Below are 115343 nucleotides of genomic sequence, written 5' to 3'. Positions count from 1 at the left end.
GGGCTATCAAAGAACTTTTTTTATTTAAAGGCATGGTTGGTAACAGGCCCACTTTAGCTCTGAGCTGGCCCGCATATTCAGTGGCTTTGATTAAATTATGATAGTTGGCTTGATCTGGGTAATTTGACATATCTAAAGCGAAGCTGTGTTTTGCTTGGTTTTGAATCTTTAACAACGCTTCTAACTGGGAGTCGATTAGAATGCTATAACGTTCGAACGCTTCTTCGCTCGTTATTTGTTTAATTTCTACGAGGTGCCTCAATGTTTTAACTTGAGTGCTAAGTGGATTCGAATCGGTAGTACGACTACTTTGATTTTCTGACAATGTTAAAATGGCTTCAAGTGCAGCCAACTTTGTATCAGTCTCTTTTGTGTATAGTAATACCTTGCCAAAGGTATTAAGTGAGTCTTGTGTGTAACTAATAACGCTACTACCTCTTTCCCTTTGAAGGGCAAATATAAACTCACTTATTAGTGCAAACTGGCGATTGCTTTGATTTATTTGCTCAAAAACTTGTTGCAAATTTGTGGCTTTGCGATAACGCTCAATCTGCTGATGTAACATGAACAAGCAGAAGAATAGTAGTGCAACGCACAGCGATTTTTTGAGGTTTTTTTGCATCTTAGTATTACGCGTGAGCTTTAATAAACTAATATAGAACAAGGTTTGCAAATTGCTATGTTATGACACTATGAAAAAACCAGGTTTACCTGAGAATGAGCCCTTTCGTATACAAACACTGAATCAGTTAGGAATACTGGATAGTGATCCCGATCCTCAGTTGGATAGCTTGACCGAATTTGTAGCCCATGTTTTTTGCGTGCCAGTTGCATTGATTAGTTTGGTTGATAGTGATCGCCAATGGTTTAAATCAAAGGTTGGTCTTGATGCATGTGAAACGTCCAGAGATATTTCGTTTTGTGGGCATGCAATATTGGGAGACGGCGTCTTTGTTGTACCAGACGCATCGGCTGATCCAAGATTTAAAGATAACCCGCTGGTCGTTGGACCGCCTTATATCCGTTTTTATGCTGGCGCACCGCTTGCACATCCCAATGGTGCAGTACTAGGTACCTTGTGCTTAATTGATATTGAGCCTCGGGAATTTAGTCATGATGACGAAAAAATGCTTAAAGATGTGGCAAATAAAGTGATGAGAGAGTTTTGTCATTGAGTGCAGACCAGGAGACACCGTACTTTAAAAGAACAAATAGGAATTTAAAAACGAATTTTTGATGCGCTCAATCTCAAAAATCGCTACAATTGTGACTTTATATCATTACCATTTATGGTTTCTCCTCCGATATTAAGGTTTTCCATCATTAGATGACTGACATTACAACGCATCGCGCTTCTCGACGCAGGCTATTAATCGCCTTAGCAATTACATGTTCTTTTATGGTCATTCAGTTAGTAGGGGCATATTATGCCAACTCTCTGGCGGTTTTGGCTGACGCAGGGCATTTATTTGTTCATAACAGCTCTTTGTTTATCGCAGTGATCGCCTCCAGTGTTGCTGTCCATTTAGCTAAGTCTTTTAGTGATGGCTACAAGAAAGCAGAATACATGGGGGGGTTGATCAATGGCGTCCTATACCTAGCAATTTCAGTGCTCATCATCGTTGAAGGAACAGAACGAATGCTTGAGCATCATGAGGGCCATCACTTAGCCGTCAATTCATACCTAATGTCTGTTATAGCAGCAATAGGATTTTTGTTTCATGGTTTATCAACGTGGGTTTTATACAAGGGACGCAAAGACAGTATCAATGTTTACGCGGTTTTTTTACATTCATTCTTTGATTTACTGTCCACAGTCTCGACTTTTATTGCCGGAGTATTGATCTATGCGACTGGCTGGGAAGTGATTGATATCATCTCAAGCCTTCTTATATCTGCATTTGTATTATTTACCGGTATAAAAGTGGTAAAAAGTTGCATTACAGGGTTGTTTTTCACAAATAACAAACTGCCAAAAGTGAACGATATTGAAACAGCGATACTTGCAACTGAACATGTTGAAAGTGTTCATAATGTCACAGCGAGCCAAGTGGATGGCGAGCTTGCAATTGGGGCTCATATCGTACTCAAACATCATTGCACGAAAGAGTTACATGACGCTTCATGTCGTGCCCAAGTAGAAAACGTATTGAGTCAAAGGTTTAACGCGAAGCAGAGTGTTCTGCAAATTGAAAGTCACCAATGTCCAGAACACCATGAGCACGCATAAATAACTGTTTCCAATATCGGTTCGACAATATTTACTTAATAGTTGGCAAATGATAATTATTCTTTTACCTTTAATAGGGTGAAAACGTAGGAATTCCTAGTGCCAAATTATCAATCCAAACTTATACCTTTTGTCGTAACACTCGTTTTGGGGGGATTGGGTGGAGCTTCGAATTTATTACCACTGTTTTTTTTAGATTCCTCTGAATTTTTATTCGGTCAGCTTTTTGTTTTGTTATGTCTGGTGCTATTTGGTTGGCAGTATGCATTTTTGGCCGTTGGCATCGGTGCGTGTTTCATATTTTACCGTTGGGGACACTGCTGGCCATCCGTTGTCTACGGGTTAGAGATAGTTTGGCTGCAACTGCTTTGTGTACAAAAAGGACGTCCATTTTTTATTCGAGGCCTCGGTTTCTGGTTCGCTGTTGGCATCCCAATTTTATTTATCTTTGGTCATTATCTACTTAACTTACCTAACTTAGTGATCGCAACGGCACTTGCGAAATATTTTATCAATGCAGCACTCTATTTAGCCGTGGTTGATTTACTGAGCTTTTTTTTGGTTCGCCACCTTTGGCGAGCGCGTCCTCTTAACGCCATTTTGAATTATACAGTCAGTTTGCTTGTGGTTTTAGTGGTTTTGGTAACGTCGATCGTACTAACTAATAATAGCTTTAGACGCATTGAAGCTGAAGTTGTAGAGCACCTTGAAGGTGCGACAGACTCGATTGGGACGCGAATAAACGATACCTTAAAGGGATATCAGAGAGCCGTTGTGGGGGCTGCAAAAAGTATTGAATTTGGTGTTGATAAGTCGTTCACGCTTAAGTCGATGGTGGAGTTGCAGCCTGATTTAAAAACCGCTATTTTCGCGAATGAGCAGGGGCTCGCCAAAGTTTTTTATCCGAAGGTGTTTAATAATACGCAAATGGATGAAACAGTGTCGGTGCTCGACAGAGAATATTTCATCCAAGCGCCTTTTTATCCCGATGGGTATATTTCGCCCATTTTTCAAGGACGTGGGTTTGGTAAGGATTTAATTGTCGCGCTGTCTGCACCTGTTTTTGTCAACCAACAGTTTAAGGGCGTAGTGGAAGCATCCGTGTTTATGGACTCTTTTGCGCAATACAAACCAAAAATCATCTCAAATCAAGGTGACCTTATTGTTTTAGATGCCACAAACCAAGTTGTATTTAGCTCTTTAACGTCGGGCTTTTCATCGCTTGATAAAGTGCCTCAGAATGTACTAGATGGTTGGCTTGACATGAGTTTGAATACTTATACAACCGAGCAAGGCCGAGTTTACTATCGCTTTGGGCTCAAAGTTGAGGGGTTAAACTGGACTGTTGTCACTTTGCTGGAAGCGCATCATGTACGGCTAGCGGCAGCCTCGGCTTGGTTTAAGTCGCTAATCTTAGCGATAGTCATCATTATTCTCAGCAGTGTGTTTGTAGGACAGCTATCACGTTTTCTTGTCAAACCTATATCGGCTTTGAGTGAAGATATTAGCCGATTTGAACCAAGTGAAGGATTAAATAATTCAGTGAGTGATCAGGCAAGTTACCTAGAGGTGATCACATTACAACAACACTTCAATCAATTAGCATTTAAATTGACCATGAATTTCTCGAAGTTGAAGATGGCTAATAGTGAAAATGAGGAGTTGAATAAAAAGCTCACAAACTTTAATAAAGAATTAGAACAACAAGTTAATGAGAAAACAGAAGAGTTACTCGATGCGGTAGTAGCTGCAAATAATGCGAGCAAGGCTAAGAGCCGATTTTTAGCAAATATGAGCCATGAGATCCGCACGCCCATGAATGGCATTATCGGTTTAACGGGCATGCTGATTGAGCGATGTGAGCAGCAAGATGAAACTTTTAAACATTTGGAGATAGTGCATTCCTCTGCGCAAAATTTGTTAACGATCCTCAACGATATTCTGGACTATTCAAAAATAGAAGCCGGCGCACTCAAGTTAGACTTGCATGCGACAGATGCTTATAAAATGTTTGACGGTATTGCTGCGTTATTTCAGCAAGCTGGTCTAAAAGAGCAGGTTAAATTTGATTACGCCTTATCGCCTAGTCTACCTACATGTCTTTACATAGATTCACTACGGCTGACCCAAGTAGTTAATAACTTATTGAATAACGCAGGGAAATTTACTGATAAAGGTCATATCAGTTTGACCGTGAATTATGAAAATGAATTTTTAATTATAGAGGTTTTAGATACTGGGATCGGTATATCAGCGAAGCAGTTAAAAGTATTGTTTAATGAGTTTACACAAGTTGATGTTTCGACGACTAGACGATATGGAGGCACTGGGCTTGGATTGACCATTTCCAAACGGCTCGTGGAATTAATGGATGGGCAGCTGAGTGTCGAAAGTTTTGAAGGTAAAGGAAGTACTTTTACTGTTAGAGTACCTGCGCAAAAAGCCAAAATGTCGGAAAAAGAAGAGAGTGAAGTCATCACGCCTGATCTACACAATCTTGAAGTACTGCTTGTTGAAGACAATATGGTTAACCAAATTGTCGCAGCCAAATTGCTGCAAGATACTCAGTGTAAGTTGCATAAAGTATTTGATGGTGTCGAGGCGTTGGCGCTGTTAGATTCACAAAAAGTTGATCTCATTTTGATGGATTGCCAAATGCCAAATATGGACGGCTATGAGTGTACTGAACATATTCGCCATGATCCAAATAAATACGGCAGCCCCTACATTATCGCAATTACAGCCAACGCTTACAGTGAAGACAGGCTCAAATGTATTCAAGTCGGCATGGATGATTTTGTCGCTAAACCAATCGATAAGGTGTTGTTATTTAAAGCACTAAACAGCTTTTTAGAAGAACGCAACGGCTAGAGCTTTTTCTTTACTACGTCCATTAGTGCCTGTGCTGAAACTGGCTTTGAGAAAAAGTAACCTTGCATGTAATGACAGCCTAACTCTCGTAGGAATGTGAGCTGCCTTTTGTTTTCGACACCTTCAGCGATACAAGACATGTGCAAACTTTCTGCGAGTAAATAAATGGTTTTTATGATCGATTTGTTGCTCGTGAGTGTGTCCATTTTTCTTACAAACCCTTGATCTATTTTGATAATATCAATTGGAAATTGGCTTAGATAAGTTAGCGAAGAATACCCTGTGCCAAAATCGTCAAGCAGTAGCACGAAGCCCGATTGCTTTAACGCCACTAAGGTTTGTTTAGCTTTTTCAGTATCCTCGATTAATGAACTTTCCGTGATTTCTAGTCTAAGGGTACTTGCATCGAGACCAAAAGAATCGAGTATATCGACCAAGTTCCCTGCGATGTCAGACCGTAATATGTGAACAGGTGACAGGTTGAGTGATAGATAAAAATCACCATTTTTTTTAAGTAGCGGAGCCAGTTCTTCGAGCGCTGTGCGCAAGGCCTGTTCAGTCATGGTTTCAATAAGGCCCACTTCCTCACAAATTGGAATAAATTCATACGGAGGTATCAACTCGCCATTATGTTGCCAGCGCATAAGCAGCTCTACACCGACGACTCGTCCAGTAATGATGTTCACAATAGGTTGGTAGTGATTATAAATACTACCGTCTCTATGCTCTGTTTTTAAGGCGTTTTCTAACGCTAACTTGCGAGAAAACTGAGTATTCATGTTAGATGTAAAAAACTTAAAGCCATTTCTTCCTGCTTGCTTTGCATGGATCATGGCAATATCTGCGTTCCTAATCAGCAATTCAGGAGTAGGTGCGTCAAAAGGAAACATTGCAACGCCGATACTAGCCGAAATACTCATTGAAATGCCGTCAATTTCTATCTTATTTGGTAACTGTTCAAGGAGTAACGTGGCTAGTTTACTCAGGTTCTGGGGAGATTCTACTTCATTCACTAAAACCAAAAACTCATCGCCACTCTGCCTGCCGAGTAAAGAATTAGAAGGGAGTAGCTGGCTTATTCTCTGTGTAATTTTAACAAGTAATTGGTCACCGGTGTGGTGGCCATAAGCATCATTTATCGGTTTGAATTTGTCCAAATCAATAAACAGAACAGCGCAGGTTCCGTCTTTATTTTGTGCATTGTGCAAGGCAAACTCAATGTGTTGCAGCATGAGGTTACGGTTTGGCAGTTTTGTAAGCGCATCAAAATTTGCTAAATACCTGAGTTCACTTTCGGCTTGTTTTTGCTCTGTTAGATCCGAAATAACAATGACATAGTGATCAACGTTTATATTGTCTTTTGAGATTGCATTGATACTTAAATGTATCGGATGTGCATTTTGTAGCGAGGTCTTTACGGTCAGTTCCTGACGAATATGTTTGTTCGCTTTTAGTCTACGTATTTTCTCAAGTAACAGGGTTAGCTGTTTTTTACCTACCACGTCTAAGAACTTTCGGTATGATAATTGTGAAACGGCAGTTTCTTCCTGAAGCTCAAAAGCGCGACAGAAGCTTGCATTGACTGCAAGAAGCTGAAAATCTGAACTCAAAATTAATAACCAATCGTTGACTTGGCTGAAAGCTTCGCCAAGTATTGCAGCGCGAAGATCGGTCGCTTTTTGCTCTGTCACGTTGGTGTAAATCCCAATAACAGTTTGTGCTTTACCTTGCTCGTCGGTGCTCAGTACTTGTCCGATATCGTGGTACCACAGCCAAAGCGCACAGTCACTTTTGACTCGATACGTTAAAGAGAGTTGATTACTGCTTGGCTTTTCTATGAATCTTTGCCAAGCCTTTTGTACTCGAATTTGGTCTTCAGGGTGTATCACATCAAAATAGTCTTTTAAACTCACCTCATCTGAATTGTATTTACTGCAGGCCAAATACTGATTTCGATTTTGTTGTATGGTGTTTGTCGCTACGTTGATCTGCCAAGTACCACTAAGCGTGGTTTTCAACGCCATGTCTGTTTGCTGCTTACTAATAATGGCGTCGTCTAACGCCGTTTTTAGTGTTCTTTGTCTATTTTTGTTTGTTCTAAACCAAAAAATGAGCATGCTTGCGCCGATAACGAGATAGAAAGCCCAAGCAATCGGCGAGTTTAAAGGAGCATGAATAACTGAAAATTTAAGAGACACGGAGTCATGAACGCTGTTATTACCCAACAGTACTTGCTCTATTCGCAGTGTATACTCTCCGGGCAAAAGTTGATTGAAAAATAGATAGTTAGAATGAACATCGTCGAATGTGATACTTGTCGGACCATCAAGGTACGCGTGATACTGATAGCTTAACTGATTGGCGAAGTCGAAGTTATTGAACTTTATTTTAAGGCCAAGATCGTCATGATTTAATATAAGTTTATCTGTGTGTACAAAGCTGGGATAAAACGCGAGCGTGCGTGACATGAGGCTAATGTCAGTAATCGCGAGTTTGCTGTCTGAATGGTTTCGCTCAATAAAATCTGCTGGTGAAAACCAGACAGCACCGTTTACCGTGCCAAAGATCATTTGCCCTGACTCCAACACGGTACTTGCACCAGCATTAAATTCGTTACTCGGCAGGCCATGCTTACTATCAAATTTATCTATCTGATTTGTTTGGATGTTTACTTTAAAGAGTCCCGACTGCGTACTAATCCACAAGTAACCAAAATGATCGGCTTGAAGTTGGTATACTGAGAGTGTTTCGTCTTTGCTACTCAGTTGCAAGGTTCGTTTAACTTCAAGGCTTTGCATGTCAATGGCGCTAATATCAAGGCTTGAACCTGCTACCCAAATAGCACCATCTTGTGTTTTTGCCCAACTATCAATAGCAGGAAAATTACGCCCAAGTGACTTATGTGTTTGAAAAAGGGTTGAAATTGAGTTGCTATGCTCATTAAAGCTCAATAGTTCAGAATCTGTACTGAGTAAGTAGTCATCACCATATAAAGGAGGCATAAACTTATAGGCCATATCAACCTTTACTTGTTGGTTTAAGAAGTGGAGTGGTCGTGATGTTTTACTTTTTGCATTGTATGAGTAAAAACCTTCTTGGCTGATGAAGGCGATTTCCTCGCTGTTTATCGCAGTTCCTCCCCAAGTTAAAGTTTTAAAAGGGTTCATTGCGTTGTCATTTTCAACTTCGGGTAAGCTTACAGCGCCTGTTTCTGTGTTCAGGACTCTTATGCCAGAGGTTGTTTCAATATAGAGCTGAGTTTTCGACACTTCGGGTAATGCAAATATGTTATATACGGCATGGCTCGCATACGCCGCTTTTCTGTCTGTATTTTGGTAATACAGTTGAGGTTGAGTGTCTTGAAGGCTTTCAAAGCGCATAAGCCCATTGTCAGTTCCTAGCCATATATGATTATCTGCGGTTTCTAATATTGACCATACGGTGTAGTTGTTGAATGCATTGTTTGTGTCAGATCGAAGCGTACTAAAACGTTGCGATAATATTGGCCAATAGTAAGCACCTTGGTTAAGCGTTGCCATCCAAACATTTCCACTAGAGTCAAACATTAAATCTGTCACACTCGCTTGGTCGGTCGCATAGAGGGTGTTTTTAAGAGAGAGAATTTTTGTGGCGCTTTTCTTCTTTCTATCTAGTGAAAATAACCCGAGTTCGGTGGCGATAAGTTCCCCAAAAGGGGTGATCACATGATCCCAAATGTTTAGATCAGACACTAAAGTATAGGCATTCTTTAGCAACAAATTGTCATTGTGGATAGGAACCACATATAAACCTTGTACTGTACCAACAAGCAACCCGATTGATGGGTCTACTTTTAATAGTTTAATGTTCTTGTTTAACGAATTAACGTCTTCTTCAGGCAAAAATGGATATGAAACCAGCTTTTTCGATTCTAAATTATAGGCAAACAGCCCTTGATCAGTACCGATAAGTAATTGTTTATTCACCTTCAGCAAAGCTCGCAAGTAACTATGTTTGGTGAAGCTTACAACGAGTTCTGAACGGTTGCTCTCAAGCTCTATTCGATATAGGAAATTATCAATACCCACATAAATTGTATTGCCAAGTTTAATTGCTGCGCTTATTTCTGAGGTAGCTTGAGCACTTTGCAGGAGCTTTCCAGTGAATATCTGCTTTGCATTGAGTGTGTTGACATCTATTAAATAGGCACCGTTGAATGCGGTAGAGACAAATAATGTATTCGAGTCTAACAGTGTGATGTATGAAATGTGCATTGTCGCAAAATCAACCGGGTGTTGGACTTGCGCAATGGTATCCCCATCGTATCGATTGAGGCCCATATGAGTTGCAATCCATACATAGCCATATTTATCTTGAATAATGCCGCTGACACCCGCTTGAGATAAACCTTCTTCGGTCGACAAGCGATGCACCGTGCGAGTTGAGGCTAATTCACTAGCATGACTTTGCGTTGTTAACCAAAAAAATGCAATGAGCGCAAAGCGAACTAACATCAAATGTGCCTTAAGTTTGTTGTGTTTTTAGTTACAAGGTAGCAAGAATTATTTTGCGCAATCTGAGATGCACGAATGTTGTAATTTAACATATTTTTTATCTTCAATTCCATGTGATTCAATGTTGCATTAACATGGATCGTGGTAACTCACACAGAGCATGTATTATATTTCTTTATTTTATTGTAGCTTAGCTTTTGACTCGCAACTTATTTGGAGCATGAAATTGATCGCTGGCGAAGGCAAATCATGCAATCATAGGCAAATAGAAATTATTATCATTTTTATGCTTTTGTAGTTGATAACTATTTTTGTTTAGATTAAACTTCGTTCCAGTTAATGTTATTGAGATTGGTTTTCATTCATGTATATCTGTATTTGTCACGGCGTGACTGATAAAAAGATAGCTCAGGCAATTGATGATGGCGCAACAAGTATGCGTGAGTTAAGCAAAGAGCTTGGGGTAGGTACGCAGTGTGGAAAATGTACAAACTGTACAAAAAAAATCTTAAATGAAAAGCTGATTGAGATTGTTGATATTACCGATCAAGTCGCTTAATTAACACCAATTCATTAAAAAGGGCCTTATGGCCCTTTTTTAGTATCTAGGTTTTTATAACTATCTTATTACATTTGTGATTGTAGATAGTTCTCAATACCCATTGTTTTGATAAGACTTTGTTGAGTCTCTAGCCAATCAATTTGTTCTTCTTGTTCATTCAGAATATTATCAAGCGCTTCGCGTGAAATATAATCGCGCTTTTCTTCTGCCAACTTGATTGCTGCTTTGAGCTCATCAAGCGCCAGTTGCTCAAATTGCATATTCGCGGCTATCATCTCTTCGCTATTTTCTCCAATACGCAGTCGACCTAAGCTCTGTAAGTTAGGCAGGCCTTCTAGGAAAAGAATGCGTTCAATCAAGCGGTCCGCATTTTTCATTTTTTGAATAGACGTTTTATAGTCTGCTTTATCAAGCTTGGTAAAACCAAAATCTTTAAACATACGTGCGTGTAAAAAGTACTGGTTGATGCCTACAAGCTCGTTTGCCAATACCGCATTCAATGCGACAATTACGTCCTTATCACCTTTCATATCAACTCCTAACCAAGCTGTGATTGAATGTAGTTTTGTGTGCCAATCTTGTCCATAAGGCCAAGCTGTTGTTCCAACCAATAAACATGGTCTTCTTCTGTATCAAAAAGCAGTTTTTCTAATGTTTCGCGTGATTGGTAATCTTGTTCTTGCTCACAAATAGCGATAGCTTCTTTAACACTTTCAACTACTTCTAGCTCTAGTGTTAAGTCGTTTTGCATCATCGAACGAACATCATGACCAATCAGTAAGTCTCTGCGTTTTGTCATATTTGGCACGCCTTCAAGGAATAGAATGCGCTTAATCAACCAGTCAGCATGAGTTGTTTCTTCTTCCATTTCATGATTTAAGCGTTCATATAGCTTATTTAGGCCCCAATCATCATACATACGTGAATGAATGAAATACTGATCGATAGCTGCCAGTTCGTTTGCTAAAAGTGCGTTAAACGCATCAATGACTCTCTGTTTGCCTTTCATTTTGACTGCCTAATATAAATATTTGCCGCCAGTTTATATTATCGCTCTGGGGTGTCAATGAAAAATCTATAAAAATCATGCGGTTAAATATTGATTATAATTCGCATTACAGTTCATTTTTCTATCAATATGTGTGTTTACTAAAAAGCCCAGTGATTAAAATCCGCACTGGGCTTTTATCAGGAACGTACTATCAGAAACGTATTACGAGGCCATTTTGTTCTTTGAGAAAAATGGATACAGAGTAGGCAGTACGAACAGTGTGAGTATTGTCGATGTGAATAGTCCTCCAACAATGACGGTAGCCAGTGGTCTTTGTATTTCCGCACCAACTCCACTTGATAACAACATAGGCACTAGTCCTAGCGCAGATGTTAACGCAGTCATTAATACCGGCCTTAAACGTGATGTTGCGCCTTCAATGGTTGCATTGTATAAACTCTGTCCGCGCTTAATTCGCTGATTAATACTTTCAACCATCACCACGCCATTCAACACCGCCACGCCAAATAGTGTGATAAACCCTACCGAGCTTGGCACCGATAAGTATTGGCCAAAAAAGTACAAAGAAAACACGCCACCAATGATAGCTAGCGGTACGTTAATGAGTATGAGCAAAGCTTGACCAATTGAGGAAAAAGCAAAGTAAAGTAGCAGCGCAATTAGTAACAAAGATAAGGGCACAACAATACTTAGGCGCTTTTGTGCTCTTTGCTGGCTCTCAAATTGCCCGCCAATTTGCACTGAGTAACCAGTTGGCATCGAGACGTTATTGGCTATCTCAGTCTGGATTTGTTCGACGACACTGCCCATATCTCGCCCTTGCACATTGGCTTGGACAATGACGGTACGTTGCACGTCATCACGGCGAACTTGTGGCGGGCCAGCTTGCAACGATATGTTAGCAACATCACTGAGCCTTACCCAAGCACCGCTTGGTGCGAGTATTCTCAGGTCTCGCACTGCTTGGGGGGGGCGGCGGAACTGCTGCTGCAAACGCACATAAATATCGTATCTTTCATTGCCATTGATAATTTGCCCGGCCGTTTGACCACCTATGTTGTTTTTTACAACATCCATTACATCACCCACTGAGAGTCCATAGCGAGATAGTTGGCGACGGTTAGGGGTGATCACCAATTGTGCTTCCCCTGATATTTGCTCTAGTGCTACATCACGGGCTCCGGGAATTGTTTTAACCAAAGACTCAATTTGTTGGCCTGTTTTTGACAGCTGCTCAAGATCGGGACCTTGCAGTTTAATGGCTAGTTGCGCTTTTACGCCAGACAGCAATTCATCAACGCGGGTGGCGATTGGTTGCGAAAAATTAAGTAAAAGACCAGGGAAATCCTCGAGTTTTTCCGCCATAACATCTTGCAATTCATAACGGTTAGTTGCACTTGTCCACTGACTGACAGGTTTGAGTCCAATATAAATTTCAATGTTATTGACGGGTTCAGGGTCGCCGCCAATTTCAGCGCGACCTATACGACTCAATGCATAAGTGACTTCTGAAATGGTTAATAATTTCTGCTCGAGTATCGGTGCTACCTCCAAAGCCGTTTCTAAACTTGACGAGGGGGCCAAGGTTACTCGTAAATTTATTGTGCCTTCTTCCAGCTCAGGTACGAACTCAGTACCAATATGGGGCAAGGTAAACAGGGCCGCGATAAACAACGTAAGAGACGAAGCAACAACGAGTAAAACATTCGACATCGCCTTGCGTACTAGTTGTTGATAAAGCCGCTCAAGTGCGTTTAATACGTGGTTTTGTCGAACATTTACCTTAAATTGGAATGCATAACATGCCAATGCGGGCACGACAATCATGGCAACGGTAATGGCACTGAGCACGGCCAAAATGATACTGATAGCCATAGGCTGAAACAGTTTTGCTTCAACACCTTCAAAGCTAAATAAAGGTGTAAAAACAATGAGAATGATTAATGTGGCAAAAAACACAGGTCGTGCAACTTCCTTTGCAGCTTCTTTGATTGCTGAGCGTTTACTGATCCGTTCGTGGTTTTTAAGGTGATTAAACATATTCTCAACCATTACCACAGAACCGTCCACGAGCATGCCTATGGCGACGGCAATACCGCCCAACGACATTAAATTTGCTGAGATCCCAAGCCAAGCCATTGCCATGAGAGCGAGGGTAATAGAAATGGGTATCGAGATGAGTACCAAGAGGGTGGCGCGTAAATTAAGTAAAAATAGTGCGAGGATCACGATAATCAACACGAATGCAATGAATAGCGCATTGATAACGGTTGAGATTGCTTGTTCGACTAAATCAGATTGGTCATAAAACGGCACAAAACGAACGTCTTTAGGCAGGGCTGAATTGATAAGTTTGGCTCGTTGAGTAATGCTATCGATGGTTGATTTTGTATTGGCACCCATGCGTTTAAGCACGATGCCAGAGACGACTTCCCCGAGGTATTCAGGTTCGCCTTTATCATTACGACGTGTCATCGTGACCGCGCCTTGACGTATTTCACTGCCTAATTCAATGTTTGCTACGTCAGATACTTTTATCACAGTACCATTGATAGTTTTAACTGGCACTTGTGCAAGTTCTTCAAGCCCTTTTTGAGCATGGCTATACCAGCCGACACCTCGGACGACCATTTGTTCTTTACCACGGTTCATATACCAACCGCCCACGTTCTCATTATTACGTTCAAGCGCGTCAACCACGTCTTGCTGAGTAAGTTCATAAGCGAGTAATTGGGTCGGGTCGATATTAACTTGGTATTGCTTAACGTCACCACCAAACGAAAGTACATCGGTCACGCCATCTACCGGCATCAAAAGTAGCTTTACAACCCAATCGTTTAAGCTTCTCAGGGTCATTGCATCAAATTGTGTCTTATCATCGGCAACTAGCAAATATTGGTATATTTGTCCTAAACCAGACGTATTTGGCCCCATCTGCGGGGTCCCAAGTCCTTCGGGGATCAGCTCTTTGGCACTTTGTAAACGCTCAAAAACCAATTGTCTGGCAAAATAAATGTCCACCCCTTCTTTAAACACGATGGTAATGCCTGATAATCCGGTTTTTGAAATAGACCGAACTTGTGCCACATCGGGCAGAGCATACATCACAGCTTCAATTGGATAAGTAATGAGCTTTTCGACCTCTTCAGCGGCAAGTCCAGGGGCTTGCGTATTGATACTTACTTGCACATTGGTCACATCGGGAAATGCATCTAAGTTCAGCTTGGGTAACACAAACACACTGCTAGACATGGCCAATAAAAGTAACAGTAAAACGATTAAGCGATTATCGACTGACCAGTCTATTAAGCGATTAAACATAATGACATCCCCGCTTAATGGTTATGTGGATCAAAGCTGCCTTTGGCAAGCTGCGATGAAACGAAAAAAGCGCCTTGAGTAACTATTTCAGCGCCTTCTTTAAGGCCAGATACTTCAATATAATCGCCAAACTCTCGCCCTCTTGATACCTCAACAGGCCTAAAGCGGCTTTGCTCTTTGATAAAGACCTGCCAATCACCATCTTGACTGCGAGTCAACGCCGTCTCTGGAACCGCTAAAATAGCGTCTGTTGTTGGTTGATTGAAGTACACGCTGACAAACATCCCCGCGTGCAGTTTGTCGGTTGGGTTATCTACTTGTAAGCGAATAATGCGCGTGCGAGTTATCGGGTCAATAGTATGAGAGGCTTGGATCACTTTTGCACGATATTGACTGCCAGAAAACTGCAAATATGCAGAAGTGTGTTCGGTAATTGGTCGGCTATCCTCAGCGGGAAGGCGAGCTTCAACCCATAAGTTTTCTTCATTAGCCAATTGCAATAGCGTTTGGCTCACGGCTACTTGCTGTCCTTGTGCAAAATCGTCTTTGAGCACAATGCCATCAATTTTTGCAAATAACGTGTATTGCCCGAGTTTGGCATTTTGCGGGTTGTTTAATTGCAAAATTGCCGCTTGCTCGAGCCCCAAGGCTTTGAGTTTACCAAGGCTAGCGAGATATTGAGCATGTGCAAGCACTTGTTCGCTTTCGCTCACCGTTCGGTTATCCATATCCTTAACACGCAACCAATTACTGTGGGCAACAATATAATCGGCTTGTGCTTGCGCAATGGATTCACTGAAAAGTGAAACGAGCTTATCCCCTTTTTTTACATGCTGGCCCAACGCCACATAGCGTTTATTGACCACTGATTCGGTTCGTGGCGCAACGAGGTAGCTGGTATAACCGTTTTCTTTTAGCTCTGCTGGTGCATAGTATGTTGTTACACGTTTTTGTTTTTGGATCCGCATAGTTTCAATTTTGGCGAGCGCTTGCTGTATGGAAGATAGCTCAACCGCTTGATTATGTTCAGATTCAGACGCGTTTGTGGTGTGTGTGTTTTGTTCGTGTTCATGGCTGTGTTCTGCTCCTGCAAATACAGGTGCAGATGAGAAAAGTAACGCGAATACCAGCATACTCACGCTGTACATTTTAGCTTTTTGCATAATGATCTCTTATCCAATGCATCTAGGCATGGCTTTAATTTTTTGACTAAAAGCACAGAGTAACGACGTGCGAAGCTAGCACGCCAAATTTTGCATTACGCTGTGCATCAGGTTTTGGGGGCGATTCGCCAAGAAGAGATCAAACTTTTGGAGGTTTGTATTGCGTTTCTTTATGCATTTTCTCTAGTCCAAGAGAGGCGGCAAAACGCTCAGTGGTGATTGTTGTTGGTAAATATGGGAGATTCTTTGCGATAAACCAGTGCAGATGCGAGCCACTGCAGTGACCGCAATGATGGCAATCTTTGATGTTATGGCCATCTTCGTCATAAACAACAGAACTTGTTTTGTATTCTTTGCTATGTGTATGTTCGGTTTGCAAGTGCTCGACATCAAGTTGGTGCGTTTGTGATTCAGCAGCAAACGAGCCGACCGATTGCAGAGCAATAGTCAAAGCAATGATGATGCTGATGAAAATTCGTAAGTTCACTCACTCAACCAAAACAATAAAAAATACCAGCGCAAAGCTAACAAACATCTGAGTAATGGTCAATACAGATGGTTGGCAAACATAGGAACAAGGTTAAGTTCCATTTCTGGCTAGGATAAAAAGTGAATTACGGTAAACTGAGTTGGTAATTTGCTACGAGTTAAGAGAATGTACTCACCAGAAATATGCCAAAAAGCCCGAAAAAGCCGAGACCATCGTTTTGATGGCTTGTTTTATGTCGCAGTGAAATCAACAGGCATTTACTGTAGGCCAATTTGTCCTGCACCGGCTGCAAATGAAGAAAATGTTGAGTATTTTGAACACGCGCACAATGCTGCTGAAGCAGGATTCAGACCTTGTATTCGTTGTCGACCAGATGCTGCGCCGGGCAGCTATGCATGGTTGGGAGCGAAAACCACGGCTGTGAGAGCTAAAAAGCTGATTGATGAAGGTGCGTTAAGCACAGGCACATCGCATACATTGGCACAGCGCTTAGGGATCACACAGCGATATCTTAATAAGTTGTTTAAGCAATATTATGGTACTTCACCCAAGCAGTACGCACTTTATAAACAGTGTGAGTTTGCAAAGCAGTTATTACAACAAACACACTTGTCGGTATCGCATATTGCTTTTGCAAGTGGCTTTAACTCTCTTCGCCGTTTCAATGATGCGTTTGTGCGATTGTTCCAACTATCTCCGAGTAGGTTACGTCAATCAAAGCAGAACATTCATTCACATATCACATTATTTTTGCCATTTCGCCCACCTTATAATTGGCAGGTACTACGTCATTTTTTAGCAATGCGAATTATTGAGCCAATTGAGTGGTTAAATACCAACAGTTATGGACGAACTTATCAATTGGAGCAATATAATGGGAGTTTTGAAGCGCATTTCGATGGTGCTAATTGCAGATTTAAGGTCGATATTTCAATTAACGATGTTGCCGGATTACATCTCGTAGTGAGTAACATTAAGCGAGTGCTTGACTTAGATGCCGACCCCAATTTTATAGAACAACATTTGAAACAAGGGTTACCGAGGGGTTTTGAGCTAGTAGAAGGGCTTAGATTACCCGGTATTTGGAGTGAGTTTGAAGCCGGAGTGCGCGCTATTTTGGGCCAGCAAGTGAGTGTTCAAGCGGCAAGGAACTTATTAACGACGTTGGTAGCAGAGCTAGGGCACGTTAATCACGAAGGAAAAATCCTGTTCCCAACACCCAGCTCAATGGCGACTTGTGACTTTGAGTTCTTCAAAATGCCACAACGACGTAAAGAAGCTTTAGCCTTATTCGCACAGTACTTTGAACAACATGATCACCCATCACAGAACTTAGAGGAATGGCAAAGCATCAAGGGGGTTGGCCCGTGGACCGTCGACTATGCCAAGATGCGAGGGCAGAGTCATCCCGATATTTATCTCGGTACTGACCTAGGTGTTAAAAAAGCATTGGCAGACTATGAAGACATGAATATAAGCGCATGTGCGCCATTTCGTAGTTATTTAACTTTTCAATTATGGCAAAAATTATGATGTACCAGCATATTATGAAAACCCCTGTGGGAAATCTCACAATTCAAGCATCACAAAGCGGCCTGACGTATGTCGGTTTTTATCCCAAGGAGCAGTTTGGCAACACCCATAATTTACATACAGCCGCTGCCCAAAAACAGCTGGAAGAGTACTTTTCAGGGACTAGGCGCGACTTTAATTTACAGTTAGATGTTGCAGGCACGCATTTTCAAAAGGCGGTTTGGCAAGTGCTTATGTTAGTTGAATACGGTAAAACAAGTACTTATGGGTGGATGGCACAACAGCTTAATAACCCCAACGCGGTTCGAGCCGTGGGTGGCGCAAATGGTAAAAACCCGATTAGTATCATAGTTCCTTGTCACCGCATTATTGGCGCAAATGGCATGCTGACTGGCTATGCCGGCGGTGTAGAAAAAAAAGCATGGTTATTGCAGCATGAACAGCAAAATAAATTAATTTAGATATACTTAGTACAGCGTTATGCTCATTTGGAGATTGCTGCTTTGCTGCTCAGAGTTATTATTTGCATTTGCTTATTTGTGCTCAGTGTTGGATCACATGCTCAAACATTAAAGTTTTGCTATGAAGATAAGGAGTTGGCACCTTCGTACATGGGACGTGGGTTGATAGTCCCAACGGAAAGCCCTGGTGTTGTCATTGAAATTTTACGTATGGCAGAGCAAAAATTCGAAGGTTTAACGATTGAATATATTCGACAACCTTGGCAGCGCTGCTTACATGACATGAAACGTAACAAAGTTGACGCGGTGGTTGCGAGCTTTAGGGAATACCGAACAGAGTTTTTAACTTTCCCTATGGGAACCGAAGGCGAGGTGGACAAAACGCTTGCAATGAATGAGTTTGGTCGATGTTATGTGGGGGACAAAAACTTTATTCGTGATTTAGAGGATCCCAGTAAGGTATTGAACTTGGCAGTGCCTAATGGTTACTCGTCAGCAAAAAGCGTAGATGAAAGCAAATTTGCTAAAGTGGCGACACCTTCCCAACTTGATGCGTTCGAACTTGTGAATAAGCGAGTGGTTGATGGTGCAATTGGTTTGTGCATGATCAATGGCTTTCCAATTAAAGCGTTCCCTTATTCCACTAAGTTACATGCAAAGTATCCGCCGTTTGACAAAAGTTATGGTTACCTCGCGTTTTCAAAATTGTTTTACGCCAATAATCCACAGCTTGCAAAACAGCTTTGGCAAGAAATGATAAAGTTCCCCTATACCGAAGTTTATATGCTCTACTTAGAAGCTGATAATAAAGATATTAACAGTGATGACGGGAAACGTCCCGAAGCAAAACAGTAAACATGTTGCCAGTTTTTAGTTAAACTAGCGTCAGATAGCATAATTAGAAAGAACTATGGCACAACTTTACTTTTACTATTCAGCGATGAACGCTGGAAAATCTACCACTTTGCTTCAATCTGCCTTTAATTACCGTGAACGAGGAATGACACCGTTTATATTGACCGCGGCTATAGACAATCGCGCAGGCGTTGGCAAAGTTGCATCTAGAATTGGTTTGGAAGCGGATGCGCACATTTATGATGCGCATAGTAACTTAATGGATTTAATCGCAACTCAAAATAGTGTGCAAAAGATAGATTGTATTCTCGTCGATGAGTGTCAATTTTTAAGTAAGACACAAGTAAACTCACTGACAGACGTGGTGGATGATCTGGGTATTCCGGTTTTATGTTATGGCTTAAGAACCGATTTTAGAGGGGAGCTGTTTGAAGGTTCGCAATATTTGCTTGCGTGGGCTGACAAGCTTATTGAGCTCAAAACGGTGTGTCACTGTGGCCGCAAAGCAAATCGTGTTCTAAGAACGGATGAAAATGGCGTGGCAATAGCGGATGGTGCTCAAGTCGAAATAGGCGGCAATGATAGATACATTTCAATGTGTCGTGAGCATTATAAAGAAGAACTTAATAAGGTTTTAAATAAAAGTTAGTCTGTTTGGACATACTCGGTTGCATGGGCAATCTAGCAAATTAAGGAAGCAAAATGGCAGGTGCAAGCTTACTGACGTTATTAGATGATATTGCTACATTGTTGGACGATATTGCGCTAATGAGTAAAACCGCGGCTAAGAAAACAGCCGGCGTGTTGGGAGATGATCTAGCGCTTAACGCTCAACAAGTATCGGGCGTCAAAGCGGAAAGAGAATTGCCTGTGGTTTGGGCTGTGGCGAAGGGATCGCTGTTTAACAAATTGATATTGGTCCCGAGTGCTTTGTTGATCAGCGCTTTTTTGCCATTTTTGATCACACCACTGCTGATGTTAGGCGGACTTTTTTTGTGCTTTGAGGGCGCCGAGAAGATAATTGAGAAGTTGTTTCACTCAGCACCTGAACATGACAGTAGCGCAAATCTGCAAATTGAAGACCGAGTTGAATACGAACAAGATAAAATTAAAGGAGCAATTCGAACTGACTTTATTTTGTCTGCTGAGATCATTGTGATCGCGCTGGGTACAGTCGCCCAAGAAACATTCACTAATCAACTGGCAGTACTCAGTGTGATCGCTGTGGTCATGACACTGGGTGTATACGGACTGGTTGCGTTAATTGTGAAGCTTGATGATATGGGATTGTATCTGCTTGCTAAGCCCGGTGCGGGGAGTGTTACAAAAGCCGTTGGTAGAGGACTGTTAGCATTTGCTCCCAAGCTAATGAAACTATTAGCAATAGCAGGAACCTTGGCGATGTTTATGGTTGGCGGAGGCATTCTAACCCATGGCTGGCATTTTGTATCTGAATACATTGATGCAATGAGTGTCGAGATTGCATCTCAAAGTCTAACTGTATTAACTCATGTATTACCAAGTTTATTTAGTGCGTTGTTTGGTTTACTCGCGGGGATAATTGTTGTGATGGTCATATCGACACTCAGTTGGTGTAAATCTAGAATAAGCTCTTAATTTTAGCATTGCTTGTGTATCACAACACAAGCAATGCTTGGTTTGTTAGTTAAATCGCCAAGCCAAAAATCGGCTTTGTTTTTGCCCTTGAGCCATTTTTACCACTTTGATCTCTTCTGGTTCTAGTTTTTTTAGTGCTTTTTTGAGCGGGAAAAGATTGTCTTTGTTTGATACCAAGCAAGTGAACCAGCCAACTTGATCAGCAAAGTCTTTACTCTCGTTAATCATTGTTTTAATGAATCGCTTTTCTCCCCCTTCACACCATAGCTCGTTATTGTTTCCGCCAAAGTTGAGTGCATTGGTTGGGCGTTGATTTAGATTGCGCCATTTCCGTTCTGTACCTTGTGTTGCGGCTTGTTCGTCTGCGTGAAAAGGTGGGTTGCACATGGTGATATCAAAGTACTGATTTGGTTTGATGACTCCATGAAATATGTTTTGCGGATTTCGTTGTTGATGTAATTTAATTTTAAGCTTGTTTACGTCAATAATCGCTTGTGCGCACTTTAAGGCCGCAAGGTTGATATCCGTGCCTTCAAACTGCCAGTTATACTCAGCAAAGCCAATTAAAGGGTAAATGACATTTGCGCCAGTACCTATATCAAGTACTCTCACGTTTGAAAGCAATGAATCTTGACGTGTATTTTTGAGCAGATCGGCAAGCGCGTGAATGTAATCTGCGCGGCCGGGGACTGGCGGACATAGGAAATCACCACCCAACTCCCAAAATTGCACACCATAGTGGCGCTTCAGGAGTGCCTTATTTAAACATATTACGGCATCTCGGTTACTGAAATCGATGCTAGTTGTGTTTCTTGGTGTGACTATTAGAAACTTGGCCAGTTCCGGCAATGTATTAACCAGCGCATCAAAGTCATAGCCGTTTTTATGTTTATTTCTACTGTGCATGTAAATCCACTTAATTTCTTGCTGATTTATCATTATACCGAATAGTGACAAACACATGCCACTGGCAATTATTGAGTAATTGCAGGACCAGTAATCTACTGGTAGGATGAGTTGAATATAATAATAAACTTGTCAACACGATGATCGAACAAACATCTTTATCTATCAATTTTAGCCCTGAACAATCCTTGCATTTAAGATATATTGCTGCGCCAGATAGCAATGGACCAGCCGTTTTCTTTATGCACGGAGCGGTAGAGAATGGCAAAATCTTTTACACCGAAAGTAATAAAGGGTTAGCACCATTCTTAGCGTCTAAGGGTTATCGGTGTTATGTTGCTGATTTGCGGGGGAGGGGGAAAAGTTTACCTGTGATCTCGGCCAATTCTCAATACGGACAAACTGAAGCCATACTGGAAGATATTCCCGCAATGGTTGAATTCATTAAGCAACATAGTGGTGAGTTTCCAAGGTTTTGGGTTGCTCACTCTTGGGGAGGCGTATTGATGAATAGTTATTTTGCTCGCTTTGTAGGGTCGATCAAACAAGTAGATGCATGCGTTTATTTTGGAACCAAACGTAGTTTACATAACCATCATGTAAGTAAATACTTGCAAGCGAATTTAATGTGGTATGGATTGGCCCCTCTATATGCGAAAAAGCATGGATATTTACCCGCCAAAGCTTTGCGTTGGGGAAGTGACAATGAAACTCGCAAATCACATCAACAAGGAGCGCAGTGGGCCAAAAGAAGACCTTGGGTAGATAGTGATGATGGGTTTGATTATGCAAAACAGCTACGTACTTTGGTATTACCGCCAACATTACATATTGCAGGTGTTAACGATAAAGCATTGGCACAGCCAATTGATATAAAGAAGTTTATGGAAGAATCGGGGTTAGGTGTGCAAGAAATGAAAATTTACGGAAAGAAGCATGGCCATAGTCACAACTATGGCCATATAGACATGCTTACACATCGGCATGCACACAAAGATCAATTTAGGGACTTACTTGGTTGGTTTGAGCGTCATTCCCGTTGTTAAGAGCGTCGTTGATTTGTGCTTCATAATGGCGCCAGCTCGATAGGGGCGCTTTGCTGATTGGCTTACGCACCTGGGCTTTACTCAACGTTGTGACAGGTCGGTGATCGTTATAGAACTCTAAACATTCGGGTTCAAACCGTTGGCCAATGAAGTTGAGTACACGGGTGATTGTTTTTTTCGGCTGGACTAATAAGTCTTCGTATTTAATCGTTAGAATTGTTTTTGGCACGTATTGTTTAAAGTGCGCCATAACATCTTTTTCGGCGCGCGCATAGGTCATAAATTCAGATAACGAGCAGAAATAAGGTTCGTCAGCAGCAAAATGATTGCTAAAAACTGACCAAGCCGTCGCATTAATGTCTCTTGTTAAGTGAATGAAGCGGGCGTCGGGAAACAGCCTGTATATCAAGCCTATATTTTGAAAGTTTGCTGGCAGTTTGTTGATAACAACTTCATCACCGACACGATGCTTTTTAATTTCTTCTACATATAAACCTCGGCAATAGTCTAATGCCGAGTTACTTAAATTGACCATGCAATAAGGAAAATGTGTTTCTGAGCGTTTTTCAAGGAAAGGCACAATTGTATCGCTAATAACTGTACTCTCGCCCAAACTCCCAATTTCGCTGTGTTGAACTAACATTTGTTCTAATAAAGTTGAGCCGGTTCTAGGAAGTCCTAAAATGAAGGTTGGCGTAAATGTCGTTGCCACTCGATCTGTCGGTTTATTGAAATAGGCGTCACCAAACTGTGCTTTTAACTCATCAAAAAAGGGCAACATATTTTCTGTTCGAAAATCACAGAATGAAAATTGCATGTCATTCGCTAATTTAAATGACTCAAAAGCCTCTTTGTAGTTTTCAAGTCGGTGATGGCACTTACCCAATGCATACAGAGTCACGATTTTTAGACGTTCATCATCATATTCATTCAGCAGGCGTTCTAAAGGAACAAGGAACCTAGACAGTGATGATGGAGGGGTAATTTGAACCAACTCATAGAGCATATAGGTTGAAACAGGATGAACTGGACATGTTAGCCCTTGCTCAAAAGTTTTCTTGGCTTTATCTATGAAGCCATAGTTTAGATAAAATTGGCCCAATTCGTAGTGGGCTAGTGCACTGTCTCGGGCAGTACTTAGGGTATATTCAAGTACTGTTTTGGCATCTATTGGTGAACCAACTTTTATAAAACAATTAGCCAAGGCGAACAGCGGTTCAAGGTCTTTTGGTAAATGTTCGCAGGCTCTGCGCAAATAATAAATAGCACTATCATACTCTTCTAACTGGATGCATATACGACCTAAGCCGAACAATGCAGGGCCGTTTTTGTTATTTTCTTTCAGTACTGCTTTGAACATAAACTCAGCTTCCCTGAGCCTATTTTCCGCCATCAACTCGTTGGCTCTTTGGATTAATAACATGGTTGGATAGTAGATAACTTCAGATAACTAGATAATAAAAACAAAAAGGCGAAATAGCCAATGCCATTTCGCCTTTACTGCTGGGTTACAGTAAAAATTAGAATGTATAGGTTGCTTTCACGTAGTAGAAGCCGCCGTTAATACCATAAGGCGAGGTCTCGTAGTACTTACCACCCCAATTGTTGTTTGGAATGCCCGTAGCACGTTGGAAATCAAGCTTTTCTGGTTCTTGATCGAAGATGTTGTTAGCACCTAATGTAAGACTGATATTTTCAGTTGCGAAGTAGGTTACTTCCGCATCAAACGTTACAGACGGGTCAGCCATGATAGCGGTAGCATCATAGTCTACGTGTACACCTTGATACTCACCAAAGTAGTTGTAACGAACAAAGCCTGTGAAGTCTTCCCACTGCTGAGTCCAAGTAAGAGTTGCGCGGTGGTTAGGTAAGTCTTTTTCCAAGCGCTGAACTTTGAAATCACCCGTAATAGCCGAGAATTTATCAACTTCGGTGTCATTCCAGTTATAAGCAAATGCAAAGGTTGAATAACCACCGAACAAGTCCATTGAATAGTTTGCTACTACGTCAACACCTTGTGTGGTTGTATCAAAGTCATTAGTAAAGAAACTTACCTGAGCTATGCTATCAACATTAGGTACGCCATCCGCCTTCAATGCGGCTTTTTGAGCTGGTGTTAAGTCGATTTTATCCGACTGGCTGATACGATCTGAAACTTGAATGTTGTAGTAATCAATCGTCATGAATAAATCACCAGATTGATAAACAGCACCCAATGTATAGCTATCTGATTCTTCTGGTTGAAGTTCTGTACCACCTAAAATTTGTGATACAGGGTTAGTTGGTGGTAGCAATGCTGAGTCAACTAACACACCGCTGCTCAAGTTCGTTTGTACGTTACTCACGTTTGCCTGACCAACCGTTGGTGCACGGAAGCCAGTGCTTACAGAACCACGGAACGATAAGTCATCCGTTGCTTGGAACTGTGCTGTGACTTTATAGTTAGTCGTTGAACCAAACGAATCATAGTCTTCGAAGCGAAGCGCCCAACCCATTAAGAACTCTTCTGTAAATGGCGTTTCAATGTCGATATACGCTGCATAGTTACGGCGGCTATATTCGCCTGCCGCTGAAGGTTTAAAACCAGGGAAACCGTTCGAACCGATACCGAAACCTTGTTCCGTTAGAGGGCCTGCGATAAAGGATGCCTCATCACCTGCAATCACTTCGAACGTTTCTTCATGCCACTCTAAACCGCCCGCAACGTTTACGTCATAAGCAAGGCCAAAATCATAACCTTTTGATATATCAGCGTTAAAGTTTTTCTCAAGCTGAATGTATTTACCTGGGCTAAATTCCATTGGCGTTTCTGCACCAAGTGACGCATTTACCGTGTTGGTAATAAAGTAACGAGATTCGTTACGGCCAACCGAGCCACTTAAGTCGTAGTATGCACCTTTCATGAATCCATCAGAAATTTCACCTTTGGTACCAATAGTCAAAGACGTATCTGTGATATTACCGCCAAAGAACGGTGTAAAGCCGGCTGGCAAAATTTCGTTAAACGCAAAGCAATTTGAAGCTGCAAGAGAGTTGAGCGCATCTTGATCTGGTAGGCCATTTGCCTGTATTTCAACAACAGGACAGTTGAGTTGTGCATCATAACCGTCATTTGAGCCAACAAGTACAGTTGGTGTTGCTGCATCCCACGCTGCTTGCTGTGTTTCATCGGTAGGGTGTCGTCTAGTAGGTACGCCATCAACTAAACGGACAACACCGCCGTAAACGCCTGGACGAGTTGTTGGGTTACGATAGTAGAAGCCACCTTTTACGTCACGCTCTGAGTAGTTACCAAACATGTAAAATTGCGAGTCATTCGAGAGGTCTAGGCCGACGTTACCGAATAATGAAATATCATCTTTAATTTCAGGTGCACCCCAAACTTGAGCTGGGTTACGTACACCGGCCAAACCAGCATCTGTGAACGCTTGTGCATCTGGTCGTTGAACGCTGCGGCTTGTAGGATCGGCATTTTTGTATTGGAAGCTTAAGTTTGCAAAACCATCGTCAGAGAATGGTAAGCCGACGTTACCTTCAAAGGTTGTAGTATCGCCATCACCTTCAAAATATTGGCCGTGCTTAACAGAGAAGCTACCGCCCTCTGACGCATCTTTTAGTACAAAGTTGATAACGCCCGCGATCGCGTCTGAACCGTATTGAGCCGCGGCACCATCACGTAGAACTTCTACTTGCTTGAGCGCGATACTAGGAATAACAGAAATATCAGGCCCTTGTGCACCGTCGTTAATACCGCCGCCTAAGAATGCAATCACCGAAGAACGGTGACGACGTTTACCGTTAAGTAGTATTAATGTGCTGTCCGCAGGAAGACCACGCAAGTTAGCTGGACGAACCAAAGAAGCTGCGTCACTGATTGGGTTTTGATGTACGTTAAGTGATGGCACTGAACCTTTCAAAAGCTCTAGCATGTCGTCGCCACCAGCTTTACTTAATTCTTCACCACCGATGATATCGACTGGTACTGGTGAGTCACCGACCGAGCGTGGTGCAGCACGTGAACCAACGACGGCAATTTTTTCAATTTTTTCTTTCTTTGCACCATCTTCTTCCGCCATCGCGGTAGTAGAAAATATACCGACCGTGGCAGTTGAGGCGATTGCATAGGTAATTGCACGACTAATCGCGTTTAGTTGTAGTTTCATCCTGTTTCCCCAGTTTGATTATTGTTGTCATAAGCTTTACATAAAACTCATGCTTGCTTTTATTTTCAACTTATATATACATATCATTAACTTGGGATGCAAACTTTCTTTGCACCCGTTTTAACCGTAGCAGTGATTTTGGTAAAGGCAAATTTTTAAATAATCTTGTTGTATTACGGAGGGTTAGATAAATAAAAACTTCAAAAAATGGCAAAAATATAGGGTGAAATGAAATTTTTAATGCAATATGAGAGGCGGTTAATTGTTCACAATTTGTTTTGTTTGTATGTAATTTGACCACTCTCTGCGTTTTTGTCGATAGACATCCCATACACAAGGACAGCAGCTGCCTCCACCGCAACATTCATCAGATTTTGGTTTTTGTGGCTCTTCGAGTTGTTTTGTTTTTTGGCTATTCATCGTTTTGTGACACGCTAAGACTAAAATCACATAGTATCATCAAATGAAAATTTGCTAAACTTGGTACAAATAGTTTGAAAACGGCACTTTATGAAGCTGATCAGAGTTATACACAAAGCGCCTATACGTGTTGTTCGTATAGGAAAACGCAGACAGCAAGTAAGGTTGCGACGGGTAATGCTAGAGCTTAAAGCCGCGTTGTCACAAGAAAAACAAGAAACAAAAGAAATGCTCGAGATTTATAAACGCTATACCTTGGGCAATGCGGATAAAGAAGAACTCAAGATAGCCAATGACCAGTTTCTTGATTTACTGAAAGGGCTTGGGCTAGGTGTATTTGCTGTTTTACCATTTGCGCCTATCACTATTCCGCTTATCGTCAAATTGGGGCAATGGGTCGGCGTCGATGTATTGCCAAGCTCATTTTCTTCTGGGAATAAATCATCGCGTAAATAAGTGATTTAAGGCATATAACTTGTTATTCTTGGAGCAAACTTGCTACGAGTATGAGACAAATTATGATGCGCGGATTACTTTTTCATGCCAAGACAGGCATTCCTATTCATTTTATCGTTAGATCACAATTGGAAGAGTGGTTAACCACTCAAGACAAATTGCTTAAAACTATCGTTGTTTCAGGTAAATCTGATAGTTCAAAGCCATTTTTGATCCCAAATCTTGAAACATCAGAACTTTCTTCTGTTGTTTGTGTTGTGGATTCTCTGGATTCAATGTGGCTTGGGGGTGACTTGGCAAAGCAGTTACCTCAAGGTGTATACCAAATTCAAGGAAACAGTCAGTTTGTAGAGCAACAAGCGCTCGCTTTTGTTCTAGGCGCATATCAATTCTCCGCCTATAAAGCAGTATCGAAAGTAGAGGCACAGCTTGCCATTTCAGATAAGCAAATCTTTGATGAAGTGATGCAGTGTGCTCAAGCTATTTATTTGGTGAGAGATCTTATTAACACACCTGCTGCGGATATGATGCCACAGCATTTAGCTGAAGTAATGACAGAACTGGCAGAGCAGTTTGGCGGTGAGTTTAGCCAGATCATTGGTGATGAATTACTTGAACAGAATTATCCAACGATCCACATGGTTGGTCGAGCGAGTGACAACAAGCCGAGATTATTAGATTTAAATTGGGGTAATGAAAAGCACCCCAAGTTGACTCTAGTTGGTAAAGGTGTGTGCTTTGACTCTGGCGGTTTAGATCTAAAGCCTGCCTCAGGTATGCGCAACATGAAAAAAGATATGGGCGGAGCCGCACATGTGCTGGGCCTTGCTCACATGATCATGGCCGCGAATTTGCCTGTTCGTTTGCGCGTGTTGGTGCCAGCGGTAGAAAATGCCGTGTCTAAAAATGCATTTCGACCAGGGGATGTGATCAAAACGCGCAAAGGTATTACGGTTGAGATAGACAATACGGATGCCGAAGGCCGATTGGTACTTTGCGACGCGTTAGCAGAAGCGCAAAATGAATCACCAGATCTGCTTATTGATTTTGCTACTTTAACAGGGGCGTGTCGTGTGGCGTTGGGCACTGAATTACCCGGTTTTTTCAGCACAGACACGCAACTAGCGCAGGATTTGATGCAACAAGGATTAGCGCATCAAGATCCTGTTTGGCAATTGCCATTGTTTGGTCAATACAAAGATCTCTTTAAAAGCGACATAGCTGATATTGCAAACTGTGGTGCCACGCCGTTTGGTGGAGCTATCACCGCAGCTTTATATCTTAAAGAATTTGTGGAACCAGCAAAAACACCTTGGGTGCATTTTGATGTGATGGCATGGAACTTACGTCCATTACCGGGCCGTCCAGTCGGTGGTGAAGGGCTAGGGTTGAGAGCAACATTTAATTATTTACAAACTCGTTATAACGGAGCGTAAATAGTGAGTTGAAAGCAGGCATTCATTTATGCCTGCTTTTTGCGCGGTTAGTTTTCAGGGATATTCGCTAAAATTGCTTTCATCTGCTCCCAGTACAATCCGACCGTGTCAATTTTTACTTTTTCGTCGGGTGAATGCGGGAACTTAATCGTAGGACCAAATGAGATCATGTCCATATTCGGGTAAGGTTCTTTGAATAAGCCACATTCAAGACCCGCATGGATCACCATGATGTCAGGCTTTTTACCATAAATACCTTCGTAAACATCGCGGAAGATCGCGGTTACTTGTGAATCTGGATCAGGTTTCCAGCCAGGATATGCACCTGAGAATTCCACTTCGGCACCTGCTAATGAAGCGAGTGAGCGTAATGTACCTGCCACATCTTCTCTACCTGAATCAATCAGAGATCGTATTAAACATAGTACTTCCACCTGCTCATCATGCGTCGAAATAACGCCCATATTCAGAGATGTTTCAACGACGCCAGCAATATCATCACTCATGCGCACGACGCCATTTGGGCAAACGTTCAACAAGGCCAGTAATTGGTTTTGACTTTGGCTAGTCAACGGCGATTGTGACGGTTCAATGCTCTGTGCGGATAAACAAATATTTGTTTCAATGCTCGCAAGCTCTTCCTTTATAAGCTGTTCAAATTGCATGAGTGAATGCTTGAATTGTTCAACTTGAGATTGTGGTAGGGCGACACGAGCGTACGCTTCACGCGGAATGGCGTTACGCAGAGAGCCGCCTTTGATAGACACGAGTCGTAAATCAAAGCCGTTGATATGATTTTTCAAAAAGCGGGCGAGCAGTTTGTTCGCGTTAGCTCGACCAGTATGAATATCTACGCCGGAGTGACCGCCTTTGAGGCCTTTCAGTACGATTTCAAAATGGCTTAAATCCGAAGCGTCTTCGCGTTCAATCGTTAATTTGAGGCTCGCGTCTACGCCACCAGCACAGCCCATGTATATTTCGCCTTCTTGCTCAGAATCCGTGTTAAGCAAAATGTCGCCTTCTAGCCAGCCTGCTTCCAAGCCAAATGCGCCGGTCATGCCTGCTTCTTCGTCAATCGTGAGTAATACTTCTAAAGGACCATGCGCGATGTCGTCAGCGGCCAAAACAGCTAGGCAGGATGCCATGCCAATGCCATTGTCTGCACCCAAGGTCGTGCCTGTCGCCGTTACCCATTCACCGTCAATATAGGGTTTGATGGGATCTTTGGTAAAATCATGTTCCGTATCGTCATTTTTTTGTGGCACCATATCGATGTGGGCTTGTAAAACAACAGGCTTTCTATTTTCCATACCCGCAGTGGCCGGTTTTTTAATAAAAACATTGCCGACTTTGTCACGGCGAACGTCAAGGCTTTGCGAGTTTGCCCAGTCAACAATATACTGTGCGAGCGCTTCTTCGTGTTTTGATGGATGAGGTATTGCGCAGATCTGGTCGAAAAACTGCCAAATTGCTTGTGGTTCTAATTGGCTAATTTCAGTATGTGGTTTAAACAAAATGCTTCCCCTACTTAAATGAATCCGCGGATTTTATCATTCAAGTAGGGGACAAAGCGATAGCTTTATTTACAGGCGTGTACCGCCGGCGCTATCAATTCGAGACCGGTTTTATCACATGGTGCTAAAGCAGCGTTACTTTGCGCGATAGGTGTGATTCTGTCACCCCACTTAATGTAGCTTGCCGCCCAAGTTAAACCGGCACCGAATGCTGCAGACATGATGTTGCTATGTGGTTTTATTAAGCCATTTTCTACTGCTTCACACAGTGCGATGGCGATGGTCGCCGCTGATGTGTTACCGTATTTATCGATATTGACCATCACTTTATCATCAGCAATATCAAGACGTTGTTGAATCGCTTGAATGATACGTAAGTTTGCTTGGTGTGGAACTAATACATCAATATCGTCTAGTTGCAGCTTGGCTTGAGTTAGTACGTCATCACATGCCTCGCTCATGCCTTTAACCGCGCGCTTAAATATTTCGCGGCCTTCAAATAGCAGATCAGACGGGCCCGCTGGCTGATACTTATCCATATCAGTGCCGTAATTTGCAATGTGCAAGATGTCTCGGTCCTGGCTATCACAGCCAGTTTTTGTGCCTAGCAATCCACAAGGCTCTTCACTTGCTTCTAACACGACGGCACCAGCACCATCGCCAAATAATACGGCGCTGTCTCGTTTTGCCCAGTTTACATACCAGGTCATGCGCTCGGCGGCGACAACAACGGCACGCTTAATCATTCCAGCTTGAATTTGTGCTGTCGCGTTTTGTAGCGCGTATAAAAATCCAGAACAAGCCGCATTGGTATCACAGGCCGCGGCGCCAGTTGCACCGATATTTTTTTGTACCAATGATGCTGAATTTGCAACAACTGTTGAAGGTGTACAGGTGGCTAGCAGAACAAGATCAATATCTTCGCCACAAAGCCCTGCGCACGCTAATGCATGTTGACTTGCAACTGTGGCAAGTTCAACCGTACTTACGTGACTGATTCTGCGCTCTTTGATACCTGTGCGGGTACTTATCCACTCGTCATTGGTATCAACGATTTCGCTTAATTCGTCATTCGTTATTTTGGCTGGCGGAACGCATTTCCCCCAACCTGTAATTTTTGCATAAATCATAGTGTTCTCATTCTTGTCTGACCAGCGGTCATTTGTCAGCGTTTATATCAAAAATCACAACTGATCACCAGTTGATATTGCTTTTAAGCCGTTGCGTGAACTAGACTGAGCGTATGGTATGCCTTGATCTATAAGGTATTATGAATAAAAAAATTAAATCTGAGTTGCTAGAACACTTAATCGCATTAGAACGGCAATTATTAGAGCCAAGTGTGCGGCGTTCCGGTGATATGCTGGACCAGTTACTGAGCGATGACTTTTATGAGATATCCGCCAATGGGTTAATGTTCAATAAAACGCATGTACTTTCAAGATTGCCAGACGAGAAGGTACCGCAGTTTTATAATCAGGCATTTACTGGACGTATGCTGGCTGAAAACCTTGTGCAGCTCAGTTATCAAGCAGCTTATCGGCGTAGCGTAAAATATCCACTCAGTTACTCTGTTCGAATGTCTTTATGGCGTTGTGAGCAACAAAATTGGCGACTCGTTTTTCATCAAGGCACGCCTTGTCCTGAGTTTTCACTGCATATGGAAGACTGATCTAAATCAGTCTGAGCCTAATTATTTCTTGTTATTTAATTTGAGTTCGATAGATTATCGCCAGTTTTATAACACTGACTAAATCTATGATTGCATTTTCTCCGAATTCAGCGATTGGAAGGCTGTTACTACTAAGAACAATCGCGATAGTTGTTCAATTAGCTATGGTATTGGCCAGTACCTACTTGTTCTCTAAAGACATTGACTTGTTTCCCGCGCTTATCGTGATAGCGTTGGAGTCGATATTTCAACTTGTCAGTCTATATGCATATCGAAACACCCATGAAGCGGCATTCTCGGGGATGTTGTTTCAGTTACTTGCCGATATTGTGTTTTTAACAATTTTGCTGTCATTGTCGGGGGGAGCAAGTAATGCATTTGTTTCTTTGCTACTTCTACCTATCGTTATTGCGGCTGTTACCTTGCCTAAAAAGTATGTGCTGTTGACCTCAAGTTTGGCGGTGGCGAGCTATTTGTATCTATTTTTGAGTATGCCGACGGCGCACGTGCACCACATGGACATGACAGGACATCTGCAAGGGATGCTTGTTAATTTTGTATTTAGTGTCCTTGTTATTGTGTTCGTGGTGATGGCGTTGGCACATAAGTTACAACAAAGAGAAAAGAGTCTAGCAAGAGTAAGAGAAAAGCAACTTAAGAACGAACAAATGATGGCATTAGGTGCCGCTGGAGCGCAAGTGACCCATCAGCTAGCTACTCCAATTGGTACGCTCAATATGCTGTTTGAGGAGTTAAAGGAAGAAACCCCACAGCATGAGTTATGGCAAGATTTTGAACAAGCGCTTGGACAATGTAAAACTCATTTGGATGGTTTTCGTGCGCAAGCTGAGTATTTAAAAAGTACCACATCTGAACGTTCTCAAAGTATTGAACATGTTTTAAAAACACTTAAAGAGTTAGTGGCGATGCAATACCCAGAGCAACGCTTTGTAGTGGCAGAGCAACATGTGAGTGGGCATGTGAGTGCCGACCCGATGCTTGTGCCTGCGCTGCTCAACATTGTGTCAAACTCCGCGCGGGCTAATGAGCAGTCTAACCAGAGGGACTTATTGATCACCAGTAAGATTAGTAATAAAGCATGGCAATTCTCCATTACAGACCACGGCGCAGGTATTGAGCCAGACAAGCTCGTCATGCTAGGGCATGAACTTATTCCAAGTGAACATGGCTTTGGTATGGCATTGTTGCTGTCGCACGCTACATTAGAGCGATTGAATGGGGTAATGACAATTGAAAATCATCCAAACCTAGGAGCCACAACCGTCGTTAGGTTACCACTTATTATGAGTGAGAGAAGCGAATGAAAATGCTAATAATTGAGGACGATGTTGCATTTTCTAATGCGTTAGCTCGACGTTTGAGTAAGTTTGGCTTTGAACCGAAAGTCACAAATGAGGCTGCAAACATCTTAAATGATTGCCAATCTTGGCAACCGAGTTATGTGCTACTTGATATGAATTTAGCGGGAGAATCCGGACTCAATTATATCGAGCAAATCAGGGCTCAATTACCTCTAAGCAAAATCGTGTTACTCACTGGATTTGCGAGTATTGCTACAGCGGTTGATGCGGTAAAAAAAGGCGCTGATGACTATTTAACCAAACCGGCAGATACGAGTCTAATAGTAAAGACTTTGCTTGGACAGAACGCGGAGCCTTTATCTTGTTCACAAACGATGTCGGCAGAGCGGGTTGAATGGGAACATATTCAACAAGTACTCAAGCTTAACAATGGCAATGTGTCAGAAACCGCTCGGCAACTCAACATGCACCGGCGCACACTGCAAAGGAAGTTACAAAAACGCCCAGCCCAAAAGTAATTATTCACCTCAGTTTGCTAGCATAAGGGTTATTTACTAAATTGAAATGATGAGTAGATATCAGCTAATTTTATGCAAATCTTCGATTTAAACTTTGGTGCCATACTTTTGGCCGCGTTATCGTCATTCATGTTGGGAGGGCTTTGGTACTCTCCGTGGCTATTCGGCAATGCGTGGCTGGAAGGGTGCGGACTCACTGAGCTAGACCTCAAACAAAGCGATCCCAAACTTATTTATGGCGGGGCATTGGTGCTAGCCTTATGTGCCTCTATGAGCATGGCGTTGCTGTTAGGTCGCGACCCTCCGTTATTCGAATCTTTGTTATTGGGTTGTATGGTTGGCGCTGGACTCGTTTCAACCGCATTAGGCATTAGTTACATTTTTGAGCAGCGGCCTTTTAAATTATTTTTAATTAATGGTGGTTATCATACCTGTCAGTTTGTTTTAATGGGGGTCATTTTAAGCATCACAGGGTAAGTTTTGGCAAAGCCTAATAAAAAAGGTCCAACGAAGACCATCGACATCTATTGTGCCAACTGTTTGGCTGTTCTTTTCAAATACCGCAAAGGTGGTAAAGGTGCGTTAGTAAAATGCTTCATTGAACGCATCGTCAAAAATCATACGCTTGATAACCTTCATTGTCCTGATTGCGAACAAGTTTTTGCTCGTGAGACGTTGATCAGAGGCACACCCGCAGTAAAATTTATTGGTGGCAAAGTGCGAGCCAAGTAAATGGCGGACATATATCCTTTTTAAAAACAGGCCTGCTGATAATATTAGCCAGTTTGTGCTGTTTCAACGATTGAAAATCACCCTTCCCATGGAATTGGGCCAGTGTGTTTGGGTGAACATTAAATTGCCTATTTGTGGGCGTTTATGGACAAAAACATGATTGATTTATTATTTGATGTGATTGGTATGAGTGGTACTGGCTTGGTGGTTGGTGCATTCTTTATGTTGCAATTGGGCAAGGCATCTCCTGACGGCTTAACCTATAACGTGATGAATCTGACAGGCGCAATTTTGTTGCTGATCAGCTTGTGTTACAACTTTAACTTGGCTAGTTTTGTTATTGAATTATTTTGGATTGCAGCTTCAATCATTGGACTAGTGAAATACTTCAAAGCTAAACAAGCGATTGCTACATAAATTTCAATAAATTACACGTAAAAGCTTGCACGGCAGCCTATCATTTGTATTATAAGTAAGAAGTGAAAGGTCGCTGTGCTGTTATCATTTTTTTTACATGGTGTCAGTAAGCAGTGCATGTTGTTAGGCTGAGCTATGGTAAAACCTTTAAAGATCTCTTTAGCGCTCTTGTTTGCAATGCAGGCAAGTTCAGCGGCATTTGCGAATAATGACCCTGACCTTTTTGATCTTTCCTTTGAAGAACTCCTTGATGTCAATATCAGTTTAGCGACTAAAACAGATGAAACTCGTGCATCTGTTCCTTCAAGTATTACCGTTTTCACACAACAACACATTGCACTGCTTGGTATTAGCAATGCCTATGACTTAATGAATTATGTACCTGGATTCCAATCAACTCGAGGAGATTGGGTTGGTGCTGTGCCTAAAGAGCACACTCGGGGTGTGTATTTGGACAGCGGTAACGTACTGGTAATGATTAATGGCCAGAGACTCAATGAGGCGTCTTTTGGTAAGGCCTCTGTTTACATGCCTCATATCGCTGTTGATATGATCGACAAAGTTGAGTTTATTCGCGGCCCAGGTTCTGCATTATATGGGAGTAATGCATTTTTGGGCGTCATGAATATTGTGACACTCAAGGCGCGTAATCAGATCAGTCTTGGTGTGGGGGAAAATGGCTATAGCCAGTTGGCCGCTAGTTTTAATCATGCGTTTTCCGACACTCTATCAATCTTTAGTAACGTTTCTTGGCAAGGGCAGGACGGCGAGCAATACCAACAGAGGATCAAAGATCCATATGAGAGCTATTTTGTTGAATTTGGTACGAATTGGCAAAAGTTGAAACTGTCGGCATGGCACAACCAAACCAAACTAGATGGCTTTGTTAATTTAGCTGGGTGGTCAAACAACAATTTCCATAAAAGTACCAATACTGCGTTTTCACTGGAATATAAGTTACTGAATAATGAGCAATTTGATGTCGATACATCGCTACGTTACATCAAACATGATATTGACTCTGCGGGACTTATCGCCACTGGTGAAGAGCTAGGATTAGAACACGACTTTTTTGTTGGGCCATCTTGGCAGTCAAAAGACCTCACTTTTAATTTTGACCTTGCCTATCGCGTCGATCCGGTCTTTTCATTTAATTTTGGCGCAGAGTATTCAGAAGAAAAGCAATCTGAAGCAGGTATCAACTCAAGCTATTACGACTTTGAACTGGGTGATGTGTACATTGATGAAGCATATTATCAAGGCAGGATCCGCAACGTTAAACCTCACGTTCCTTTTAACAGCTTATTGCAATCTTTTGACTCAACAGCGGTTTATGGACAGCTAAAATATAATTATGGAGAAAATTTAACGCTATTTGTTGGCGCCAGATATGATGATGTAAAACATATTGATAGCAAGTTTTCTCCTCGTATCGCCACCATATATTCTCTTTCTGAACATGACACGATTAAACTTCAGTACGGTGAGTCATTCAGAACCCCTGTCAGTAATGAACTGAATTCGAACGATGACGTAACAGTGGGGAACCCAAACCTGACGTCGGAGTATGTAAAGACAACAGAGTTGGTCTGGCATACGCAACGAGAACAGTGGGAATTAGACCTAGTATTGTTTGAAAATCAGCTAAAAGATTTCATTAACCTTGTTCCAATTCGCGCACAGTTGGGGCGTTTCACATTTGAAAATACCTTTAACACCAATATGAAAGGCTATGAGTTAAACGGCAAATTTAACTTATCCAGCGTCACTTGGTTTGAGTTGAGTTACACCCATTTATTTGACGAACCATTTAATCCAAGCTTTAAACGTTTTGCAGCGGCCGCTATCACCCATAAAGCGGGGGCTTTTCAAATGAGCCTGAATACAATCTGGCGTGACGCAGTTTTTGTTCAAAGCCCAGAGCCCGAAGCAATAGACAGTGTTGACCAAAAAGCTTATTTCTTATTTGGTGGTTCTTTTTCATGGAAACTTTCGAATAGTCAATCAATTATCCTCAAAGCGGCAAATTTGTTTGATAAACATTACGATGTTTTTGAACCGCGCATGCTGGATGGAAAGATGCCGGGAACAGGTCGAAGCTTAAAGCTGCAGTACGTCCAAAAATTTTAATTTCTCGTATAATCAAATCTCTAACATTATCACTTTTTCTCTCATAATCTTTGATTTACTTAGGATTTGTCAAATTCCTTAAATGGGTATGCAAAGCTAAATGAAAATAGTTATTGAATGCATATCGGTTATTCGTTAACATTCTCCACGCTAATAATAACCATACAAAATCTGGGTATAATTGTGAAAAATATTAAAAATCTTGCGCTCTCTTTAGTTTGCGTTGGCGTTTTGGCTGCGTGTGGTGGCGATGATAATAAAGTGACACCTCCGGTTGATACGGGTACAGGTCAGACAGAACAAACCGACGGAAAAGACAGTGAAGTGGTTAAAGCTGTCGCTACGTTTGAAAACGTTGTAGCGACTAACGCTGAACATGCTTACGCCGTTTATTCAGACTCTTTGGTGGGCGCGAAAGCACTACAGACTGCGATTGATAACTTTGTTGCTGATCCAACAGAAGCACATTTTGTGGCTGCTAAACAAGCGTGGCTTAGTGCACGTGAGTCATACGGACAATCTGAAGTATTTAGATTCCGTGAAGGTCCGATTGACGCGTTAACTAAAAACGAAAATGGCGAATCGGTACTTGAAGATGGCCAAGGCCCTGAAGGTGCAATTAATGCTTGGCCATTGGCTGAGGCATTAATAGATTACACTATCGATATGGATGGTAACGAAGCGCGTGGCAATGCGGCTGTGTATCAAGCTGGTGGCAACATCATTCAAGATACATTCGAATTCCCACAAATCACAGCTGATCTTATTAGAGAAAAGTTTGAGTTAGCTGGCGAAGAGGCAAACGTGACTTCTGGCTATCATGCAATTGAATTTTTGTTGTGGGGTCAGGATTTAAACGCGGATTTAACTTACACAGCGCAGCGTGATTACACCGCAGGACACCGTCCTGTTACCGATTACTATACAACGGCTACAATCCCGGCAGAAGAAACCAATGGCAGAACTTGTACGTCTGGAGATCAAGGCGCTGATGACGAGATCTGTAGTCGCCGTGGCGCATATCTTAAAGCAGCGGCACAACTTTTAGTTGATGATTTACAAAGTGTTGTTGATGCTTGGAACCCTGAAACAGGTTTCCACTATCAAGATAGTGTAAAAGCTGAAAATGCAGCTAAAAACTTAGGTGCCATGTTAGAAAGTATGGGCCGTTTAAGCTTTGGTGAATTAGCGGGTGAGCGTATGAGTATCGCCGTTCGTACTGATTCACAAGAAGATGAGCACTCATGTTTTTCTGATAACACGCACCGTGACATCTGGTTAAATGCCAAAGGTATCCGTAATACCTATCTGGGTCTTTACACACGCACGAATGGTTTAGAGTTATCAGGACCAAGTATCCATAACTTACTAATAACAAAAGGCCATGAAGATTTAGCGAACCAGTTAAAAGCAGCGTTTGATAAAACAATGGCAGCAATTTTAGTTATTGATACTAAAGCGAAAGCAGGTAAGCCTTTTGACACGCAAATTCAAAACGCAGCGGATCAAGAAGCAATCTATGCGGCCATTACTGCACTTGCCGCACAAACTGATCTTATCCAAAAAGCAATCGATGCGTTAGGTGTTTCTGCAGAAGACTTAAAACAAGACACTGAAGAAAACATTTAATAACTAGTCTATAGATGGCTGGCGCAATGCCAGCCTTTTTCAGTTTCTGATCCAGTATATCTGATCAGTAGTAGGGGCACTGAAAATGAAAAACACATTTAATACACTTTTAATCGTTTCAACGCTGGCTGCGCTCAGCGCATGTGGCGGTGGGTCTGGAAGTTCTTCAGCCGAAAGCACAAAGAACACTGACAATAATAATAACGGAACTGATACGTCAGTTTCTGATGAAAATCACGCATTTAAAATCAAAGTAAACGATGGATTATCGCCATTGCTTATCAATAAAGCGGATGATGCTGAATATTTGTCTGCAGGCCAAGCTACGACGAATATTATCGATCATAATGCCTACAGCCAAGCTTTGCCAGCGGTGGTAGATACGCCTGAATTAGACGCGGTGTTTAAAGCTGGAGACCATACTTTTAGAAGTAACCACGATGGTCAGGGTCCATTGTTCAACAATACAAGTTGTCAGGGCTGCCATATTAAAGATGGCCGTGGGCAGGTACCAGCCAATATCAATGAAGCAATGTCGAGCATGTTCTTACGTGTAGGTGACAGCCAAGGTAACATCGATCCTATCTACGGAGATCAACTCCAAGTGTTTGGCACGATCACCGGACAAGGTGGCGGTGTACTTGCAAAATATCGAGGTGCTGTGGATGAAGGTTTAGCCTATGGAGAAGCCTATACATGGGTTGAATACGAAACAATTACTGGCCAATTTGCAGATGGGCAAACGTACACATTACGTAAACCGATATATAAAGTAAAAGACCTTGCTTATGGCGATTTTATGGATGACGTGCAATTTTCAGCGCGCGTTACACCACACGTCTATGGCTCCGGTTTACTAGAAAGTATTCCAGAATCGTGCCTGCTCGCTTACGCCGACCCTGAAGACGCCGACGGCGATGGTATATCAGGTCGAGCGGCGTACACAACTAATCCAGTAACTGGACAAAAACAACTCGCACGCTTTGGCCAAAAAGCTGTGACGGGTTCTGTGCTGCAGCAGATCTCAGGTGCTTATCGCGGTGATATGGGGGTGACCAACTCAATTAACCCAGCAGAGCCGTGTACAGATCGTCAGCAAGCGTGTATCGCTCAAGCGCAGACTGAAAATGATAAACATCATGATGGTGTTGATCTTAACGACGTGGATTTAGCTCAAGTTGAGTTTTATAACCGTACTTTGGCAGTACCAAAGCGCAGAGGATATAGCAAAAGTACAAGTCTATGGAGCGAGGATGTCGCTTCTGGAAGAGTTCAGTTCTACGCGGCTAATTGTCATAGCTGTCATGTGCCACGACATAAAACGGGAGCAGCTCAAGGCAGTGTTTTAGGCGATGTAGATCTGATCACTTTGAAAACCACTCGTACCAATATTACCGCATTGGAGCAGCAAGTTATTTATCCATATACGGACCTGTTATTGCACGATATGGGTGGCTCATGCGAGGTGAGCAAAGAACTTCCTACTGGAGAAGCCTGTGAAGGCGGTGCAATGTGTACGTACACACAGCGCTGTGAAGGGCTTGCAGATGGCAGACCTGAAGGTGAGGCATCGGGCAGAGAATGGAAAACGCCGGCTTTGTGGGGCTTAGGCTTAGTGCAAACGGTGAACCCAAAAGCAACTTTTTTACATGATGGCCGCGCACGCACGATAGAAGAAGCAATTCTTTGGCACGCAGGGGAAGCTACTCAATCACAGCAGGCGTATATCAATATGAACAAGGAGCAACGTTCAGCATTACTGGCTTTTCTTGGTAGTTTGTAATGTTGATAATAAATGTTGCAACGGTTGCGTTACTGAGTAATGCAACCACAGCATTGAATACTGCGCTCCCACATAGCGAAGTGCAAAAGGTGCCAAAATTTTCTGTGCAAGAAATGTATCCTGGTGGTGAGGTAACTGCCAGGAAGCCTGCGCATAGAACTTTTATTCACCCTGCGAGCAACGTGCCGACGATGGAGCAATTGGATTTTTGGGATGGCTTTTCATTCTTTCGCGATCCTTGGGTAGCATCACCAGCAATCACGAAAGACAGAGATGGCCTAGGTCCGCTGTTTAACGCTCGTTCATGCAAGGCCTGTCATAACGATGGTGGGCGAGGAAGGTTAGCAAGCTCTGGAAGTCGAGCAACGCCAGCTTTGCTATTTCGCTTATTAAAAACCAACCGCTATGGCCATGATCTCAACTATGGTGGCCAGTTACAGCCTATCGCCATTAGATTGTCACATCATAAGTTACCAAAGCCAGTACAGCCAGAAGGCCAAGTTACTGTTACTTATAGTGAAGTTACAGGTAAATATGCCGATGGCAGTACTTATCGCTTAAGGCGGCCAACATATCAGCTTTCAGATCTGAACTACGGAAAGCTCGAGCCAGATACCACTTTGTCCGCTCGTTATGCACCGGCAATTTATGGCATGGGATTACTCGATGCAATCAGTGAGCGCGATCTGTTAGCTCAGCAGGATGTTGAAGATAAAGATCAAGATGGGATCAGTGCCAAATACAATATGGTGATTGATGCTGTAACTCAGCAAACCAAGATAGGTCGATTTGGCTTTAAGGGGTTACATAGCACGCTGGAACAGCAAGTTGCTGGTGCATTTGTTAATGATATCGGTATTACTAACCCTATCTTTGCAAAAGAGAGCTGCACCGATGTTCAAAAAGCGTGTTTAATCGCCGCGAGTATTGACCCACCTGGCACCTTGGATATTCCAAAAAAGCTTCATGATCTAACGGTGTATATGAATCAATTGCTCGCAGTACCGAAGGCAAGGGATCTGAAAAGTGAACGGGCTCAAAAAGGTCGTGCGCTTTTCTATCAAATAGGGTGTAACAACTGTCACATGCCTAAGTACGTGACTGGCGATGAATATCCAGTTAACGCGCTGAGAAATCAAGTTATTTATCCATATACGGATCTGGCGCTGCACGATATGGGTGAGGGACTTGCCGATGGTGGTGTAGAAAACTTAGCAAGCGGTTCCGAGTGGCGAACGCCACCGCTTTGGGGGATTGGCTTGCAAAAACGTGTGCAGGGATATGCGGCCTATCTACACGATGGTAGAGCAAGAACTTTAGAGGAAGCGATCTTGTGGCATGGCGGTGAAGCGAACGAACAACAAACGATTTTTCGTCATTTGACTGCAGATGAGCGAGCGTCGCTTATCTATTTTTTAGAACAAATTTAATATTAGAGATAGCATCATGGGAACAACTACAAATCAACGTGCGATGTTGGCGCTAATGGGCGTGCTTTTAGCAGGACAACTAACTGGTTGTGGCGGTGGCGGCTCGAGCGAGCAGCCAAAAGTAGATAATGGTGGCCAAACAGGTAATAGCGGCGACAGTAATAACGGTGGACAAGTTGACACGGGAGACAACAGCACAACCACACCAACTAATCCTGACGATGAAAATAAAGAACAACTTACGGCTGAACAAGGTTATGAGAAGCTGACTGCCAATTTAGTGGACGGCGTTGTCATTCCTTTATATGAAAATGTTGAGAAGACGAACTTGGAACTGAAAACGCAAGTGACAGCATTCTGTTCAAAGTCAGAGCCTTCATTACAAGATCTGGCTGACTTACAGGAAAAATGGCGTGCAACAAGCGCATCATGGCAACAAGCGCGCAGTGTTAAAATGGGCCCGATCGCAGACACCTTCCATTACTCACGAATTCAGTATTGGCCGTATTCAGCAGAAAAATTAATCGGCGACGTTGAAGTGTTGTTTGAACAAAATACGGATATGAGTCAAGGCGTTGCGTCATTTAAGCACCAGCTACAAGGACTACCGGCATTTGAATACGTTATTTTTAACAAAGATAAACCACTACTAACTAGTGCAGACCGCGCACAACGTTGCCAATTCATCAGTGCGATCACTGACAATATTGATACGCTCGTGACAAACAGCGTTACTCAATGGCAAACAAGTTACGGTGAACAATTCCGCGCTGGGAATGGTATTTTTACAGATAAAAAACAGGCGCTTGAGAAATTTTTAACGGTTTGGTTTGAGTATCTAGAGATCATTAGAGATGACAAAATCAATAAACCGCTTGGCCTTGAGGTCCCCGGTAAAATTGAACTTGCTGAAAGTATTTTTAGCGAATCGTCTGTCGCCAATATCAAAGCCAATATTATCGCACTTGAGAAACTATATGAAGGCTCTGATGGATTCGGATTTGATGATTATCTAATCCTCGTAAATCAACGAGAGGATGTGACAAAAGAAATCAAGTTACACTTCCAAGCGGTTTATCAAGCCATTGAAGCAACGGGTTATTTGCCTATGGGTGAGCTAGTTTCAAGTAACGAAGGTCGAGTGAAGCTTGCCAACCTTGCCACGGCAATTTCAAACTTACGCAGCCTAATGAGCAGTGACTTTGTTCAGGTGACTGAACTGAGCCCTGGCTTTAATACCAATGATGGAGATTAAGCGTGTCTTTGCATAAACGCATGGATATTCATGGTCGTAGGCAGTTTTGTAAAAAACTGCTGGCCATGGGGGCATGTATTAGCGTCATGCCGGTGTTAAGTGGCTGTGAATTGGTTGCTAAGCAACAACGTTTTGCGAGTGCTTATACTGCTAATGACGGGCAAAACTTTGTTGCGTGGTTTAACAGTGATGGTGAGATCCTTGGCCAAGTTGCGATAGCCGAGCGCGCGCATGATCTATGTTATGTGCCTAATCGCGAGCTTATATTGGCATTTTCTCGTCGTCCAGGTCGTGCTTTAAATATTGTTGATATGAAAGAACAGAAGTTGCTCAAGCGTATTGAGAGTAGCGCCGATCAGCACTTTTTTGGCCATGGTGTATTGAGCCATGATGGCAAGTGGTTATATACCACGGAAAACCATTTTGATGACTCATATGCTGAACATGATGGTTTGATTGTGGTACGCAATACCGATAATTTTGCTATTGAAGCTCAGTTTTCAAGCTTTGGGGTAGGTCCTCATCAACTGGCAATGTTGCAAAACAGCAATACGCTGGTTGTGGCAAATGGCGGGATCCATACGCATCCCGCGAGCCCGAGGACTAAGCTTAACTTGGATAGTATGAAGCCTAACTTGAGCTACATCGACACCAGCACAGGGCAATTGCTAGAGCAAGTTACGCCGCCCGATCATCAATTAAGTATGCGTCACTTGTGTGTTGCAAACGATAATACCGTTTATGTCGGTTGTCAGTATCAGGGCCCGAAGCATCAGATTCAGCCTTTGATTTTTGTTCATACCAAAGGGGGCAAGTTGCAGGCGCTCAAAGCTGACCAAGAACAATGGCTCAGTTTTAAACAATATACGGCGAGTCTCGCTGTCGATAGCAGTGATCATACTCTAGCCGTTACTTCTCCTAGGGGAGGGATTGTGAGCTATTGGCATAGACGAAGCCTGGAGCTCGCACATATTGAACGCAAAGATGATTGTGCAGGCATAGCAGCCGATGACGCGCATTCATTTGTTACTAGTACGGGTAAAGGTTATTTAAATCATAAAGGCAAAGCTGCAAAGCACGACCTTCACTGGGATAACCATATGATTAATTGTAATATTTAACGCCCTCATCGCGCAGTAATAATGGTTTTTTCCCTTTACTGCGCTTATTCGCCATAAAAGTGTCATTTATGAATACTTAATAAGTTACAGCCTTACATGGCGTATATGCTCTAATCGCAGATAACAGGAACTGGTATGTTTGGCTTAACCAGTTACGGCTCAAATGCTAAATAATCCTACCCAAAATAAGATCTAGATTGATTTAAAATATCTATATTTTCAAACTTACCTAAAAAAAGAAGCATCTCTGTATGTAAATTGTTAAGTAATGTAACCTTTAGTTTACATATATGAGGGGGCTTTTAATAAATTATTCTTGAAAATTTTTAAGTATATGTAAAATAAACTTATTAAATTGAAATTCGTTTTGTTTGTTTTTTGTTAAATTTAGGTGTTTTTTTTGTTCTGTCGGCCTACGCTGGTAATGCGACAGATTTATGTCGTGACACTTAAATTATTAAAAGTCAGTAACACTGACGTGGACAAATAAACAACAAATTGGAGCGTAAACGTGAAATTATCACATATCACTTTAGCCACGGTTTCAGCACTTGCTTTTGCTCACATGAGCCCTGCATTAGCTGCAAATAAGCAATATTTAAATCAAAATAATGCCCTTAACAGTGTCGTTAAATCGAATGCTGTGTCATTGCTTTCAAGCGATGCAAAAGAAATTGTTGGTTTAAGTACCGAGAATGACTTGGTGCTAGTTAAGGAGTTTAAAAAAAGCAATGGCGGCGTAACACGCCGCTACCAGCAAATGTACAAAGGTATACCTGTTGTTGGCGATCAGGTGATTTTATCTTTTGATAAAAACAACCAGCTAGAGTTTGCGCATGGTGCTGCGGTATATGATATTGCGTTAGATTTGCAATCAGTGAAGCCTACACTGACTAAAGATGCGGCTGTAGCACTTGCAGAGCAAGCGCATGGCGTAGTTGCACTTGACGCTAAAGGTGACAAGCTAGAGAAACACAATGAAACATCAAAACTTGTTGTTTGGGTAAACAAAAAGAATAAAAAAGCCTATTTAGCTTATGAAGTATCGTATGTTGTGTATGGTGATAATCCATCTCGTCCTTATCAAATTATAGACGCGCATACAGGAGAAATGCTGTTTAGCTATGAAAACTTACAGCACGCACAAGCGACAGGACCTGGTGGTAACCAAAAAACAGGTCGCTACGTATACGGCACTGATTATAGCCATCTTGATGTAGAGCAATCGGGCAGTACATGTACGATGAACTCTGCGAACGTTAAGACAATTAACTTAAACCATGGGTCGACAAACTCATCTGCGCACAGTTTTACCTGTCCTGAAAATACGATTAAAGAGATCAATGGCGCGTTTTCACCACTGAATGATGCACATTATTTCGGCAACGTTGTTTTCAATATGTACAGTGATTGGTTAGGTACAGCGCCTTTAACATTCCAGTTAAAAATGCGTGTTCACTATAACACGAGTTATGAGAATGCATTCTGGGATGGCTCAGCGATGACTTTCGGTGACGGTAAAGATCGTTTCTACCCGTTAGTGAGCCTTGATGTGTCGGCGCACGAGGTTAGCCATGGCTTCACAGAACAAAACTCGGGTTTAGTTTATAGCGGTAAATCTGGTGGTTTGAACGAAGCGTTCTCTGATATGGCGGGTGAAGCTGCTGAGTTCTTTATGAAAGGTTCGAATGACTGGTTAGTTGGTCAGGACATTTTCAAAGCGGAAGGCGCGCTTCGTTACATGAACGATCCAACGCGTGATGGTCGTTCAATTGATCATCAGTCTGACTATAGCTCGGGTATGGACGTGCATCACAGCTCTGGTGTGTTCAATAAAGCATTCTACAACCTTGCAACAACAGCTGGCTGGGATACTAAAAAAGCGTTCTTAGTCATGGCTAAAGCGAACCAGCAATACTGGACTGCAAATACCAACTGGGATCTAGCGGGTAACGGCGCAATTGACGCAGCGTGTGATCTTGGCTTTGAAATAGCAGACGTTAAAGCCGCTTTAGCAGCCGTGGGTGTAAACTCTGATGCAAGTCCTGGTAGTTCATGTGCAGGCCCAATTAATGATGAAGAAATCTTCAACGGTCAACCTCGTACAGGCATTTCTGGTGCTTCTAAAGAACAAAAATTCTTTGTGATGAATGTACCAGCGGGCGCGACAAACCTTAAGTTTGATACCACTGGCGGCACAGGTGATGCGGATTTATATGTGAAGTTTGGTAACCGTCCATCGCTTGATACATTTGATTGTAAGAGCACAACTTCTACGTCCACTGAGACTTGTTCAATCAGCAATGTTCAAGCGGGTGCCTATTTTGTGATGGTTGAAGCTTGGAATCAAATCTCAGGTGTTACTTTAACAGGTAGCTACTCAACAGATACAGGTGGTCCAACTCCGATTAACCGTACTGAATCAAATGTATCAGTTGCGCGTAGTGACTGGACTCGTTTCACTCAAGACTTAGCTGCTGGCTACTCTTCTTTAGAAGTGACTATCTCTGGTGGAACAGGGGATTCAGACCTATATGTCAACTTTGGTTCTGAGTCTTCAACAACTCAATACCAATGTCGTCCATACAAAAATGGTAACAGTGAGACTTGTTCATTCACCAATCCTCAAGCAGGTACTTGGCACATTGATTTGCGTGGTTACAGCGCTGCGAGCGGTGTAACACTGAACATCAAAGCAAACTAATTTGCCGATGTAAAAAGGGAGCTTAGGCTCCCTTTATTGATACAATACTAAGGGATACAACATGAAAACAACATTGAACATCGCCTTGCTAAGTGCCAGTATTTTGGCTTCATTCGCAAGCAGTGCAGCACAACCATTAGATGAAAAAATCTGGGTCACTATTGACCCTCAAGCCGCACAGCATTACCAGTTTAAAAATATGCTTAGCGGTAGCAATTTAACAACGCATAGTAGCGCTTTAAATAGCGTCAACTTGATGCTGATTGATTCTTCACAGGTGAATGCATTAAGTACGTTTATGCACGACAACTATCATCGCTGCGGTGGCTTTGTCGCGCATGAATCTTATGATGATGCGCAACAGTACTTGCATCAATTAGCACAAGTAAAAGACGGCGATGTGTCGCCATTTTTGGTTAACTATACGATTGACAATCCAGCTCGAGTGAGCAGCCTGTTAAGTCAGCTTTCTGCCAATAACCTTGATAATACAGTCAACACCATGAGTGCATTTCACAATCGTTACTACACACAACAAACGGGTGTCGATGCGGCAGAGTGGCTAAAAGGCCATTGGCAGCAGCTAGCGGCGTCTCGAAGCGACATCAGTGTTGAATATTTTAATCATAGTTGGTCTCAGTCATCGGTTGTGGTGACTATTCCAGGTAGCGAAAAAGCGGATGAAATTGTCGTGATTGGCGGTCATTTGGATTCAATTAACTCCTCTAGCCCAAGCTCTGGTAGAGCACCTGGTGCAGATGACAATGCATCGGGCATTTCGGTGTTAACGGAAGCATTGCGTGCCGTGGTTGCTTCTGATTTCAAACCCCAGCGTACCATACAGATTATGGGCTTTGCGGCTGAAGAAGTTGGCCTTCGAGGCTCAAAAGATATTGCGCAGGCGTATAAATCACAGGGTAAAAACGTGGTGGGTATGGTGCAATTTGACATGACCGGTAGTAATGGCAGTGTGCAAGACATTGTAATGATGACCGATTATACCAATAGCGCACAAAATCAGTTTTTAGGGCAATTGATTGATACCTATCTACCCTCTATCACATTTGCTTATGATCAATGTGGCTATGGTTGTTCAGATCATGCTTCATGGTACCAGCAAGGCTATGCGGCCTCTATGCCTTTTGAATCAAAAATGTCTGATATAAATAGAAAAATCCATACAACCAGCGATACAGAGTTTGATTCGACTCATGCCGTCAAGTTTGCAAAATTGGCTGTGACTTATCTTGCAGAGTTGGCTAAAGATGCGGGGGCAGTTGACCCAGATCCTGATCCTACCAATGAGCTAGAAAATGGCGTGCCTAAAACTGGCATCTCTGGCGCATCGAAAGAGCAACTTTTCTATACACTTGAAGTGCCAGCAAATAGTACAAATCTCAAATTTGTGACCACAGGTGGAACTGGTGATGCGGATCTATACGTCAAATTTGGATCTAAACCAACGCTGCAAAGCTACGACTGTAAGAGTACTAATTCAAATAGTGAAGAAAGTTGTAATATTGACAGTGCACAGGCTGGTACTTACTACGTGATGGTGGAAGCTTGGAATGCAATTAGCAACGTTAGCCTGACTGGTAGTTTTAACTCTGCTGGTGAAGGGCCTACACCTATTAATCGTCAAGAAACCAATATCAGTGTTAATCGTGGTAGTTGGGTATACTTTGAACAAGCATTAGAAGCAGGCTATTCAAACCTAACGGTGAGTATCTCTGGCGGTACAGGTGATGCCGATTTGTATGTTAAACATGGCACACAAGTATCTGATAATGTTCACGATTGCCGCCCATATAAAAACGGCAATACAGAGTCGTGTTCGTTTGATGCGCCAGCCTCAGGAACCTGGTTTATTGGCCTAAAAGGCTATAGCAACAGCAACGGTGTAACGCTCACGATTAGCGGACAATAATTCCTTTCTCAACCTAGTTAAATGTGAGTCATCATGATGGCTCATATTTAACTAATTGTTTACTTTTAACTTGTTGTCAGTGCTTTATCCCTTCATACTTCCTCCTCAATATTTCATTACACTCACGTTTATAACGTTTCAGTTTTACGATTGATATGACACAAATTAATAAAAATTCTAATTTAACTGGGCACTTATTATGGTTTGCCCCCGCTTTATTTCTCGTAACCTGTATCACGGACGCGCCGACTGGCATGAGCGTTGAGGCGTGGCGAACTGCGGGTTTAGCGATTTGGTTGGCGATATGGTGGGTCAGTGAAGTTGTCCCAATTCCTGCGACCTCTTTGGTTCCTTTGTTAGCAGTCCCTTTGGCAGGCATAAATAATATTAAAGCGGCTTCGAGCTTATACGCGCATCCTCTCATCTTTTTATTTTTAGGTGGGTTTTTGATTTCCATTGCAATGGAAAAGTGGCAATTGCATAAACGTATCGCGCTTTTTACCATGCTCAAGTGCGGGAATAATGCGCGTGTCCAAATTTTAGCAATGATGATGGTTAGTGGCTTTCTTTCTATGTGGATCAATAATACCGCTACCACTTTGATGATGTTGCCTATCGCGCTTTCAGTGATCCATGTCCTGCAAGAGAACAAGAGCAATTGTGATAATTATGGTAAAGCTTTGCTACTGGCGATTGCGTACAGTGCCAGTATTGGCGGAGTTGGGACCATTATTGGCACCGCGCCGAATGCTTTGATGGCGGCTTATTTGTGGGAAAGCTACCAGATTAAAATTGGTTTTGCGCAGTGGATGGCATTAGCGGTACCTTTCAGTGCGTTGATGATTTTTCTAGCATGGATTTGGCTCACGCGTTTTGCGTTTAAAGTTAAGCCAACTTCATCAGAGGTTAATTTAACAGCCTTATTTGAAAAGCAGCTAAACGCTTTGGGCGCGATGTCAGTCGCTGAAAAAAATGTCTTCGCCGTATTTGTGTTTGCAGCGACCAGTTGGGTATTGAGGCCCTATTTGGCTATTTGGACAGGATTAGATATTACAGACACAGGCATAGCGATTGCGGCATCTTTACTGTTGTTCGTGCTGCCATCCGGTGAAAAAGATCAAAAACTCATGGATTGGCAATCTGCAAACCAACTACCATGGGGCATTTTGCTGTTGTTTGGTGGAGGCTTAACATTAGCGGCTCAAATCAAAAGTTCGGGGTTAGCAGAATATGTTGCTAACTCGCTTTCAGGGGCTTCTGCTGTGCCAATCGTGTTGGGTATTTTACTGGTTGCAGCACTGATCTGCTTTTTAACTGAGCTAACGAGTAATACTGCTACAGCAGCAGGGTTCTTGCCGCTACTCGGGCCCATTGCAGAGCAAATTTCTGGCACACCGTTAATTTGGGTGATCCCCGCAGCAATTGCAGCAAGTTGTGCCTTTATGATGCCAGTGGCAACGCCGCCAAACGCCATTGTATTTGGTTCCGGTGAAATAAAAATAAAAGACATGATACGGGCTGGGTTTGCGATGAACATCATCGCAATCATATTGATCACGGTACTCACTATCAGTGTTGGTAGCTGGGTATTTGATTACGCTAGATTTTTGTATTGAAACAATTTAAGTACGGCACTATGCGTAGTGCCGAGCGCTTGATATAGTGGTTGTAATTTAGACAGAAGCTTAATTTATCATGCAAGTAGAAACGATTTGTGAGTTAAATAAACAACTGATGATGCTACAGTCTGCGTTCTCGCAGGCACCTTTTCCTAGTTTGGAAGAGCGTGTGCAGCATTTAACGTTGATCAAGGAGCGGTTAGTAGCAACACAGGCACAATTTGTTACTGCAGCCAGCTCTGACTTTGGGTCGAGAACAGAGTTTGATTCGGTCGTTGGTGATATTGTCCCTACGGTTAATGCTTTGGGCTATATGATCAAACATCTCAAACAATGGATAAAGCCACAAAAGCGCAGTGCGGGATTAATGATGTGGCCATCGAGTGTTAAGGTGCAATATTCGCCAAAAGGTGTGGTTGGCGTTATTTCCCCATGGAATTTTCCAATTCAGTTGGCTATTTTACCCGTTGCTACATCCTTGGCTGCAGGCAATAGGGTGATGCTTAAATTGAGTGAATTTACCCCGCATGTAAACGCTATAATGAAAGAGTTGTTTGCAGGTTTGGAGTCTCATTGTGTGATTGTAGAAGGGGATCATCATGTTGCGTCTGCGTTTTCCAGCTTGAAGTTTGATCACTTGTTTTTTACCGGCGCAACAGAAGTCGGTAAGAAAGTGATGGCTTCGGCCGCGCAAAACTTAGTGCCAGTAACTTTGGAGTTAGGTGGAAAGTCGCCAGTTATCGTGGCCAATGATGCTGATATAGAGCATGCGGCAAGAACAATTATGTTCGGTAAGCTTTTAAATGCAGGACAAATTTGTGTTGCACCTGACTATGTTTTGGTTACCAAAAAAAATGCGCAAAAACTTGTCACAGAGATACAAAAACATTACGACGCACAATATCCAAACCGTGAGCAGAATCACAAACTATCCAGCATTATAAATGAGCGACAAAGCAAGCGACTTTGGGGTTTGCTTGATGACGCTCAGAAAAAGGGCGCGACTGTCTGGCCCGACAAGGTGCAAGCAGATGTAAACACGCGTATGGGGCTACATATTGTCACTGATGTGAATTCTGACATGGCAATTTTGCAGGATGAGATATTTGGACCCATTCTCCCAATCGTGGTGGTTGAGGACTTAAAATCTGCAATGAGTTATGTGGAGTTGCGTGAAAGGCCATTAGCAACTTACTTGTTTACGCAAAGTAAAGCTGTAGCTGATAGTGTTGCACGCGGTGTTCGCACAGGCTCATTGTCAATTAATGAAGTGGTATTGCAAGTGGCGGTTGAAGATTTACCTTTTGGTGGGGTCGGTTATTCTGGGATTGGAGAATATCACGGCAAAGAAGGATTTATAACCATGAGTCATGCGAAGAGTATTGTATATAGCGGGAAATTTGCCCTGTTACGCTCAAGGTTGCTGATAAAACAGCCGAAATGGCTGCTGGCTTTAGTAAAAAAATTAAGTATGAGATAACTAGGTAAGATAGGCGTCAAATACATTTTGCTTAGTATATTTGGTCTAGATAAAAATAAAAACACAAGCTAAATAAACGCCTAACAGACTCTTATTTAGCTTGTGATTAACAACTTAATTTATTAGTAACAATAGAAAGTGCATCGGTACGCATCAGTATTACAATAGAAGCTTGGTGGTGGCGCAGCACCACCAATTTGAGGTGTTACTTTTTCAGCTAAGGTTTTTCCTTTAGATAGACTTTTTATACTTTTTTTGTTCAATAGTATCTTCATATTATTTTCCTTGTTTATTTTATGTAACTAAATTAATACGGCAATAACAAGTTAGCACAAAAATAAGGTAGTAGCTACCGAACCAAAAAAATACCTAACAATAATTTCTTAATTGATTTACATTTTAGTAAATATTTTTACGGGGTCTTACCTCAGGAATATACTTACGCTCTTGAATCTTATAGTAGATTTCATTCGCTTTTTCTGTTGCTTGTTCAATTTGTGAAGGCGAAAGTTGTTTCTCATCTAGTTGGCGGCTTTTTGCTGCATCTTGGTTGCCGTTATATTCGGCAATTAAGTTCCAAATGAATGACTTCACTATATTTTTACTGACACCTAGCCCCTGGAAATACATAAGGGCTAAGTTGAATTGCGCGAGTGTGTAGTTACTGGCAGCGGCTTTCTCGTACCAGTCCATTGCGGTATGGTAATCTTTGACTACCCCATCACCATTGGTGTACATCACACCTAAGTTAAATTGTGCGGCGGCCAAGTTCTTTTTTGCAGCTCGAGTAAATAATTCAACGGCACGCTGTTTATCTTGCTTTACTCCTTCGCCATGCTCATACATCACGGCAAGTGAAAACATCGCATCTGCCACGCCAGTATTGACGGCGTCTTGAAATAGTTGCGCTGCTTTTCTAAGATCTTTGGGTACGCCATAACCGCCTTGGTACATTTTTGCTAGTTCATATATACCGGGTCCATACCCCATGTCTGTCAAGTATCTAAATTCTTTGAGTGCCTCTTCAAATTGCCCTCTATTTGCCGCCTCAATCCCTTCTTCAAGACTTGCGTTGCTAGGCGTTGCCCATGCCAACATGCTAATTAAAACGGCGAGTTTAAATTTTCGATGCCACATATTAAATCTCCTACTTATTTAAACAATGCCTCAATGGTAATAAGACCATTGCCATGGTCTTATATTGGACCACTAATAGTGAACTAAGTGCAAGGAAAATTGATGTTTTGAGTAGGTCTGTGGGCCAAAAATTATGTATATGTGCCAATCCTTTGGCTCTTCACTATTTATTTAGGGTTATTGGGGTGGGTTGAATATTTGGCTTTGCATAGCTCAAGCGCGTGATATTTTCCGTTTTGTGATAGCTGTCTAACCCACTAATTGCAACGGTTTCGAGGATTTCATGATCAACGAAACCATCAGGATGAAGCGCCTGTTCATCATCTAAATAAATGTCTGTAATTTGGCCAATCACAAGCTCGGTCTGATTCAGCTCGATGGTTTGCGTTGATTTGAGTTCCAGGGCTACTTTCAATCTGCTTTGAGCCACAAATGGTGCTGAAAAGCTGCCTTTGTATTCACTCGTTAAGCCAACTGCTGCAAATTCAGACACATCTTTTGGATAGCGGGCCGATGTTTGATGCGCTTGAGTAATCATATTTTGATGAACTTGATTGAGTGTGTAACAGCCAGTTTCAATCATGTTTTCAAGCGTGTGTCTAGGTACCGAGTGTGGTCGTATAATCATCCCTATTAACGGGGGATTTGCGCCGACATGGAATACCGAACTAACGATCGCTAAATTTTCTTGGCCTTGTTTATCTTTGGTGCCGACGAGATTGGCACTTTTAAAGCCCGAGAGGGAATTAATAAGATGAACACGCTTTTGTTGATCAAGGCTATCAATATCTTTAGATGAAAAATGCATAGTCTTTACGCCTTAAAATTTTTGCTTTGAAACTTGTTTACCATTCGATGGGTTCACCTTGCCAGTCGATATAGTCGACCTCACCATTGTGGTCGCGGTTAGCTATCAACTCGCTGAGTTGAGTCGCGACAAAGCCAGGAGTGAACAATTTATCGGTTGCTACATTCTTGTGGAAGGGCTTTGACAGCGGGGTATCGGTCGTTCCTGGGTGGAATAGCACACATTTGCAGTGTTTTGCGCGTCGCGCCAGTTCAATGGCAAGTGTTTTTACCGCCATATTGAGCGCCGCTTTTGAAGCCCTGTAGCTGTACCAGCCGCCGAGTCGGTTGTCATTGATACTCCCGACACGTGCACTCAAGCAAGTAAGCACGCAGTGGCTGTTTGTATCAAGATGCGTAGCAATCGCTTTGAGCCACAGTAGCGGAGTCATAAAGTTCGACTCCATTTGCCAAACCAAGTAGCTAGCAGTAATATCTTCAAAACGTTTTTCTGGTGAAAATCGCTCATTATGAAGTTGGCCATTAAAGATTGTGATGCTCGATGCATTTGCGATTACGAATCGTAATTCGTGTACAGTTTGCAGTATACTTTTCTCGTCATAATCTGTAGCAAAGTGGTTATGATATTCGTCAAATTCCGCAAACTTGCTTTGACTGATTGTTATGATGCGCCTAGATGGAAAGCGCAGACGTTGTTCCTTTAAAAATGCCTGGGCAATTTCACTACTTGCACCGATAATAATGATGGCATCTTGATGTGCATTCATAGTTTGCATCCGTTTTTACTACAGCGATTAGGCATTAGCAGTCGCGATATTCCCATACGATGTTTGGCGAAGAACATATAAGCCAAATCAGCGAACCAGCGTATTGGCACAATGCGTATAAGCTTGAGCCAAGGGTATTTGTCAACACTGCGCCATGCTTTGTAAGTGGCATCTAATCCTAGCCAAATATTTCCCTGTTCATCTTGCGCGTGAAGCACCGTGAGCGCTGACGATTTGTCAATGTGAGGAAAGCGCATTGAAAAATCTTCATTGTGAAGATTGATCGTTGTGATTTTCTCTTGTGCATCATATTTTTTCAGCTTTTTCATTTCTGCTACACATAACGGGCAGCTGCCATCATAAAATATTTTCATGCTGCTTTGAGTCCTTACTTTGGTACAGTAGTTTACGTTCAACAGGTAAAAATAGATCGCTCGTAAATCGAATTAATCTCGGTATAGTGAGTAGTATAAAATATCGACAAAGGATGCATTATGACTGAGCAATATCAAACATTGAGAACCAATGTCAGTATGTTGGGTGAATTGTTGGGACAAACAATAAAACAAGCCCAAGGCCAGCAAGTTCTTGATAAAGTAGAACAAATAAGAAAGCTATCGAAATCTTCACGAAATGGTAGTGAGCAAGATAGAGCACGACTCATTGAAACGTTACACGCGCTCACAGACGAAGAATTATTACCAGTGGCTCGTGCATTTAATCATTTTTTAAATCTTGCGAACGTAGCAGAACAGTTTCACACCATTTCAAAACAAGGTGCGCCAGAAGGGACTATGGGGGCGCTAAAAAATACCTTGTTAGAGCTGAAAAAGCAGGTAGAGTCAGGGTCATTAAACCTCAATCAAGTGGCCAATACCGTGGCCAACTTGAAGATGGATCTGGTATTAACCGCCCACCCAACTGAAGTAACGCGTCGCACTATTATCAGCAAACACGTTGAATTAAGCGAATGTTTAGAAGCGCTTGAGTTACATACTTTAGATGATCATCATAAAGACTATTTGTTAGATAGAATTGAGCAACTTATTAGCCAAGCGTGGCACACCAATGATATTCGTGATAAACGACCAACCCCTCTGGACGAAGCAAAATGGGGTTTTGCAGTAATAGAAAACAGCCTATGGGAAGCTGTACCAAAGTTTATTAGACAATTTCACAGCTATTCAAAAGAGTTACTTGATTTGTCGTTGCCAGAAGACTTTTCGCCAGTACAGTTTACATCGTGGATGGGGGGAGATAGAGATGGCAACCCGTTTGTAACGGCGCAAATTACGCAAACGGTGCTCGATCATGGGCGTTGGATGGCGTTGGACTTGTATTATCGTGACCTTGATAAACTAAGTGCAGAGCTGTCGATGCACCGAGCCAGTCAAGAATTAAAAGATCAGATTGGCGAACATAGTGAACCATACCGTTTCTTACTAAAGATGCTTAAAGCACAAGTTAGCGAAACAATCGCTGCACTTGAACATAAAATCAAGAATGAACCAAGCAAAAAGCAAGACAAAATAAAGCATGTTGGACAGTTAAAGGCGCCGCTAGAGCTGATATATCGGTCTTTGACGCAAGAAAACATGAGTGTTATTGCAAACGGTTTGTTGCTTGATGTGATCCGTCGCTTAAATTGTTTTGGTGTCAATTTGTGTAAGCTGGATATTCGACAAGACTCCGCGCGCCATACAGAAGTATTTAGTGAGCTGACAGGATACTTGGGTTTGGGTAAATACGCTGATTGGTCAGAAAGTGATAAGCAGGCATTTTTGCTCGCAGAGCTAAATTCTAGAAGGCCGTTAATACCTAAGCATTGGCAACCAAGTAGCAATGTGCGAGAGGTATTAGATACCTTTGAGGTGATTGCGCAACAAGATGAACACGCGTTAGGCATTTACATTATTTCGATGGCACAGAACGCGTCTGACGTTTTAGCGGTCGAACTATTGCTGCAAGAAAGCGGTTGTAAATTCAAACTCCCAGTAGCCCCTTTATTTGAAACTTTAGATGACTTGAATCGCAGCGCGCATGTCATGACAGAGTTGTTTGCTCAATCTTGGTATCGACAACATATCAACCGCAAGCAATATGTCATGATTGGTTATTCAGACTCAGCGAAAGATGCCGGCATGATGGCGGCTGGCTGGGCGCAATATAGCGCAATGGAACAATTGGTTAATATTTGTGAGCAGCAAGAAGTCGAGCTTATCTTATTCCACGGCCGAGGCGGTACGATTGGTCGTGGTGGTGCGCCAGCGGCACAAGCTTTACGCTCTCAACCACCAGGTTCTCTAAAAAGTGGATTAAGAGTGACTGAGCAAGGGGAAATGATCCGCTTTAAGTTCGGTTTGCCTAAGGTGGCCACGCAAAGTTTAGCAATTTATAGCAGTGCGATTATTGAAAGTAATTTGCTACCGCCGCCACAGCCAGAGTCTAGTTGGCGAGAGGTAATGGCACTTATCTCTGATGTGTCGTGCGAGCACTATCGCAGTATCGTGCGAGAAGATCCTAACTTTGTACCTTACTTTAGAATGGCGACACCTGAAGTTGAGTTAGCTAAATTACCACTGGGATCGCGACCTGCAAAACGTAATCCAAAAGGCGGTGTTGAGAGCTTGAGGGCAATTCCTTGGATCTTTGCTTGGAGTCAAAATCGACTCATGCTACCGGCTTGGTTGGGCGCAGTACAGGGGTTACAAAAGGCCTTAGATACCTATGGAGAGCAAACACTTAACTTAATGAGTGAGCAATGGCCTTTCTTCAGAACGCGTTTGGAAATGTTAGAAATGGTGTTTTGTAAAGCGGACAGCTGGTTAAGCGAGCACTACGAACAAGGATTGGTTGAAGAAACCTACAAACCGCTAGGCCGAAGCTTAAGAGCTGAGCTTGCGCAAGCGCAAGAGTTAGTGCAACGATTAGCACCTGATTCAACTTTATTGTCAGCACAGCCCTGGATAAAAGAGTCGATAGCACTTAGAAATCCGTATACGGACCCTCTAAACGTATTACAAGTCGAGTTATTAAATCGCGCCAGAATGAGTCAAAGTCATGACGTTGACAATGCCTTGATGATCACAATGACGGGCATTGCGGCTGGTATGCGCAACACAGGCTAACACGCGTGTCACTAAAGGGTGAAACTCTCATCCTTTAGTGCTGTTTTTAGAGTTTATGTTCACTTATTAGTTCTATATTTATTGACTTTGTCCCCAACGTTAATAAAATTGCAACTGGTTAAACCAGAATGTAATACTTAAAGTCGCCTATCTGAGAATAATAACTGGGCGTGTTGTCTTTATCCTGAGGTCCAATGTCTACACTATCAACCAGTATCACGTACGATGATACGACTTCACTCATCCTGATGACGTTACGAGGCGCAGTAAGTGCCGAGGATGTTGTGAATGTATATCAAATTGCGAATGATTACGCTAAGTCGCACAATAGTAAGAAAATTCTCATAGATCTTAGTGAAGTTGAGCACCGTTTTGCGGCTATCGATATTGTAGAGTTTATGCCTAAGGTCGCCCATTACCTTCGTGATTTTGCGGTAGCGAGAGTTGTTGGTTTTGAGGGGTACATGCATGACTTGTTCTTACAAAAAGCAAAGCGCTATGATTTAAATGCAGAAAATTTCGAATGTTTTAAATCTGCAAAGCAATGGTTGTGTAATTTATAGAATCTGCTTAAACTGTGCTGCCATTAATCAATTATGTTTCAATAATGGCAGTATTTAATCCGCAACAATTACAACAACTACAAGAGCAAGCCAAAAGTGCTCGCGGTAAGTTTTCTCAATCTCAACTAAATCAGCTTCAGCAGCAACTTAACTGTGATTTAAGCACTTTATTACAAGCCCTCGTGCCAGTCGCAGCGTGCTTCTCACAAGCTCCTGTATCAAATTTTAATGTTGGAGCGGTTGCATACGATGGTGCGACAGGCTGTGCGTATCTTGGCGCAAATTTAGAATTTTCTCATCAAGCATTAAGCCTAGTCGTTCATGCTGAACAGTCAGCTATCAATAATGCGTGGCTTAACGGAGCCAAGCAAATCTCGATGATTGCGATTAGTGACGCGCCTTGCGGTTATTGTCGTCAGTTTATGTATGAGCTTGATAGAGCGGGTGAACTGAATATACTCCTGCCTGATCTAGACACTAATTTAAGTACATTATTACCCAGTGCATTTGGACCACAAGACTTAGACAATTCAGATAGGCTGCTAGCAAGCGAATGTGCACATGTGTTAAATACCTCTAAACCTATCAGTGATGTACTTAAATCGCATGTTCAAAGCGCGTACGCTCCTTATTCTGACAACTTGTCTGCGGTAGAATTAGTGACGCTTGAACACGGTACATTCTATGGTCGTTATGCAGAAAATGCCGCCTATAGTCCTAGCCTATCGCCAATGCAAAGTGCGTTGAGTCAGTTGGCGTTAGCGGGAGTGACTATCCCAGATGTAAAAATTGAGGCGCTGACTTTGGTTGAAACTCAAGACAAAGAGAACCAAAAGCAAGTGGCGGAAGCTGTTTTAGCTAGTTATGACGAAATCGCTTCGTTAAATTATGTGACGGCAACGATAGAGAAAGTTTGATATTAAGGTGTGTTAGGTCGCCATCAGTTTTATGGCGACCTATATTGATTAGAGCAGTAATTCAGCAGCTTTAATTACTACGGCAACCGAGTCATGCTCAACTTTAGCATGGTCCACGGTTGGGATCTCTTGGCGCGTTCTGTTCACTAATACACCTGCGACACATGCGGCTTTAAGTCCTAGCGCTGCACACATGGTAAATAATGTGGCAGATTCCATTTCATAATTCATGACGTTAAGCTTTTGCCATTCTTCACAGCTACCCTGAAATGCTTTGTTTACATAGCCTGAGTATGTATCGTAACGCTCTTGTCCAGGGTAAAATGTATCACTTGATGCGGTAATACCAACATGATGTGTAATGCCCAGTTCAACGCACGCATTGACCATAGCTTGCGTACAATGGAAGTCTGAAACCGCAGGATAACTCAGCGGTGCAAAATGCTGACTTGCTCCATCTAAACGAACAGAAGCCGTGCTTACTAACACATCGCCTTCGTTAATATGAGGTTGGATCGCGCCCGTTGTGCCAACGCGTAAGAAGGTTTTAACACCCAATTGCGCTAATTCCTCTACGGCAATTGAGGTTGATGGTCCGCCAATACCCGTAGAACAGATCACAACAGATTGGTTCTGAATCGTTGCTAGGTATACGTGAAACTCGCGTGTTTGTGCTAGGCAGATTGGATCGTTAAGTCTATGAGCGATACGTTTAGCGCGTTCAGGATCGCCGGGTACAATAGCCAGAGTTGCACCGTTAAGTGCTTGTTTATCTAGCCCTAAATGAAATACCTTCTCCATAGTAAACCTTATTTTATTCTAAAGCGTAATTTTGGTATAAGTGACTTTAAAGTACAGGACAGATGTCCGGCAAAGCGCTCACAATTGTTCACATACTTGCATCTTTATACTTGTTCTTCTAAACCTTAAGTGTAGCAACATTTAGAGGACACATTATGCCAGCATCACCACCTATTGATAAACACACTGAGTTTGCACGCTGCTTTGAAAGTAATAAAATTGGTACCTTTGCAGCTTTTCACTGGTTAGCACTTGCTATTAAAGATATGACAAGAGCGCCAATTCTGAGCCTGATTTACGGCGTTATTTTTACCATTATCCCAGCATCTATAATGTGGCTCGTGTATCAATCAGGAACGCACCTTGTGATTTTACCAGCGGTGGTTGCTTTTGCACTTATAGGGCCAGCATTTGCCGCCGGCTTGTATGATGTTGCGTGGGAGCTTGAGAAAGGGCATACACCGACATTGTCACATAGCTTGAAATCTATGTTTAGAAACCCCGCAGGTGAATGGGGTTTTGCTATTTTACTGATGGTGATAATGATAGTGTGGATGCGCTTAGCTGCGCTCATCCATGCGCTTTATCCCAATGTACCAAACCCAACTTTTGAGCAACTGTCTGCATTTTTAACGCTCGGTTCGATTGTTGGTGGGATTTTGATGGTATCGGTGTTTGCTATCTCGGCGTTCACGCCACAAATCATGATGGAACGTCGTGTCGATATCATGACTGCGGTTGTGAGTTCTATGCATGCGGTTAAAACTAACGCCAGTGCCATGATTGTATGGTGTGCATTAATAGTCGTGCTTGTTTTGCTCGGTTTTTTAACCGGCACTGCGGGCTTTATCATCATTATGCCACTATTAAGTTACGCGAGTTGGCATGGCTATATTGCAATTATTAAAACCAAGAAACCTCGAGGCTATGAATAGCTCTAACTATTCATAACTATTGAATATTAAACCACGGTAGTCATTTTGACTTGTACTGCCGTGGTTGACTTTGTTTGTCACAGTGTTATACCTCCTGCATAAATCACTTATTCATTGTGTAGCTCACATATAGGTTTAAACTTTTTAATCTCAACAATATGAATTTAAAGGGAATTTATTTTTATGTTGTGAGAGGTTTTCACTCGTTTACATCGTGACTGAAATACAGCTTGCATGCGTTGACTAAATATATGCTTTGAGCAGTGTGCGAATGAATATGCATGAATTACTTTCTTTGGAGGTTTACTATGACGATCACAAAACAACAATTTCAAGATAAGCTGGCGCAGTGTTTGTGCCCTCCCGGAGATGGAGTTTTCACAGTTAATACCGCAAAAGAAAGAAAAGACGCGCTTAGAACTAAATTGTACGGACAGACTGAAGGTGTTGACGAACTATGGAAAGCATCACTGTCGCAGATTGATGCGTCTGAACACAAAGCTGCAATTTTGGGCATTAGTTCAGATTGTGGTGGTGGTATTTTGCGCGGTGCTAACTGGGGCCCATTGTTTTTGCGCTCGACGCTAATTGAGCAACAGCCTCAAACCAGCGCGTTTGATTTGGGAGATGTTCGAGTTATACCGCATTTATTGCATGACAAGTATTTAAATGATGCAACCATCAGCAATTGTCAAAAGGCGCTGTATCAAGACGAGAACTCTCAATATCACGTGTCACCGCTATCTATCACAGAAGATGTGTGTGACGGCTTCTACCAACATTATCCTAACAAGGGGATATTTGGCATCGGTGGTGATCACTCAATTAGCTACCCACTGACCAAATCTTACCTTAAAGCAAAACGTGCTGAAGGCAAACGCACAGCGATTATTCACTTTGATGCACACACAGACTTATTGGTAGAACGTTTGGGTATTGATCTGTGCTTTGGCTCATGGTGTACACACATTTTAGAGTTTTTACCGGCACCGCATCACCTGATCCAGTTTGGTATCCGTTCAAGCGGAAAAGACAAATCACATTGGGAATCGACCTTTGGTGTGAAACAGCATTGGGCTCACGAAATTAGAGAAAAAGGCGCCGATGCGATTGTTAAACAGGTTATTGATCAGTTAAAAGCCGATAACGTCGATGAGCTGTACGTCAGTTTCGATATCGATGCGCTAGATGAAGAGTTTGCATCAGCGACTGGTACGCCAGAAGGTAATGGTATGACGCCAGAAGAAGCGTTGACTATCTTGCGAGCATTGCGAGATGAATTTCCAATCACAGGCGCAGATATGATGGAAATAGCGCCATTTACCGACAGCTCCTTGGCAGGACAAAGCAGCTCGGAAACAACATTAAGAGAAGGTGCTAAAATCTCTGCGTTCTTAATCGATGCAATAAACAACGCATAATAATTGTTGTTGGGGTAAGCAAGCCAACTTGGTTTGCTTGCTCTTGTGATATTGTGCTGCTTTTCTGTTCTATTACCCATGATTGAGCTATATTTTTGTTGTTCACAAGGATACAGGCAGTTTTTGAATGCGCATATGGTTAATGATATTTGGGTTGTTTGCTTGCACTTTGCAGGGTGCAGAACTCAATGTCTTAACTGAAGAGTTTCCAGACTTTCAGTATACAGACTCTCAAGGTAATCTTGTTGGCTCCGCAGCAGACACAGTTCGCGCAGTTTTACAGATGACTGATATTGATTATTCAATTAGCGTAGAGCGCTGGGCCGTCGCGTATAACGCCGCGCAACGTAATCCAAATAGTTGTATTTTTTCCATCGCTCACTCAGAATCGCGAGAACCTTTATTCGACTGGCTGTTTCCCATAGGTGGGTTTAGTGTGTCATTTTATGGGCTCGATTCACGAGACTATGACATTAAGACTTTGGAAGACATCAAGCGCTATAAAACGGCGGTTATTAGGCAAAACTTTAGTCATTTATACTTAAAAGAAAGGGGCTTTGTTGAAGGGCAACACCTACTTATAATTTCTACTTTTGACAATGTGTTTGAAGTGTTGGCAACGAGAAGAGGCTCACTTGATTTAGTGATTTTAAGTGACGTGCAATTTGAGTTTAAAAGTAAGAAAGAGCCGTTAGCTAAACAGCTTAAACGTATTTATAAGCTACCCGATTTTGGTTCAAAACTTTATTTTGCTTGTAATAAAGCACTGCCGAAACCAATTAAAAATAAGATAATTGACGCGTACAATGCATATCAGGCATCGAAAAAATAGGCCTCTAATAATCTATTTTTTAATTGTAGGCCATGCAAAGCCATGAAAGGTATCGAGATAAAGCTGCTCTACTTTTTCTCTTGCCCAAGGTGTACGGCGCAGGAATTTCAAACTTGATTTAACACTTGGATCATGAGTAAAACAACGAATGTTGACTACCTCGCCCATTGCTGCCCAACCCATTTCTTGTTCAAGCTTAATGAGCATTTCTTCTAGTTTTACCCCATGCAAAGGGTTGTTGGGTTGTTGTGTCATTTTAAACTACCAAAATCAAAACGCCTATTTTACCCTGATTGTATTTACTCGGTCCAGCCTTACAGGGTCACCTTGTTCATTGGCTTTAAGCCAAACTAGGCGACTATTTTCTTGATTGGCAAACTTATGGCTACAAACAAAATAAATATCGAACTGTTTGATCATTGCGCCTTCACTATATTGTTGCCCTTGATACCAGCAAACTCTTTCTGGATTTTCAAGTAATGCGATATTTCTATGATTAGAATCAACGGCAAATACGTTGTTTGCTGATACAAATAATACGCTAAGCGTAATAAATATAAGTGATTTCATGGCATAACTTCCATAGTTGGCTAATCTTTAAAGCGGAACACTTAAGTGCACGCTATGCATGACACTATATAGTTAACTATAACAAAATTAAAAAACAAGAAGGGGATAGCCATGGCGTTTGACCAAGATATGATGGCAGAGCTTACGTTACTTGCTAAATTTCCAAGAACGAGCATGCATCAAGGAATTAAAATTCATAGCAGCGCGGAGCAAAGTTTACGGGATGCTGCACAAAGGCTATATGACAAGGGGATAATAGATAGCCCAGATGGCGGGTACCTCACCGATCTAGGCTTAGACTTGATAACGCACTTAGACCAAGTCCATTGTGCGTTACAGTAGATGATTATTGCGCGTCAGGTTGATTTTCTGGCGCTGCATCGATAAATGCTTTTAGTTGATTGCAGCGCTCGTAAATAGCGGCAATTTTCGGATATGGCGTCATATCAACTTTAAAACGCAAAGCGTTAAATACTTGGGGGACCAAGCAAATATCAGCAAGCGTTGGTTTGTCGCCAAAACAAAACTCACTTTCACCTAACATCGCTTCGAGTTTTTTGAATCCTTCAATCACCCAGTGGCGGTACCAAGTGTTCTTTTGCTCGTCGTCAACGTTAAGTTCTTGGCTTAGATATTTAAGAACACGTAGGTTATCAATAGGGTGTATATCACACGCGATTGCATAACAGAAGTTGCGTACTTGTGCCTTTTGCCAAGGGTCGTTTGGTAAAAGCGGCGTGTCCGTGTGGGTTTCTTCCAACCACTCTAGAATAGCAAGAGATTGAGCCAATACGCCTTGTTCAGTTTCAAGGGCTGGTAGTAAACCTTGTGAGTTCTTATTGGTGTATTGCTCACCCTGTTGTTCAGATTTTAAAAGATTAACTGCAACTAAATCATGTTCAATGTTTTTCAAATTCAGCGCGATACGAACACGGTAGGCTGCTGATGAGCGAAAGTATGTATATAGCTTCATGGCTTATTCCTTAATCACGACAAAAGGCACTCAAATGAGTGCCTTATCAGTTTGGCTTACGTTATGTTACGCGCCTTTGTAATATTTTTTAATGCCTTTCCAGCAATCTAAGTAATTTTGTTGACGCTCTTTACCTTCAAGCGCGTACTTAGTTGGTGAAATGACATAGCGAGATTCGAACATAAACGCGAGTGTGTTTTCATAGCGTTGTGGCTCTAGTTCAGCATTGGATGCTTTCTCAAACACATCCGCTTCTGGCCCATGCGGAGACATGCAGTTATGTAAGCTCATGCCACCCGGTACAAAGCCATGCTCTTTCGCATCATACACACCTTCAATTAGGCCCATGAATTCACTCATGATGTTACGGTGGTAATACGGTGGGCGGAATGTGTTTTCTGCCACCATCCAACGTGGAGGGAAGATCACAAAGTCAACGTTTGCCACACCCTCTGTGCCTGAAGGCGATGTTAAAACAGTAAAGATTGACGGATCTGGGTGGTCAAAGCTTACTGTGTTCATCACGTTAAAGCGTGCTAGGTCGTATTTATACGGTGCGCTGTTGCCAGTCCATGCAACCACGTCTAGTGGTGAATGGCCAATGTCGCAACGGAAAAGATTACCATTAAACTTAGCAACTAATTCAAAGTCACCTTCTTTGTCTTCGAACGCGGCAACTGGGTATTGGAAATCACGCTCGTTGGTGTAACCATTTGCGCCTACCGGACCACGCTCTGGTAAAATCAGTGGATGGCCGTAGTTTTCGCAAATATAGCCACGAACTTGTTCGCTGATGAGTTCAACTGAGAACTTGATACCGCGTGGAATAACCGCAATTTCACCTGGACGAAGCGCTAATTTACCACACTCAGTATGCAGTACTAATTCACCTTGTTGTGGTACAAATAACAATTCACCATCAGCATTATAGAAGTAGCGGCCGTCCATTGAAGTGTTAGCAACATATACGTGAATACCAATACCGGCTTGACCGTTAGCGCTACCGTTTGCGGCCATGGTCACTAAGCCATCGATGAAATCGGTTTTCTCTGCTGGGATTTCAATCGGGTTCCAACGCAGCATCGTTGGTGGTGTTGGTACTTCAGTGATGGGCGCTGTGCGCAATAAACCGTTGTCCATTGCTTGGTAATCACCTTGTACTACTGATGGGCGAATGCGGTAGAACCAGTTTCTGCGATTGTCTGCACGCGGTGCTGTAAACGCCGTGGTGTTATATTGCTCTGCGTACAAATCATATTTTACTTTTTGTGGAGAAAACTGGCCAATTGGTAATGCGCCAGGTAATGCTTCGGTTTCAAACTCATTACCAAAGCCTGTTAGGTATTGAAATTCGTTGCTCATAATCTGTGACTCCTTAGTAGATGGGGTTAAGATACTCTCATGTGAGAGCATTATCAAGTGTCTTTCACAAATGAGTTTGTATATAATTTTTTACGGATGTATTTGAGGAGCAAAAGGCGTTGAGCAAGGTGTCACTAAAAATAGACGAATTCCTACCTTATAGATTAGTAAAATTAGCGAATAAAGTGAGTAGCGCCTTTTCTCAGGTGTACTTTGAACAAGCGGGTCTAACTGTGCCACAGTGGCGTGCTATCGCTCATTTGGCGCAGCAGGAAAAATGCTCCGCAAAGCACTTGTGTGATTTGGCTGAAATCGACAAATCAACCATGTCGCGTGCTGTCAAACAGCTAACAGATAAGCAACTCATCGAATTGTGTACAGATCCGAACGATAAGCGAGCTAAATTGCTTAGCTTAACTAAAGCGGGAGAGGGGCTTTATGCACAATTGTCGCCAAAAGCGCTTGAATGGGAAGCGGCGCTGCTCGCAGAATTATCTGAAAGTGAAAAGCAAATGCTGAGCAATGTGATGAACAAAATAGAGTCACAGGTTGATAAGTTATAAAAAGCCAATTTACCAGTTCGTGCAGATCATTTAGGAGATCCTGACCTTCGTCAGGATGACAAGAGGCATATGTTAGGATATCGCCACCTTCCCGAATAGTCTCGTAGCTTATCCATTTTGTCATTCTGAACTTATTTCAGAATCTCATCACTTTAAACGCTTGTTACTTCAAGAATCTTGCGTAGATGTATGCTGTAGCGGAAATAATAAGCCCCGGAATAGGGATCAGCAGTACATAGGGCGTAAATAGAATCACCCCTGAAAGGGCTGACGGCCTCCCACCAAACGGGTCAAAAAACATGATACTGAAGTAGACAAAAAAGATGATTAAATTGGTCGTTAAAAAATACAGATAAAAGTACAACTTTGATGATTCAAAATCTGAGTAACGGATATATAAGAAAGCAATCAGGTAAGGCGCAAACTTGGTATTGCAATCCATCAATATGGTAAAAATAAAGACAAAAGTGTGATTGGCTCCGCAAAGTCACCGCGTAGCAAACTGAAAACTGGCATACTGATCAACACAAACATGCCGACCACAATATGTTTTACATTGAATAACGATGAGACGTGTCTATTTGAAAGATTGAACAAAAACTATTCGCTTATTTTGTTTCTTAAAAGGGAATTTTACTGCGCTGAAACTTCAGAGTCTATAGCAGAAAGTGGTTTGTGCTGGAAGAATAAAGAACGTTTTTATTAAAAGAAAAGGCCAACAAGTGTTGGCCTTTTGAATTTATGCGCTAATCATTAAGTGATTAGAAAGTGTAACGAACACCAATCTTCGCTTGCCATGTAGACGCGCTCTTAACGATTTGTGAGTAGTTACGCACGTCAGAACCTTTGTAGCGTTGGTCGATGATAAGCTTGCCTTCATCGTCAAGGCCACCAAAGTCATATAGCTTTTGGTCAGCATAAGCTATCTTCTTCTCGATACCCCAATCACTATTCAGTAGGTTAGCGAAGTTGTCGATCATGAAGTAGATCTCGCCTTTATGGCCTTCGTAGAAACCAGGGATCTCTTGCTTAAAGCTAACATCCATGCTTGTTACCCAAGGTTGAGTACCTGTGTTACGGCCTAAGATTTGACCTCTTTCTGAGATACCAGCACGGTTAAGCAGTGTTTCCAGCTGTTCCCAAGATAGTTGTGACTCATCCCAGTTCACTTTTGCATCATCAGCACCAGTTGGGATATATGCTAGGTAAGCTGATGTACCATCTAAGTTTCGAGTATCACCGAAGTCACGGTCTCCGTATGAGCCCATAGTGTAGCTAAATGGACGACCAGAGCGGCGTTCGAAGAATACGTTAAACTTAGACGCATAGCCATCGAAGAACTCGGTTTGATAACGGAAGTTCACTTTGAAGCTGTGCTCAACTTCGTAGTGACCACGACCAACTAGGTCAACATTACGGCTTTGTGTAGTCGCGTGCTTGTAGTTGCCATCGGCACCTGATGCAGTACCAGGAGCAATATCTTCAACATCTTGGTGTGTATAACTTGCTGAAACATAAATGCCATTATCCCACTCTTTTGCAAGTGCTGTTGAGAGGATAATAGAACGTGGGTTTACATCAGCGTTGGTCATCATGATGTCGTAGTTATCTTTTAAGTCACCTTCATAAATGCTCTCATAAATAACTCGACCTGTTGCTGATGTGCCAACTGGTTTGATAGCGGTGTTGTGCCATACTGCTTCATTTTCTTTTTTGTGGTAAGCAAGTTCTGCAGTCCACTTAAAGCCGTCGCCAAGAAGCTCTGAGTCAAAATCATATTCAAAACCTAGCTGTGCACGAATGCTTGAAGGCAGTTCAAAATTAGGATCTGTGTAGTTAGTGCTACCAGCGCCTTGCGCTAGTGAATTTTGAATATCTTCAGGTACGCGGGTGAAATCTACTTGCTCAACACCTGAGAAATAGTCATTAATCGCATTCTGTGACGCTTCCACATTAGTGATACCGTCATACTGGAACGGGTTATTATACCAAACATTAGGTACACCGCCTTGGAAACGACCAATACCACCATTGATAGTTAACGCTTCAGTTGCATAGTATTTAAAGCCAACACGCGGAAGAATAATGTCTACACCATCCAAGTTTTCTTGGTTTGTATAGCCGTATGTCTTTTGGAAAGCGGTATTTAGCGCAGGTTTGTCGCTTGATGATAAACGCTCATAGCGAACACCGGCAGTTAACTCAAGATCGTCAGTAGGGTAAAACTTATCTTCAACATAGAGTGCTAATTGTGTACGAGTAGCATCATAGGCAAGATCTTTGGCGTTGTTAGTATAAGCGTTCATGTAAGAAAACTCATAATCGCCACGTCTGCTTTGTTGAAGTTTTTTAGCTGCAAAGTCTTCAATACTTGCAAATTCCCAAGAACCTCTAGAGTTTCTCGCATATAAGTTGTAAAGGCGCATGCTATCTAGCTGAGCACCAAAGTTAATTTCATGCTCACCTAGTAGGTAAGTTGCATCAAACGTAAAGGCAACAGTTTCCGTCTCTGCTTCGTTTTCATGGCGGTTAATATCACGGCCAAATTCGAATGCGTCACCACGACCACCATTTACATAAACTTTGATTGCGCCTAATGGAGAGTTTGAGACACTATCAGTAGTTACATTTTTGTATGATAGACCAACCTCAGTTGTGAAGTCATCGCTCCAATCAGAGTAAAGCTTAGTCGCAAAGTTGTTAAACTTGGTAATGTGTTGGAAACGCTGAGATGCCATTGAAACTGTTGAACCACCAGTTGCAAAGCCTCTTGTCTCTTCTTCATCTTGCCATTGGTAAGTGAAGTCCGCGCGGTGTGCTTCACTAATGTTCCAGCTTAGTTTGACAAGTAAGCTATCACTACTTTGTTCAGGATTACCACCAAACTCGTCTTGGATACCATAAACGCTGTTTAATGTGTTAATAAAATTGTCGTAGTCTGCTTTGTTTACATCAAACTCATGTGCTGTGCCTGAGCCATCGAAACCGTAATCCATATCTTTCTCTTCTTTCCAAGAGTTATAGTTTACGAAATAGAAAAGCTCGTCTTCTAAAATGGCACCGCCAGTACTAAAACCAAAGCGTTTTTCTGTAACAATTGGGTCTGTGCTAGCTGTTTCAAATGTTTTGTGACCATCAGCGTCTAATACGTTGTCACCGGCGCGGTGAATACGTTCGCCAGCATCATTGTATACATCTTCTTTGTATGTAACGTCAGAGATGTTCTCTAGTTTACCAGCTAGGCTAGGCGTACTTGTTTCATAGAAACCTGTAAATGTGTACTCGTTAGAGCCAGATTTAGTAACAGCATTGATTGTACCACCGCCAAAATTACCTTTCTTGGCTGAGAAAGGTGACGCGTCAACTGAAATTTGCTCAATGGCATCTAACGCTACAGGTGGTTGGTTGGTTGGGTAACCGCCAAAGTTCAAACCGAAGTCATCGTTTTGACCGATGCCGTCAACGGTTAAACCGTTTGTTCTTGGATTGTTACCTGCGATCGTTAGTTCGCCATTACCGCTGATGCTAGCTAATGGGTTTAAACGTGCAACGTCTTTAATGTCGTTGTTAAAGCTTGGCACGTTAGCGATGGTGTCAGCACCAAATACGCTGTTTGAACCGCCAGCTTGTTGTACGATTTTATAACCCGTTACTTCAATCTTTTCTACTTTTTGTAGCGGTTCAAGTTGGTTAACGATACGGTGTGTGTCACCCAGCTCTAAGAAAATGTTATCAAGCTGAGCGTCTGAATACTTGTCTGAATCAAGCACTACGCGGTATGGACCGCCAACACGAAGACCTTTTGCGATGAATGCACCTGACTCGTTAGTAGTAAAAGTGCTAATTGTGCCTGTTGGCTCGTGAATAACAGTAACTTTAACGTTTGCAGCAGCATCTCCAGTTGGAGTGGTGATTTTACCACGCATAGCAGATGATGTATCAGCAGCAAATGCACTTACAGATACGCCAAGAGCTAATGCTAAAGCGCCGGCCACTTTAGTTAAGCGAACGTTTTTCATTGTGTTGTTTCCCGTGTGTTTAGGTTGTTTAAAGTTAAAAATTACAAGCTCAGTCTCCATGTACTAAGCCCGTTGAATAAGCTTTATCGTGTTTCTTCAAGTTAAAACACGGCTAACTCCTAATGGGGTTAGCCGTGCTTGAATGTATTTTTATGAAGTTACATCGATAAAGAAAATATCTTAGAAGTTATACTTCACACCAAGGCGGATTTCATACAGCGATGGTTTGATTTCAAAGTCAGTACCTGATGGGTTATTAAACTTCTCAAATACATATTTTCCGTCTTCAATTGAAGCAGTAACCGCGTTTTGCATCTTGTTGCCTTTGTTCAACGTACCCCAGTCATCATTCAGTAGGTTACCTACGTTTTTGATAACGAAGAATGCAGAACCTTTATGGCCTTCAGCAAAACCAGCGAACTCTTGCTCTACCTTCAGGTCGAACGTAACCCACCATTCACCTTCTTGAGAGTTACGGTCTTGGATACGACCGCGAGATAGACCTTCTTGCTCTACCCACTTGTCAAAAGCCGCTTTATCAAAGTCTGCGCCATAAACTACGTTGGCGTCATCAGCTGTTGGTACATAAAGTAAGTCACGGTTTTCGTCAGCAAAACCGAACATACCTGTTTTCGCAAATGTATATGAATACGGGTTTGTTACACTCGCTTGGCCGAATAGGCTGAACTTAGTATCTAAGCCGTCGAACAATTGCGTTTTGTAAGAAAGTGACATTGTTGCACGGTGCGGTACTTCGTAATCAGACGTTGCTACACCCGGGTCTTGTGGATCAGCCGTTGCAATTCTGTGGAAGTTAGAGAAAGCCACCGAGCTGTCCATTGGGTGCACATCTTTAGATACTGAGTACGCGTAAGAAAGCGCTAAGTCGATACCATTTTCAAAAGACTTATTCATACCAAATGACAATACATGGCTATAACCGTCTTTGCCTTTAACGTTTGTCAGCATTAAGTCTGAATTGAACTTATGAAGGTCATCATTGTAGATAGGGCGACCGTCTGGTGCAGTTTCAGTCACGATAGTGCCGTCTTCAAGCTGCTTCATATTCGACAGTGTTAAGTTTTTAACAAGCGCAGAATCTTGCTTATCTGTGTATAAGTAATCAACTGTGAATACGTAATCAGATTCTGTTACGTAAGTGGCACCTAATGAGAACTTCCATTCTGATGGAATTTCAAAATCAGGGTCGGTTACGTTCGTGCTGTTATCCGCGCCACCCGCTGCAACTTTGTCGAACAATTCTTGTGGGATTGCATAACCTGGCTTGCCACCATCAACAAACGCAACCGCATCATCACCTAGCAACTGCATGTTTTTTTGGTTCTTCTGAACGTTACGAATACCGTCGTTTGAATAGCTGTTAGAGATCCAAACGTTCGGGTTACCACCAGAGTACAGACCAATACCACCGCGGAACTCTAACTGGTCGTTATATACCCAGTTGATGCCTAAACGTGGTTGTAGTAAGTCAACACCATCAAGGTTTTGTTGGTTTGAGAAACCAAAGCGTTCTTTAAATTTTGCGTTGTCGGTCGGTACGTCATCACTTGTGTACCAATCGTAGCGAAGACCCGCTGTGATTGAAATATCGTAGTCAATCAGGTCAAACTTATCTTGGAAGTACAGTGTGTTTAATGCGTATTTAAACTCACCGGCTGCGTCTGCAGGGTTGTGAGAAGCTGCATTACCGTAGTAAACACGAGCAATACCGTTCTTTAAGTCTTCGATGCTCTTAAAGCGATGTTCGCCTTCGTTGTGCTGAACGAACATGTTAAATACGTCTAGCTCTTCACGCTCATAGCCAAAATAAAGCTCGTGGTCATCTAGATAGTAAGTACCCGCAAGTTTTAATGATAAGTTGTCATATTTAAGCTTATTTGCTTGACGAGAGTCATCTGGACCTAGGTACACAGTTACATCATTAACATCTACTTGGAACTCACCAAAACCAGATGCTCTATCTAAAGAGATTTGACGGTTATCAAGCTCTGAATAGCCAATACGTACTTCAGTTGAGAATACATCGCTCCAGTCTGAATAAAGAGATGTCACGAAAGATTGTAACTCTGCGCCACGCTCATAAAAGTGATTCGACAAAGATAAACGATCTGAACTTGAATCCGACTGAGAAAGTGAGAAGCCATCGTTATAGTTATATACAAAGCTTGCACGGTGGTCGTCGTTGATGTTCCAGTCTAATTTAACAAGAATTTTCTCGTCTTCAACTGGCATGCTTGGCACCATAGAACCTGCATCATAGTCATACTGTTCTTTAGTGATAGCGATAATTTGGTCGATGTCAGCTTTGCTGATCTTACCATTAGCATACGGCGTATATTCGAAGATTTGCGAACCTTCTAACTTTTCGTAGCTAGTGAAAAGGAAAAGGGTATCTTCAATGAGTGGTAAGCCGAAGTTGTAACCGTAACGCTTTTCATTGTAGTCACCCGTTGCCTGAGTTTTACCATCAATTTTATCGCCAGCCAGAGAATCATTGGTGTAATCGAAGAACAAGCCACCAGTTAATTCGTTAGTACCAGACTTTGTAACTGCGTTAATGTTACAAGAAGTGAAACCACCGTATTGAACGTCAAATGGAGCAAGTTCTACAGCAACTTGGTCAATAGAGTCAAAAGAAAATGGAATGCGCTCAGTTGGGTAACCGTTACTGTTAAGACCGAAGTTATCATTCATACGCATGCCGTCAACAGTTAAGCTGTTGAAGCGAGGGTTACCACCGGCACACTGAATAGCGCCAGAGTTACTTTCGTCGACGTAAATACGTGGATCAGTGCGTACGATGTCTTTAATGTCACGGTTAATGGCAGGTTTGTCTTGAAGATCTGCTAGAGAAAAATGCGTTGCAGGACCTGTACCACCAGATTGCATAGTCATAGGACGACCAGTAACGACGATCTGTTCTATGTTTTGTTGTGACTTTAGTTGAACTGATAATGGATAAGTTTTACCTAATGAAAGGTAAACATCTTCTACCATGGTGTCTTCAAATTTATCTGAATCAACGATAATTTGATAAGGACCACCAACGCGAAGGCCTTTTGCTGAGAAAGTACCGCTCTCATTCACTACTGCTGTTTTTACAGAACCTGAAGGCGTATGGATGATAGTAATTTTTGTACCAGCCGCTGGGTTACCCAGCGGACCTACTACCTCACCTTTCATACTAGATGCTGTGTCATTAGCAAATGCAGCGCTGCTTGCACCAATGCTTGCTGCGATAGCAAGCGACAGTGTGGTTTTGCGCAAAAGAGTTTTCATTATGTTGTTTCCCGTATATTTAGTCTTACTAGGTTTTATTTTGAAGTTGCAGCTTTTGAAGTCTTAAGTGCCTCTTTTAGGGGCTGCGCGTTCTTATCAAAAATTTGGTTCAGTAGGCCTGCTAAGCGGATCCCACCTTGCTGCAAACGGGTTCTAACCGTTGGCATGTAGGTGTAAATGTACCCATAACTTATGTCAGTTTCATTTAAGTCATAGACTTTTTTAGAAATATAATGAGATTCAAGCAACCAATCAGAAGGTTCACTGTCTAAATATTCCTCAATGATACCTTTATTTGACGTTTTTATGAAATTTGTAAATTCGGTATATGAAAGCTTTTCGTTTTCTATCAGCAAAGAATCCCATGTACTGTGTAGATTTGATTTGTCACCAAAGAACGATACTTCAATAAGGTTGCCACCTCTATCTGCCGCTCTGCCGACATGGAATGGTTGATGTCCGTCGCCAACAAGGTGAACTAGAAAGCGTAATGCAAAACGCTTTTCTTCAAGGGAAGTTTTGTCTGATTTAAGCGTGTTGATACCGTAATAGATACCATCGAGGATATTTTTAACTTGTTCTTTAGAAGAAAGGTCGTGGTGCACGTGATTGTGCATATTTTCAGGATCGGTCACATTAATGTAGTGCCATTTCGAAGACTTTTTACGCCAAAACGTACTGCTGTCTGAGCGCATCTCATCAGCCCATGTAGAAATTTGAGCGAGAGACTGGCCGTCGAGTAAAGGCTTAATCGCTTCTACTGTGGTAGGCGTGAGGTTTTGCTCTGCAAGCTCCCCAACTATTCTATGGCCATTTGGACCCCATGCAAAAGCTTGGGCTGAAGTCACTGCTGCTACAGCAATCACGAAACTAGACAGTTTTTTCATTAACATGATTTTATTTACTCTGAGTATCAAACACGGTTGCGAGCCGCTATTTCAATAAGGTCAATTGTCCTTGTTTTTCAAGAAAACAAAAGGAGTCAATGGTATTCATAATTTCTTGTTAATAAAGTCTATATATCAATTGGTTATAACCTTTAGGTAATATTACTTATTGCAATAAGTAAAGAAAGTTGCTGTAATGTCGGTGAATGATACTTTGGTAGAGTTTGGTTTTGTCTGACTATTACATTTTGAACAAAAAATGCACGTTTCTTGTGGTGCTTTTACTCAGCGTACTTGTTATTTGGTTTGTTCCCCAGTATTTGGTTAACAGTAAGTTAAGTAAACTTCAACCAGTCAATACGTATTCTTACAGCTGTGATATTGCGTCAAGCTCTAATTTATCCGTGTTTAGAGCGCATGTGCCTATCAAAAGCTTGGCTCAGAGGTTACAAAAGTCACTCTGTGAAGATGATGTGGTTGGCAAGCAATTTGGCAGAGTCGAGGTGTATTGGGGGGGCAGTTTGGCTGAGCAAATTGAGTTCTTGGCGAAAGGGATAGCTGACCTTATTCTAAGTAAAGATAATGTTATGGCCGCCATGATGGCCGAATCAACGCAAAATTATATGCCTCTTATTGCTTATCCTAGCTATACCGCATTTTTTATTTCCAGCAGAGAAAAACCCCAAATAAACAAGGCCTATTTTCTAGATAAAAGAATTGGATTAATAGATTACCCTACTAGTCGGTCGGGCCATATTTTACCTAAACAAGTTTTTAAACAGTTGGATTTAGATTTATCCGCACTGAACATAGTGTACGCAAGCTCTCATAGTGCATTGCGCGATATGCTGGCGCAGGGGAGCGTTGACTTGATAGCGTCTTATTGGCAAGAAGATGATGAGCAACGTTTTTCAAAAAATTATATTACTTCCATCGCTTCGGATGTTAAAGGTAGCCAATGGTATATAAAAATGGATGACAACAACACAGATCTCGCATGCGCATTGCAAAATCGCGTTAGCGAGGTTGTAAATGCTGTTCAGTCCAATTATTTTAATGAGCTACGGCTTTTTTGGCAGTGTGGAGTTCAGCCTTTTGGTTTGGTTAAAGGGGATGAACATGAAGGTTAAGGGTAACAATGCCATCGTATTTATCTGTTTCTCGCTCGTTTTTATGTGCCTATGCGCTTTATCACAAACATTAAAAATCCAAAGGGATAGTGTACTTGATATAAGCCGAGTTGCGACTCGCGTTGCTTTAGATTTGGAAATGTTACCCATTGCTGATCCGCTGTTTAATTATGGCGGAGACAAGCAGCGAACAGAAGGGTATGTACAAAAGTTGAATGAGCAGCTTAGAGCCGCCCAATCCCGTGTTATTCTTCAAGATATTCAGAGTATGTCTCAAGGAACGGGCGAAGAAAATAGCTACTTTTATCTAAAATCAGCACATCGGAATGTGGCGCTTAAGTATACGGTCAATTCCACCCATTCATGGGTGGCTTATGCTTTGTCCTTGTTGTTGGGCATGCTTACCGGCTATGGCTTTTTAGGGTTGTCTCGTGACAAGAAGGCACGTGAACAACATGTACTAACTACTCCAGTGAACGAAAGTACGCCAAATTTAGTTATTGATCTGCATGATAAATGCTTAAGCTTAAGTATAAATCAGGACGAAAAAGTACAACTTGCGAACAAGCCACTTTGTTTTTATTTAGCGCTTGCGGAGTTTTGCCATTCGAACCCTGACGTGATACTTAATCCAAATAAAGATGTGCCAGACGAGCTGATTGATATTGCTGACAGGTATTTTGAAAGGCTAATCGCACTCGGTCATACTATTCGCAAAAAACCTAACTTTTCAAATAGCCTCGAGAAAACGTTGAGCGAGGTACGAGCTGCACTGGATGAAGTGTTTGTTAAATATCCTGATTCGAAAACCAAATACTATCCACCTAAAGCCTACGGAGAGGGTTCTCGCTCGAAGTTACACAGTTATGGTTTAGTTGATATATCAGCAACGGATATTACCGTTATAGGAAAATAAGGAAGCCCAGCGGCTTCCTTATTGATGTTATAGTAAGCCAACCTTAATTGGCGAATGCGTTTGCAAATAGTCTTTTAAAACTTGAGCGTCTGTTTTACTGGTTGATTCAAAACCACTGAGACCTGAAATGTTGGGGTAGCCGTCACCACCAGCAGCGTTATAGCTATTAATACTCATACGATATGACGCATTCATATCCAAAGCTTGGCCATTGATTTTTACGTTAGTGAGTTTACCGCTCACTGTCTCAAATGACAGACCATAGTACTGTAGGTAAGCGCCAGAATCGGGAGGGTAGCTCGTAACAGTTTGCAGGTACTCATATAAATCAGCGCCTTTCCACTGCATATACGTAATACGGTTTTTGAATGGATGAACCTTCAAAATGTCCTTATAACTGACCTCACCTTCGTTTATGCTGTGGCGGATACCACCCCCACTGATCACACCAAAGTTAGCATCGACGGCGGCCATTTGTGCTTTGATGATTAGCTTTGCAAGGTTGCTTTGCTTGAATCTGACAGTATTGCGGTTGCCATCTAAAAAACCGTCTACAAAGCCAACACTATGCATCAATTGTTTCTCCCCAATAGCTTGATATGGCTTTAAGAATGCTTTCATTTCAGGGTCGGGCTGAATATATTCGGCCACAAATTCACCCGACTGATCCTTCAAATTGACTGGCAATAATTCATAACTCAGCAGTGTTTTTTCACCATTTTCAATTTTAAACTCGGCCTTACCAACATATTTTCCCCATTCATGGGCTTGCACTATCCAAACCCCGTTTTGTCTATCCGGGATACATGCCTTACCTGGTGCGAAATTGAGGTCTTCATTACCGTTTGGCTCAACGCACACTGGCTCTTGTGAATGACCGCCGACAATCAGGTCGAGTGTATTTGGTGCGATGGTACGTGCCAACGTTACGTCGCCAGGCGCGTTAATGCCAAATTTGGCATCATGGTAGTGGCCCATGTGTGTCACTGCAATGACCACGTCTACCTTGTGTTGTGCGCGAATAGACTTAACCAAAGGTTCGACTACATCAGTCGGTTCTTCAAAAACAAGGTCGCCAATGTATTCAGGATTTGCGATTTTTGCTGTATCGGTTGTAGTTAAACCAATCACTGCGATTGATAAACCATCACGTTTTATAATGGTGTAAGGTTGGTACGCATAAGCATTCGTGGTTGAGTGCTTGATATTGGCCGAAAGCAACGGGAAGTTAGCCCATTGCTGTTGTTTTTCTAACACATCAAGTGGATTGTCAAACTCATGATTACCAATGGCCATTGCATCATAGCCGAGCAAACTCATGCCTTTAAAATCCGGTTCTGCAAATTGCAGATCAGACTCAGGAATGCCCGTGTTGATGTCTCCACCAGATAATAACAAAACAGAGTGACCTTTTTGCGCAGCTTCTGTACGCAACTTATCAATCAGTGTTTTACGAGCGGCCATACCATATTCACCGCGCTCGTTGTGCCAAAAACGGCCATGGTTATCATTGGTGTGTAATACGGTTAAATAATGTGTGGTTTTGTTTGGTACTAGCTGACAAGATGCCAAAAAGGCACAAAACAGTACCGATAAAATAATGCGCATATAGACCCTGATAAAGGTAATTCTAACGAGGGGCCTATTTTAAACTAATTAGTCTAAATTTAAATGACTAGAAAGCGGTATTTTTATTATTTTCGCAAGAGGAAAATACGGCATCTTCTCTACGAGACAGTTCTTGGCGGGCAAAAGACGACTTCGCGTGATCAACCTCTATCATCCAATTTAAAAAACTAACAGGCAAACTCGTATAGGGTTCACCTGCATGAAGACCAAAATCACAAACTGGCTTTTCGTTATTCATTGTTGCCGCCTCTAATTTTCAATGTGCCTCATGCTACCAAAACACACGATAATTTAAAGAACGATGTGTTACTAAGTTTGTTTTTTTAATTCTTTAAAGTTATATAAATGTTGCAAAAAGAACACCCCATAAAGCGAGTAAAATTGCGCAGCTGAAGGTGAACACTCTAAACCGAGTGCGTACATGGTTTGAAGTAATATGCACGTAACTGTGAACTATTCTGCATAAAACATAACTAATTGATAGCGCTGCAAACAGCCACCCAATTGCATTAAGTTGTAAAGCTAATAAGCTTACTACAAAAAACAAGACGGGCATTTCGAATTGGTTTTCAAAGTTGCGACTGGCAACCTGCACTGGTTCGGGTGCTGAGTCTAACTGCATCGTTTTAAAGTGGTGAAGTGCTATTTCACCACTACGTGCAGCACCAAATCGTCTTTTTGCCATAATGTACATTACGGTGAAGGTTAAAAATGTTTGTAAAAACATAGAGATGATGACAATGCCATTAGGGGAGCTAAACATGGTTTGTAGTCCTTGATTTACAGACTGTTACAATGATGTCTGCATATTAGTTGCAAATCACTAACTTACTAAAGATGATTGCTATCAGTAAAGCAAAATAAAAAATGGATATAGTCATGAAAAAGCTTTTTGCACTGAGTATTTTAAGCCTTTCGGTGATCACAGGTTGTAGTACAACTTCTAATACAACTGCACAGAATGCCCCCTCCGCGTTGTTGAGCGATAAATTAGTTATCAGTCCAAATGATAATCGCCAATACCAAACACTTACTTTGGACAATGGCATCGATGTTATTTTGGTGTCTGACCCCAGTGTTGAAAAGTCGGCGGCGGCTTTAAGTGTGGGCGTTGGCTTGCTACATGATCCGATGACGCAGCAAGGTATGGCACATTATCTCGAACACATGCTGTTTTTGGGTACCGAGCGTTTTCCTGATACCAAGGGTTATTCAGACTTTATGACGCAAAATGGTGGCTCACATAATGCGTATACTTGGCTAGATATAACCAATTACATGTTCAAGGTAAACAACAATGCTTTTGACGAAGCGTTAGATCGTTTTTCAGACTTTTTTAAAGCACCAAAGCTTTATCCTGAATATACCGAAAAAGAAAAGAACGCAGTAAATGCAGAATGGTCGATGCGCCGCGAGTTAGATGTATATGGTCAATTTAAACTTGCTCGAAATATGATGGGAGCGCACCCGGCAAATCGTTTCCTACCTGGAAACTTAGAGACGTTGGGAGATAAAGAAGGCAGCAAACTACATCAGGAAACTGTCGACTTTTACAATCGCTATTATTCAGCGAACATTATGAAAGTTGTGATGCTGTCAAATGAGCCGCTTGTTGAGATGGCTAAAAAAGCCAACAAACACTTCTCAAGCATTGAAAACAAACATATCGAACAGCCTAAGGTGACTAAACAGTTAGACTTTAGCAAGATAGGCAAAAAACGTATTCACTACGTACCAAATGAAGATGTTAAGCAATTAAAACTCGACTTTACGATTGATAATAATCGTGACCAATTTGCCGTTAAACCGAACTATTTTGTCACTTACTTACTGAGTAACGAAATGGCTGGAAGCCCTGCACAGGTGTTGAAACAAGCAGGTTTAATTTCACAATTAACTGCGTCAGCAAGCCCTGATATATACGGAAACTACGGTGCACTGAGTGTTGATATCGATTTGACTGATAAGGGTATGCAAAGCCGAGAATTGGTTGTTGCGACAGTGATGCAATATATTGACCTTATCAAACGAGAAGGCGTGGATAGCAAATATTTCGATGAGATCCGTACGTCACTGAATAATCAATTTCAATTCTTAGAAAAAGGCGATGAATTTGGTTATGTCAGTAATCTTGCAGATAGCATGCAAAAATTCCCAGTAAATCATGCGATTAATGCGGGTTTTCACTATGCGAAGTTTGATCCTGCTCAGGTAAGTTCTGTATTACAGCAATTAAATGCTGAACGATTAAGAGTTTGGTACATCAGCAAAGAGGAACCGACAGAAGCACAGCTTCACTTTTACGATGGAAAATACAAGGTCGTTGATATTTCTAAAAGCGAAATTGACAGTTGGAAAACGCCGAGTCAGTTAGCATTGCAGCTACCGAGCGTAAACCGATTGCTTCCTGAACACTTTGCGCTAAAAGCGACCTCTGAGCAAAGTAAAATGGGTGTACAGAAGGTACTTGAGGAAGAGGGAGTAACTGTTTGGCATAAGCCCAGTGAGTTATTTGTGCATCAACCTAAAGGTAGCTTGAATATTTATATCAATTCCCCTGAGCCTCTAAGCAACATCCATACCGATGTGGCTTTGGCTGTGTGGACAGATTTATTTGCGATTAAACAAAGCAAATTGCTGACTGAGGCTTCGATAGCAGGTATGTCGCTTTCACTTTCGCCAAGCAATGGTTTGAGCCTAACTATCTCAGGTTTTACTGACAAACAAGCAAAGCTATTGTCACAAGCAATGTCAGAGTTAAGAGTCAAGGTTACACAAGAAGAGTTTGCACAGGCCATTGATAGATATCGCCGTCAGCTGCAAAATGAAGCGAAGCAATTTCCAATAAACCAGGTATTTGGCCAATATCAGCGATTAATTAGAGCTGGTAGCTTTGATACGTCCGCGTTGCTGGATGCAGCAGAGCAATTGACGCTCGAGCGGTTTAATAACATTCAAACTCAATTATTGGCAAATAATCAAGTACGTATATTTGGTTATGGTAACTACGACAAAGCCGATTTGAGTAACGTCGCTAAGGTAGTTAAGGAATCATTACCCGCAAAGCAATCGGTGACTGAGTATGTTAAAACGCCGTATTGGCAGCCAAAACTGAGAGAAACGTTTGTTTGGCAGCAAGATAGCGATGTTGCCGATGTCGGTTTAATCGATATGGTTGTTCATCCAAAAGCTGGCTATAAACAAAAGGCTGCTGCCAAAGTGCTTGTTAGTCATTTGAGCACGCATATTTATGATACGCTGCGTACTGAAGAACAGTTAGGATATGCCGTTGGCGCTACAGCACAAAATATTGATAACTATTCTGCTATTGGATTCTATATTCAAACACCTGTGAAAGACGTCGCGTCAATGCAAATGCGCTTCGATCAATACAAATCAGAATACGCTAAAGTGCTCGGCCAGTTAGATAACGAAACGTTTGAGCAACTCAAAAATGCCTTACTTATCTCTTTAAATGAAGTACCCAAGAATTTGGCTGATGAAGTCTATCCACTGCTTTCTGACTGGTATAGAGAAAACTACCAATATGATTCAAAGGAAAAACTAATCAAAGCGGTAGAGCAGATAACGCTGGCTGATGTACAAGACTACTACCAGCAAACCATGATGAATGGGGACGCGCCTCGTCTCAATATTCAATTACGAGGTAAAAAATTCCAAGACAAGCCGTTTGCTCAGCTACCAAAGCAAACAAAGCTCGCGTCAATTGAGGAGCTATATAAGCATATCTCGTTGCAATAAGTAAAAATAGGCCAGTATACTCAATCAGTTACTGGCCTTTTTATGTGGAATTACAATGATAATAATAAATACCGAACGCCTATCAATTCGTAAAGCGACGCTGTCGGATGATGCGTTTATTGTGAAATTACTGAATCAAGCTAGTTTTATTGACAATATTGCCGATAAACACGTTTACACGCTAGAAGATGCACGTAAGTATATTCAAGGGGCATTTTTTGATCCTTATGAAAATGGCTTAAAAGCCCCCTTTATCGTTACTCTAAGAGATGGTACCGCAGTTGGCATCGCTGGGTTTTATCAACGACCTATCTTTGAAGAGCCAGATCTTGGTTATGCGTTTTTGGATGAATATACGGGTAAAGGATATGCATTGGAAGCCGCGACTGCATTGCTTAATTTTGCGAAGCATGAGCTTTCTCTCACGCGTGTTTTAGCTATTACATCACCGCACAATGAATCCAGCATTAAGTTGTTAATAAAATCTGGATTTAAATTTGAAAAAGCGATTGCGCTTGAGCAAACAGACTCAATATCAAATCTCTATGCCATCAGCTTGCAATAACACGTCATCGTTTTGAGGGATTAAACCTGACGCTAGCTGTATTAAAAGTTTCTCATTTAGAACAACTAAATCACGAAATTGTTGCCTTGTCTAAATGGATGCAGGTATTTTGGCTAAAAATAGACTGCTTAGTTAAGAGAATTAGTATTATTCGAAATAATTTCGAGTTGTTCAATGATCTGACTGGCAACTCCGTGCCAAGAACGTTCAAGCGCCTGCACTAAGCTGGCAAAACCATCTTGGCTTAACTCTTCGCTCAAGCTAAACGCTCGATGGGCGAGCAACTGATTGGTTGTTTCGCCTTTTTTGTACAAATACCAATTACCATTAAGTAAAGAGCCCGCCTCATAATGGCCAGCAAATTCGTTGACTTCAATCATGAGGTAAATGGTATTGACATCGTCAGTGGGTACGCTACTGTTCACGACTTGCCAGTGTGTCAATTGCTTGCTTAATGTGTTTTGCAAAGTTTTGCTCAGCATATTGCTTGGGTGCTCAGCCCAAAAGTGATGCTGAGCAACAGAGACTTCATGATCAGGCAATATCTGGACTATCGCCTGCTGATCTGCAATACCAGAGAGCTTTACTGCGTGTACTTTTAAAACAGAGGTTTGTGCATTCTCACTTAAGTTAGTATTAAGGCCTTTTACGGCACTAAAACTAAAGTAAGTATTTGGGTTACTGACGCTGTGACTGCAACCACACAGAAAGCTAAGCAATAAACTGGCAAAAATAGCACGCATTTATTTTTTCCTAGGTTCCGGATCATTAACCGTTTGCTTGTTGAATATCAGCATATTAGGCTGTTCATTCAAACCTTTCGCAAATGGCTTTAAGGTATTAGATAAGCTTTCTAACTCTTCCAAAGTGTCCGTCAGTTGCTCAACCATGGTTGAGTCTTGTTGGTAATGCGTCAGCGTTTTTTCAAACTGTTTTAAGCTGGTTGTCAGTTGAGTTAGCGTACTACTTATATTGTCTAAATTTTCATTCACTTTTGCGGCCGTGCCTTGTTGATTAAATGTGCTGATTAATTGCTTCATTTCCATCGCAAGTTGCCTATATTCGTTTAAGGTTCCGTCTAGTTGTATTAACGTTCGGTCTATGGGCAGGTCATTCAAAGTATTTAACAATCTTGTTACTTGTTCTGAAATCGCCGTAAACCCGCTGGATACACTTGGTAGCACTGGGTAAACCGAAGATGTTACTACACTTGCTGTCGGTGCATCTGGATAGAAGTTTAGCTCTATATACACCGCACCGGTTAACATGTTGCCACTTTTTAACGATGCTCTCAATCCATTTCTAATCCATTGTTCTATATTTTCTTGCCAGTAGCGTTTTGCTACATCTTTTTGTTCAAATAATCGTCCATATTCAATGCGTATCAAAACTGGTACAGAGGTGTTACCTTGCTGAAAGTAGAGGGGTTGGCCGTCTCGTTCCAATTGCGCAGGTGCTTGTTCAACCGTACCTATGCGCATACCACGATATTCAACGGGGGCTCCGGGGCGCAAGCCTCGGATCGATTGTTCAAAATCAACAAGGTAGAAATCAAAATTATCGAAGCGCTGTTCCAAAGCAATAGAAAAGTTTTCGTGCAGTGCAAAAATATTATTTTCGGGAGCCATAGCACTTGCTTGTTGATTGGGTGGGTAGTCTGCAGAAATACCCCCTTTAATAAGCTTAGATAAACTACCCGTTGATACTTGGATACCTTCTGTTGACATGTTAATTGAAACACCTGACGATACCCAAAATATCATGTTGTCGGAAACGAGTTTATCGTAGGGAGAGAAGATAAAAATCCCGTACTCCATTGCCAAACTTTCAGTATTAAAACTAGATGCCTCAATTTGCCCTATTTTGAAATTTCTGAAGTAGATGCTTGTGCCCACTTCAAGTACTTCCGCATGGCGAGATTTAAGCTTGTATCTAGTTCCTTGAATATCTGAGCCGATGAGGGCGGGTTCATCTTGCAAGGTGAAAAGGGTTGATTTCACTTTGCTACTTCCGGGCTCAAATTCGAGATATACGCCGGAAAGTAGTGTATTCATGCCCGATATACCAGATTCATCAATGCGCGGTTTTACAACCCAAATTTTGGCATCTTCGGTCAATAAAGAAGCGTATATACTGTCTACTTGAACTTTCGCGATAACGGCGTTTTGGTCCATCTGCAGCCGTAGCGACTGGATTGTGCCTATTTTTACACTGCGAACACGTACTTCGGTTTTACCTGCAACAATACCATCGGCATTAGTCATCTTGATAAAGATGGTTTGCCCTTGATTTAATTGATGTTGGTATAGCATCCAAGCCGTCACAAATAAGGCTATGATAGGGATAAACCAAATCACAGAAAACTTCGGCTTTGATTCTATGTAAGCATGTTCATTCATTGGTTTTTAATTTATCCCATAAAATACGAGGGTCAAAACTATGCACAGCCATCATTTGGCACAATACCATGACCGCAAAAAATACGATGCCAATCTGTGGTTCCACTGTCAGCACTGAGCCAAGCTGAACTAATGAAACCAATATAATAACCACAAATACATCTATCATCGACCATTTTCCCATCCATTCAAGCCAACGATATAACTGACTCGCTCGTTTTGGGTTATTACACATTTTTGCTTCAAAAAGCAGATAAAACAATGCGACCGCTTTGAATAGTGGAATACAAATACTGGCAACAAAAATGATGATAGCGATAGGGTAGGAACCATCTCGCCACATTATGACGATGCCTGAGAATATCGTTGCTAAAGTACTTTGGCCTAAGTTAATGGTGTTCATAATCGGAAGCAGATTGGCCGGTAGCATTAGAACAAGGGAAGTTAACATCCAAGCAAACGCGCGTGAGTTTGCCTGTGGTTTTCGAAAATACGTTTTAGCGTAACAACGAGGGCAATGACTACGAGCTGTTAACTGACCACACACGTTACATTGCTTTAATGATTGGGATAAGGCACTTTGACCACTTTGTAATGGCTTAGGCTCAAACTGTTTTTGTTGGCGCTGCCAAAGCGCGTTAGCGTCTATTAAAGTGAGTAATTCAACAAAACAGAAGACGAACAATACATAGGCCCAAAAACCATACCCTAATGTAAGTTCGGCATACGACATGAGTTTAAAAGTACTGACTAACACCGCAACTAAGAAAATATCGGCTAAGTTTAAGGGAGTAATATAACTCAGTGTCTTTGCTATTCGACGGGCATTGTGCGGATTGAGTTGCGTCCATAAAGTGCTACTAGTTAACAACACTAAACAACATACCAATAATGGCATGACCAAAATAGTGAATATGAACATCAAAGCAAGCGCGGTACTGTATTTATCGCCCAGCAATATTGCTGCGTCCCACAAGCTAATTTGTTGATTGAGTCCGTGCTGAGCGAATGAAATGAAGGTCGGATACAGACTTGAAAACAAAAACAGCAGTGAAGCGATGCTGAAGGCATTCAACCACTGCTGTTGTTGGTTTTTACAACTCAATAAATGTGCGTGACAAACTGGGCATACAGCCCTTTGCTGTTGCCCGATATGTCCGACATTAATCAGTCTGTCACAATGTTTGCACGCGAGGATCACATTAACTACTTACCATTGTTAAATTCAATTTAGTGTGCGGTAATAATACCTTGAGTGCAAATTTTTGCGAAAGTAGGTAGGGCATTCGTTAGTTGTTTTTAAATCTCTTCTCGAGTAAATATAGTGGCGTACATAAATCAAATCATAAAAATGATTCTTAATTTCAGTGATGGTTCATTCAGGATCAACTAGCATTAGTGGAGCATTAGCAGTATTCGTAAATGCAACGAATAAGGAGATGTTTTGAGGTATTTTTTAGGCCTGATTTTCATATTACTAACTTCTTACGCTCAAGTTTTCGCGAATGAAAGAAAAGTGGTTGTAGCGGCCAATGCTTCTTTACCACCTTACGTTATCCCAAGTGGGGATAGTGGAATTCAATTGGAGATCTTAAAAGCTGCATTTAATCAGCAAGGGTTTAGCAATATCGAAGTACGATATATGTCTAATTTGCGGGCGGAGCAAGAGTTGTTATCGGGTAAAGTAGATGTCGCTTTAAATTTTCCGCATCGAACGCATCCAAAAGTTTATAAAAGCGATAGCTTATTAAGCTATCAAAATGTGGCTGTGTCTCTTGCTTCTAAAAACTTTGATATCAACTCTATTTACGATTTGCAGGGTAAAAGCCTAGTCGCTTTTCAACACGCAACTGCCTATTTAGAAAACCCCTATAAGGCAATTGTTGACAATTTAACTGCTTACGAAGAAGTCGTTAACCAAGAAGCGCAAATCATCAACTTGATGAAGGGCTGGGTTGATGTGATCGTTTTAGAGCGACGCATATTTATCTACTACCTGAACCAATACGCACAGAGCAACGTCATACAGCCGTTTCGAGTTCATGCTATTTTTGCGCATGCGCCGAGACCGGGCTTTTTTAAAAGTGAGCGTTTGCGTGATTCATTTAATATCGGTTTACAGCAAATTGTTGATAACGGGCAATATCATGCCATCATGAAATTTGACGGCATGGAGTACGCTACCGTTGTAAATGATAGTTTAGTCAAATAGAGCGACGGTTTGTCGAGTCAGCGCTAGAAGTTTGCCATCACCGCTCCAGATTGTCCCATCTTCTAAGCCATACCCATCTTTACAGTGGTGTGTCACAGCTTCAAAACCAAGCCAATCATGAGCAGTTAGGTTAGGCTCTTGTACAAATTCTAAATACCAAGACATGCTACTTGCAGGCGCTGGTTGCTTATACATTTGTAGCAATGTCGGGGGCCAAGCATCGGTCAGCGCAATGATATGAGCCTCGTTCATTTGCTGTTGTTCGTCTTTGAAACGCATCCAACCGCCAAGATGTGATGTCTCAGCACCTGAAAACGGCAGCGCCCCTTGCTGTGGACATAAAGCAACGTGTTGAAAAAATTCTGGCATAACGCCTTTTTGATATGGCAATTGATACTGCTCATTAACAGGGGCTAGTGTCATTTCTTTTGTGACTTCTACATTTACGTTAGAAGCGCGTTTCGCTCCAAAGCAAGCTTGCGTTATTACGCACACCTGCTGGTTTTGCACAATGCGCGCCATAACTTGGCTACTATTTTTACCTTCTCGTAGTATTTCAATTTTTATTTGAAAGTTTTGTTCGGCAAGGAGCGGGGCGACGAAATTTGTGCTCAAAGATAAAATACGTCGTTCATTTGAAACGTGTTGCCTGATTGCTTGATACATTAATGCTGTAGAGAGTCCACCAAATGCGGTTCTGCCTTGGCACCAGTTAGCAGGAAATTGCATTGTGCCGTCACCAAGTTCAGCAGCTTGGGCCAATAATTGTTCAAAATGCATAATCGTTCTTACTTTATTTCGTTATTATTGTTGAAAGTTATAACATAAGCTTTGAGGTCAGACCAGTTTGGTGTGTGTGCATTTTGTGTAATCAACGTCCATGTTTTGGAGGAAAACAGCGCATTTCGAAATAAAAATAAAAAAAATGAAATTTTTTTTATAAATACGCTTGAATTCGATTTTCTTGCCCCTATTTACAAAGCATCTAACAGAACAACGAATTTTGAAGTCGGAGAAGATTCATGGGTAAAATTATTGGAATCGATTTAGGTACTACTAACTCTTGTGTAGCAGTACTAGATGGTGATAAAGCACGCGTTATCGAAAACGCTGAGGGTGATCGTACAACCCCTTCAATTATTGCATACACTGCAGAAGGTGAAACGCTTGTAGGTCAACCAGCTAAGCGCCAAGCGGTAACCAACCCACAAAATACATTATACGCGATTAAACGTTTGATCGGTCGTCGTTTTGAAGACGAAGAAGTACAACGCGATATCGGCATCATGCCATTCCAAATTGTTAAAGCAGACAATGGTGATGCATGGGTAGAAGTGCGTGGAGAAAAGCGTGCTGCACCACAAATTTCAGCAGAAGTACTGAAAAAAATGAAGAAAACGGCTGAAGACTTCTTAGGTGAAGAAGTTACTGAAGCAGTTATCACAGTACCTGCATACTTCAACGATTCACAACGTCAAGCAACTAAAGATGCGGGTCGTATTGCGGGTCTTGAAGTTAAGCGTATCATCAACGAGCCTACAGCTGCTGCACTTGCATACGGCATGGACAAGAAGCAAGGTGACAACGTTGTTGCGGTATACGACTTAGGTGGTGGTACATTCGATATCTCTATCATCGAAATCGATGAAGTTGATGGCGAGCACACGTTTGAAGTACTTGCTACTAACGGTGACACGCACCTAGGTGGTGAAGACTTTGACAACCGCGTTATCAACTATTTGGTTGCAGAGTTCAAGAAAGACCAAGGTATCGACCTTAAAAATGACCCGCTAGCAATGCAGCGTGTTAAGGAAGCTGCTGAGAAAGCAAAAATCGAGCTTTCTTCTGCACAGCAAACTGAGGTGAACCTACCTTATGTAACGGCTGATGCGACTGGTCCTAAGCACATGAACGTTAAACTAACTCGTGCGAAGCTTGAGTCATTAGTAGAAGATCTAGTAACTAAGTCAATCGAGCCACTTAAGCGTGCACTAGCAGATGCTGATTTGTCAGTAGGTGATGTAAACGACATCATCCTAGTTGGTGGTCAAACACGTATGCCTCTAGTACAGAAGACTGTTGCTGACTTCTTCGGTAAAGAGCCGCGTAAAGACGTTAACCCTGATGAAGCGGTAGCAGTAGGTGCTGCGGTTCAAGGTGGTGTACTCGCTGGTGACGTGAAAGACGTTCTATTACTTGACGTATGTCCTCTGTCTTTAGGTATTGAGACTATGGGCCAAGTGATGACTGCACTGATTGAGAAGAATACGACTATCCCTACTAAGAAGTCGCAAACATTCTCAACGGCTGAAGATAACCAGTCAGCGGTAACAATCCATGTACTACAAGGTGAGCGTAAGCGTTCAAGCGACAACAAATCTCTAGGTCAATTCAACCTAGAAGGTATTCGTCCAGCGCAACGTGGTGTACCGCAAATCGAAGTAACATTTGATGTTGACGCGGATGGTATCTTACACGTATCTGCAAAAGACAAAGACACAGGTAAAGAGCAGAAGATCACAATCCAAGCTTCTTCAGGTCTAAGCGACGACGAAGTAGAAAAAATGGTACGTGATGCAGAAGCAAACGCAGAAGAAGATAAAAAGTTCGAAGAGCTAGTATCGTCTCGTAACCAAGCTGATGCAATGGTTCACGGCACGCGTAAGCAAGTTGAAGAAGCCGGCGATGCACTTCCAGCTGAAGACAAAGAAGCAATTGAAGCAGCACTAAGCGAGCTTGAAACGGCTATCAAAGGCGACAGCAAAGAAGATATCGATGCAAAAGTACAAGCATTAGCTGAGAAGTCTCAAAAGCTAATGGAAATTGCACAAGCTAAAGCACAGGCTGGCCAAGCTGGTCCTGATGCTGGCGCTCAGCAAGGCTCTGCTAAGCAAGACGACGATGTTGTTGACGCTGAGTTTGAAGAAGTTAAAGACGACAATAAGTAATTGTTGACTTGCAAGGGCGCGCTGGCGAATTCGCTTGACGCGCCCTTAGTGTATGTAAATTTTGGCTAATGTTTGTTTAGCCTTTTGATGAGTTTGCTCATCATTTAACTAGAGTAATGTGATAACTATGTCAAAACGTGATTATTACGAAGTACTTGGCGTTAGCAAAGATGCCAGCGAACGTGACATAAAAAAAGCGTATAAGCGCTTGGCGATGAAGTATCATCCAGACCGTACGGCGGGCGATGCGGATTTAGAAGCTAAGTTTAAAGAAGTAAAAGAAGCTTACGAAGTACTAACTGATAGCCAAAAGCGTCAGATGTATGACCAATACGGCCATGCAGCCTTTGATCAAAATGGTGGTGGCCACGGTGGTTTCGGCGGCGGTCAAGGTGACTTTGGCGACATTTTTGGTGACGTATTCGGTGATATTTTTGGTGGCGGTGGCCGTCGTCAATCTCGCCAACAGCGTGGTGCCGATCTTCGTTACAATATGGACTTAACGCTAGAAGAAGCGGTCCGTGGTAAAGACGTTGAGATCAAAGTACCAACTTGGGTGAGTTGTAGCCCTTGTGACGGCAGTGGTGCAAAAGCAGGCTCTAAGCCAAAAACCTGTACAACCTGTCATGGTGCGGGCCAAGTTCAAATGCGTCAGGGTTTCTTTGCCGTGCAGCAAACTTGTCCAACGTGTCAGGGGACTGGTTCAATTATTTCAGACCCTTGTAACAAGTGTCATGGTCAAGGCCGTGTAGAGAAGACGAAGACATTATCTGTGAAGATCCCTGCAGGAGTTGATACAGGTGACCGCATTCGCTTAACTGGCGAAGGGGAAGCAGGCGCACATGGTGCACCAGCAGGTGATTTATATGTTCAAGTCTCTGTACGTGAGCATCCAATCTTCACGCGCGACGGCAATAACCTGTATTGTGAGGTGCCAATCAGCTTTAGCACAGCGGCCCTTGGCGGTGAGATTGAAGTGCCTACCTTAGATGGCCGTGCGAATTTGAAGATCCCAGCAGAGAGCCAAACGGGTAAGATGTTCCGTATGCGTGGAAAAGGTGTTAAATCTGTGCGTAGTGGTGCCGTTGGCGACTTGATCTGTAAAGTGGTACTAGAAACTCCGGTGAACTTGAATGAACGTCAAAAAGAACTCCTAAAAGAGTTTGAAGAGAGCATGGGCGGTGACAACAGTAAAAATCGCCCTAAAGCACAAGGCTTCTTTGATGGTGTGAAAAAGTTCTTTGATGATTTGACCAAATAAGGTTAATTTATTGAACGTAAAAACGGCGCATTTTATGCGCCGTTTTGGTTTTTACCACTTAGTTAAGCGGCATTAAATAATCATGTTTGCTCTCACACAGACAGGCAATTGTTTGGTTATTTTGGCCCAATAATAACTGCCCTGTTTTACAGCCGAACTGCTCACATTTAGCATCGCACACGCGTGCATCACGCCATGTTTCGTATTCATTTCGCATAAAGTTAAGCAATGCTAACACTACAATCACCTTCAATCCGAAAGACAATGCATTTGGAATCATAAAGCACATCTTCTCATCTCAAGTGGTATATAGACTTTAGTTGAGTGTTGACGTTTGTCGAACTTTAGGTATTTTGGTTGAGCACATAAAAAGGAATGAATCATGACACCTGCAATAAAATTACTTGAAAAGCACAAAATTCAATTCGAAATTCTAAAGTTTGACCACGACCCAGGTGCACAAAACTTTGCCGATGAGGCTGCTGAAAAGCTTAACCTTCTGCCAGAACAAGTATTTAAAACATTGCTCGTTGATGTAGATGGTGTGCTTAATGTCGCTGTGCTACCAGCAACACGGCAGGTTGATTTAAAGGCGTTTGCTAAAGCCTGTAAAGGTAAAAAGGCGAGCCTAGCAGATGCTACAAAAGCACAAAATAGCACTGGCTATTTGATTGGTGGTATAAGTCCATTTGCGCAGAAAAAACGCTTAAATACCTTATTACACAATGATGCGCAGCAGTTTGATAAAATTTATGTGAGTGCTGGAAAACGAGGGTTGGAAGTAGCCGTTGCGCCACGTGATTTGAATGAACTTTGTGCAGCAAAATTTGCTGCGTTTTAATCATCAAACCTGCGGCCTGTTTTTTGTTACGTTTACCATTTTTTTCTATTGATAGCGCTGGACCCTGAACACATTTATTTTCCCATTTTATCCTTCTATTCATTTTGCAAATGATCTATTTAAGCCCAATGTTGCGTAAGTTCACTCTGTGACTACACTCAAATAAAAAAGAATTAACGATTTACACTTAAATTCTAACTGCTCTAACGTGTGCTCACTGGAGGGAAATCAATTGGATTTAAATAAAAAAGTATCGGTACTCGTTGCAAGCCTGATTGTTTCCTCATTGGTAAGTGGCGGGTTGAGCTATATTGGATTTGAAAAACTCGACTCAGCATTAGAATTTGTGAGTGGTCCGGCTTGGGATGCTGCTGATGGTGCAATGGAATCGACCATTGGTGTACAAGGCAAGGTTTTAGCAATTAATAACTATATGACCCATCAGGCTGAACTTGATCCTGCCTATGCAAAAAGACAACTCGATAAGTTAGCGAAAGCAAATGATATGCTCAATGAGGCATATGACAGAATGCTTGCCTCGGGCTTAGTCTCTAAATCTGATGAGCAACAGTTACAGCGCACTCAAGAGCAATTTAAGAATGCGCAGAGCAAATTACTCGCAAGCTACAATGCTTACGCGAAGCAAAGCAATGAGTATCGCAATGTGCTTGCCAGCTTTCAGTCATTTATGACAAGCCTTGAAGAACTTGGTGATGGAGCTGTGGAATATTTAGCACAAAATCCGGATGAGCAATTGTCTTGGCGCAATGGTTTATCCGAACGCTGGGGAGCGGCTGACGGTGGAATGGAAGCTCAGATAGCACTACTTCAAACGCAATATTTTTTCCAAGAATATCTCAGCTCTGGGGGCTCCGAGGTATTTTTAACAGAGTTTAAAAAGGCGCAAAACGACTTTACTTCACTCAGTAGGGAGCTTTCAGCACATCCTTTATTTAAATCACATTCACTGTCGGTGGCAGGTGTGTCGAAAACGTATGCCGAGCACGTCGTAGACTACGAACGAAATTTTAAACAGACGACGGAAGGGTTACAGGCAAAGTGGAAGGTTTATTATGATGACTTTAATCGTTTCAAGTCTGCGTCATCAAATTTTTTAGACACACTAGAATCAGTTGAAGAACAAGCAGATGCTAAAGTTGAAACTGAAGCGCAGACGGTTATCGAGATCGAAAACTTTGTTGCTAACTCGCTTATTTTTTCCCTTCTATTTACCATCATTGTTGCTGTGCTTGTTGGTGCAGGCGTTAATAAGTACATCGTTATCCCAATACGTGACATGGCTCGAAAACTCGATGCTAATGAAAATGATCTAACTATTCGATTAGAACAATCGCAAGATGATGAGATAGGGATGCTTGCTTCGTCAATAAATAATGCCTATGAAAGACAATCAGAATCATTGTCGAAAGTTGAAATGGGTACATATTTGGTTGAATGTCAGTCGATATTACTGGAGCACTCTGCAGAAATTACTTCTGATGAAGTCAATAAACAAGAAGCGGATACGGAACAAAGCGCCGCAGCAATACAGCAAATGGCAACCAGTGTTAGGCATCTGTCTGAGAATGCACAAGCAGCTTCAATCACAGCAAATAAAGCGTTTGAAGCAACACAAGACGGGCATGAGTCTGTGACGGTAACTAAAAAACAGATTCATCAGCTGTTCGATAATATTGCACAAATGTCGCAGGCTATTTCTGAGTTAAATAAAGATACCGAAAGCATTTCGTCGGTTTTAGAAGTGATACGCAGTATCGCAGATCAAACCAACCTGTTGGCTTTAAATGCGGCCATTGAAGCCGCGCGAGCCGGCGAACAAGGGCGAGGATTTGCTGTTGTTGCTGATGAAGTAAGAACACTGGCGTCACGGACTCAAGAATCGACCCAAGAAATTCAATCTACCATAAATAATTTACTCGATAGCTCTAAGAGTGTGGTGGCTGCAATGGAACAAAGCACTAATCAGTCGCAAGAAACGGTGAAAAAAATTGATGAAACGGACCAATTGCTCACGAAAATTTTGAAGTACGTGAATGAAATTAACGATATCAACTCTCAAGTTGCAGCAACAACGGAGCAGCAATCAGCAACCTCAGATCAGATAGCCGTCGGGCTAACTAAAATATCCGATTCCTCCAAAGAAACACTCAATGCAGTTAATTCAGTGATCATGGTGAGTAAAGGATTACGACAGATCTCAACCAATTTAAATGGTCAAGTAAACCAATTTAAATTTTAAAAAGAATATCAGTGCTGGGTTTGAATTAGGCACTTTGTTCATAGTCGACTTTTAGTTAAAGAGTGTAGGTATCAACTGATGAAAAAAAACTTGGTTATCCCACTGTTCACTTTATATCCAGCACTATCTTGTGCGCAGGATGGTGGTGTTTTTTTTACTGCTGATTTGGACTCGTCTTCTGCCAAGTTACAAGACGAGAGTAAGAATATAACTCGCTATAAAATTGATGCGGGCTACGAGTTTGACCTAACAAACCTATTGGGTTGGGAAAGTACGTCTTTAGTTAGTTACAGCTTACGCAGGGGTAAAAATGCCTCGGATTTTGTTGGCGATATACAAAGCTTTAGTAACGTTGATGAAGTTGAATACAGCAAGTTGTACGAAGCGTATGTGGGTATGGAGGTGTTTGAAACCGCCAACATTAAATTTGGCCTAATGGATGCGACAAGTGACTTTGCAGCGCCTTATTATGGTGATGGTTTTATTAATGCTTCCGCGGGGTTCAGCCCAACAATACTGGATATTTCAACTTTTCCAACGCCAAAGTTAGGCATCTATCTCGATAAAACGTTTGATGGAGTCAAACTAAAATTTGCTGCATATTCGGTTGATGAAAATAGAGTGGATATGTCTGAGTCATTTCAAATAGGCGAAATAGAGCTTGCTTATGGAAGTGGAAACTATGTGAGGTTTGGCGGTTGGTACCACACAGCGTTAGAGGACATCAACGGTGAAACAGGCAGCGAAGGAGATGTTTACGCCGTTGTTGATCATGCCATTAGCGACAAACTGAACGGCTTTGTGCAATATGGCCATGCGAATGCGCAATATAGCGAAATAACAACACATTGGGCGCTTGGGATTAATTACCAAGGTATATTTTTCCATGAGGACAATTCTGGCATTGTATTGAGTGACGTAAAAGTACACGACAGCGATACAGAAACCGCGATCGAACTGTATACAGATATAACGATTGGTGACAATTTCTCGATAAAGCCGAGCCTTATTTATATTGCAAATATCGCTGGGGAACAAACTTTGGGTGACGCAAAGATCTTGAATATCAGACTGAGTCTCTCATTTTAGCGTAAGATTTTCACACCTTTAGCTAGACCTCTCAGGAAGACAGAAAAAGCCCCGCAATTTTACAAATTTTGAAACAAATCCTCTCTCTAGTTTTCAAAAAACTGGGATATAATCACGCCAATTTTCAGCTATCCAAGAATCAAATAACCTATTGGCTACCTATGTACGAAAATATTAAAACTCAATTGAACAATCTAAAAAACAATAAAGCGTTTGAGCTTGCTGTTGTAGCAGTGATCATTATCTCAGCGCTGGAAATTGGTGCTAAAACTTTTGCTTTACCCAGTGGCGCGGTTTCTATCACGCATGCTTTAGATGTGTTTATTACGCTGTTCTTTTTGTTCGAAATTTCGGTGAGATTTATCGCGGATGAAAACAAAAAGCGATTTTTCGCTAATGGCTGGAACGTGTTCGATACCTTAGTGGTGGTGATCAGCTTAATTCCCATCAACGATAGTGAAATGGCCTTATTGGCGCGTCTTGTTCGAGTATTCAGGGTGCTTCGAATGGTTTCGGTGGTACCGGAGCTCCGAGTGTTAATAAACTCATTAATGAAAGCTATGCCACAGCTTGGTTATGTGATCCTCTTAATGTTTATCATCTTCTACATTTATGCCGCGATTGGTAGTTTTGTGTTTAAAGACATTAACCCTAAGCTGTGGGGCGATATTGCTATTTCAATGCTTACCCTGTTTAGGATCATGACATTTGAAGATTGGACGGATATTCAGTATGAAACCATGGAAGTGTATCCGATGTCTTGGGTGTTTTATTTAACGTTTATTTTCTTCACTGCATTCGCGTTTTTAAACATGGTGATAGGTATCGTGGTGAATGTGATGGAAGACGAGCGTACCAAGCTTCGCGAAGAAAAAGAAAGCAAACAGCATAAACCGACGATAGAAAGCTTACAGAATGAGATTAGAGAGTTAAAAATGCTTATTCTAGCGCAGCAAAACAATACGGCTAAGGCATCAGATAAGGAGCGTGCGTCTTAGGCAGAAATAGATTTAGAGCTACATTATATGGGGGTAGATAAGATTGCTATTTTTGTAAGGTAGCTCTGTAATCCAACTTATTGTAAGAGGGAGTATTGTGATTGTGAATTTATTGATAATTTAATGTGATTTTTTGTTGTGTTTTTACTGCTGAAGTAATCATGAGTGTTTATTGGTACTCTGAAACAATTGGTTTTTACAAAAAGTAATTAAATTTCAACTAATAAAGGATTATTACAATGAGACATATTAACTCACTAATGTTCGTTCTATTGCTTGTTTCGTCTTTCTCTACGCTTGCAAACTACCTTAAAGTTTGTACCGAATGTAACGGAGGTTATATTAGTCAAGCGCAAGTAGGGTCTAGCGGGATTGGGAAGAAGGTTTATGTGTTAGATGTAAGAAACAAAGTACTGGTTAAATATAAAATCAGAGGCGTTAGAAACGGAGACTTTATTGAGGGCGTTCCGTTCCCAGAAGAAGTTACTCTTGAAGAGCGTAGTAAGGCAAATGCATTTTTTGAAAGCCGAGAGGCGTTTGTCGATGACATAAGCAGGAATCCAACGCTATTGACCGACTTCATCAACGATCTTTCAAGTGACTCAGTTTCTCCAGTAAAGCCTAATTTATCCATTTATCCGGCAATTGAATCTTGCCAAGATAGTGATATGAATCCCTATGAATTTCTTTCTAATTCGTCAATTAGGAGTTCTATATTTAATAAAATGCTTCAGTTTTACCCAACAGGTCAAGCAGCTATAAATAAGTGGAACAGCTTTGTTAGTTTCGCAAGTGTGAATATAGGCGCAATAACTGTTGAGACTTCTTTTTTATCCGTGCCTCAAACGATTAACTTTCCAAGTGGAGGTACGTTAAAAGTAGTCGCTAACCCCTCGGGTAGCACTTTCAAAGTAGTAAATGGGTCAGCATTTGATTGTAATGGAAACAATATTCCTCAAGAAAGGGAACAATTTAGAGGGGATTATAATTTCGGTACGATAAGAGGTATTGATGGTTTTAAAAAATATGGCCAAACTTTTGGTGTTGATTTCGAAGGAAAAATCGAATTTTGCAGTAGTTATTCTACTCGTTGTTTCAGAGTGGGGACGGGACGACATGTTTGCGTGATAAGTAATTGTTAGTTATAAGGATTTAAGTATGTACTTTTTAGTGAATCACCCACTTTCCATAATACTTTTGCTATGTGTGTTTTTTGTAAACTTAATTTTTGCATTTGGTGTCTATTCTCAAGCCATGGATTTAAAAAGAATGGGTACAAGGGTCTTATTCGGAAGTGGCTTTATTTGGTTTATAAGTACTATTTTATTCGGATTGGTATCTGTGTTCGTTTTTTGGTTAGTACACTTGTCAAACTTGAGCAAGCATCATTAATCTCACGTTAATAGCATGACGACAGTGAGGCAAAGGCGCTTGCTGTCGTTTGATAACATCGACCTCTCAGCTATATCAAGCAAGAAACTAACTTTAGTAATTTTGCTTTTATAAGATTGTAAGAAAAGAAAAAACTTAGTTTATTCAGTCCTTCATCAGCAAAAAAGTGCATTTCAGCGTACACGTGTAAGCTTTTAATTTATCAATAAAATTTCTTAATCAAATGAAACTCCAGTAAAAAACTCGTTAAAAATTTCGATAGAGCAATTGATCTATTGTCATTTTTGTGCCGTAATGTAGGTATATCTATCTGGTCGGATGAGTTGATTATGAGTTTAAGAACACAACTAAAGAAAGTATTACCAAGTATCTCAGTAACAGAACAAGAAGCATTAGATGCGGGTGATGTTTGGCTTGAAGGCTCGATTTATCGTGGTCAGCCTGATTTTGATGCCCTAAGAGCGGTACCTGAAGCAAAACTAAATGCTGAAGAGCAAGCGTTTTTAGACGGCCCTGTAAAAGAATTAATGGCGATGATTGACGATTCTGTTATTCAAAACAGCAAGCATCTGCCAGATCATATTTTAGAATTTTTGAAGAAAGAGCGTTTCTTCTCGCTTATCATTCCTAAGTCATTTGGTGGTCGTGAGTTCAGCCCGTACGCTAACTCGACGATTGTTGGCACGATTGCAACTAAATCTTCAGCAGTAGCCGTAACTGTAATGGTGCCTAACTCATTAGGCCCGGGTGAGCTGCTTCTGCATTACGGTACAGAGGAGCAACAAGCTCACTATTTACCTCGTCTGGCTGATGGCCGTGAAATTCCATGTTTTGCACTAACTAGCCCTGAAGCAGGTTCAGATGCGGGCGGCATTCCAGACATCGGTATAGTGACTAAAGGTCAATACAATGGTGAAGAGGTTATTGGTTTAGAAGTAACATGGGACAAACGTTATATCACATTGGCGCCTATTGCTACTGTGCTTGGTTTAGCGTTTAAAGTGGAAGATCCAAACGGTCTACTTGGTGGTAAAGAGCACTTGGGTATTACCTGTGCGCTTATTCCTAAATCACACCCTGGTGTAGAACTTGGTAACCGTCACGACCCTATGGGTATTCGCTTCTACAACGGTACAACTCGCGGTGAAAAAGTGTTTATTCCAATGGACTTCATCATTGGTGGACAAAAGAACATCGGTCGCGGGTGGCAAATGTTGGTGAGCTGTTTAGGCGCAGGTCGCGGTATTTCACTGCCTGCACTGGGTGTTTCAACAGCGCAAGTGGCACTTAAGTCAGCTTCTGAATATGCTGCTGTACGTGAGCAATTTGGTTTATCTATTGGTCAATTTGAAGGTATTCAAGAAAAACTTGCAGACATAGCTGGTAAAACTTATCTTCAAGAAGCAATGCGTGTTTTAACAACTGAAGGTTTGGGCATGGGCTTGAAACCATCAGTAGTGACGGCCATTGCAAAGTACCACATGACTGAAATTGGTCGTGATGTGTTAGATTCGGCTATGGATATTCAAGCTGGTAAGGCAATCCAAAATGGTCCTCAGAATACGCTTGCTAGCGGTTATGTGGCACAGCCTATTGCTATCACGGTAGAAGGCGCGAACATTTTGACTCGTAACCTGATGATCTTCGGTCAAGGTGTGATGCGTTGTCACCCGTACTTGCAGTCTATGGTCGAGTCAATTCATAGCGAAGAAAAAGACGCTGACAAAACGTTTAATAAGATTTTACGTAAAACCGTTGGTTACAGTGTAGCAAACAGCTTACGCGCATTCCGCTTAGGTGTTCTACCGTTTACGGCAGGCAGTAAATCGTCATTACCAGAAGTACAAGCATACGAAAAAGCAGCGCATCAGCTATCTGCTAAATTAGCCGTATACGCTGACTTCTCACTTCTTGTTTTGGGCGGCAAATTGAAGCAGGCTGAAATGCTGTCTGCACGTCTTGGTGATGTGATGAGCTACTTGTACGCGGCTATGGCTTCAATTAAGTATTACGAGCAAAAAGTAGCTGTTGCAGACAGACAAGCTGCGGCGCCTTACTTTCATTATGCGACACGTTGGGCACTTCAAAATGCTGAAGATGCGCTACATAAGTTTTTAGATAACTTCCCAGCGTCTATGACTCGCAAGTTTATGCGCGTGATCACAATGCACTATACCCATAGAATGCCGACTATTAGCGACGACTTGGTACGCGAACTGGCAAAAGCGGCGCAAATGGATACCGCATTTAAAGCGCAGTTAACGCACTTAGTGAAACCTTGTGCTGGCGATGGTCATGACATTAATGAGCAAGCATATAAAGCGAAAATGGCATGTCTAGACCTACTTGCAAAAGTGAAAAAAGCACTACGTAAGAAAGAGATCAAAGCGGGAGTGCGTTTTGCACAAACGCTGGATAATGCATTAGCAGCAAACTTGATTTCAGCACAAGAGTACGCACAACTTATTGATTACAATAAGAAGCGTGAAAAAGCGATCCGTGTTGACGAGTTTGATTTCGCTTTAAACTTGTTGGATGACAATGCTCAGCCTATTGAAAACGTGCAACAAGCGAGCTAGAAAATACTCAACAATGCCTTAAGTGTCAGCTCCATCAGCACTTGGATATCCACGCGAAGCCTCTAAATTTAGAGGCTTTTTTTATGGTTCGTGATAAGGTTTCATAAAAATCTTTTACTTAGCTTTCATGTTATATCACATACTTAACCAGCAATACTTCGACATTATAGATGCAGACTCATGTGTGCGACTGTGGAGTGGCTGTGGTGAAGTACGCAAAATGCGTTTAGATGGGCAAAATCGTGTTGTTAAGTTCGCCCAAGTACCTGAACAGCTAAGTCATCCTCGCATCAAACAATCCAATATCGCGCTTGCGAGAAAGATCAAGTCCTATCAAATTGAATTAGAATTTTATCAGCATCAAGGCCGTGGATTAGATGCAATATGTGCTATCCCAGAACTTTGTTATGGTGTGCAGCAGCAAGGCGCCACATGCTTGGTATTATCGGACTTTACCACCTTGGGTTATGAATCTAGGCTTGAACCTACAATGCGACAGCATCTAGCAATACTTGATTGGTTAGCGAGATTTCATAGTTACTTTTTGTCCCCGCAAGAAACAATTGGTTGGCAGCAGGGGGGTTATTGGCATTTACATACACGCCCAGATGAATGGCAGACAATGGCGAGGGGTGTATTGAAAACTGCAGCACAATCGATAGATCAGCGTTTAACTGATTGTGTTTATAAATGCGTAATCCATGGTGATGCTAAAGCGGCCAATTTTGCACTAAACGAAAAAAATGACGTTTTAGGCTATGATTTTCAATATGTTGGTAACGGAATAGGATTGCAAGATGTGATGCTTTATTTCACTAGTGTACTTGATGAACAAGGCTTGTACGCGCACAGCGAAGCGCTACTGACACATTACTTTTCAAGATTGCGTGTTTACTCAACGGCAAAATTGACCGAGCAACAAGTAATTAACTTAGAGCATTCATGGCGAACTTTATGGCCATTTGTGTGGGCTGACTTTCATCGTTTTTTAATGGGCTGGAAACCCGACCACTTCAAAATTAACCAATATATGCTAGAACAAACGCAATTCGTTTTGAGTAATTTGAGAAACCTATGATTTTTGCATTGATAAGTGCCTTATGCTGGGCTGGATTTGACGCTTGTCGTAAGCAGCTTTCCAAGTCATTTAGTGCGCCGTTTATGTCGGTGATTTTTAGCGCGTTGGTTTTACCGATTTTTGTCTCGATGTGGTTGTTAAGCGACGCTGGTGTTCCGTCAAGCAATTATTACTTAGTTGCTACTTTGAGCGGACTAATGGGCGCAATTGGTAGTGTTGCATTTATTAGGGCATTGTCACTCGGAAAGCTGGCGATTGTTTTACCTATGATGTCATTCACGCCTGTTTTTTCGGCTCTGTTTGCTTGGGTGTGGTTATCTGATCTGCTGAGTGTTTATCAATGTGTGGGGATCATCGGCATCGCGACTAGCTCTTTTTTGGTATTGGGCGGCAGATTTAAGACTAATGAAAAAGGAGTTTGGCAGGCGCTACTTGCCGCTTTTTGTTGGGGGGGCTGTATTGTGCTTGATAAGTTTTGTTTGCAATATAGTTCGAAAGAGTTTCACGCCGCTTATATCTCTTTTATTATTTTGGTTGCGACCACAGTGTTACTGCGTGTAAAGCTGAGTATAGACAAAGTACGAGGCAGAGCCGCTTGGTGGCTGTTGTCAGTGGTGCTTTTGGCATGCGCGTTAATCTTGCAGTTTATTGCCATTACGCAACTTCAACCAGGTATTGTAGAAGGGCTTAAACGCGCTATAGGTATTACTAGTGCGCTTTTAATTGGTGTATTCATGTACAAGGAACAGCTGAGTAAGGAGCAGTTAAGTGGAATTGCATGTGTACTGTTCTTTAGTGCATTGTTAGTGAGATAAAGCGCCCACTAAGTGGGCGCTAATAAGATGTTTATTTACAAGAACCTACACGTTTCCAAACATTGCTGAAGATATCTGGCTGAGCAGCGCGTGACCACCAAATCGCTTCGTACTTGTAGTTTTTGTAAGCCACTTGATCACCGATTTGGTACATTTTTGATTCTGACCATTGTGCGACACCGTCACAACCTGGAGGAGTTACGTCACCCACTTTAACTGATTGAGTTACTGAATTTGACTTGTTACCATCAGTTGCAGTCAAGGTTACTTGGTATGTACCTGCATTTGCATAAGTATGGCTAGGTGACATTTCAGTGCTGCTTGCACCATCGCCAAACTGCCATGAATAACTGCGAGCATCTTTTGATGTGTTGTTAAACTTCACAGATTGACCATTGATGCTGAAACTAAAGCTAGCAACCGGTCCACCTACAGGGTCGCCACTACAACCATTTTGAGCGATATAGTCGTAAGCAGCTTTTGCCTGCACGATACCATAACCATATGAAGTATCACGACCAGCCGCGCCCTTATCTTTCGCAGTATTGTTTAAGATCTTACGAATTTCCGCGTTTGTACAGTTCGGGTAATGACTCCAAACTAATGCTGCAACACCTGATACGTGTGGTGTTGCCATTGAAGTACCGCTAATTGATTTGTATGCATTGTTATTCCACGTTGAGTTAACGCCAACACCTGGTGCTGCGATTTCAACTTGTGCATTGTATTGTGAGAAAGACGCTTTGTTTTCTGAGCTATCGACTGCAGCTACAGAAACAACTGCATCATAAGATGCAGGGTAGCTTAAGCTGCTATTACCACTGTTACCAGCTGCAGCAATGTGTAGCATACCGCGATCATAACTTTGTTGGAATGCGTTACGTTCTGCTGTTGAACTACCACCGCCACCCAAACTCATACTGGTTACGTTTGCGCCAGCGGCTTCACACTGCTCAATCGCTTTGATTAAGTCAGAGCCGTATGCCCAATTACCTTGGTCGTTAAATACTTTAACGATGTGCAGACCAAGCTGACCTGATGGATTAACCCCAACCACCCCCTGACCATTACCACCAATCGCTGCAATTGTACCGGCTACGTGAGTACCGTGGCCGTTACCATCGTTGTACCAGTTACCTGTGTCGTTTGATCCCCAACCATCATCACCAGTAATACCTGTACTTGGTAGATCAGGGTGGTTCAATGTGTAGCCTGTATCCATGATACATACTTTACGATTACCGCTCATGGTATCTGCAAGCTGATTCGCTTGTACCATGGTAATACCGTAAGGTGTTGATTCAGCCATTAAAAAGCGTTTTGGGTCAATCTCAACGTTCGCTACTTGAGGGTTTGCTTTTAGTTCAGCTAATTTCTCAGGCGTGACATTCATAACTACTGCATTAACACTTGGCAGCGTTGTCATTGGGTCTATGCTTAGTTGCTGAGCAAAAGAAGTAAGTGTTTGCTGCTTGTATTTAACAGCTTGTGCCTTACTTACCGAAAGTGGGAATGTATTGATAGCGTTGTCATTTAGGGTGACAATAACTCGTTGTTCTTCATTTGCAGATGCTGTACCACAAAGGGCTGCACCAATACATGCAGAAAGAAGAGACATTTTCACGCTGTTAGAAACCATTTTTTTCATTTTAAGTTACCTTTATTACATGTTGTTAACGTATGTAAATAAAACAGGTAATTTGATCTATGTCAACGGTTTGTTTTTTGACCACTTTAAAGGTTGGATTTTTTTGTCTAAATACTGAGTGGTTCTGGGTGAAAAATGTACAAAAACGTTTTTCCCATAAATTTTGAGTCAAATTTTCATTAAAAAAACATATAAATTCATTTGAGCTGTTTGTTCATGTTGTCCAGTGTGAATGTCGTTGGTGATGGGCTTGTATGTAAACGAGAGAAGTAGCGAAAATCAATTTTATCGATTTTTCCATTGTGTATCGCATTGTACAAAGGTGCGTATTTGGCCTCATAGGCTTTGAAAATGGGGATCTTTCGGTGACCAATGAAATGGCTATTGTCGTTGTAATGCTCGTCTAGATATACCAACAAAAGTGCACCAAGTGTAACGTGTCCGCCAATAGAAGCGTCGAGTAACCGATCTTGTTCTTCGTCCCAATTTATTCCGCCAATATATATGTAATCTCTTAGTGACAGCTCTGTGGCTGCTCGTACCGCGCCTTTGGCCATTGCATCGTTGGCGGCCCAAATCAATTTAGTTTGCGTAAAGCGAGCCAATAAACCTTTGGTAACCGTATAGGCTTCTTGTTCTGACCAATTGGCGTTGACACGTTGTTGGAGTTTTAAATTTGGTGATCGATTGCTGTAACTCAGTAATCCCTGTTCACGCTGTCGAGCGGCGTCTGTGGCTGATTCGCCAAGCAGTGCTAATGCATTGATTGTGGGGTTTTTATTAGACTTTATAATTAAACTATCTAGTTTTTGGATCAGTAAACGACCAGCTTGATGATTGTCGGGTACGAGCGATCCCAAAATACCAAACCCTTTGCTTTTAAGACGGATCAAGGTTTGTTTGTCTGGGGTGTTTAATAAAAATACAATTTTGTCATGGACTTCTTTAGAAGTTAATAAGGCTTGTGATACCGCAGACTTCTCATCTACAAAAATAAGGTAATGGTCCTTTCTGGTTAATGCCTGTTTAACCATATTTTTCATCACAATGTGATTTCTATCTGCGTATAAAGTGGTTAAATCCATGGTTAGATCATCTGCAGCAGCATCCATGAAAGCCGATACATTTTTCCAAAAATTGCCAGTGGGGTTCTCTTGCGAAAAGCCAGGATTCACAAACGTTACTTTGATGGGCTCTGCAGCACTACTTAAAGTGGCTAACAGTAATAATAGGGTCATTAATGACACTTTAATCAACACAAACCTCAGACTGTAGTTTTTAACTAAGTGATTATTATGGCACAAAAAAATAAAAGTGCAGGGCAGGCGTATTTTGAGTCGATAAGCGGTGCTTTTGTATCGAACTCAAAACATCTTTATAATGCAGCCAAGTTTCTGGAGGGGTTATGTATAGAGTTTTATTATTAGCATTTTTATTGGTGTGCGGTGTTGCACAGGCAAAAGAGTCGAGCGATTTAGAAGTAACGATGAAAAATATGGGGCATGCTTTCAAAAGCGCGCTTAAAAGCGAGTCAGAAACTCAAATGCTCGAGCATATTGCGCTATTAAAGCAGTATCTTGCACAAAGCCAAAAGCATCAATTTAAACCTGATTTACATGAAAAATCACTACAAGGCCTCAATAAAGTGCAAATGGTAGTGGAGCAAAGTGAGCAGCTCGCTAAGCAAGGAAAAATGGCTGAAGCAAAACAGCGACTCAAAGAGATTGATATATTGCGAAAAGAGTATCACAAGTTGCACGAGCCACCGAGTATATGGGATCTCATTTTTGGATAGTCAAACTAACGGCGTTTGAACTTAAACATATGTGCACTACTTAAACAGTAATATGAAATTTTTAAATGTTCTGTTTGAATGTTGAGCATCCGTTCATTCTGGGGCTAGCTATTCGGCGCCAGCCTGATATAAATAAGAGGCTTGATTAGAAGAAAGGAGCCGCCATGACGGAGCAAAACGATCAATTAGACAATAGCGTCATTGCGACATTGAAAAATAAAGACCACACAGCATTAAGCGCACAAATCGACGCGCTTACGTGTACGCACATGGATATCATTGAATTGTTAGCACAGTACCAAGCTCTGAGCGAGCAAGATGATGATGAGCGATTTGATGCTTGGTACGATGGCCTCTGTAAAGAGCAATTAAATGTGCTAAAAACATTTGAAGTTATACGTGCTCAATTTGAGCAGCAGTATCAGTAGTTACTTCACAGATAAATCGTATTTAGTCACTAGTGTTTCTATATAACGTTCGCGCAGCGATTGGCTACGTTCATGTTGCGCACTATGACTAAAAGCCCGATTTAAGAGTTTAAGTGCTTGCAGCAAAGCGGGTCTTTGTTCAGCTGTAATACTGCTTGCACTGCGCTCTTCTGTTATTTCATCGACGATTGCTCTGCCTAATTCAATGTGAACTAACTCCTCAATCAAGCCATTTTGGCTAACTACACCATATTTACTGCATAAATATTGTTGCCAAGCACTTTGTACTTGCTCAGCAATATCTTCACTAAAGCGTTCATCCTGACACAGGTAGCCTTGCTGCAGACATTTACTCAATGCGTGTAAATACTGTTGATAAAACAGCTCAAATGCCTGTGCTGAACTTGAGATTTTATGCTTGAGTAAATCTACCCCCCATTGCACACAGCCTCGTGGATAATAATCAGTGAATTCTTCACATTCATAAAGTCCCAAAAAAGAACTGCACTTTATTTGATTTTGAATGCTGTAACTGGGTTTGGGAAATAATCCTATTTGTTGCCACTCATCTAGCTGTTCGCTGTCTATTTTTAGTGCGTGGCAAAGCTCTTCTGTGCGATAGAAATATGTATTTAGATAATTAAGCAAGCTCATAAATGTTACTGGTTAAATATACAGTGTTTGCATTTTGAGTCATGTTTTGAACTTTTACAAGAAAAATTTGAAGGTTAAAGTTTTAACTAAAGAAGGAATAGGCGAGGTTAGCAGTGTGCTTTAGGCTCTAGCTGCATTTCGGCGGATTGCATTTGTACTCGTGTTAGAAGTTGATTCTATTACCTGTGTTTGAGAGATCTTTTAGTATCAACACCCCGTTGTGATCTTAGATAAAGCCATCGGTAATGTGCGATGGATTTTTAAGGTTTAGCCTTTTATCTGGGGTTCAATAACTAAATTGCTTGTTATTTAAAAATTTAATGGGGCTAGCACTCGGATAATATCACTATTTATGGTAAAACAATGCGCAAACTCAGTAACCCCAAAGTTAGAGTATGATGCGTACAATCCAAACCATAAAACAAGCAAGTTTAATTACTGCAATAAAAACCCCTTACACAATGGCTGGTGAAATTGATCTGGCAACCTACGATGCGTTAGTGGAAGCTCAAATTGAGGCTGGCGTAGACGGGATTATTGTGGGTGGTACGACCGGTGAAGGCCAATTGATGAATTGGGAAGAGCATCTAATGCTTATTGCCCATAGTGTGACTAAGTTTTCAGATAGACTGGTTATTGTTGGTAACACCGGCAGCAACAATACCCGGGAAGCGATTAAAGCAACAGAATATGGTTTTGCATCAGGTATGGACGCAGCGCTGCAGATCAATCCGTACTACGGCAGAACGTCTATTGAAGGTGTTAAAACGCACTTAGAACGTGTTTTAGAAATTGGACCAGCGTTTATTTACAATGTGCCGGGCCGCACAGGGCAAGACCTAACGCCTGACATTATTGAACCATTAGCACAGCATAAAAACTTTATTGGTGTAAAAGAGTGCGCAGGCAATGAACGTATTGCACATTATGAAGCTAAAGGTATTGCATGTTGGTCGGGTAATGATGATGAAGCGCATGATAGCCGCCATCGTTTCCAATCTCACGGTGTGATCTCTGTGACATCGAATCTGATCCCAGGTTTATTCCGCCAGTTAATGGACAAAGAAAATAATGAGCTGAATGGCCAATTGCAACCGCTGATGCAGTGGCTGTTTTGTGAGCCGAACCCAATTGCAATTAATAGCGCATTGATCATGACCGGCGCCGTTAAACCTGTGTTTCGCCTACCTTATGTACCACTGAATAAAGCACAGCAAGCACAAGGGTTAGACCTTATTAATGAGCTTAATGAAGCTGATGTGGTAGGTGGCAAAGCACAGCCAATTGACGAAACATTACTAAAACTTTGTTAGGTCAGAACAAATAACGTATAATCTGCGGCCCTTAATGTATTGGCCGCAGGTTTTTACCATGAATTTTAAATCTTTTAGCTTTTCACCTTTGCTGTTACAAGCATTAGACGAACTTAATTTTCACACCCTAACACCAATACAACAAGCTGCAATCCCCGTGGTGCGTAAAGGTCATGATGTTTTGGCAACCGCACAAACCGGTACGGGTAAAACAGCGGCGTTTGCATTACCGATCATCCAAAAGTTGATTGACGGTGAGTCAATTGATAGCCCGAGAGCTTTGATTGTTGCTCCAACGCGAGAGCTTGCAGAGCAAATTGCGCAAAATTGTGCCGCTTTTAGTCAGCATACTGCACTTAAAACGGTTGCTTTGTTTGGTGGAGTTAGCGCTGATGGTCAAGCGCAGCAACTGAACAATGGCGCTGATATTGTTGTAGCAACGCCAGGCCGCTTACTTGATCATATTCGCTTGGGTAACTTGAGCCTAGCTAAAGTGACACATCTTGTCCTTGATGAAGCGGACCGTATGTTGGATATGGGTTTTATCACTGATATGCAACAGGTAATTGATTTAGTGGATAAAGAACGTCAGTTACTGTTGTTCTCTGCTACTTTCCCGCCAGCGATGAAGCAGTTTGCGAGTAAAGTATTACGCCATCCAAAATACGTGCAAGTGACACCAGAAAACACCACAGCAGAAACAGTTCGTCATGTTGTTTATCCAGTAGAGCAATCTCGTAAGCGAGAGTTATTGTCAGAGCTGATAGGCAAGAAAAACTGGCAACAAGTGTTGGTATTCGTCAATATGAAAGACGTTGCTGACGAGCTGGTGGAAGAACTCAATCTCGATGGTATTCCAGCGATTGTCTGTCATGGTGATAAAAAACAAGGTGCGCGTCGCAGGGCATTACGTGAGTTTAAAGAAGGAAAGTACCGTGTACTAGTTGCTACTGAAGTAGCGGCACGCGGAATTGATATTGAAGGCTTACCCCGTGTTGTGAACTATGACCTGCCATATTTGGCAGAAGATTACGTGCATCGTATTGGTCGTACCGGTAGAGCAGGTAACTCGGGCCAAGCGATTTCTTTTGTATCTCGCGAAGAAGAACAAGTGCTGGTCCATATCGAACAGTTGATCGAACAGCAGATCAAACGTTATTACTTGCCTGGTTATGAAGTCAGTAGCCGTGATACATTAATTAAAAAGCTGACCAATAAACCATCTCATCAGCGTCGTCAACCACGCAGTAATCGCCCAAGCAACCAAGCAAGCGGCGAAGCTCGAGCTAAAAACCGTGCGCGTATTGCTAATGTCCGTAAACAAATTAAGGGCAAGAAGCTTGGTTTAGATAAATAAGCTTGTTGTATCGAGGTTGAAAAGCGGCTGCAGTAGCCGCTTTTTTTTATGAATATTCAACTGATTATTTTCGAATTATTGGTACACAGTAAATAGATGCTTTTGCTAGAGCCTTGATTAAATTTTAGTTACAATGTGTCTAAAATAACAACAGGGTAGTTTATAATGGAAGCACGCCAACGGTTTCACTTCATTGACAATCTTAGAAGTATCGCTTTGCTTTTTGGGGTTGTATTTCATGCCGCGCTCGCATACGGGCCTTATTACAGCAATATTTGGTTTACTGCAGATCCAAAAACATCGTCAACTTTTGACTATTTAACTATGTGGCTGCATTTATTTCGAATGCCGCTGTTCTTTGTAATTGCAGGCTTTTGCAGTGCTTTGCTAATTGCAAAATATGGTGGGAAAGGGTTTATAATAAATAGAACCAAGCGAGTGTTACTGCCCTTTTTTGTCTTTTTTCCTCTCAGTATATTAGCGTTTATTCATTCGCTCACCTGGGGGGCAAGCTTTGTAGAGCCTCTTCCTGCGATTTTTAGTGTCTTTAAAGAAATCAAAGATCCAAAAATCAGCACCATGCATTTATGGTTTCTATGGAATTTAATGCAGTTTTGTCTTGTACTTTGGCTGCTAAGCAAGGCGCCCAAATTGTATGAAAAAGCGCTTAGTTTAGTTGTAACGCCTCTATTTTTGTTTTTGGTTTTACCGTTATTTATCTTCGGTTCGCTGAGCTTTCAACCCATTCCATTTCCACCACCAGATAAGTTAACTCCGCAAATTTGGTCTTTTGGTTTTTATGGTTGTTTATATGTGGTTGGTGCAGGGCTCTATAAAGCAAGAGCTAAGATAAACCAAGCTGAAAAATATATATTACCGTTAATAGCAGTTGCGTTAGTCTCGTTTGGTTTGTATCTCAGTCATATGCCTGATGCGCCTACTCTCGAAGCGGTAAAGGAAGCCGCTATACAAGGGCAATTTGAACCTGAAGGTGTCGCTCACTATATTCTCAGCGCTATCCAAACGTGTGCGATTGTAAGCTGGACGGGGGTGGCATTATTATTGGGCTCAAAATTTTTAAATAAAGAAAATAAACACAGCCGATACATCTCAGATGCCTCTTACTGGATCTATTTAATACATGTGCCTGTTTTGATGTATGTTCAAATGCCTTTGATCAATTTTGCGCTGCCAGCTTGGATAAAATTTATAGTTAGCTTAGTGGCAACTCTTGCAGTCGGATTATTAAGTTATCAATTGATTGTTAGGAAAACTTGGCTGGGTGTTTTTCTAAATGGGAAAAAATACAAAAAGGTATTGATAAATAAATCAATAAACAGTCTGCAGAGTTAGATTTTGAGCAATAATTTAAGTGCAGCAGCTCATGCTGTTGCACTAGGCAAAAAATCAAGCGCAATGAGTTTCTAACATTGGTAACTAGTAATTTGAATGCAGATCTAAATACGCTGTATCCACAACGATAGTTATATGCATATCGCCATATTTAACCAAAAAACGTGCAACGTTTAGGCTAAGAAATTTAGTTTTCACTTTATTATTACACTGAAGAGAATTAATTTCCGTCCACTTTTTGCTCTAACACTAAATCAACTCTCGATTTACGAACAAAAGCAAACTCTCACCGCGTTTCATTAATGTAAACAATGTATATTTTTGTGTTTTTTAATGGTTTGACCGATACCTTTTGTTGTTGTAGTTTCCTTTATTGGGTACCCAATAACCGATGCAACAGAAGGAAACTAAAATGAGAAAAAAAGTACTAGCCGCACTGTGTTCAAGTCTTTGCTTTGTGCAGCCTGCGATGGCGAATAATGATGTCGATAAAGTAGTTAAGTTACTCTCCGGTGGAGAAAATGTTCAATATCTGGTGAAGAACAATCCCGCGGTAGAGCTGCACCTACAAACGGTAGAATACTCACAAGAGTTACCAGGTAATGTATTCTACACACTTGAGTTTGATACGAATGAAGTAAAAGAAACCTCAGGTGCGCTTTATCTTCGAGATACGCAAGGTGAAGTGCAAGGCTCTATGAGTGTATCTCGTGCAGGCAATTTGCACGGCTATATTACAACGCCAAAGGGTGAGTTTAAAATAATTAGCATTTCGGACAAGCTAGTTATTATGGAAGTAAAGCGGCCGACTGGTTTGAGTGAAGAAGCAGAACAAGAGCTAATGAAACATCCAAGCCAGAATTTTGGTTCAGTATCATTACCTTCTCGGGTAAGCCGAACAAGTGCAGTGTCAAATTCGCAAACTCGTACCTTACGTCTATCTCTTTATTACACAAATGATGTGGCTCAGTTTTTAAAAGGTATTGGCGCAGATCCTAAAGAGTATCTTGAGTTCTATATAGATCGCACAAATCAGGCATATAAAAACAGTGGCGTAAACGTTTCAGTAGAAATTGCGAATGTCACGGGGGTTGATTACGACGAATTTGACCCAACGTATTCAGCAATAGACTTTTGGTTGAGTGAAGGTGAAAACCTAAATAAGCTTAAGCTCTTATTCCCCGATATAGATTATGTATGGGAGCGCAGCGAAATGGACGAAGAGCTAAAACAGAGCGAAAAATACGGCTCTGATATGGATATGCTTTTCACCAACCTTCTTGAAGGGTATTGTGGCGTTGCACAAGTTATTGGTGCTGAGGAACGAGATCAATCGATGGCTGTAACAAACATTCATTGCTTATCTGGGAATACGCTTCCTCACGAAATGGGCCACTTGTTTGGTGCGGAACATAACTGGGAAGCAACTGCTGAAGTACCGTTTAGAGCGCAATATGCACATGGTTACTATGATGCAGAAGATTGGTCGTTCAGAACAATTATGTCGTATAGCTGCGTATCATCAGCTGGTGGGCCAAAAGAGTGTCCAAGGATTAATTACTTTTCTACTCCACGTAAAGAATTCAATGGAAAATATATTGGTACCGCGGACGAACATGATAATGCACGTCAGCATAACGATTGGGCACCACTGCTTACTAACTTGAGTACAGGTGCTGATTGTGAACAGTTTAGCCCTTGGCAATTACATAATGCTTATCAAAAAGGCACTGAAGTTGTAAAAGATGGCATGCTTTACCGAGCAAATTGGTGGAGCTATAACGACGACCCAAGTGTTTCAAGCTCAAAAAGTGAGTGGATGCAAGTTTGGCAGCAAGTTACAAATTGCCGATAAACCCTAATCACTCATGCTACTTGTTTAATTTAGCATATGTTGTGTGAATCTTTATTGAACAATGACATCGCGCGATGTGTGTTATTAGCGGTAGGTTGGAGAGTACAAAAGCCAACGAAGTACTATTTATTCGTTGGCTTTTTAATGGAAGCGGTTTTAGTTACACGTATCAGCCAGTTTCCAAGGGCCACCTAAGTCGGGTTGATTGCCTTGGGTCCACCATTTTGCTTGATATGCGGTGCCTTTATACATCACCTTGTCTCCGCCCACATAGATGGCAGCGGGATCCCAATTAGCAGGACAGCTATCACCCACTTCGAAAGTGACTTCCAGACTATGAGCCGCTGATAAACTTACAAAGGTGTAGCTTGCTTGTGGATTATCAATAAGCTGACCATCAACCTTGACCGTTGCAATTTTATAACCTGAGTCGGCGATAAAATTGACGGTGAAGTCTTGATTACCTTTCGCACTGATCACACCTGTACTATCAGGCGTTGGAGAAATACTGCCACCGGGTCCAACAACAGAAGCTGTTATTTCGTAAAATACAGGAATATCAATTACTGCGTCTTCAAAGTTGCCAGATACAAAGCCGAAGTTTGCTGCGCTTAATGTTGTTACATCCGTATTTTTTAATACCAAGCGTTTTTTATCGCCACGGGATGCGGTTTCGTCTAGCGTGATCACAGTATCTGCGCCTTCTTGAGTCAGTATCAGCATAGAGAAGCTGTAATTGAACAGTGGCATACTGATTACGGTTTTGGCTGGATCAAAACTGTTGACAGTGAGCTCAGCATTCCAGCCCCAGTTTTGGCTATTAAGCGGCACGATGAAACCAAGGCGATCATAACCTCCTGTAACATTATCGAACATGTCTGAAGATAAGTCAGCAAGCGTCAAGCCTGTTAACTCGATTGAGCTATAAATGCCTCCATCTTTTGCTTGCACACCAATCACAAGCGCGGTGTTAGTTTCGTATGCTTGTAAATGCTTGAAACCAATGCCAGCGGTACCACGCACTTTATCTAGTGCAGGATTAAAGTCGGCAACGGTTTGTTTACCTGACCAAGCAATTTCATAGATGTCAGATTGGGCAATCACCGCTTCAATATTTTGGTTAATAGCTGAGGCGTTTGCACCTTCAATAATGATGCGTTGACCTGCAAATGATAGCTCTGCGCCACCTGAAACGTCAGAAATGCTTAAATTAGAAAGTGGCGATGCCACTTGCCAATCGCGAAGAATAATACGATCTTCACCTACAGTAAAATCGCTGAGTGTTGTGACAGAACCACTTTGTTCATGTAGCTCTATGGTATCTGCGCCGCCACCCGTTATTACTGTGTCGTTGCCCCAGCCAGCAGACATTTTTTCATCGTATTGTGAGCCTTCAATCACATCATCCGCAGGCGTATCAAAAATGGTATTGTAGCCTCCGAACTTATGCACATATTTAGTAATACAAGTGCCTAGCTCATCACAGGTAATTTCGTCTTTTGTTAATAACCTCGCTGTTCCCCAGGCACCGCGAAGGTGTGCGGCGGCTAACAAACCTGACATAGTGGCTTGTACTTGAATTGGATTACCATTGTCGTCTTTGTCTGGCCAACTCTTTGACAGAGCTTGATCCCAAGTCATGTTTGCATCGGTAAGTAACTGTGTCATTACACCATAGTTGAAGCGCATAGCATCACGCATAACCAGCTCTTGTTTATCTGGGTTGAGTAGGTCCTCAAAAGAATTGATGCCATTTTTACCGACAAATGTGCCTTCCCAGTTGTTTACATCGGTAG

Annotated in this window: 94 protein-coding genes (2 of these 94 only partly in view); 57 read left to right on the top strand and 37 right to left on the bottom strand. The window is 41.9% G+C overall.

Annotated elements, in window-relative coordinates:
• Positions 1-622 carry the 5' end (the start) of an ATP-binding protein gene (locus AC5FX4_RS19710; protein ID WP_493608123.1) on the bottom strand. Its footprint begins 4226 nt before the window's first position, so the window shows 622 of its 4848 coding nt (coding positions 1-622); the start codon lies at positions 620-622; the stop codon falls past the left edge of the window.
• A gap of 70 nt (positions 623-692) precedes the next feature.
• Here AC5FX4_RS19710 and AC5FX4_RS19705 point away from each other — a divergent pair, with 70 nt between their 5' ends.
• The 3 genes from AC5FX4_RS19705 to AC5FX4_RS19695 all read left to right on the top strand — a co-directional run bounded on the left by AC5FX4_RS19705 (position 693) and on the right by AC5FX4_RS19695 (position 5101).
• On the top strand, positions 693-1175 hold the full coding sequence (locus AC5FX4_RS19705) for a GAF domain-containing protein (protein ID WP_493608122.1): 483 nt from the start codon (positions 693-695) through the stop codon (positions 1173-1175).
• A gap of 152 nt (positions 1176-1327) precedes the next feature.
• Positions 1328-2230 carry a cation diffusion facilitator family transporter gene (locus tag AC5FX4_RS19700; protein ID WP_493608121.1) on the top strand — a complete coding sequence of 301 codons (903 nt, stop codon included), beginning with the start codon at positions 1328-1330 and terminating at the stop codon, positions 2228-2230.
• A gap of 99 nt (positions 2231-2329) precedes the next feature.
• Positions 2330-5101, top strand: a complete 2772-nt coding sequence (locus AC5FX4_RS19695; protein WP_493608120.1) for a hybrid sensor histidine kinase/response regulator — start codon at positions 2330-2332, stop codon at positions 5099-5101.
• On the opposite strand, the gene AC5FX4_RS19690 is transcribed toward AC5FX4_RS19695, so the two are convergent.
• The gene (locus tag AC5FX4_RS19690; RefSeq protein ID WP_493608119.1) at positions 5098-9594 is read right to left on the bottom strand and encodes an EAL domain-containing protein; all 4497 of its coding nucleotides are present in this window, start codon (positions 9592-9594) and stop codon (positions 5098-5100) included. The genes AC5FX4_RS19695 and AC5FX4_RS19690 overlap by 4 nt on opposite strands.
• Before the next feature lie 364 nt (positions 9595-9958).
• Between AC5FX4_RS19690 and AC5FX4_RS19685 the strand changes: the two genes are divergently transcribed.
• A complete protein-coding gene (locus AC5FX4_RS19685) occupies positions 9959-10153 on the top strand; it encodes a bacterioferritin-associated ferredoxin (protein ID WP_070983077.1) in 195 nt (64 codons plus the stop codon).
• Positions 10154-10221: 68 nt separating this feature from the next.
• Here the strand turns inward: AC5FX4_RS19685 and bfr (AC5FX4_RS19680) are convergent, their stop codons facing one another.
• The 5 genes from bfr (AC5FX4_RS19680) to AC5FX4_RS19660 all read right to left on the bottom strand — a co-directional run bounded on the left by bfr (AC5FX4_RS19680) (position 10222) and on the right by AC5FX4_RS19660 (position 16139).
• Complete coding sequence (gene bfr, locus AC5FX4_RS19680; RefSeq protein ID WP_493608118.1) at positions 10222-10686, bottom strand: bacterioferritin; 465 nt, start codon at positions 10684-10686, stop codon at positions 10222-10224.
• A gap of 8 nt (positions 10687-10694) precedes the next feature.
• On the bottom strand, positions 10695-11165 hold the full coding sequence (gene bfr / locus AC5FX4_RS19675) for a bacterioferritin (RefSeq protein WP_493608117.1): 471 nt from the start codon (positions 11163-11165) through the stop codon (positions 10695-10697).
• Between the two features lie 204 nt (positions 11166-11369).
• Positions 11370-14489 carry an efflux RND transporter permease subunit gene (locus AC5FX4_RS19670; RefSeq protein ID WP_493608116.1) on the bottom strand — a complete coding sequence of 1040 codons (3120 nt, stop codon included), beginning with the start codon at positions 14487-14489 and terminating at the stop codon, positions 11370-11372.
• 14 nt (positions 14490-14503) lie between these two features.
• Positions 14504-15652 carry an efflux RND transporter periplasmic adaptor subunit gene (locus AC5FX4_RS19665; RefSeq protein WP_493608115.1) on the bottom strand — a complete coding sequence of 383 codons (1149 nt, stop codon included), beginning with the start codon at positions 15650-15652 and terminating at the stop codon, positions 14504-14506.
• 139 nt (positions 15653-15791) lie between these two features.
• The gene (locus AC5FX4_RS19660; protein WP_493608114.1) at positions 15792-16139 is read right to left on the bottom strand and encodes a hypothetical protein; all 348 of its coding nucleotides are present in this window, start codon (positions 16137-16139) and stop codon (positions 15792-15794) included.
• 168 nt (positions 16140-16307) lie between these two features.
• Between AC5FX4_RS19660 and AC5FX4_RS19655 the strand changes: the two genes are divergently transcribed.
• The 5 genes from AC5FX4_RS19655 (at position 16308) to AC5FX4_RS19635 (ending at position 20608) form a co-directional block, all read left to right on the top strand.
• The gene (locus tag AC5FX4_RS19655; RefSeq protein ID WP_493608113.1) at positions 16308-17675 is read left to right on the top strand and encodes a DNA-3-methyladenine glycosylase 2 family protein; all 1368 of its coding nucleotides are present in this window, start codon (positions 16308-16310) and stop codon (positions 17673-17675) included.
• Positions 17672-18136: a methylated-DNA--[protein]-cysteine S-methyltransferase gene (locus AC5FX4_RS19650; RefSeq protein ID WP_493608112.1), complete on the top strand. Its 465-nt coding sequence runs from the start codon at positions 17672-17674 to the stop codon at positions 18134-18136. Before AC5FX4_RS19655 ends, AC5FX4_RS19650 begins: the two co-directional genes overlap by 4 nt.
• A 150-nt stretch (positions 18137-18286) precedes the next feature.
• Positions 18287-18991, top strand: coding sequence for a substrate-binding periplasmic protein (locus AC5FX4_RS19645; protein WP_493608111.1), 705 nt, complete (start codon positions 18287-18289; stop codon positions 18989-18991).
• Between the two features lie 55 nt (positions 18992-19046).
• Entirely contained in the window at positions 19047-19640 is a 594-nt protein-coding gene (locus AC5FX4_RS19640; RefSeq protein ID WP_493608110.1) for a thymidine kinase, read from the top strand.
• A gap of 53 nt (positions 19641-19693) precedes the next feature.
• Entirely contained in the window at positions 19694-20608 is a 915-nt protein-coding gene (locus tag AC5FX4_RS19635) for a DUF808 domain-containing protein (protein ID WP_493608109.1), read from the top strand.
• Positions 20609-20653: 45 nt separating this feature from the next.
• Here AC5FX4_RS19635 and rlmF read toward each other — a convergent pair whose 3' ends face one another.
• Entirely contained in the window at positions 20654-21514 is an 861-nt protein-coding gene (gene rlmF / locus AC5FX4_RS19630; protein WP_493608108.1) for a 23S rRNA (adenine(1618)-N(6))-methyltransferase RlmF, read from the bottom strand.
• 140 nt (positions 21515-21654) lie between these two features.
• On the opposite strand from rlmF, the gene AC5FX4_RS19625 reads away from it, so the two are divergent.
• Entirely contained in the window at positions 21655-22560 is a 906-nt protein-coding gene (locus tag AC5FX4_RS19625) for an alpha/beta fold hydrolase (RefSeq protein WP_493608107.1), read from the top strand.
• On the opposite strand, the gene AC5FX4_RS19620 is transcribed toward AC5FX4_RS19625, so the two are convergent.
• The 3 genes from AC5FX4_RS19620 to AC5FX4_RS19610 all read right to left on the bottom strand — a co-directional run bounded on the left by AC5FX4_RS19620 (position 22517) and on the right by AC5FX4_RS19610 (position 27143).
• Positions 22517-23983: a tetratricopeptide repeat-containing sulfotransferase family protein gene (locus tag AC5FX4_RS19620; protein ID WP_493608106.1), complete on the bottom strand. Its 1467-nt coding sequence runs from the start codon at positions 23981-23983 to the stop codon at positions 22517-22519. The genes AC5FX4_RS19625 and AC5FX4_RS19620 overlap by 44 nt on opposite strands.
• A 97-nt stretch (positions 23984-24080) precedes the next feature.
• Positions 24081-26723, bottom strand: coding sequence for a TonB-dependent receptor plug domain-containing protein (locus AC5FX4_RS19615; protein ID WP_493608105.1), 2643 nt, complete (start codon positions 26721-26723; stop codon positions 24081-24083).
• Between the two features lie 258 nt (positions 26724-26981).
• Positions 26982-27143: an oxidoreductase-like domain-containing protein gene (locus tag AC5FX4_RS19610; RefSeq protein WP_493608104.1), complete on the bottom strand. Its 162-nt coding sequence runs from the start codon at positions 27141-27143 to the stop codon at positions 26982-26984.
• 90 nt (positions 27144-27233) lie between these two features.
• On the opposite strand from AC5FX4_RS19610, the gene AC5FX4_RS19605 reads away from it, so the two are divergent.
• A complete protein-coding gene (locus tag AC5FX4_RS19605; protein WP_493608103.1) occupies positions 27234-27599 on the top strand; it encodes a hypothetical protein in 366 nt (121 codons plus the stop codon).
• A gap of 65 nt (positions 27600-27664) precedes the next feature.
• Positions 27665-29035 (top strand): leucyl aminopeptidase family protein, encoded by a 1371-nt coding sequence (locus AC5FX4_RS19600; RefSeq protein ID WP_493608763.1) that lies wholly within the window; start codon positions 27665-27667, stop codon positions 29033-29035.
• A 47-nt stretch (positions 29036-29082) separates the two neighbouring features.
• On the opposite strand, the gene AC5FX4_RS19595 is transcribed toward AC5FX4_RS19600, so the two are convergent.
• The gene (locus AC5FX4_RS19595) at positions 29083-30549 is read right to left on the bottom strand and encodes an aminoacyl-histidine dipeptidase (RefSeq protein ID WP_493608102.1); all 1467 of its coding nucleotides are present in this window, start codon (positions 30547-30549) and stop codon (positions 29083-29085) included.
• Positions 30550-30614: 65 nt separating this feature from the next.
• The gene (locus AC5FX4_RS19590; protein ID WP_493608101.1) at positions 30615-31679 is read right to left on the bottom strand and encodes a ketoacyl-ACP synthase III; all 1065 of its coding nucleotides are present in this window, start codon (positions 31677-31679) and stop codon (positions 30615-30617) included.
• Between the two features lie 140 nt (positions 31680-31819).
• Between AC5FX4_RS19590 and AC5FX4_RS19585 the strand changes: the two genes are divergently transcribed.
• From AC5FX4_RS19585 to AC5FX4_RS19510, 16 genes are all read left to right on the top strand, one after another.
• Complete coding sequence (locus tag AC5FX4_RS19585) at positions 31820-32221, top strand: nuclear transport factor 2 family protein (protein WP_493608100.1); 402 nt, start codon at positions 31820-31822, stop codon at positions 32219-32221.
• Between the two features lie 86 nt (positions 32222-32307).
• Positions 32308-33546, top strand: coding sequence for an ATP-binding protein (locus tag AC5FX4_RS19580; RefSeq protein ID WP_493608099.1), 1239 nt, complete (start codon positions 32308-32310; stop codon positions 33544-33546).
• On the top strand, positions 33543-34061 hold the full coding sequence (locus AC5FX4_RS19575; RefSeq protein WP_493608098.1) for a response regulator transcription factor: 519 nt from the start codon (positions 33543-33545) through the stop codon (positions 34059-34061). Before AC5FX4_RS19580 ends, AC5FX4_RS19575 begins: the two co-directional genes overlap by 4 nt.
• 72 nt (positions 34062-34133) lie before the next feature.
• Positions 34134-34538 (top strand): DUF1761 domain-containing protein, encoded by a 405-nt coding sequence (locus AC5FX4_RS19570; protein ID WP_493608097.1) that lies wholly within the window; start codon positions 34134-34136, stop codon positions 34536-34538.
• Positions 34539-34541: 3 nt separating this feature from the next.
• A complete protein-coding gene (locus AC5FX4_RS19565) occupies positions 34542-34793 on the top strand; it encodes a hypothetical protein (RefSeq protein ID WP_493608096.1) in 252 nt (83 codons plus the stop codon).
• 156 nt (positions 34794-34949) lie between these two features.
• Complete coding sequence (locus tag AC5FX4_RS19560; protein WP_493608095.1) at positions 34950-35210, top strand: CBU_0592 family membrane protein; 261 nt, start codon at positions 34950-34952, stop codon at positions 35208-35210.
• 135 nt (positions 35211-35345) lie between these two features.
• Complete coding sequence (locus AC5FX4_RS19555; RefSeq protein WP_493608094.1) at positions 35346-37340, top strand: TonB-dependent receptor plug domain-containing protein; 1995 nt, start codon at positions 35346-35348, stop codon at positions 37338-37340.
• Positions 37341-37523: 183 nt separating this feature from the next.
• A complete protein-coding gene (locus AC5FX4_RS19550) occupies positions 37524-38969 on the top strand; it encodes an imelysin family protein (protein WP_493608093.1) in 1446 nt (481 codons plus the stop codon).
• 85 nt (positions 38970-39054) lie between these two features.
• Complete coding sequence (locus AC5FX4_RS19545; RefSeq protein WP_493608092.1) at positions 39055-40752, top strand: di-heme oxidoreductase family protein; 1698 nt, start codon at positions 39055-39057, stop codon at positions 40750-40752.
• The gene (locus tag AC5FX4_RS19540; protein WP_493608091.1) at positions 40752-42182 is read left to right on the top strand and encodes a di-heme oxidoreductase family protein; all 1431 of its coding nucleotides are present in this window, start codon (positions 40752-40754) and stop codon (positions 42180-42182) included. Before AC5FX4_RS19545 ends, AC5FX4_RS19540 begins: the two co-directional genes overlap by 1 nt.
• 16 nt (positions 42183-42198) lie before the next feature.
• Entirely contained in the window at positions 42199-43437 is a 1239-nt protein-coding gene (locus AC5FX4_RS19535; protein ID WP_493608090.1) for an imelysin family protein, read from the top strand.
• 2 nt (positions 43438-43439) lie between these two features.
• On the top strand, positions 43440-44558 hold the full coding sequence (locus tag AC5FX4_RS19530; protein ID WP_493608089.1) for a DUF1513 domain-containing protein: 1119 nt from the start codon (positions 43440-43442) through the stop codon (positions 44556-44558).
• A gap of 511 nt (positions 44559-45069) precedes the next feature.
• Complete coding sequence (locus AC5FX4_RS19525) at positions 45070-47262, top strand: M4 family metallopeptidase (RefSeq protein ID WP_493608088.1); 2193 nt, start codon at positions 45070-45072, stop codon at positions 47260-47262.
• A gap of 61 nt (positions 47263-47323) precedes the next feature.
• On the top strand, positions 47324-49189 hold the full coding sequence (locus tag AC5FX4_RS19520; protein WP_493608087.1) for a M28 family metallopeptidase: 1866 nt from the start codon (positions 47324-47326) through the stop codon (positions 49187-49189).
• A 155-nt stretch (positions 49190-49344) separates the two neighbouring features.
• On the top strand, positions 49345-50805 hold the full coding sequence (locus tag AC5FX4_RS19515) for an SLC13 family permease (protein ID WP_493608086.1): 1461 nt from the start codon (positions 49345-49347) through the stop codon (positions 50803-50805).
• Positions 50806-50884: 79 nt separating this feature from the next.
• The gene (locus AC5FX4_RS19510) at positions 50885-52288 is read left to right on the top strand and encodes an aldehyde dehydrogenase family protein (RefSeq protein ID WP_493608085.1); all 1404 of its coding nucleotides are present in this window, start codon (positions 50885-50887) and stop codon (positions 52286-52288) included.
• Positions 52289-52687: 399 nt separating this feature from the next.
• Here AC5FX4_RS19510 and AC5FX4_RS19505 read toward each other — a convergent pair whose 3' ends face one another.
• The 4 genes from AC5FX4_RS19505 to AC5FX4_RS19490 form a co-directional block, all read right to left on the bottom strand.
• Positions 52688-53425: a tetratricopeptide repeat protein gene (locus AC5FX4_RS19505; RefSeq protein WP_493608084.1), complete on the bottom strand. Its 738-nt coding sequence runs from the start codon at positions 53423-53425 to the stop codon at positions 52688-52690.
• 163 nt (positions 53426-53588) lie between these two features.
• A complete protein-coding gene (locus AC5FX4_RS19500; protein WP_493608083.1) occupies positions 53589-54233 on the bottom strand; it encodes a flavin reductase family protein in 645 nt (214 codons plus the stop codon).
• A gap of 37 nt (positions 54234-54270) precedes the next feature.
• Positions 54271-54999: an SDR family NAD(P)-dependent oxidoreductase gene (locus tag AC5FX4_RS19495; protein ID WP_493608082.1), complete on the bottom strand. Its 729-nt coding sequence runs from the start codon at positions 54997-54999 to the stop codon at positions 54271-54273.
• On the bottom strand, positions 54996-55373 hold the full coding sequence (locus tag AC5FX4_RS19490; RefSeq protein WP_493608081.1) for a thiol-disulfide oxidoreductase DCC family protein: 378 nt from the start codon (positions 55371-55373) through the stop codon (positions 54996-54998). The genes AC5FX4_RS19495 and AC5FX4_RS19490 overlap by 4 nt, the downstream gene beginning before the upstream one ends.
• A gap of 120 nt (positions 55374-55493) precedes the next feature.
• On the opposite strand from AC5FX4_RS19490, the gene ppc reads away from it, so the two are divergent.
• From ppc to cdd, 3 genes are all read left to right on the top strand, one after another.
• The gene (gene ppc / locus AC5FX4_RS19485; RefSeq protein WP_493608080.1) at positions 55494-58127 is read left to right on the top strand and encodes a phosphoenolpyruvate carboxylase; all 2634 of its coding nucleotides are present in this window, start codon (positions 55494-55496) and stop codon (positions 58125-58127) included.
• Between the two features lie 194 nt (positions 58128-58321).
• Positions 58322-58690: a hypothetical protein gene (locus tag AC5FX4_RS19480; RefSeq protein WP_493608079.1), complete on the top strand. Its 369-nt coding sequence runs from the start codon at positions 58322-58324 to the stop codon at positions 58688-58690.
• Positions 58691-58734: 44 nt separating this feature from the next.
• Positions 58735-59607: a cytidine deaminase gene (gene cdd / locus AC5FX4_RS19475; protein WP_493608078.1), complete on the top strand. Its 873-nt coding sequence runs from the start codon at positions 58735-58737 to the stop codon at positions 59605-59607.
• Positions 59608-59655: 48 nt separating this feature from the next.
• Here cdd and udp read toward each other — a convergent pair whose 3' ends face one another.
• Entirely contained in the window at positions 59656-60408 is a 753-nt protein-coding gene (gene udp / locus AC5FX4_RS19470) for a uridine phosphorylase (RefSeq protein WP_493608077.1), read from the bottom strand.
• Positions 60409-60563: 155 nt separating this feature from the next.
• Between udp and AC5FX4_RS19465 the strand changes: the two genes are divergently transcribed.
• The 3 genes from AC5FX4_RS19465 (at position 60564) to AC5FX4_RS19455 (ending at position 63596) form a co-directional block, all read left to right on the top strand.
• Positions 60564-61343, top strand: coding sequence for a DUF2189 domain-containing protein (locus AC5FX4_RS19465; RefSeq protein ID WP_493608076.1), 780 nt, complete (start codon positions 60564-60566; stop codon positions 61341-61343).
• Between the two features lie 308 nt (positions 61344-61651).
• The gene (locus AC5FX4_RS19460; protein WP_493608075.1) at positions 61652-62764 is read left to right on the top strand and encodes an arginase family protein; all 1113 of its coding nucleotides are present in this window, start codon (positions 61652-61654) and stop codon (positions 62762-62764) included.
• A 127-nt stretch (positions 62765-62891) separates the two neighbouring features.
• Entirely contained in the window at positions 62892-63596 is a 705-nt protein-coding gene (locus tag AC5FX4_RS19455; RefSeq protein ID WP_493608074.1) for a type 2 periplasmic-binding domain-containing protein, read from the top strand.
• A gap of 12 nt (positions 63597-63608) precedes the next feature.
• On the opposite strand, the gene AC5FX4_RS19450 is transcribed toward AC5FX4_RS19455, so the two are convergent.
• Both AC5FX4_RS19450 and AC5FX4_RS19445 read right to left on the bottom strand, forming a co-directional pair.
• Entirely contained in the window at positions 63609-63851 is a 243-nt protein-coding gene (locus AC5FX4_RS19450; protein ID WP_493608073.1) for a VF530 family protein, read from the bottom strand.
• Positions 63852-63875: 24 nt separating this feature from the next.
• The gene (locus AC5FX4_RS19445) at positions 63876-64166 is read right to left on the bottom strand and encodes a DUF1496 domain-containing protein (protein ID WP_493608072.1); all 291 of its coding nucleotides are present in this window, start codon (positions 64164-64166) and stop codon (positions 63876-63878) included.
• Positions 64167-64277: 111 nt separating this feature from the next.
• On the opposite strand from AC5FX4_RS19445, the gene AC5FX4_RS19440 reads away from it, so the two are divergent.
• Positions 64278-64508, top strand: a complete 231-nt coding sequence (locus AC5FX4_RS19440; protein WP_493608071.1) for a TIGR02647 family protein — start codon at positions 64278-64280, stop codon at positions 64506-64508.
• A gap of 4 nt (positions 64509-64512) precedes the next feature.
• On the opposite strand, the gene maiA is transcribed toward AC5FX4_RS19440, so the two are convergent.
• Together maiA and hmgA are read right to left on the bottom strand one after the other, a co-directional pair.
• Positions 64513-65139: a maleylacetoacetate isomerase gene (gene maiA / locus AC5FX4_RS19435; protein WP_493608070.1), complete on the bottom strand. Its 627-nt coding sequence runs from the start codon at positions 65137-65139 to the stop codon at positions 64513-64515.
• A 66-nt stretch (positions 65140-65205) separates the two neighbouring features.
• A complete protein-coding gene (gene hmgA, locus AC5FX4_RS19430) occupies positions 65206-66501 on the bottom strand; it encodes a homogentisate 1,2-dioxygenase (RefSeq protein ID WP_493608069.1) in 1296 nt (431 codons plus the stop codon).
• Between the two features lie 128 nt (positions 66502-66629).
• Here hmgA and AC5FX4_RS19425 point away from each other — a divergent pair, with 128 nt between their 5' ends.
• Positions 66630-67064, top strand: a complete 435-nt coding sequence (locus AC5FX4_RS19425) for a MarR family winged helix-turn-helix transcriptional regulator (RefSeq protein ID WP_493608068.1) — start codon at positions 66630-66632, stop codon at positions 67062-67064.
• A 761-nt stretch (positions 67065-67825) separates the two neighbouring features.
• Here AC5FX4_RS19425 and AC5FX4_RS19420 read toward each other — a convergent pair.
• The 3 genes from AC5FX4_RS19420 to AC5FX4_RS19410 all read right to left on the bottom strand — a co-directional run bounded on the left by AC5FX4_RS19420 (position 67826) and on the right by AC5FX4_RS19410 (position 75276).
• Positions 67826-71083, bottom strand: a complete 3258-nt coding sequence (locus tag AC5FX4_RS19420) for a TonB-dependent receptor (protein ID WP_493608067.1) — start codon at positions 71081-71083, stop codon at positions 67826-67828.
• 180 nt (positions 71084-71263) lie between these two features.
• Entirely contained in the window at positions 71264-74383 is a 3120-nt protein-coding gene (locus AC5FX4_RS19415; RefSeq protein WP_493608066.1) for a TonB-dependent receptor, read from the bottom strand.
• 35 nt (positions 74384-74418) lie between these two features.
• A complete protein-coding gene (locus AC5FX4_RS19410; RefSeq protein ID WP_493608065.1) occupies positions 74419-75276 on the bottom strand; it encodes a S1/P1 nuclease in 858 nt (285 codons plus the stop codon).
• A 398-nt stretch (positions 75277-75674) separates the two neighbouring features.
• Here AC5FX4_RS19410 and AC5FX4_RS19405 point away from each other — a divergent pair, with 398 nt between their 5' ends.
• Together AC5FX4_RS19405 and AC5FX4_RS19400 are read left to right on the top strand one after the other, a co-directional pair.
• Positions 75675-76400 (top strand): PhnD/SsuA/transferrin family substrate-binding protein, encoded by a 726-nt coding sequence (locus AC5FX4_RS19405; protein ID WP_493608762.1) that lies wholly within the window; start codon positions 75675-75677, stop codon positions 76398-76400.
• Positions 76390-77316 carry a hypothetical protein gene (locus AC5FX4_RS19400; RefSeq protein WP_493608064.1) on the top strand — a complete coding sequence of 309 codons (927 nt, stop codon included), beginning with the start codon at positions 76390-76392 and terminating at the stop codon, positions 77314-77316. Before AC5FX4_RS19405 ends, AC5FX4_RS19400 begins: the two co-directional genes overlap by 11 nt.
• Positions 77317-77343: 27 nt before the next feature.
• Here the strand turns inward: AC5FX4_RS19400 and ushA are convergent, their stop codons facing one another.
• From ushA to AC5FX4_RS19385, 3 genes are all read right to left on the bottom strand, one after another.
• Positions 77344-78924 (bottom strand): bifunctional UDP-sugar hydrolase/5'-nucleotidase UshA, encoded by a 1581-nt coding sequence (ushA, locus tag AC5FX4_RS19395; protein WP_493608063.1) that lies wholly within the window; start codon positions 78922-78924, stop codon positions 77344-77346.
• 67 nt (positions 78925-78991) lie between these two features.
• A complete protein-coding gene (locus AC5FX4_RS19390; RefSeq protein ID WP_493608062.1) occupies positions 78992-79183 on the bottom strand; it encodes a hypothetical protein in 192 nt (63 codons plus the stop codon).
• A 99-nt stretch (positions 79184-79282) separates the two neighbouring features.
• Positions 79283-79708, bottom strand: a complete 426-nt coding sequence (locus AC5FX4_RS19385; protein WP_493608061.1) for an MAPEG family protein — start codon at positions 79706-79708, stop codon at positions 79283-79285.
• A 116-nt stretch (positions 79709-79824) separates the two neighbouring features.
• Here AC5FX4_RS19385 and AC5FX4_RS19380 point away from each other — a divergent pair, with 116 nt between their 5' ends.
• Together AC5FX4_RS19380 and AC5FX4_RS19375 are read left to right on the top strand one after the other, a co-directional pair.
• Positions 79825-82707 (top strand): insulinase family protein, encoded by a 2883-nt coding sequence (locus AC5FX4_RS19380; protein ID WP_493608060.1) that lies wholly within the window; start codon positions 79825-79827, stop codon positions 82705-82707.
• Between the two features lie 55 nt (positions 82708-82762).
• A complete protein-coding gene (locus AC5FX4_RS19375; RefSeq protein ID WP_493608059.1) occupies positions 82763-83272 on the top strand; it encodes a GNAT family N-acetyltransferase in 510 nt (169 codons plus the stop codon).
• Positions 83273-83400: 128 nt separating this feature from the next.
• Here AC5FX4_RS19375 and AC5FX4_RS19370 read toward each other — a convergent pair whose 3' ends face one another.
• From AC5FX4_RS19370 to AC5FX4_RS19360, 3 genes are read right to left on the bottom strand one after another with little or no spacing between them, the layout of a single operon-like run.
• Positions 83401-84015 carry a PqiC family protein gene (locus AC5FX4_RS19370; RefSeq protein ID WP_493608058.1) on the bottom strand — a complete coding sequence of 205 codons (615 nt, stop codon included), beginning with the start codon at positions 84013-84015 and terminating at the stop codon, positions 83401-83403.
• Positions 84016-85671: an intermembrane transport protein PqiB gene (pqiB, locus tag AC5FX4_RS19365; RefSeq protein ID WP_493608057.1), complete on the bottom strand. Its 1656-nt coding sequence runs from the start codon at positions 85669-85671 to the stop codon at positions 84016-84018.
• The gene (locus AC5FX4_RS19360; protein WP_493608056.1) at positions 85664-86872 is read right to left on the bottom strand and encodes a PqiA/YebS family transporter subunit; all 1209 of its coding nucleotides are present in this window, start codon (positions 86870-86872) and stop codon (positions 85664-85666) included. The genes pqiB and AC5FX4_RS19360 overlap by 8 nt, the downstream gene beginning before the upstream one ends.
• Positions 86873-87115: 243 nt before the next feature.
• On the opposite strand from AC5FX4_RS19360, the gene AC5FX4_RS19355 reads away from it, so the two are divergent.
• A complete protein-coding gene (locus tag AC5FX4_RS19355; RefSeq protein ID WP_493608055.1) occupies positions 87116-87883 on the top strand; it encodes a substrate-binding periplasmic protein in 768 nt (255 codons plus the stop codon).
• On the opposite strand, the gene AC5FX4_RS19350 is transcribed toward AC5FX4_RS19355, so the two are convergent.
• Complete coding sequence (locus AC5FX4_RS19350; protein WP_493608054.1) at positions 87872-88663, bottom strand: acyl-CoA thioesterase; 792 nt, start codon at positions 88661-88663, stop codon at positions 87872-87874. The genes AC5FX4_RS19355 and AC5FX4_RS19350 overlap by 12 nt on opposite strands.
• 242 nt (positions 88664-88905) lie before the next feature.
• Between AC5FX4_RS19350 and dnaK the strand changes: the two genes are divergently transcribed.
• Both dnaK and dnaJ read left to right on the top strand, forming a co-directional pair.
• Positions 88906-90831, top strand: coding sequence for a molecular chaperone DnaK (gene dnaK, locus AC5FX4_RS19345; RefSeq protein WP_493608053.1), 1926 nt, complete (start codon positions 88906-88908; stop codon positions 90829-90831).
• 127 nt (positions 90832-90958) lie between these two features.
• Positions 90959-92092, top strand: a complete 1134-nt coding sequence (dnaJ, locus tag AC5FX4_RS19340) for a molecular chaperone DnaJ (RefSeq protein ID WP_493608052.1) — start codon at positions 90959-90961, stop codon at positions 92090-92092.
• Positions 92093-92150: 58 nt separating this feature from the next.
• Here dnaJ and AC5FX4_RS19335 read toward each other — a convergent pair whose 3' ends face one another.
• The gene (locus AC5FX4_RS19335; RefSeq protein WP_493608051.1) at positions 92151-92330 is read right to left on the bottom strand and encodes a hypothetical protein; all 180 of its coding nucleotides are present in this window, start codon (positions 92328-92330) and stop codon (positions 92151-92153) included.
• Positions 92331-92474: 144 nt separating this feature from the next.
• Between AC5FX4_RS19335 and ybaK the strand changes: the two genes are divergently transcribed.
• The 8 genes from ybaK (at position 92475) to AC5FX4_RS19295 (ending at position 103144) form a co-directional block, all read left to right on the top strand.
• Positions 92475-92933, top strand: a complete 459-nt coding sequence (gene ybaK / locus AC5FX4_RS19330) for a Cys-tRNA(Pro) deacylase (protein WP_493608050.1) — start codon at positions 92475-92477, stop codon at positions 92931-92933.
• 232 nt (positions 92934-93165) lie between these two features.
• On the top strand, positions 93166-95193 hold the full coding sequence (locus tag AC5FX4_RS19325; protein WP_493608049.1) for a methyl-accepting chemotaxis protein: 2028 nt from the start codon (positions 93166-93168) through the stop codon (positions 95191-95193).
• Between the two features lie 78 nt (positions 95194-95271).
• Positions 95272-96282: a carbohydrate porin gene (locus tag AC5FX4_RS19320; RefSeq protein WP_493608048.1), complete on the top strand. Its 1011-nt coding sequence runs from the start codon at positions 95272-95274 to the stop codon at positions 96280-96282.
• A 161-nt stretch (positions 96283-96443) separates the two neighbouring features.
• Positions 96444-97280, top strand: a complete 837-nt coding sequence (locus AC5FX4_RS19315; RefSeq protein ID WP_493608047.1) for an ion transporter — start codon at positions 96444-96446, stop codon at positions 97278-97280.
• 239 nt (positions 97281-97519) lie between these two features.
• Positions 97520-98422, top strand: coding sequence for a hypothetical protein (locus AC5FX4_RS19310; protein WP_493608046.1), 903 nt, complete (start codon positions 97520-97522; stop codon positions 98420-98422).
• 579 nt (positions 98423-99001) lie between these two features.
• Positions 99002-101251 (top strand): acyl-CoA dehydrogenase, encoded by a 2250-nt coding sequence (locus tag AC5FX4_RS19305; protein ID WP_493608045.1) that lies wholly within the window; start codon positions 99002-99004, stop codon positions 101249-101251.
• Positions 101252-101378: 127 nt separating this feature from the next.
• On the top strand, positions 101379-102329 hold the full coding sequence (locus AC5FX4_RS19300) for a phosphotransferase (protein ID WP_493608044.1): 951 nt from the start codon (positions 101379-101381) through the stop codon (positions 102327-102329).
• Positions 102326-103144 (top strand): EamA family transporter, encoded by an 819-nt coding sequence (locus AC5FX4_RS19295; RefSeq protein WP_493608043.1) that lies wholly within the window; start codon positions 102326-102328, stop codon positions 103142-103144. Before AC5FX4_RS19300 ends, AC5FX4_RS19295 begins: the two co-directional genes overlap by 4 nt.
• 31 nt (positions 103145-103175) lie before the next feature.
• Here the strand turns inward: AC5FX4_RS19295 and AC5FX4_RS19290 are convergent, their stop codons facing one another.
• A complete protein-coding gene (locus AC5FX4_RS19290) occupies positions 103176-104792 on the bottom strand; it encodes a S8 family serine peptidase (RefSeq protein ID WP_493608042.1) in 1617 nt (538 codons plus the stop codon).
• A gap of 197 nt (positions 104793-104989) precedes the next feature.
• Entirely contained in the window at positions 104990-106030 is a 1041-nt protein-coding gene (locus AC5FX4_RS19285) for an ABC transporter substrate-binding protein (RefSeq protein ID WP_493608041.1), read from the bottom strand.
• Between the two features lie 167 nt (positions 106031-106197).
• Here AC5FX4_RS19285 and AC5FX4_RS19280 point away from each other — a divergent pair, with 167 nt between their 5' ends.
• Both AC5FX4_RS19280 and AC5FX4_RS19275 read left to right on the top strand, forming a co-directional pair.
• Positions 106198-106587 (top strand): cytochrome b562, encoded by a 390-nt coding sequence (locus AC5FX4_RS19280; protein WP_493608040.1) that lies wholly within the window; start codon positions 106198-106200, stop codon positions 106585-106587.
• A gap of 164 nt (positions 106588-106751) precedes the next feature.
• The gene (locus AC5FX4_RS19275) at positions 106752-107015 is read left to right on the top strand and encodes a hypothetical protein (RefSeq protein ID WP_493608039.1); all 264 of its coding nucleotides are present in this window, start codon (positions 106752-106754) and stop codon (positions 107013-107015) included.
• Here AC5FX4_RS19275 and AC5FX4_RS19270 read toward each other — a convergent pair whose 3' ends face one another.
• Positions 107016-107669 carry a DUF6058 family natural product biosynthesis protein gene (locus tag AC5FX4_RS19270; RefSeq protein WP_493608038.1) on the bottom strand — a complete coding sequence of 218 codons (654 nt, stop codon included), beginning with the start codon at positions 107667-107669 and terminating at the stop codon, positions 107016-107018.
• A 398-nt stretch (positions 107670-108067) separates the two neighbouring features.
• Between AC5FX4_RS19270 and dapA the strand changes: the two genes are divergently transcribed.
• The 4 genes from dapA to AC5FX4_RS19250 all read left to right on the top strand — a co-directional run bounded on the left by dapA (position 108068) and on the right by AC5FX4_RS19250 (position 113547).
• Positions 108068-108982, top strand: a complete 915-nt coding sequence (gene dapA, locus AC5FX4_RS19265; RefSeq protein WP_493608761.1) for a 4-hydroxy-tetrahydrodipicolinate synthase — start codon at positions 108068-108070, stop codon at positions 108980-108982.
• Between the two features lie 58 nt (positions 108983-109040).
• Positions 109041-110339 (top strand): DEAD/DEAH box helicase, encoded by a 1299-nt coding sequence (locus tag AC5FX4_RS19260; protein WP_493608037.1) that lies wholly within the window; start codon positions 109041-109043, stop codon positions 110337-110339.
• A gap of 165 nt (positions 110340-110504) precedes the next feature.
• Complete coding sequence (locus AC5FX4_RS19255) at positions 110505-111692, top strand: acyltransferase family protein (RefSeq protein WP_493608036.1); 1188 nt, start codon at positions 110505-110507, stop codon at positions 111690-111692.
• Positions 111693-112104: 412 nt separating this feature from the next.
• Positions 112105-113547 carry a M12 family metallo-peptidase gene (locus tag AC5FX4_RS19250; protein WP_493608035.1) on the top strand — a complete coding sequence of 481 codons (1443 nt, stop codon included), beginning with the start codon at positions 112105-112107 and terminating at the stop codon, positions 113545-113547.
• Between the two features lie 156 nt (positions 113548-113703).
• On the opposite strand, the gene AC5FX4_RS19245 is transcribed toward AC5FX4_RS19250, so the two are convergent.
• Positions 113704-115343: the 3' portion of a carbohydrate-binding protein gene (locus AC5FX4_RS19245; protein WP_493608034.1), read on the bottom strand. Its footprint extends 538 nt past the window's final position; only the last 1640 of its 2178 coding nucleotides appear in the window; its start codon lies off the right edge, out of view; its stop codon occupies positions 113704-113706.

It is taken from the genome of Pseudoalteromonas sp. ATL1 (assembly GCF_058933015.1).
This window is presented reverse-complemented; position numbering and strand designations above follow the sequence as displayed.

Excerpts from the sequence above, each read along its gene's own strand:
- AC5FX4_RS19620 (WP_493608106.1), bottom strand. The coding sequence starts at position 23,983 with ATGTTATTAATCCAAAGAGCCAACGAGTTGATGGCGGAAAATAGGCTC.
- AC5FX4_RS19540 (WP_493608091.1), top strand. The coding sequence starts at position 40,752 with ATGTTGATAATAAATGTTGCAACGGTTGCGTTACTGAGTAATGCAACC.
- AC5FX4_RS19545 (WP_493608092.1), top strand. The coding sequence starts at position 39,055 with ATGAAAAACACATTTAATACACTTTTAATCGTTTCAACGCTGGCTGCG.
- AC5FX4_RS19640 (WP_493608110.1), top strand. The coding sequence starts at position 19,047 with ATGGCACAACTTTACTTTTACTATTCAGCGATGAACGCTGGAAAATCT.
- AC5FX4_RS19280 (WP_493608040.1), top strand. The coding sequence starts at position 106,198 with ATGTATAGAGTTTTATTATTAGCATTTTTATTGGTGTGCGGTGTTGCA.
- cdd (WP_493608078.1), top strand. The coding sequence starts at position 58,735 with ATGGCAGTATTTAATCCGCAACAATTACAACAACTACAAGAGCAAGCC.
- AC5FX4_RS19690 (WP_493608119.1), bottom strand. The coding sequence starts at position 9,594 with ATGTTAGTTCGCTTTGCGCTCATTGCATTTTTTTGGTTAACAACGCAA.
- AC5FX4_RS19560 (WP_493608095.1), top strand. The coding sequence starts at position 34,950 with ATGATTGATTTATTATTTGATGTGATTGGTATGAGTGGTACTGGCTTG.
- AC5FX4_RS19380 (WP_493608060.1), top strand. The coding sequence starts at position 79,825 with ATGAAAAAGCTTTTTGCACTGAGTATTTTAAGCCTTTCGGTGATCACA.
- AC5FX4_RS19510 (WP_493608085.1), top strand. The coding sequence starts at position 50,885 with ATGCAAGTAGAAACGATTTGTGAGTTAAATAAACAACTGATGATGCTA.
- AC5FX4_RS19310 (WP_493608046.1), top strand. The coding sequence starts at position 97,520 with ATGAGACATATTAACTCACTAATGTTCGTTCTATTGCTTGTTTCGTCT.
- maiA (WP_493608070.1), bottom strand. The coding sequence starts at position 65,139 with ATGAAGCTATATACATACTTTCGCTCATCAGCAGCCTACCGTGTTCGT.
- AC5FX4_RS19490 (WP_493608081.1), bottom strand. The coding sequence starts at position 55,373 with ATGAAAATATTTTATGATGGCAGCTGCCCGTTATGTGTAGCAGAAATG.
- bfr (WP_493608117.1), bottom strand. The coding sequence starts at position 11,165 with ATGAAAGGCAAACAGAGAGTCATTGATGCGTTTAACGCACTTTTAGCA.
- ppc (WP_493608080.1), top strand. The coding sequence starts at position 55,494 with ATGACTGAGCAATATCAAACATTGAGAACCAATGTCAGTATGTTGGGT.
- ybaK (WP_493608050.1), top strand. The coding sequence starts at position 92,475 with ATGACACCTGCAATAAAATTACTTGAAAAGCACAAAATTCAATTCGAA.
- AC5FX4_RS19590 (WP_493608101.1), bottom strand. The coding sequence starts at position 31,679 with ATGATTTATGCAAAAATTACAGGTTGGGGGAAATGCGTTCCGCCAGCC.
- AC5FX4_RS19625 (WP_493608107.1), top strand. The coding sequence starts at position 21,655 with ATGATCGAACAAACATCTTTATCTATCAATTTTAGCCCTGAACAATCC.
- AC5FX4_RS19440 (WP_493608071.1), top strand. The coding sequence starts at position 64,278 with ATGGCGTTTGACCAAGATATGATGGCAGAGCTTACGTTACTTGCTAAA.
- AC5FX4_RS19615 (WP_493608105.1), bottom strand. The coding sequence starts at position 26,723 with ATGAAACTACAACTAAACGCGATTAGTCGTGCAATTACCTATGCAATC.
- AC5FX4_RS19285 (WP_493608041.1), bottom strand. The coding sequence starts at position 106,030 with ATGACCCTATTATTACTGTTAGCCACTTTAAGTAGTGCTGCAGAGCCC.
- AC5FX4_RS19295 (WP_493608043.1), top strand. The coding sequence starts at position 102,326 with ATGATTTTTGCATTGATAAGTGCCTTATGCTGGGCTGGATTTGACGCT.
- AC5FX4_RS19555 (WP_493608094.1), top strand. The coding sequence starts at position 35,346 with ATGGTAAAACCTTTAAAGATCTCTTTAGCGCTCTTGTTTGCAATGCAG.
- AC5FX4_RS19350 (WP_493608054.1), bottom strand. The coding sequence starts at position 88,663 with ATGCATTTTGAACAATTATTGGCCCAAGCTGCTGAACTTGGTGACGGC.
- AC5FX4_RS19610 (WP_493608104.1), bottom strand. The coding sequence starts at position 27,143 with ATGAATAGCCAAAAAACAAAACAACTCGAAGAGCCACAAAAACCAAAA.
- hmgA (WP_493608069.1), bottom strand. The coding sequence starts at position 66,501 with ATGAGCAACGAATTTCAATACCTAACAGGCTTTGGTAATGAGTTTGAA.
- AC5FX4_RS19460 (WP_493608075.1), top strand. The coding sequence starts at position 61,652 with ATGACGATCACAAAACAACAATTTCAAGATAAGCTGGCGCAGTGTTTG.
- AC5FX4_RS19300 (WP_493608044.1), top strand. The coding sequence starts at position 101,379 with ATGTTATATCACATACTTAACCAGCAATACTTCGACATTATAGATGCA.
- AC5FX4_RS19410 (WP_493608065.1), bottom strand. The coding sequence starts at position 75,276 with ATGTTAATGAAAAAACTGTCTAGTTTCGTGATTGCTGTAGCAGCAGTG.
- AC5FX4_RS19445 (WP_493608072.1), bottom strand. The coding sequence starts at position 64,166 with ATGAAATCACTTATATTTATTACGCTTAGCGTATTATTTGTATCAGCA.
- AC5FX4_RS19670 (WP_493608116.1), bottom strand. The coding sequence starts at position 14,489 with ATGTTTAATCGCTTAATAGACTGGTCAGTCGATAATCGCTTAATCGTT.
- AC5FX4_RS19705 (WP_493608122.1), top strand. The coding sequence starts at position 693 with ATGAAAAAACCAGGTTTACCTGAGAATGAGCCCTTTCGTATACAAACA.
- AC5FX4_RS19320 (WP_493608048.1), top strand. The coding sequence starts at position 95,272 with ATGAAAAAAAACTTGGTTATCCCACTGTTCACTTTATATCCAGCACTA.
- AC5FX4_RS19480 (WP_493608079.1), top strand. The coding sequence starts at position 58,322 with ATGTCTACACTATCAACCAGTATCACGTACGATGATACGACTTCACTC.
- AC5FX4_RS19415 (WP_493608066.1), bottom strand. The coding sequence starts at position 74,383 with ATGAAAACTCTTTTGCGCAAAACCACACTGTCGCTTGCTATCGCAGCA.
- AC5FX4_RS19685 (WP_070983077.1), top strand. The coding sequence starts at position 9,959 with ATGTATATCTGTATTTGTCACGGCGTGACTGATAAAAAGATAGCTCAG.
- AC5FX4_RS19520 (WP_493608087.1), top strand. The coding sequence starts at position 47,324 with ATGAAAACAACATTGAACATCGCCTTGCTAAGTGCCAGTATTTTGGCT.
- AC5FX4_RS19290 (WP_493608042.1), bottom strand. The coding sequence starts at position 104,792 with ATGAAAAAAATGGTTTCTAACAGCGTGAAAATGTCTCTTCTTTCTGCA.
- AC5FX4_RS19515 (WP_493608086.1), top strand. The coding sequence starts at position 49,345 with ATGACACAAATTAATAAAAATTCTAATTTAACTGGGCACTTATTATGG.
- AC5FX4_RS19250 (WP_493608035.1), top strand. The coding sequence starts at position 112,105 with ATGAGAAAAAAAGTACTAGCCGCACTGTGTTCAAGTCTTTGCTTTGTG.
- AC5FX4_RS19315 (WP_493608047.1), top strand. The coding sequence starts at position 96,444 with ATGTACGAAAATATTAAAACTCAATTGAACAATCTAAAAAACAATAAA.
- AC5FX4_RS19605 (WP_493608103.1), top strand. The coding sequence starts at position 27,234 with ATGAAGCTGATCAGAGTTATACACAAAGCGCCTATACGTGTTGTTCGT.
- AC5FX4_RS19370 (WP_493608058.1), bottom strand. The coding sequence starts at position 84,015 with ATGCGTGCTATTTTTGCCAGTTTATTGCTTAGCTTTCTGTGTGGTTGC.
- udp (WP_493608077.1), bottom strand. The coding sequence starts at position 60,408 with ATGGAGAAGGTATTTCATTTAGGGCTAGATAAACAAGCACTTAACGGT.
- AC5FX4_RS19500 (WP_493608083.1), bottom strand. The coding sequence starts at position 54,233 with ATGCATTTTTCATCTAAAGATATTGATAGCCTTGATCAACAAAAGCGT.
- AC5FX4_RS19255 (WP_493608036.1), top strand. The coding sequence starts at position 110,505 with ATGGAAGCACGCCAACGGTTTCACTTCATTGACAATCTTAGAAGTATC.
- AC5FX4_RS19275 (WP_493608039.1), top strand. The coding sequence starts at position 106,752 with ATGACGGAGCAAAACGATCAATTAGACAATAGCGTCATTGCGACATTG.
- AC5FX4_RS19700 (WP_493608121.1), top strand. The coding sequence starts at position 1,328 with ATGACTGACATTACAACGCATCGCGCTTCTCGACGCAGGCTATTAATC.
- AC5FX4_RS19260 (WP_493608037.1), top strand. The coding sequence starts at position 109,041 with ATGAATTTTAAATCTTTTAGCTTTTCACCTTTGCTGTTACAAGCATTA.
- AC5FX4_RS19400 (WP_493608064.1), top strand. The coding sequence starts at position 76,390 with ATGAAGGTTAAGGGTAACAATGCCATCGTATTTATCTGTTTCTCGCTC.
- rlmF (WP_493608108.1), bottom strand. The coding sequence starts at position 21,514 with ATGCACAGTAGAAATAAACATAAAAACGGCTATGACTTTGATGCGCTG.
- AC5FX4_RS19600 (WP_493608763.1), top strand. The coding sequence starts at position 27,665 with ATGCGCGGATTACTTTTTCATGCCAAGACAGGCATTCCTATTCATTTT.
- AC5FX4_RS19655 (WP_493608113.1), top strand. The coding sequence starts at position 16,308 with ATGTACTCACCAGAAATATGCCAAAAAGCCCGAAAAAGCCGAGACCAT.
- AC5FX4_RS19455 (WP_493608074.1), top strand. The coding sequence starts at position 62,892 with ATGCGCATATGGTTAATGATATTTGGGTTGTTTGCTTGCACTTTGCAG.
- AC5FX4_RS19570 (WP_493608097.1), top strand. The coding sequence starts at position 34,134 with ATGCAAATCTTCGATTTAAACTTTGGTGCCATACTTTTGGCCGCGTTA.
- AC5FX4_RS19390 (WP_493608062.1), bottom strand. The coding sequence starts at position 79,183 with ATGAATAACGAAAAGCCAGTTTGTGATTTTGGTCTTCATGCAGGTGAA.
- dnaJ (WP_493608052.1), top strand. The coding sequence starts at position 90,959 with ATGTCAAAACGTGATTATTACGAAGTACTTGGCGTTAGCAAAGATGCC.
- AC5FX4_RS19375 (WP_493608059.1), top strand. The coding sequence starts at position 82,763 with ATGATAATAATAAATACCGAACGCCTATCAATTCGTAAAGCGACGCTG.
- AC5FX4_RS19645 (WP_493608111.1), top strand. The coding sequence starts at position 18,287 with ATGGGACGTGGGTTGATAGTCCCAACGGAAAGCCCTGGTGTTGTCATT.
- ushA (WP_493608063.1), bottom strand. The coding sequence starts at position 78,924 with ATGCGCATTATTTTATCGGTACTGTTTTGTGCCTTTTTGGCATCTTGT.
- AC5FX4_RS19420 (WP_493608067.1), bottom strand. The coding sequence starts at position 71,083 with ATGAAAAACGTTCGCTTAACTAAAGTGGCCGGCGCTTTAGCATTAGCT.
- bfr (WP_493608118.1), bottom strand. The coding sequence starts at position 10,686 with ATGAAAGGTGATAAGGACGTAATTGTCGCATTGAATGCGGTATTGGCA.
- AC5FX4_RS19450 (WP_493608073.1), bottom strand. The coding sequence starts at position 63,851 with ATGACACAACAACCCAACAACCCTTTGCATGGGGTAAAACTAGAAGAA.
- AC5FX4_RS19305 (WP_493608045.1), top strand. The coding sequence starts at position 99,002 with ATGAGTTTAAGAACACAACTAAAGAAAGTATTACCAAGTATCTCAGTA.
- AC5FX4_RS19465 (WP_493608076.1), top strand. The coding sequence starts at position 60,564 with ATGCCAGCATCACCACCTATTGATAAACACACTGAGTTTGCACGCTGC.
- AC5FX4_RS19580 (WP_493608099.1), top strand. The coding sequence starts at position 32,308 with ATGATTGCATTTTCTCCGAATTCAGCGATTGGAAGGCTGTTACTACTA.
- pqiB (WP_493608057.1), bottom strand. The coding sequence starts at position 85,671 with ATGAATGAACATGCTTACATAGAATCAAAGCCGAAGTTTTCTGTGATT.
- AC5FX4_RS19635 (WP_493608109.1), top strand. The coding sequence starts at position 19,694 with ATGGCAGGTGCAAGCTTACTGACGTTATTAGATGATATTGCTACATTG.
- AC5FX4_RS19535 (WP_493608090.1), top strand. The coding sequence starts at position 42,199 with ATGGGAACAACTACAAATCAACGTGCGATGTTGGCGCTAATGGGCGTG.
- AC5FX4_RS19495 (WP_493608082.1), bottom strand. The coding sequence starts at position 54,999 with ATGAATGCACATCAAGATGCCATCATTATTATCGGTGCAAGTAGTGAA.
- AC5FX4_RS19505 (WP_493608084.1), bottom strand. The coding sequence starts at position 53,425 with ATGTGGCATCGAAAATTTAAACTCGCCGTTTTAATTAGCATGTTGGCA.
- AC5FX4_RS19385 (WP_493608061.1), bottom strand. The coding sequence starts at position 79,708 with ATGTTTAGCTCCCCTAATGGCATTGTCATCATCTCTATGTTTTTACAA.
- dapA (WP_493608761.1), top strand. The coding sequence starts at position 108,068 with ATGCGTACAATCCAAACCATAAAACAAGCAAGTTTAATTACTGCAATA.
- AC5FX4_RS19650 (WP_493608112.1), top strand. The coding sequence starts at position 17,672 with ATGATGTACCAGCATATTATGAAAACCCCTGTGGGAAATCTCACAATT.
- AC5FX4_RS19270 (WP_493608038.1), bottom strand. The coding sequence starts at position 107,669 with ATGAGCTTGCTTAATTATCTAAATACATATTTCTATCGCACAGAAGAG.
- AC5FX4_RS19585 (WP_493608100.1), top strand. The coding sequence starts at position 31,820 with ATGAATAAAAAAATTAAATCTGAGTTGCTAGAACACTTAATCGCATTA.
- AC5FX4_RS19575 (WP_493608098.1), top strand. The coding sequence starts at position 33,543 with ATGAAAATGCTAATAATTGAGGACGATGTTGCATTTTCTAATGCGTTA.
- dnaK (WP_493608053.1), top strand. The coding sequence starts at position 88,906 with ATGGGTAAAATTATTGGAATCGATTTAGGTACTACTAACTCTTGTGTA.
- AC5FX4_RS19665 (WP_493608115.1), bottom strand. The coding sequence starts at position 15,652 with ATGCAAAAAGCTAAAATGTACAGCGTGAGTATGCTGGTATTCGCGTTA.